Annotated in this window: 100 protein-coding genes, 1 tRNA gene and 1 pseudogene (2 of these 102 running past the window's edge); 72 read left to right on the top strand and 30 right to left on the bottom strand. The window is 61.2% G+C overall.

Features of this window, described 5'->3' with window-relative positions; genetic code table 11:
- From LJY25_RS08650 to LJY25_RS08640, 3 genes are all read left to right on the top strand, one after another.
- Positions 1 to 21: the 3' portion of a hypothetical protein gene (locus LJY25_RS08650; RefSeq protein ID WP_227607923.1), read on the top strand. The gene continues 165 nt to the left of window position 1, outside the view; only the last 21 of its 186 coding nucleotides appear in the window; its start codon lies off the left edge, out of view; the stop codon is at positions 19 to 21.
- A 209-nt stretch (positions 22 to 230) separates the two neighbouring features.
- On the top strand, positions 231 to 2,687 hold the full coding sequence (locus tag LJY25_RS08645; RefSeq protein WP_227607922.1) for a M1 family metallopeptidase: 2,457 nt from the start codon (positions 231 to 233) through the stop codon (positions 2,685 to 2,687).
- A 125-nt stretch (positions 2,688 to 2,812) separates the two neighbouring features.
- On the top strand, positions 2,813 to 3,613 hold the full coding sequence (locus LJY25_RS08640) for a S1/P1 nuclease (protein WP_227607921.1): 801 nt from the start codon (positions 2,813 to 2,815) through the stop codon (positions 3,611 to 3,613).
- Between the two features lie 140 nt (positions 3,614 to 3,753).
- Here LJY25_RS08640 and LJY25_RS08635 read toward each other — a convergent pair whose 3' ends face one another.
- Both LJY25_RS08635 and LJY25_RS08630 read right to left on the bottom strand, forming a co-directional pair.
- Positions 3,754 to 4,071 (bottom strand): hypothetical protein, encoded by a 318-nt coding sequence (locus tag LJY25_RS08635; protein ID WP_227607920.1) that lies wholly within the window; start codon positions 4,069 to 4,071, stop codon positions 3,754 to 3,756.
- Positions 4,072 to 4,430: 359 nt separating this feature from the next.
- Positions 4,431 to 5,000: a hypothetical protein gene (locus LJY25_RS08630; protein WP_227607919.1), complete on the bottom strand. Its 570-nt coding sequence runs from the start codon at positions 4,998 to 5,000 to the stop codon at positions 4,431 to 4,433.
- Between the two features lie 134 nt (positions 5,001 to 5,134).
- Here LJY25_RS08630 and LJY25_RS08625 point away from each other — a divergent pair, with 134 nt between their 5' ends.
- Positions 5,135 to 5,407 carry a hypothetical protein gene (locus LJY25_RS08625; RefSeq protein WP_394799956.1) on the top strand — a complete coding sequence of 91 codons (273 nt, stop codon included), beginning with the start codon at positions 5,135 to 5,137 and terminating at the stop codon, positions 5,405 to 5,407.
- Between the two features lie 12 nt (positions 5,408 to 5,419).
- Here LJY25_RS08625 and LJY25_RS08620 read toward each other — a convergent pair whose 3' ends face one another.
- The 4 genes from LJY25_RS08620 to LJY25_RS08605 form a co-directional block, all read right to left on the bottom strand.
- Positions 5,420 to 5,737, bottom strand: coding sequence for a DUF3817 domain-containing protein (locus LJY25_RS08620; RefSeq protein ID WP_227607918.1), 318 nt, complete (start codon positions 5,735 to 5,737; stop codon positions 5,420 to 5,422).
- 222 nt (positions 5,738 to 5,959) lie between these two features.
- The gene (locus tag LJY25_RS08615) at positions 5,960 to 7,024 is read right to left on the bottom strand and encodes a bile acid:sodium symporter family protein (RefSeq protein ID WP_227607917.1); all 1,065 of its coding nucleotides are present in this window, start codon (positions 7,022 to 7,024) and stop codon (positions 5,960 to 5,962) included.
- An 85-nt stretch (positions 7,025 to 7,109) separates the two neighbouring features.
- Positions 7,110 to 7,763 (bottom strand): CatB-related O-acetyltransferase, encoded by a 654-nt coding sequence (locus LJY25_RS08610; RefSeq protein ID WP_227607916.1) that lies wholly within the window; start codon positions 7,761 to 7,763, stop codon positions 7,110 to 7,112.
- Between the two features lie 145 nt (positions 7,764 to 7,908).
- Positions 7,909 to 8,409 carry a hypothetical protein gene (locus LJY25_RS08605; protein ID WP_227607915.1) on the bottom strand — a complete coding sequence of 167 codons (501 nt, stop codon included), beginning with the start codon at positions 8,407 to 8,409 and terminating at the stop codon, positions 7,909 to 7,911.
- Between the two features lie 235 nt (positions 8,410 to 8,644).
- On the opposite strand from LJY25_RS08605, the gene LJY25_RS08600 reads away from it, so the two are divergent.
- From LJY25_RS08600 to LJY25_RS08570, 7 genes are all read left to right on the top strand, one after another.
- The gene (locus LJY25_RS08600; protein ID WP_227607914.1) at positions 8,645 to 9,685 is read left to right on the top strand and encodes an SDR family NAD(P)-dependent oxidoreductase; all 1,041 of its coding nucleotides are present in this window, start codon (positions 8,645 to 8,647) and stop codon (positions 9,683 to 9,685) included.
- 120 nt (positions 9,686 to 9,805) lie between these two features.
- A complete protein-coding gene (locus tag LJY25_RS08595) occupies positions 9,806 to 10,630 on the top strand; it encodes a prolipoprotein diacylglyceryl transferase (protein ID WP_227607913.1) in 825 nt (274 codons plus the stop codon).
- On the top strand, positions 10,630 to 11,361 hold the full coding sequence (locus tag LJY25_RS08590; RefSeq protein WP_227607912.1) for a hypothetical protein: 732 nt from the start codon (positions 10,630 to 10,632) through the stop codon (positions 11,359 to 11,361). The genes LJY25_RS08595 and LJY25_RS08590 overlap by 1 nt, the downstream gene beginning before the upstream one ends.
- Positions 11,362 to 11,537: 176 nt before the next feature.
- Entirely contained in the window at positions 11,538 to 12,269 is a 732-nt protein-coding gene (locus LJY25_RS08585) for a hypothetical protein (protein WP_227607911.1), read from the top strand.
- Positions 12,270 to 12,302: 33 nt separating this feature from the next.
- Positions 12,303 to 13,709 carry a radical SAM protein gene (locus LJY25_RS08580; protein ID WP_227607910.1) on the top strand — a complete coding sequence of 469 codons (1,407 nt, stop codon included), beginning with the start codon at positions 12,303 to 12,305 and terminating at the stop codon, positions 13,707 to 13,709.
- Positions 13,710 to 14,246: 537 nt separating this feature from the next.
- Positions 14,247 to 14,675 (top strand): hypothetical protein, encoded by a 429-nt coding sequence (locus LJY25_RS08575; RefSeq protein ID WP_227607909.1) that lies wholly within the window; start codon positions 14,247 to 14,249, stop codon positions 14,673 to 14,675.
- A 300-nt stretch (positions 14,676 to 14,975) separates the two neighbouring features.
- Positions 14,976 to 16,385 carry a S8 family peptidase gene (locus LJY25_RS08570; RefSeq protein ID WP_394799955.1) on the top strand — a complete coding sequence of 470 codons (1,410 nt, stop codon included), beginning with the start codon at positions 14,976 to 14,978 and terminating at the stop codon, positions 16,383 to 16,385.
- Positions 16,386 to 16,487: 102 nt separating this feature from the next.
- Here LJY25_RS08570 and mutM read toward each other — a convergent pair whose 3' ends face one another.
- From mutM to LJY25_RS08555, 3 genes are all read right to left on the bottom strand, one after another.
- Complete coding sequence (gene mutM / locus LJY25_RS08565; RefSeq protein ID WP_227607907.1) at positions 16,488 to 17,318, bottom strand: DNA-formamidopyrimidine glycosylase; 831 nt, start codon at positions 17,316 to 17,318, stop codon at positions 16,488 to 16,490.
- A gap of 113 nt (positions 17,319 to 17,431) precedes the next feature.
- A complete protein-coding gene (locus LJY25_RS08560; RefSeq protein ID WP_227607906.1) occupies positions 17,432 to 18,328 on the bottom strand; it encodes a PhzF family phenazine biosynthesis protein in 897 nt (298 codons plus the stop codon).
- A 123-nt stretch (positions 18,329 to 18,451) separates the two neighbouring features.
- Positions 18,452 to 19,324, bottom strand: coding sequence for a M48 family metalloprotease (locus LJY25_RS08555; RefSeq protein ID WP_227607905.1), 873 nt, complete (start codon positions 19,322 to 19,324; stop codon positions 18,452 to 18,454).
- 221 nt (positions 19,325 to 19,545) lie between these two features.
- On the opposite strand from LJY25_RS08555, the gene LJY25_RS08550 reads away from it, so the two are divergent.
- Positions 19,546 to 21,678, top strand: a complete 2,133-nt coding sequence (locus LJY25_RS08550) for an IPT/TIG domain-containing protein (RefSeq protein ID WP_227607904.1) — start codon at positions 19,546 to 19,548, stop codon at positions 21,676 to 21,678.
- Between the two features lie 113 nt (positions 21,679 to 21,791).
- Here the strand turns inward: LJY25_RS08550 and LJY25_RS08545 are convergent, their stop codons facing one another.
- Together LJY25_RS08545 and LJY25_RS08540 are read right to left on the bottom strand one after the other, a co-directional pair.
- The gene (locus LJY25_RS08545; RefSeq protein ID WP_227607903.1) at positions 21,792 to 23,591 is read right to left on the bottom strand and encodes an ABC transporter ATP-binding protein; all 1,800 of its coding nucleotides are present in this window, start codon (positions 23,589 to 23,591) and stop codon (positions 21,792 to 21,794) included.
- A 389-nt stretch (positions 23,592 to 23,980) separates the two neighbouring features.
- Positions 23,981 to 24,124, bottom strand: coding sequence for a hypothetical protein (locus tag LJY25_RS08540; RefSeq protein WP_227607902.1), 144 nt, complete (start codon positions 24,122 to 24,124; stop codon positions 23,981 to 23,983).
- A 27-nt stretch (positions 24,125 to 24,151) separates the two neighbouring features.
- On the opposite strand from LJY25_RS08540, the gene LJY25_RS08535 reads away from it, so the two are divergent.
- Positions 24,152 to 24,763, top strand: a complete 612-nt coding sequence (locus tag LJY25_RS08535) for a 3'-5' exonuclease (RefSeq protein WP_227607901.1) — start codon at positions 24,152 to 24,154, stop codon at positions 24,761 to 24,763.
- A gap of 334 nt (positions 24,764 to 25,097) precedes the next feature.
- Here LJY25_RS08535 and LJY25_RS08530 read toward each other — a convergent pair whose 3' ends face one another.
- From LJY25_RS08530 to LJY25_RS08520, 3 genes are all read right to left on the bottom strand, one after another.
- On the bottom strand, positions 25,098 to 25,355 hold the full coding sequence (locus LJY25_RS08530; protein ID WP_227607900.1) for a hypothetical protein: 258 nt from the start codon (positions 25,353 to 25,355) through the stop codon (positions 25,098 to 25,100).
- A 200-nt stretch (positions 25,356 to 25,555) separates the two neighbouring features.
- Positions 25,556 to 25,954, bottom strand: a complete 399-nt coding sequence (locus tag LJY25_RS08525) for a hypothetical protein (protein ID WP_227607899.1) — start codon at positions 25,952 to 25,954, stop codon at positions 25,556 to 25,558.
- 35 nt (positions 25,955 to 25,989) lie between these two features.
- On the bottom strand, positions 25,990 to 27,003 hold the full coding sequence (locus LJY25_RS08520; protein WP_227607898.1) for a chemotaxis protein CheB: 1,014 nt from the start codon (positions 27,001 to 27,003) through the stop codon (positions 25,990 to 25,992).
- Positions 27,004 to 27,264: 261 nt separating this feature from the next.
- Here LJY25_RS08520 and LJY25_RS08515 point away from each other — a divergent pair, with 261 nt between their 5' ends.
- From LJY25_RS08515 to LJY25_RS08505, 3 genes are all read left to right on the top strand, one after another.
- Entirely contained in the window at positions 27,265 to 30,315 is a 3,051-nt protein-coding gene (locus tag LJY25_RS08515; RefSeq protein WP_227607897.1) for a CheR family methyltransferase, read from the top strand.
- 94 nt (positions 30,316 to 30,409) lie between these two features.
- Positions 30,410 to 33,181 carry a PAS domain S-box protein gene (locus LJY25_RS08510; protein ID WP_227607896.1) on the top strand — a complete coding sequence of 924 codons (2,772 nt, stop codon included), beginning with the start codon at positions 30,410 to 30,412 and terminating at the stop codon, positions 33,179 to 33,181.
- Positions 33,182 to 33,641: 460 nt separating this feature from the next.
- The gene (locus tag LJY25_RS08505) at positions 33,642 to 35,873 is read left to right on the top strand and encodes a PAS domain-containing sensor histidine kinase (protein WP_227607895.1); all 2,232 of its coding nucleotides are present in this window, start codon (positions 33,642 to 33,644) and stop codon (positions 35,871 to 35,873) included.
- 240 nt (positions 35,874 to 36,113) lie between these two features.
- Here the strand turns inward: LJY25_RS08505 and LJY25_RS08500 are convergent, their stop codons facing one another.
- Together LJY25_RS08500 and LJY25_RS08495 are read right to left on the bottom strand one after the other, a co-directional pair.
- Positions 36,114 to 36,785, bottom strand: coding sequence for a response regulator transcription factor (locus LJY25_RS08500; RefSeq protein ID WP_227607894.1), 672 nt, complete (start codon positions 36,783 to 36,785; stop codon positions 36,114 to 36,116).
- A gap of 159 nt (positions 36,786 to 36,944) precedes the next feature.
- Positions 36,945 to 38,360: a sensor histidine kinase gene (locus LJY25_RS08495; protein WP_227607893.1), complete on the bottom strand. Its 1,416-nt coding sequence runs from the start codon at positions 38,358 to 38,360 to the stop codon at positions 36,945 to 36,947.
- 142 nt (positions 38,361 to 38,502) lie between these two features.
- Here LJY25_RS08495 and LJY25_RS08490 point away from each other — a divergent pair, with 142 nt between their 5' ends.
- Positions 38,503 to 39,282, top strand: a complete 780-nt coding sequence (locus LJY25_RS08490) for a GLPGLI family protein (protein WP_227607892.1) — start codon at positions 38,503 to 38,505, stop codon at positions 39,280 to 39,282.
- A gap of 12 nt (positions 39,283 to 39,294) precedes the next feature.
- The gene (locus tag LJY25_RS08485; RefSeq protein WP_227607891.1) at positions 39,295 to 42,102 is read left to right on the top strand and encodes an outer membrane beta-barrel protein; all 2,808 of its coding nucleotides are present in this window, start codon (positions 39,295 to 39,297) and stop codon (positions 42,100 to 42,102) included.
- A gap of 292 nt (positions 42,103 to 42,394) precedes the next feature.
- On the opposite strand, the gene nagB is transcribed toward LJY25_RS08485, so the two are convergent.
- Complete coding sequence (gene nagB / locus LJY25_RS08480; protein ID WP_227607890.1) at positions 42,395 to 44,314, bottom strand: glucosamine-6-phosphate deaminase; 1,920 nt, start codon at positions 44,312 to 44,314, stop codon at positions 42,395 to 42,397.
- A 307-nt stretch (positions 44,315 to 44,621) separates the two neighbouring features.
- Positions 44,622 to 45,665, bottom strand: a complete 1,044-nt coding sequence (locus LJY25_RS08475; RefSeq protein WP_227607889.1) for an NAD(P)-dependent alcohol dehydrogenase — start codon at positions 45,663 to 45,665, stop codon at positions 44,622 to 44,624.
- Between the two features lie 364 nt (positions 45,666 to 46,029).
- Here LJY25_RS08475 and LJY25_RS08470 point away from each other — a divergent pair, with 364 nt between their 5' ends.
- On the top strand, positions 46,030 to 46,698 hold the full coding sequence (locus tag LJY25_RS08470; protein WP_227607888.1) for a helix-turn-helix domain-containing protein: 669 nt from the start codon (positions 46,030 to 46,032) through the stop codon (positions 46,696 to 46,698).
- A 307-nt stretch (positions 46,699 to 47,005) separates the two neighbouring features.
- Here the strand turns inward: LJY25_RS08470 and LJY25_RS08465 are convergent, their stop codons facing one another.
- The 3 genes from LJY25_RS08465 to LJY25_RS08450 all read right to left on the bottom strand — a co-directional run bounded on the left by LJY25_RS08465 (position 47,006) and on the right by LJY25_RS08450 (position 49,177).
- Positions 47,006 to 47,881, bottom strand: a complete 876-nt coding sequence (locus tag LJY25_RS08465) for a bile acid:sodium symporter family protein (RefSeq protein WP_227607887.1) — start codon at positions 47,879 to 47,881, stop codon at positions 47,006 to 47,008.
- Positions 47,882 to 47,948: 67 nt separating this feature from the next.
- Positions 47,949 to 48,452, bottom strand: coding sequence for a sensor histidine kinase (locus LJY25_RS08460; RefSeq protein ID WP_227607886.1), 504 nt, complete (start codon positions 48,450 to 48,452; stop codon positions 47,949 to 47,951).
- A gap of 479 nt (positions 48,453 to 48,931) precedes the next feature.
- Entirely contained in the window at positions 48,932 to 49,177 is a 246-nt protein-coding gene (locus tag LJY25_RS08450) for a YidH family protein (RefSeq protein ID WP_227607885.1), read from the bottom strand.
- A gap of 151 nt (positions 49,178 to 49,328) precedes the next feature.
- Here LJY25_RS08450 and LJY25_RS08445 point away from each other — a divergent pair, with 151 nt between their 5' ends.
- The 11 genes and pseudogenes from LJY25_RS08445 to LJY25_RS08395 all read left to right on the top strand — a co-directional run bounded on the left by LJY25_RS08445 (position 49,329) and on the right by LJY25_RS08395 (position 69,237).
- Complete coding sequence (locus LJY25_RS08445; protein ID WP_227607884.1) at positions 49,329 to 50,006, top strand: response regulator transcription factor; 678 nt, start codon at positions 49,329 to 49,331, stop codon at positions 50,004 to 50,006.
- A 20-nt stretch (positions 50,007 to 50,026) separates the two neighbouring features.
- Complete coding sequence (locus LJY25_RS08440) at positions 50,027 to 51,394, top strand: sensor histidine kinase (RefSeq protein WP_227607883.1); 1,368 nt, start codon at positions 50,027 to 50,029, stop codon at positions 51,392 to 51,394.
- A 98-nt stretch (positions 51,395 to 51,492) separates the two neighbouring features.
- Positions 51,493 to 51,726, top strand: coding sequence for a hypothetical protein (locus tag LJY25_RS08435; RefSeq protein ID WP_227607882.1), 234 nt, complete (start codon positions 51,493 to 51,495; stop codon positions 51,724 to 51,726).
- Positions 51,727 to 52,140: 414 nt separating this feature from the next.
- A complete protein-coding gene (locus LJY25_RS08430; protein ID WP_227607881.1) occupies positions 52,141 to 52,434 on the top strand; it encodes a hypothetical protein in 294 nt (97 codons plus the stop codon).
- Between the two features lie 79 nt (positions 52,435 to 52,513).
- Positions 52,514 to 53,686 carry an efflux RND transporter periplasmic adaptor subunit gene (locus tag LJY25_RS08425; protein ID WP_227607880.1) on the top strand — a complete coding sequence of 391 codons (1,173 nt, stop codon included), beginning with the start codon at positions 52,514 to 52,516 and terminating at the stop codon, positions 53,684 to 53,686.
- Positions 53,687 to 53,690: 4 nt separating this feature from the next.
- On the top strand, positions 53,691 to 56,900 hold the full coding sequence (locus LJY25_RS08420) for an efflux RND transporter permease subunit (protein ID WP_227607879.1): 3,210 nt from the start codon (positions 53,691 to 53,693) through the stop codon (positions 56,898 to 56,900).
- A 93-nt stretch (positions 56,901 to 56,993) separates the two neighbouring features.
- Positions 56,994 to 58,394, top strand: coding sequence for an efflux transporter outer membrane subunit (locus LJY25_RS08415; RefSeq protein ID WP_262908703.1), 1,401 nt, complete (start codon positions 56,994 to 56,996; stop codon positions 58,392 to 58,394).
- A 377-nt stretch (positions 58,395 to 58,771) separates the two neighbouring features.
- Positions 58,772 to 59,157 (top strand): annotated as a pseudogene (locus LJY25_RS21440) (trehalose-6-phosphate synthase).
- Between the two features lie 266 nt (positions 59,158 to 59,423).
- Positions 59,424 to 60,518: a sensor histidine kinase gene (locus LJY25_RS08405; protein WP_227607878.1), complete on the top strand. Its 1,095-nt coding sequence runs from the start codon at positions 59,424 to 59,426 to the stop codon at positions 60,516 to 60,518.
- A complete protein-coding gene (locus tag LJY25_RS08400) occupies positions 60,518 to 61,246 on the top strand; it encodes a LytR/AlgR family response regulator transcription factor (protein ID WP_227607877.1) in 729 nt (242 codons plus the stop codon). Before LJY25_RS08405 ends, LJY25_RS08400 begins: the two co-directional genes overlap by 1 nt.
- 356 nt (positions 61,247 to 61,602) lie before the next feature.
- Positions 61,603 to 69,237 (top strand): FG-GAP-like repeat-containing protein, encoded by a 7,635-nt coding sequence (locus LJY25_RS08395; protein ID WP_227607876.1) that lies wholly within the window; start codon positions 61,603 to 61,605, stop codon positions 69,235 to 69,237.
- A gap of 174 nt (positions 69,238 to 69,411) precedes the next feature.
- Here the strand turns inward: LJY25_RS08395 and LJY25_RS08390 are convergent, their stop codons facing one another.
- Both LJY25_RS08390 and LJY25_RS21435 read right to left on the bottom strand, forming a co-directional pair.
- Positions 69,412 to 69,849: a hypothetical protein gene (locus tag LJY25_RS08390; RefSeq protein WP_227607875.1), complete on the bottom strand. Its 438-nt coding sequence runs from the start codon at positions 69,847 to 69,849 to the stop codon at positions 69,412 to 69,414.
- Between the two features lie 280 nt (positions 69,850 to 70,129).
- Complete coding sequence (locus LJY25_RS21435) at positions 70,130 to 70,840, bottom strand: PKD domain-containing protein (RefSeq protein WP_227607874.1); 711 nt, start codon at positions 70,838 to 70,840, stop codon at positions 70,130 to 70,132.
- A 388-nt stretch (positions 70,841 to 71,228) separates the two neighbouring features.
- Between LJY25_RS21435 and LJY25_RS08380 the strand changes: the two genes are divergently transcribed.
- From LJY25_RS08380 to LJY25_RS08370, 3 genes are all read left to right on the top strand, one after another.
- Positions 71,229 to 72,044, top strand: coding sequence for an ion transporter (locus tag LJY25_RS08380; RefSeq protein WP_227607873.1), 816 nt, complete (start codon positions 71,229 to 71,231; stop codon positions 72,042 to 72,044).
- Between the two features lie 208 nt (positions 72,045 to 72,252).
- Positions 72,253 to 73,215: a mechanosensitive ion channel family protein gene (locus tag LJY25_RS08375; protein ID WP_227607872.1), complete on the top strand. Its 963-nt coding sequence runs from the start codon at positions 72,253 to 72,255 to the stop codon at positions 73,213 to 73,215.
- 63 nt (positions 73,216 to 73,278) lie between these two features.
- Entirely contained in the window at positions 73,279 to 73,689 is a 411-nt protein-coding gene (locus LJY25_RS08370; RefSeq protein WP_227607871.1) for a hypothetical protein, read from the top strand.
- 27 nt (positions 73,690 to 73,716) lie between these two features.
- Here the strand turns inward: LJY25_RS08370 and LJY25_RS08365 are convergent, their stop codons facing one another.
- The 3 genes from LJY25_RS08365 to LJY25_RS08355 all read right to left on the bottom strand — a co-directional run bounded on the left by LJY25_RS08365 (position 73,717) and on the right by LJY25_RS08355 (position 76,973).
- The gene (locus LJY25_RS08365) at positions 73,717 to 74,223 is read right to left on the bottom strand and encodes a DUF421 domain-containing protein (RefSeq protein WP_227607870.1); all 507 of its coding nucleotides are present in this window, start codon (positions 74,221 to 74,223) and stop codon (positions 73,717 to 73,719) included.
- 139 nt (positions 74,224 to 74,362) lie between these two features.
- Complete coding sequence (locus LJY25_RS08360; protein WP_227607869.1) at positions 74,363 to 75,688, bottom strand: DUF2254 domain-containing protein; 1,326 nt, start codon at positions 75,686 to 75,688, stop codon at positions 74,363 to 74,365.
- A gap of 10 nt (positions 75,689 to 75,698) precedes the next feature.
- Entirely contained in the window at positions 75,699 to 76,973 is a 1,275-nt protein-coding gene (locus LJY25_RS08355; protein ID WP_227607868.1) for a cation:proton antiporter, read from the bottom strand.
- Between the two features lie 222 nt (positions 76,974 to 77,195).
- On the opposite strand from LJY25_RS08355, the gene LJY25_RS08350 reads away from it, so the two are divergent.
- Both LJY25_RS08350 and LJY25_RS08345 read left to right on the top strand, forming a co-directional pair.
- Entirely contained in the window at positions 77,196 to 78,056 is an 861-nt protein-coding gene (locus LJY25_RS08350; RefSeq protein ID WP_227607867.1) for a cation:proton antiporter domain-containing protein, read from the top strand.
- A gap of 9 nt (positions 78,057 to 78,065) precedes the next feature.
- On the top strand, positions 78,066 to 79,322 hold the full coding sequence (locus LJY25_RS08345) for a cation:proton antiporter (RefSeq protein ID WP_227607866.1): 1,257 nt from the start codon (positions 78,066 to 78,068) through the stop codon (positions 79,320 to 79,322).
- 236 nt (positions 79,323 to 79,558) lie between these two features.
- On the opposite strand, the gene LJY25_RS08340 is transcribed toward LJY25_RS08345, so the two are convergent.
- From LJY25_RS08340 to LJY25_RS08325, 4 genes are all read right to left on the bottom strand, one after another.
- Positions 79,559 to 80,884 carry a tyrosine-type recombinase/integrase gene (locus tag LJY25_RS08340; RefSeq protein WP_227607865.1) on the bottom strand — a complete coding sequence of 442 codons (1,326 nt, stop codon included), beginning with the start codon at positions 80,882 to 80,884 and terminating at the stop codon, positions 79,559 to 79,561.
- A 43-nt stretch (positions 80,885 to 80,927) separates the two neighbouring features.
- The gene (locus tag LJY25_RS08335; protein ID WP_227607864.1) at positions 80,928 to 84,062 is read right to left on the bottom strand and encodes an STAND family AAA ATPase; all 3,135 of its coding nucleotides are present in this window, start codon (positions 84,060 to 84,062) and stop codon (positions 80,928 to 80,930) included.
- A 1,189-nt stretch (positions 84,063 to 85,251) separates the two neighbouring features.
- Positions 85,252 to 85,755, bottom strand: coding sequence for a YbjQ family protein (locus LJY25_RS08330; RefSeq protein WP_227607863.1), 504 nt, complete (start codon positions 85,753 to 85,755; stop codon positions 85,252 to 85,254).
- 804 nt (positions 85,756 to 86,559) lie between these two features.
- Positions 86,560 to 86,982, bottom strand: coding sequence for a hypothetical protein (locus LJY25_RS08325; RefSeq protein ID WP_227607862.1), 423 nt, complete (start codon positions 86,980 to 86,982; stop codon positions 86,560 to 86,562).
- 246 nt (positions 86,983 to 87,228) lie between these two features.
- Between LJY25_RS08325 and LJY25_RS08320 the strand changes: the two genes are divergently transcribed.
- The 37 genes from LJY25_RS08320 to LJY25_RS08145 form a co-directional block, all read left to right on the top strand.
- Positions 87,229 to 87,507 carry a hypothetical protein gene (locus LJY25_RS08320; RefSeq protein WP_227607861.1) on the top strand — a complete coding sequence of 93 codons (279 nt, stop codon included), beginning with the start codon at positions 87,229 to 87,231 and terminating at the stop codon, positions 87,505 to 87,507.
- 4 nt (positions 87,508 to 87,511) lie between these two features.
- Positions 87,512 to 87,922 carry a hypothetical protein gene (locus LJY25_RS08315; RefSeq protein WP_227607860.1) on the top strand — a complete coding sequence of 137 codons (411 nt, stop codon included), beginning with the start codon at positions 87,512 to 87,514 and terminating at the stop codon, positions 87,920 to 87,922.
- Complete coding sequence (locus LJY25_RS08310) at positions 87,898 to 88,245, top strand: helix-turn-helix domain-containing protein (RefSeq protein WP_227607859.1); 348 nt, start codon at positions 87,898 to 87,900, stop codon at positions 88,243 to 88,245. Before LJY25_RS08315 ends, LJY25_RS08310 begins: the two co-directional genes overlap by 25 nt.
- 32 nt (positions 88,246 to 88,277) lie before the next feature.
- Positions 88,278 to 88,631, top strand: coding sequence for a hypothetical protein (locus LJY25_RS08305; protein ID WP_227607858.1), 354 nt, complete (start codon positions 88,278 to 88,280; stop codon positions 88,629 to 88,631).
- Entirely contained in the window at positions 88,628 to 88,888 is a 261-nt protein-coding gene (locus LJY25_RS08300) for a hypothetical protein (RefSeq protein ID WP_227607857.1), read from the top strand. The genes LJY25_RS08305 and LJY25_RS08300 overlap by 4 nt, the downstream gene beginning before the upstream one ends.
- Before the next feature lie 45 nt (positions 88,889 to 88,933).
- Positions 88,934 to 89,014: transfer RNA gene (locus tag LJY25_RS08295), tRNA-OTHER, on the top strand.
- Positions 89,015 to 89,182: 168 nt separating this feature from the next.
- Complete coding sequence (locus tag LJY25_RS08290) at positions 89,183 to 90,424, top strand: hypothetical protein (protein ID WP_227607856.1); 1,242 nt, start codon at positions 89,183 to 89,185, stop codon at positions 90,422 to 90,424.
- A gap of 26 nt (positions 90,425 to 90,450) precedes the next feature.
- Positions 90,451 to 90,717: a hypothetical protein gene (locus LJY25_RS08285; RefSeq protein WP_227607855.1), complete on the top strand. Its 267-nt coding sequence runs from the start codon at positions 90,451 to 90,453 to the stop codon at positions 90,715 to 90,717.
- Positions 90,714 to 91,130, top strand: a complete 417-nt coding sequence (locus tag LJY25_RS08280; protein WP_227607854.1) for a hypothetical protein — start codon at positions 90,714 to 90,716, stop codon at positions 91,128 to 91,130. Before LJY25_RS08285 ends, LJY25_RS08280 begins: the two co-directional genes overlap by 4 nt.
- Positions 91,131 to 91,619: 489 nt before the next feature.
- Positions 91,620 to 92,255 carry a hypothetical protein gene (locus LJY25_RS08275; RefSeq protein ID WP_227607853.1) on the top strand — a complete coding sequence of 212 codons (636 nt, stop codon included), beginning with the start codon at positions 91,620 to 91,622 and terminating at the stop codon, positions 92,253 to 92,255.
- A gap of 73 nt (positions 92,256 to 92,328) precedes the next feature.
- Positions 92,329 to 92,763: a hypothetical protein gene (locus tag LJY25_RS08270; RefSeq protein ID WP_227607852.1), complete on the top strand. Its 435-nt coding sequence runs from the start codon at positions 92,329 to 92,331 to the stop codon at positions 92,761 to 92,763.
- Between the two features lie 706 nt (positions 92,764 to 93,469).
- Complete coding sequence (locus tag LJY25_RS08265) at positions 93,470 to 94,111, top strand: recombinase family protein (protein ID WP_227607851.1); 642 nt, start codon at positions 93,470 to 93,472, stop codon at positions 94,109 to 94,111.
- 146 nt (positions 94,112 to 94,257) lie between these two features.
- Complete coding sequence (locus LJY25_RS08260) at positions 94,258 to 94,746, top strand: hypothetical protein (protein ID WP_227607850.1); 489 nt, start codon at positions 94,258 to 94,260, stop codon at positions 94,744 to 94,746.
- 50 nt (positions 94,747 to 94,796) lie between these two features.
- Entirely contained in the window at positions 94,797 to 95,282 is a 486-nt protein-coding gene (locus LJY25_RS08255) for a hypothetical protein (RefSeq protein ID WP_227607849.1), read from the top strand.
- A 2-nt stretch (positions 95,283 to 95,284) separates the two neighbouring features.
- Entirely contained in the window at positions 95,285 to 96,991 is a 1,707-nt protein-coding gene (locus LJY25_RS08250; RefSeq protein WP_227607848.1) for a hypothetical protein, read from the top strand.
- 2 nt (positions 96,992 to 96,993) lie between these two features.
- A complete protein-coding gene (locus LJY25_RS08245; protein WP_227607847.1) occupies positions 96,994 to 98,796 on the top strand; it encodes a hypothetical protein in 1,803 nt (600 codons plus the stop codon).
- A 243-nt stretch (positions 98,797 to 99,039) separates the two neighbouring features.
- Entirely contained in the window at positions 99,040 to 99,447 is a 408-nt protein-coding gene (locus LJY25_RS08240) for a DUF5675 family protein (RefSeq protein ID WP_227607846.1), read from the top strand.
- A 2-nt stretch (positions 99,448 to 99,449) separates the two neighbouring features.
- The gene (locus LJY25_RS08235) at positions 99,450 to 99,989 is read left to right on the top strand and encodes a hypothetical protein (protein WP_227607845.1); all 540 of its coding nucleotides are present in this window, start codon (positions 99,450 to 99,452) and stop codon (positions 99,987 to 99,989) included.
- 3 nt (positions 99,990 to 99,992) lie between these two features.
- A complete protein-coding gene (locus LJY25_RS08230) occupies positions 99,993 to 101,225 on the top strand; it encodes a hypothetical protein (protein WP_227607844.1) in 1,233 nt (410 codons plus the stop codon).
- A 2-nt stretch (positions 101,226 to 101,227) separates the two neighbouring features.
- Positions 101,228 to 101,872 (top strand): LamG domain-containing protein, encoded by a 645-nt coding sequence (locus tag LJY25_RS08225; protein ID WP_227607843.1) that lies wholly within the window; start codon positions 101,228 to 101,230, stop codon positions 101,870 to 101,872.
- Positions 101,869 to 101,997, top strand: coding sequence for a hypothetical protein (locus LJY25_RS21230; RefSeq protein WP_262908702.1), 129 nt, complete (start codon positions 101,869 to 101,871; stop codon positions 101,995 to 101,997). The genes LJY25_RS08225 and LJY25_RS21230 overlap by 4 nt, the downstream gene beginning before the upstream one ends.
- Before the next feature lie 79 nt (positions 101,998 to 102,076).
- Positions 102,077 to 103,102 (top strand): S49 family peptidase, encoded by a 1,026-nt coding sequence (locus tag LJY25_RS08220; RefSeq protein ID WP_227607842.1) that lies wholly within the window; start codon positions 102,077 to 102,079, stop codon positions 103,100 to 103,102.
- Positions 103,078 to 103,494, top strand: coding sequence for a hypothetical protein (locus LJY25_RS08215; RefSeq protein WP_227607841.1), 417 nt, complete (start codon positions 103,078 to 103,080; stop codon positions 103,492 to 103,494). Before LJY25_RS08220 ends, LJY25_RS08215 begins: the two co-directional genes overlap by 25 nt.
- Before the next feature lie 65 nt (positions 103,495 to 103,559).
- Positions 103,560 to 104,561 (top strand): hypothetical protein, encoded by a 1,002-nt coding sequence (locus LJY25_RS08210; RefSeq protein ID WP_227607840.1) that lies wholly within the window; start codon positions 103,560 to 103,562, stop codon positions 104,559 to 104,561.
- Between the two features lie 93 nt (positions 104,562 to 104,654).
- Positions 104,655 to 105,338, top strand: a complete 684-nt coding sequence (locus LJY25_RS08205) for a hypothetical protein (protein WP_227607839.1) — start codon at positions 104,655 to 104,657, stop codon at positions 105,336 to 105,338.
- A gap of 84 nt (positions 105,339 to 105,422) precedes the next feature.
- Positions 105,423 to 105,647: a hypothetical protein gene (locus tag LJY25_RS08200; RefSeq protein ID WP_227607838.1), complete on the top strand. Its 225-nt coding sequence runs from the start codon at positions 105,423 to 105,425 to the stop codon at positions 105,645 to 105,647.
- 213 nt (positions 105,648 to 105,860) lie between these two features.
- Positions 105,861 to 106,145, top strand: a complete 285-nt coding sequence (locus LJY25_RS08195; RefSeq protein ID WP_227607837.1) for a hypothetical protein — start codon at positions 105,861 to 105,863, stop codon at positions 106,143 to 106,145.
- A 73-nt stretch (positions 106,146 to 106,218) separates the two neighbouring features.
- On the top strand, positions 106,219 to 106,983 hold the full coding sequence (locus LJY25_RS08190; protein ID WP_227607836.1) for a hypothetical protein: 765 nt from the start codon (positions 106,219 to 106,221) through the stop codon (positions 106,981 to 106,983).
- A gap of 211 nt (positions 106,984 to 107,194) precedes the next feature.
- Positions 107,195 to 107,833, top strand: coding sequence for a hypothetical protein (locus LJY25_RS08185; RefSeq protein ID WP_227607835.1), 639 nt, complete (start codon positions 107,195 to 107,197; stop codon positions 107,831 to 107,833).
- A complete protein-coding gene (locus tag LJY25_RS08180) occupies positions 107,818 to 108,555 on the top strand; it encodes a GREB1-related protein (protein ID WP_227607834.1) in 738 nt (245 codons plus the stop codon). The genes LJY25_RS08185 and LJY25_RS08180 overlap by 16 nt, the downstream gene beginning before the upstream one ends.
- Positions 108,556 to 108,957: 402 nt before the next feature.
- A complete protein-coding gene (locus tag LJY25_RS08175; protein WP_227607833.1) occupies positions 108,958 to 110,049 on the top strand; it encodes a DUF932 domain-containing protein in 1,092 nt (363 codons plus the stop codon).
- Between the two features lie 73 nt (positions 110,050 to 110,122).
- On the top strand, positions 110,123 to 110,713 hold the full coding sequence (locus LJY25_RS08170) for an AAA family ATPase (protein WP_227607832.1): 591 nt from the start codon (positions 110,123 to 110,125) through the stop codon (positions 110,711 to 110,713).
- A 16-nt stretch (positions 110,714 to 110,729) separates the two neighbouring features.
- On the top strand, positions 110,730 to 111,365 hold the full coding sequence (locus tag LJY25_RS08165) for a hypothetical protein (RefSeq protein ID WP_227607831.1): 636 nt from the start codon (positions 110,730 to 110,732) through the stop codon (positions 111,363 to 111,365).
- A 45-nt stretch (positions 111,366 to 111,410) separates the two neighbouring features.
- Complete coding sequence (locus LJY25_RS08160; RefSeq protein WP_227607830.1) at positions 111,411 to 112,181, top strand: N-6 DNA methylase; 771 nt, start codon at positions 111,411 to 111,413, stop codon at positions 112,179 to 112,181.
- Positions 112,182 to 112,390: 209 nt separating this feature from the next.
- Positions 112,391 to 112,915: a hypothetical protein gene (locus LJY25_RS08155; protein WP_227607829.1), complete on the top strand. Its 525-nt coding sequence runs from the start codon at positions 112,391 to 112,393 to the stop codon at positions 112,913 to 112,915.
- Positions 112,902 to 114,407 (top strand): hypothetical protein, encoded by a 1,506-nt coding sequence (locus LJY25_RS08150; RefSeq protein ID WP_227607828.1) that lies wholly within the window; start codon positions 112,902 to 112,904, stop codon positions 114,405 to 114,407. The genes LJY25_RS08155 and LJY25_RS08150 overlap by 14 nt, the downstream gene beginning before the upstream one ends.
- Positions 114,408 to 114,736: 329 nt before the next feature.
- Positions 114,737 to 115,023, top strand: the 5' portion of a protein-coding gene (locus LJY25_RS08145; protein WP_227607827.1) for a hypothetical protein. The gene runs 13 nt beyond the window's last position; only the first 287 of its 300 coding nucleotides appear in the window; the start codon lies at positions 114,737 to 114,739; its stop codon lies off the right edge, out of view.

Raw genomic sequence — 115,023 nt, 5'->3', positions numbered from 1 at the left:
CGCTTCACTGCGGACGCGTAGTGGAAAACCGGGCCGACGGCTGCCAGGTGTTTTGACCCAGCCGGAGCCGGATGCCGGACGTGGCGACCGGCAGCTCCTGCTCGTCAGCAACTGGCGTCGGGGTACAGGAGCCGAAGTCCGGGCAAACAGCCTGGGGCGGGCCCGCCAGCAGGCAACGCTTCGGGCGTCGGCGGGATCTGTAAGGCCTGACAGCCTACCTTGCGCCCTCCATGCGAACTTTCCTACTGACTCTGGTCGGCGCCCTGGCACTGACTTCCGGGGCGTTGGCCCAGCAGCCCACGCCGACCTCCTACCGGGCCACTGCCCGCAAAGTCAACGAGCTGGTGCATACAAAGCTCGACCTGCGCTTCGACTACCCCAAGCGCTACGCCTACGGCAAAGCCTGGCTCACGCTCAAGCCCTATGCCTACGCCACCGACTCGCTCCGGCTCGATGCCAAGGGCATGGACATCAACGCCGTGGCGCTGGTGACCGGAACGGCAATCCAGCCCCTGCAGTACGACTACAACCGCCGGCAGCTGCTGCTTCGCCTGGGTCGGATGGTGCCGGCCGGGGAAGCCTACACCATCTATATCGAGTACACGGCCAGGCCCGATGAGCTGGGTGCCAAGGGCAGCGCAGCCATCCGCGACGCCAAAGGGCTGTACTTTATCAACCCCGACAGCGCGGTGGCCGGCAAGCCCGTGCAGATCTGGACCCAGGGCGAGACAGATGCCAACTCGGCCTGGTTTCCCACCATCGACCAGCCCAATCAGAAGTCAACCTCGGAAATCAGCCTGACGGTGCCTGCCAAATACGTCACGCTTTCCAATGGGCTGCTGACCAGCCAGGTGGCCGCGGGTGCCGGGCTGCGCACCGATACCTGGAAGATGGACCAGCCCCACGCGCCCTACCTGTTCATGCTGGCCGTAGGCGACTTCCGCATCACGAAAGACACCTGGCGCAACCGGGAGCTGAGCTACTACCTGGAGCCGAAGTACGCCGACCAGGCGAAGGCTATCTTCGGCACGACGCCCCGGATGCTGGACTTCTTTTCCGACCGCCTGGGCGTGGAGTTTCCGTGGAGCAAGTACGCCCAGGTGGTGGCCCGCGACTACGTGAGCGGGGCCATGGAAAACACCACGGCTTCGTTGTTTGGGGAGCAGGCCCAGGGCTCGGCCCGGGAGCTGCTCGACTGGGAGTACAGCGGGGTGGAGCGGGAAATTGCCCACGAACTGTTTCACCACTGGTTTGGCGACTACGTAACGGCCGAAAGCTGGAGCAACCTGACGATCAACGAGTCGTTTGCCAACTTCTCGGAGGTGCTCTGGGCTGAGCACGCGTATGGCCCGGACGGGGGGGCGGCCCAGGCGTACCGCAGCCTGCGCACCTACCTCGGCAACCCCGGCAACTACCCCAAGCCCCTGGTGCGGTTTCAGTATGCCGACAAGGAAGACCTGTTCGATGCCGTGACCTACCAGAAGGGCGGCAGCATCCTGAATATGCTGCGCAGCTACCTGGGGTCCGACGCGTTCTTCCGCGGACTGAAGCTTTTCCTGACCCAGAACGCCTATGGCACCGGCGAGGCCCAGCAGCTGCGGCTGGCCCTGGAGCAGGCCTCGGGCCAGGATCTGAGCTGGTTTTTCAACCAGTGGTACTACGGCGCCGGCCACCCCGTCGTCACCATCGACTACGCCTGGGACGAAGCCCGCCGGGAGCAGCAGGTGACCATTCGCCAAACCCAGCCCGGCCCCGTGTTTCAGCTGCCCATCAGCGTGGACGTGTACGTGAATGGGCAACCGCGGCGCCACCAGGTGATGATGCAGCAGGCCACCCAAACGTTCCGCTTCCCCGCTGCTGCCCGCCCCGAGCTCGTCAACGTAGACGCCGAAAAGGTGCTGGTGTGGCAGAAGACCGACAACAAGCCCCTGACCGGGTACGCGGCGCAGTACCGGCAGGCAGCCGGCTACATGGACCGCCGCGAGGCCCTGACTGCGGCCCTGGGGAAGGCTGCCGAGCCCGGGGCGCAGAAGCTGCTGCTGGCCGGATTAACTGATCCGCACTATAGCCTGCGGGTGCTGACGGTGCAGGGCCTGGATCTGAAAAACGCCGCCTTGCGCAAGGCCGCCACCCCCGTGCTTGAGCGCCTGGCTGCCACCGATGCCAGCGTGAAAGTACAGGCCGAGGCGCTGCTGGCGCTGGCCCGCCTGGGCGACAAGCGCCAGGAAAAGCGGTTCCGGAAAGCCCTCGAAAGCCGCTCCTACGGGGTACAGGCGGCGGCCCTCCGTGGCCTGCTGGCGCTGAATCCGAAGGAGGCGCTAACCCAGGCCACCGCTTTTGAAGCCGACAACCGCGGGGCGCTGACGGCGGCGCTGGTCGAAGTGTACGGCGCTACCGGCGGTGCCGCGCAGTGGGCTTCCGTGCTAAGCAAATACGACGCCGCCAAACCCGTCGCCCGGCTTGAGCTGATGCCCGGCTTTCTGGCCCTGCTCCGCCGCCTTGACGACCCGGCGGCCCTGGCGCAGGGAGTAGACCGGATCAAGGAGCTGGCCATCGAAGCCAAGCCTTACGGCCTGCACGTGCGGCTGATTGAGGCCCTGCGCCAGCTGCAGCAAGCCAAAGCCGGGGACGCGCTGACCGGCAGCGCCATCACCGGGGCCATCCGGGAGATTGAGGCGGCGAAGTAGCGCGGACCGGAAAGCCCGGTTCCGGGGCAGCGGGCGGGAACGGCCTGCGCTGCGGCAGAATTCTGGCGTATGTGCTACTTTTGTGGTTTCCACCACCTGGCTGAGTGCCGTTTTCGTTTCGTTTTATGTTGAAGAAAGTAGTTGCCCTGGGCCTGCTGAGTCTGTTACCGTTCAGTCTGCTGGCCTGGGGCGCGCAGGGCCACCGGGTGGTGGGCAAGATTGCCGAAAACCACCTGAGCAAGAAAGCCAAAGAGCAGGTTGCCCTGCTGCTCGACAACTACCGCATGCCCCTGGTCACGACCTGGGCCGATGAGGTCCGCTACTCGGAGGAGTACAAGTCGACGGCGCCCTGGCACTTCATCAACACGCCCCTGGGTATGGCCTACGAGCAGCACGCGGCCTTCGTGAAGGGCATGACCGAGGCCAACGCCTACCAGGCGCTCAACCAGAACATCAAGGACCTGAAGGACCCCAAGAAAACCAAGGAGGAAAAGGCTGTGGCGCTGAAGTTTATCATCCACATCGTGGGCGACCTGCACCAGCCCATGCACGTGAGCAGCGCCGAGGACAAGGGCGGCAACTCGATCCAGGTGAAGTTTCAGGGCAAGGACACCAACCTGCACAGCGTGTGGGACGGCGGCCTCGTCGACTACGAGGGCTTTACTTACTCTGAGATGGCCCTGGCCCTGGACCGCGCCAAGCCCGAGCAGATCAAGCAGTGGCAGAAAGACGACATAACCAAGTGGGTGTTTGAGTCCTACCAGATCAGCCAGCGGCTGTACGCGGAAACCGCCCAGAGCGCGACCTTCGACTACAAGTACATGCCTGCCCACCTGCCCACCATGGAAGAGCGGATTCTGCAGGCCGGCATCCGCCTGGCCGGGGTCCTCAACGACGCCTTCGGCGGCAGCTCGGTAGGGAGCTAGTTGCTTGTTGGTAATTGCGGACTGACTTGAACTCCTGTTGTTCAGCCAGCCCTGGTAGCACTAAAAAAGCCCCCGCTAGAAATCTAGCGGGGGCTTTTTTAGTGCTTAGTTAACAATCAGCATTAATAACCAACAATCAATCAGTCCACCTGCTTGAATACCTGATCCAGCTGCAGCAGGCGCAGGCAGGTGTTCAGGGCCGGGTTCACGTTGCGCAGCCAGATGCCGGCCCCGCTCTGGCGGAGCGCCAGCAGCTGCGACACCACGTGGCTGACACCCCGGGTGCGCTGCATCCGCAGGCTGCCGCAGTCGATGAGCAGCTGGGGCCGGGGCTGGTGAATCTGCCGGCTCAGCACGCGCGCCAGCTGGGCGGCATCAATGGTATCGAGGTCGATGGTGGTAAGAGAAGAAGCCTGCGCGGCGCGCTCGTGTGCGGAGGAAGTGGAAGCGTGAAGCATAGAAGAGGCTTTATGGTTTGGTGGTGGATTCTCCGGGAGGAGAAAGGGGCAGGTAAGCGTACTACCGGTGCGGGGCAGCCGGCAGCTATAGTTTAAACGGCGGATCGGACAACATAAACTCCGGATTAATACGGGTTTGCGCAGGGGTAAACCCTGATTTTAGGTTTAATTGGGAAGTCAGGTCGGCTTCGGAAGAAACACCGGTAGCTGCGCCACCGGTGTTTCCCGAATCAGATCGAACTTGTACTTTACCGATGGCCGGTAAAATCAAGATGGCTTGGAGATGGCTACAAGGTCCCAACTAGGTGGCTGGGGGGCCAATGAGAGAAATTGTATCCCACCGGGAAAAAGCGGCGACCCTAACCGCCCAGGGTACTTTCCTCCAGGGTACGGTTGCCGGGCCGGTCGGCGGCGGTTACAAGGATTTTGTCGCCGGCCAGGGAAGGGTTGCTGGCTGTGGTGGTATAGCGGAAGGTAAAGCCGTCGGCATCGGCGCTGGCGGCTCCTTCTTCCACCAGTGTTCCGTCGGGGTTCTGGATGCGGACGTGCACTTCGGTGACGGCGAAGTCGTCGGTAGCCTGAATGACAATCCGGTCGCCGGGCTGGCCCCGATAGGCGCTGAAGTCAACATTGCGGATGCTCGGGGCGCTTAGGTAATCGGCTACTGCCACCACGTAGCTGCTGGCGGTATCCGCGTCGACGCCGGTCTGGTAGGCCTCTTTGGCGGCGGGGTCCTGCTGCACGGCGCGGCCGTAAAAGGCGGCCTGCTGAAAGCGCTGGCGCTGGGCCAGGGCCCCGGCGGTAGGCGTTTTGGAAGAGGGGCGGGGCGCGTTGCCCACGCTGACGGTGCCGTTGGCGTTGCGGCGAAAGACGAGGCCCGACACTTTGCCGGACAAACCCTGGGTGAGGGCATTGGTGGCGTTTGCCATACTGATAAGGGATAAAGGGTGAAAGAATTGAACCACCGGCACGGTTAGCGGTAATCGGCCGGATGCTTTAGCAATAGGGTACTGATAGAATAGGGCTGAGAAGCGTAATCGGTAGAATATTAGGCGAAAGGAATGTGATATGCAACTACTCCCGCGAGATGCCGGTGTTTGACCCCAATGAGTACAGGCGCGACATCGTCGTCTTCAACCTCCCCAAAAGGGACTGCGTGCTGCTGGTGTTCCCGACCGGCGCCCGGATAAACGACCCCAGCGGATTGCTGAGCGGAAGCTTCACCGATGGCCGCCGGGTTGCCCAGTTTACCAGCCTGGCCCAGGTACAAGAGCGGGCCGCGGATTTGCGGGCGGCACTGCACGCGTGGCTGCGCACGGTGGCTGCGTCGGCGTAGGTGCCGCGGCGCCTACTGCGGGCCAGGGGGCGGCTGCAGGGGAGCCAGAATCTTGCGGTCGGCGTAGAACGTGCCAAAGGGAATAACGCAGGCCAGCAACACTATCCCAATGGTAAGGAGGCGCCAGCGGTGCCGGATTCCAACGTACAGGGTATACAGTACGAACAGCACGAACAGCACACCGTGAACCGGCCCAATGGCGCGAACCAGGCCGGGACTGTCGTAGAAATATTTGAGGGGCATGGCAATGCCAATCAGCAGCAGCAGCGACAGGCCTTCGAGCAGGCCCAGCAGGCGCAGGCGGCCCAGGGAGGTTTTCAGGTAGTTCATCGGGTCAGAAAGGAAGGCGAAGGTAGGGCCGGCCGGCGAAAGGCGGGAAAAGCCCGGGAACGGCCGGCCCGATGAGCAGCACTGCTGGTACCTGACCGGCGTGGTCGGCCGCCGGGCCAGCGCTAGTGCAGCTCGCGGGGCTTCTGCCTGAGCGGTGCTGAAGAAAGGCGGGGAGGAATGGCCCTGTCCGAAGGCATCGGACTGCCGACCCGGGATTCCCGGCTACCGCGCCGGGGCGGGCTGCACGCTTTCCCGGCCCATGCGCTGGGCCATTACGCTGGCCAGGATAATCTGCAGGGCGTGGTAAAGCATCAGGGGCAGCAGCAGCAGGCCGGTAGCGGGCGAGGCCGGAAACAGCAGGCTGGCCATGACGCTGCCCTGCACCAGCGACTTCTTGGACCCGCAGAACAACGCCGTAATCCGGTCGTCGCGGTCGAAGTGCAACAGGCGGCTCAGGCCCCCGACGGCGAAAAACACCAGGTAGTAGAGCGCCACCATGCCGGCACCCAGCAGGGCCAGGTCGAGCGGGGCAAAGGAGCTGAACAGGCCCTCGGCAAACGAGTCGCAGAAAGCCGTGAACACGATAAGCAGGATGGTGAGCTGGTCGAAGGTGCGCAGGCGCAGGCGGTGTCGCTCGGCAAATGCCCCGAACCGCCGGTTCAGCAGCATACCAGCCGTGACGGGCACTACCACCTGCCAGATCAGGCCCGTAACCAGGCTGCCTACCGGAGCCCCGGCGGCAGCGGTAGGCAGCAGCAAACCCAGCCAGAGCGGCGTTACCACGATGCCCAGCAGGCTGGAGATGCTGGCGTTGAAGATGGCCGCCGGCACGTTGCCATTGGCGACCGATACCATCACCACGGAAGTAGAGACCGTAGAAGGCAGGGTGCAGAGGAAAAAGATGCTCTGCCAGAGCAGCTCGCCCTTGTCGGCCCCGAAAAACGGCCGGACCAGCAAGGCCAGAAGCGGAAACAGCCCGAACGTAACCAGCTGCACCACCACGTGCAGGCGCCAGTTGCGCATTCCTTCTCTGAGCTTCGCGAAGCTCAGGCGCAGGCCGTAGAAGAAGAACACTGCCGTGACGCCTACTGTGGTAATCACCTTCCAGGGTACGGGGCTGGCTTTGCTGCCCAGGCCGGGTGCCCACCAGGCCAGCGCCACCACGCCCAGCAGCCCCAGCAAAAACCAGTCGATGCCGGCCCGGGCGAGCAGGGCAGAAATACCGGTAGGGGAAGCAGCAGGAGCAGAGGTCGGCGCCGGGGGCGGCGGGGGCACAGAAGCGGGCATTGGCAGGTAGCAGAAGAAAGCGACGGAAACAGCCGCCTGCGTAGTACCGCGACCCGGCCGGGAATGTTGCCGGTGCGGAGCCGCGTCAGACGCAGCGTTCCAGGGCGTCGAGGTCGGGGGAGTTGATCAGGGAAAGGCAGCGGGTGATTTTTTCGGCGTCCCAGTGCCACCACGCCAGGCGGTTGAGCCGGGCCACCGTGGGCTCGTCGAAGCGAAAACGGATAACCCGGGCGGGGTTGCCGCCCACGATGGCGTAGTCGGGCACGTCGGCCGTAACCAGGGAGCCGGTGGCAACGATGGCGCCGTTACCGATCCGGACGCCGGGCATGATGGTGGCGCCGTGCCCGATCCAGACGTCGTGGCCCACCACCGTGTCGCCTTTGGAAGGGTACTTGTCGGTCAGTGCCATGCCGTCCATCAGCTTTTCCCAGCCCCCGCCGAAGATGGCGAAGGGAAACGTGGAAACCGGCCCGGTTTCGTGGTTGCCGCCGTTCATGATGAACTTCACCCCGGAGGCCAGGGCGCAGAAGTTGCCGATGATCAGCTTGTCCCCGATAAAGTCGAAGTGGTAGAGCACGTTGCGCTCAAAGGCGGCGGGGTCATCGAAGTCGTCGTAGTAGGTGTAGTCGCCGACGAGGATGTTGGGCCGGGTAATCAGGTTTTTCAGGAACACCAGCTTGCGGTGGTGGGGCAGGGGGTAGAGCGTGTTCGGGTCGGGGCCGGATTGCGGGTCAGCCATACGGAAGAGCGTTAGTAGAATAACAACGCGCAATTTGCCAAAAAGCCGCTGCCGGCCCATGCCCACTGCTTTCCTGGGCATGTCCCAAATGCAAAAGCAGCCGACCCCGCTCGGGAACCGGCTGCTTTTCACGAAGTCGGAAAGCCTATTCTTCGCCGCGCACGGGCAGACCGGGCGCAGGATTGCCGGTTGCGCCCTGGAGCTGGCTGGGCACGCCCATCTTCTCCTCGCGCTTGCGCTGGTACTTGGCAAACTGGGCCGGGTCGAGCACGTCCTTCAGCATCGACAGGCGGGACTGGCCGATATCGGAAATGGTGGCGTTGAGCTGGGGCAGGTTGGCGCGGTAGCGCTGCCGGGCTACCTCCACGTTGCGCACACTGAGCTGGTTGATGCGGTTGACCTTCTCCACCTGCGCCGGGGTCAGGTTCAGGGCCTGACGCATGTTGGCCGTAAGGGCCGCCGCCTTGGCTTCCACCTTATTCTCGTCCACGGTGAAGGTCGGCTCGGCGGGCTTGGCGGCCGGGACGGTGATTTTGGCTTTGGTGCTGCCGGCCGGGGTTTTGGTCTTGGTTTTCACGGTGGTAGCCTGGGCGCACACCAGGCCCGGGGCAGCAGCCAGCAGCGCAAGCAGCAGGAAAGTTTTCATGGGGCAGAAACGTAGTCAGCAATAAGAAATGGGCGCCGGGGTGGGGCAGCCAGGGGGCGGGAAGTAAAAACGGTGCCAAAGTAAGCACAAGCACTGCCGACTGCGCAGCCGCACCGGCACTTTCTTCGCCACGTACAGCAATTCCGGGTTGAACGGTTCCGCTGCCGGCGCCTTATTTACCGACTGCGGCATGGGCTGACGTAACCTTTCGGCGGAGCTTGCCTTACAAGGAGATATGAACCGAGAAATCCGCAAAAACTGGCTGGTGGCCGCCGGTCTCGGCGCGGCCCTGGCTGCCGCTACCGTCTGGAACAACCGGCGGGGCAACTACGACCTCACCGGCAAGGTGGTACTCATTACGGGCGGCTCCCGGGGGCTGGGGTTGCTGCTGGCCCGCTACGCTGCCGCCGAAGGCGCCCATCTGGCCATCTGCGCCCGCGACGCCGAGGAGCTGGAGCGGGCCCGGCAGGAGCTGTCGGACATGGGCGCCCGCGTGCTCACCTTCCCCCGCGACCTGACCGACGTGCAGGAAATCCGGACGCTGGTGGCGGAAGTGCAGCAGCAGCTCGGTCCCATCGACGTGCTGGTCAACAACGCCGGCATCATCACCGCCGGCCCCCTTGACCACATGGAGCTGCGCGAGTACCAGGAGTCAATGGACACGCACTTCTGGGCGCCGCTGCACGCCATGCAGGCCGTGCTGCCGGCCATGCGACGCCGGGGCGAAGGCCGGATTGTGAACATCGCCTCGGTGGGCGGCAAGGTGGCCGTACCGCACCTGGCTCCCTACAGCGCAAGCAAGTTTGCCCTGGTGGGCTTGTCGGAAGCTTTCCGCACCGAGCTCAAGCAGCATGGCATTCTGGTTACCACGGTGTGCCCGGGGCTGATGCGCACCGGCAGTGCCCGGCATGCCATCGTGAAGGGGCAGCACCGCAAGGAGTACGCCGCCTTTACGCTGGCCGATTCCCTGCCCGCCATTTCGATGGACGCGGAAACGGCGGCCCGGCAGATCTGGCACGCCTGCCGGCGCGGCGACGCCGAAGTGATTCTGAGCTTGCCGGCCAAGCTGCTGTCCGGCTTCCACGGCCTGTTCCCCGGCACTACCGCCGACGTGCTGAGCTGGGTGAACCGCGCCCTGCCCGAGCCGGGCTCGGAGTTGGGCAACGAGCGGCGCTACGGCTACGAAAGCGAGTCGGCCATTACCCGCTCCCCGCTGACGGCTGCCAACCAGAAAGCCGAAAAGGAAAACAACGAGCTGACCAAGAAGGTCGGTTAGCCGGCGCGAGGTTTCAGCGCGAGGTGAAGCAAGGTTTCGCGGTGCCGTTCATGAGGCGTGGACGAGCTTTGTATTTTATACCTTGCGAAACCTGTTTTCACCTCGCGAAACCTCGCGCTCTTGACGTTTCCTGTTCAACTTCCGCTTGGCCCGGTGCTGCTTCCGGTGCATCTCGTGTTTGAGGTGCTGGCGTATTCGCTGGGCTATCGGCTCTACACCCGCCTGCGCAACCCCGACCAGGATCAAATCAGTACCGAGCACCGGCTGTGGATCTTCGTGGGAGCGGCGGCCGGGGCGCTACTGGGCTCCCGGGTGCTGGGGCTGCTCGAGCACCCGGAACTGCTGGCCGATCCGCCCGGAGGCTACCTGTACTACTTCACCAACAAAACCATCGTCGGCGGTCTGCTGGGCGGTCTGGTCGGCGTGGAGCTGATCAAGAAATACCTGGGCGTTACGGCTTCTTCGGGCGACCTGATGGTGTATCCGCTGATATTGGCGATGGTGCTGGGCCGGTTGGGCTGCCACCTGAGCGGGCTCGAAGACGGTACCTACGGCGCGGCCACCACCCTGCCCTGGGGCACTGACTTCGGCGACGGTGTGCCCCGTCATCCAACCAACCTCTACGAAATCGGCTTTCTGCTTCTGCTGGGCGCATTGCTGTGGCGGCTGGAGCGCCGGGGCTCCTTGCCCGACGGTCGGCGGTTTGAGCTGTTTCTGGCCGCTTACCTGGTATTCCGGCTGGTGGTCGAGTTCATCAAGCCTACCCCGGCCCCGGCCGGCTGGGGACTTACTGCCATTCAGTGGGCCTGCGTGGCGGGGCTGGGGTATTACGGGTGGCTGTGGGTTCGAAGCATATTCAGAGGCACGAACAGCCAAATTGCGGAATCTGGTGCCCAGTCTTCCCAGAAGCAACGGCACGCGTACGATTCGGGAAAGACGGACTGATGAAAGAGCTACTGGTTGCCCTGAGTTTGCTAAGTAGTCATTCCATAGTGGCGCAAAGAGCCATACACGTTGAAGTCAGGCCGGGTCAAGCGGAAAACTTCTGGCGCACTCACGTCCTGAGTCGTGAAGACGAACTGGAGTTGAACGATGTTGCGGCAGGTTCTCAACCCTTTTACCTGCGCCTTTGGAAGGGTGAAGCAATAATAGACATCTGGCCCAAGCAGTCGGGGTATCAAGGCAGCCTTACCCAATGGGTAAAAGAAAGGGTACCATCGGGCGAAGAAGAAACCGGTCGGTATTTCATTATCAAAGAAGCAGTGGACTCAGCTGCGTGCCGGCAGCTCTACTTGGCTTATCTAAGCAGGCAACTGGATGCCCTTCCGAGTGAGGAAAAGATTTCAGGCTGGAAGGAAGGGTTTGATGGGGTCACCTATATCCTGGAAACCCTCAAAAACGATACGTATTATCTTAAATCATATTGGACGCCCAGTATCCAGGAAGGCGTGAAAGAGGCGGGTCTGGTGCAGGGCTTTGTTGCTGATGTAGACCAGCTGCTTGATTTAAAGCGCAGAAGCTACTATTTCAACAAAAGCATCCCGTTTGAGTCGTGGACTACATCCGGTGGAGCGTCCGTATCCAGGATTTTGACCTTGGCCGGACACTTCACCATGAAGAAAGAGCGTAACCGCTACCGGTGGCTTATCCGGAAGCAAGCGAATCATTCCAAATAGGAAGTGGCCCACGCATGTTATTATCAACTGCGGGGCGATATAGAAAATCTTGTTTGCATCTTCATACCTTGAATTTTCCAGGGGGCGGGATCAAACCAGCTTTCTTGGTTCCCCTTCAATGCGTAAGACAGTAACTCGATCTACAGCCCTTGCCTTTGCGGATTGTCGGAAACAACATGAGCCGTTATAAGGCACTGGTCGCGTTGCTGCTGGCCTGCTGCCTTGAAGGCCCGACTGCCCGGGCTCAGGGTGCTGTAAACTCGGTTTTATCAAAGCCCGGGCTAACCTACGGCTACTGCTCACTGGCTTACCTCGACCCACGGGTCGAAACCCCGATCCACGGGCTTTCGGAGTTGCCGGATAGCATACAGCGCCGGTTGCGCGACCATCTGGTAAAGCGCCTCGGCCCGGCGTTCTACGCCCGGCTTGTGCCGGCAGGAGGGCGGAGGATAGACCTCGAGAAGCTGGCCGAAATTGACGCCGCGGAGAAGACTGCCCGGCGGTGGGTGGTGTGCAGTTACTACCTGTGCTTCACGTTGCGCGACGAACCCGCCGGAATCGGGAGCTATGTGGCGCAGATTGGCCTGGATGCCGCGGGAAGGGTGGTAGAGGAAATCACGCTGCCGGACATCGTAGACAAGCCGGGAAAGGCGAAGCTGATTGCGCTGTCAAGGCTGCAAAAGCTGGCCCGCAACTCCGGCCTACAACTGGTAGCCGACTCCGCCCGGCGGTTGTATGCCACCCGCGCTCTGACTTACCGGCCGCAACTCAACTCCTTGGTCTGGACGGTTACGAACACGCGCTATTCAGCTGATGATACGCCCATGCAGCAGGTACTGACGGTGGACGCACATTCGGGTGCCATCCTTAAAAAGCGTCGGCACCGGGTGCTCTTACCGCCCTTTTAGCTTTACATTCCGGCCGTTAACTAGTTTCCCACTATGCCCGAGCGTCCTTATACCTACTACGACTTTACCCTCAGCCTCTGTCCGCATTGCCTGCGGCGCATCGAGGCCAAAATCGTCTTCCAGGACGGAGGCGTGTACATGCTCAAGCGCTGCCCCGAGCACGGGCGGCAGAAGGTGCTCATTGCCACCGACATCGAGTACTACAAAAGCATCCGCAACTACGTGAAGCCCAGCGAAACGCCTCGCCGCTTCAACACTGCCACCCACTACGGCTGCCCCTACGACTGCGGCCTGTGCGCCGACCACGAGCAGCACAGCTGCCTGACCGTCATTGAAATCACGGACCGCTGCAACCTGACCTGCCCGACCTGCTACGCCGAAAGCAGCCCCCACCACGGCCGGCACCGCACCCTCGAGGAAGTCGAGGCCATGATTGACGTGCTGGTGCTCAACGAAGGCGAGCCCGACGTGGTGCAGATTTCCGGCGGGGAACCCACGCTTCACCCGCAGTTCTGGGAGATTCTGGACATGTGCAAGCGCAAGCCCATCAAGCACCTGATGGTGAACACCAACGGCGTGCGTCTGGCCAAAGACGAGGAGTTCGTAGCCCGGCTGGCCACCTACGCCGGTGCCTTCGAGGTGTACCTGCAGTTTGATTCCTTCCGCGAAAACGTACTGCTGCAGATGCGGGGCCGCGACCTGCGCGACGTCCGCCTCAAGGCCCTGGAGCACCTCAACAAGTACAACCTGAGCACCACCCTGGTCGTGACCCTGCAGAAAGGGCTGAACGACGACGAGATGGGCCGCATCATCGACTTTGCCCTGCAGCAGCGCTGCGTGCGGGGCGTCACGTTTCAGCCCACCCAGGCCGCGGGCCGCCTGCAGAACTTCAACCCCGAAACCGACTCGTTTTCTCTGACCGAGGTGCGGCAGGGCATCATCGACCAGAGCCCGGTGTTCACGGCCCAGGACCTGCTGCCGGTGCCTTGCAACCCCGACGCCTTGGCCATGGCCTACGCTCTGAAGCTGGAAGGGGAGGTGTACCCGCTCACCCGCTACATCGACCCGGCCGACCTGCTCACCAGCGCCGGCAACACCATCGTCTACGAGCGGGACCCGCGCCTGCGCCAGCACCTGCTGCGCCTGTTCAGCACCGCCAACACCGTAGACACCGTGGTGCCCGACCTCAACCAGCTCTTGTGCTGCCTGCCCCAGGTGCAGGCGCCCAACCTGAGCTACGAGAACCTGTTCCGCGTCATCATCCTGCAGTTTATGGACGCCTGGAATTTCGACGTGCGGGCCATTAAGAAGTCCTGCGTCCATATCGTGAGCAAAGACCTCAAGATAATTCCGTTTGAGACGATGAACATCTTTTACCGCGACGCCGAGAAGCTGGCCCGCCTGGAAGAGCTGCGCACCGAGCGGGTCGACTTTATCTGATCTGCACTATGGAACCTGTCGACGCAAACGGCCCATCCGCCCAGCTCAACAAACCGGAGGAAATAAGTGGCTGCCGGGCCGGGTGCATTATGGTCGTGCTTCTGTTCCTGGTTGCCTTGTTAATTGGGTTTGGAATGTGCGCCCGCAACGGCCTTGGTATTCAAAACTGAGGTCCTACCAGGCCCAAAGCCCTGAACTATCAGAAGGCTTCCTGTACTTCCTCTGGCTGGCTTATAACCCTCAGATAGAAACGCCAACTCTACCCAAAAGCTGCACAGTGCTGATTCTGCCGGTGAACCGGGGCATCAGGTTGGTCTTGCGTATAGTCCGGCAGCTGCTCGGTAACAGGTCCGGAATCTTTACGTTTCTGTTTTTACTGGCGCTTCCCTGCCTTGTTCTTTTTCTGCTAGGCTTGTCCGATGGGAACCAAAAAACCAGCCGTTTTTTGCTGGCGGCCTTTCTGGTCTTTCTCATTGGCTTCGGCGACTGCGCCACTCACCTGAGCCGGGGCACCATGCGCCAATGTCTCCTCGTCTGATGGCTGATTCCAAGTCTCCAACCGGTCCTGTTCTGCTGCTAAATCTGCTGGTGCTGCTGGTGTACTCAGTGCTAACCCACTGGCTCAGTACCGACGGACTTGGCAGTGTGCTGCTGAATGCGTTGTTCATTGCCCTGCACTGCTTCCTGTGCCTGCTGGCCTGGATGGTGCTGGCGCTGACGGGGCGTAAGGAAACCGGCAAGGACTTTCTGCTAAGCTTCCTGCTGGTTTTGTTGATTGGTTTCGGATCCTGCCTGGGGCTGGCGGGTCTGTTCCGACGCCCCAGTCGGTTAGGGCTGGCACCGGGCACAGGTGTAGGTAGCCCGGCCGCCCACGTAGTAGTTTTCAATGTTACTAAGGCAGCGGGAGTTTCAGTGCCTGCAGGAAACAAAGTCAGTGACTGCTGGCTGGCAGCCGGGTGTGCTTAATAACAGCGCTACCCACCAGATGAATTGCTGCTGGGCCGAACAAAGCTGGCTCTGTGGTCAGCAGCAGGCTGCCAGTCCAGGGGAAGGGTAGTTTCATGTAGCTGATTTGAATTGTCCTATAATGTATTGTTGCTCCGCCTCGCGTGAGGTGCGACGTAGTCGTAACCAGAATCGCATTTATATATATAAAAAGTGCAATTAAACAAAAAAATATTTACTTTTTTGTTTGTTGAATAAAAAAAAATCCTACTTTTAGCAAAACCAAATCACACAACCTTCTCACTCTTCAATTCACTTCCCATGCAGAAAAAGTACATTTTCGGAGCTGGTAAGGCTTTGCTCGGCGTAAGCGCTCTGGCGGCCCTGGTCCTTACAGGTTGCGACAAAATCACGGAGGCTCCTGGTGGGGGACCTACCGCAGAAAGCCAGTCTGTCGAACTCGCCGGAGTACCGGGTAAGAATTACGTTGCCAATGAGATTCTGGTAAAATTCAAGGCCGGAGCTTCCGATCAGGCCCGTTCTAATGCTTTGGCCCGGATCAAAGGCGAGGTTGCCGAAAGAATTCTGACCAAAGCAATGGTACGTGCCGGAGACGAAGAAGGTTTACATCTTGTGCGCACCCCCCTGGCAGCCCTGGAGGCAGTATCGCTGATGAAAGGCGAAGAAATCGTTTACGCCGAGCCAAACTGGATCTACACCCACGCCGCTGCTTCCACCGACACTTACTTCGCCAACGGCTCGCTGTGGGGCATGTACGGGGATGCTTCCACGCCGGCCAACCAGTATGGCAGCCAGGCTGCCGAAGCATGGGCGGCCGGTCACACCGGCTCGGCCTCGGTGGTACTGGGCATCATTGACGAAGGTGTGCAGTTTAACCACCCGGACCTCGCCGGTCAAATCTGGACAAACCCCTACGACCCGGCCGATGGTGTTGACAATGATGGTAATGGCTACATTGATGACATCCACGGCTGGGATTTCGACGGCAACAATAACTCTGTCTACGACGGCGGCTCCCGCGGTGACCTCGATGACCACGGCACACACGTAGCCGGCACCATCGGAGCCAAGAGCAACGGCACCGGCGTGGTAGGCGTGACGTGGAATGCAACTATGATTTCCTGCAAGTTCCTGGGCCGCCGCGGTGGTACAACGGCCAACGCGGTGAAGGCAGTAGACTACCTGAACGACCTGAAGTCCCGTCATGGCATGAACCTGGTTGCCAGCAACAACTCCTGGGGCGGCGGCGGCTTCTCCCAGGCTCTCTCGGATGCGGTTAGCCGGGCCAACACCCAGAATATCCTGTTTGTAGCCGCGGCCGGTAACGGCGGCAGCGACGGCGTGGGCGACGACAATGATGTAACGGCCAGCTTTCCTTCAAACCTGAACCTGCCCAACGTAATTGCCGTGGCCGCCATTACCAATACCGGCGCCAAGTCATCATTCTCAAACTACGGTGCTACAACGGTGGACATCGGGGCTCCGGGCTCGGGCATTTACTCGACCACAGCCTACAACACCTACTCTTCCTATAACGGCACCTCGATGGCAACGCCCCATGTGACGGGTGGCGTTGCGCTCTATGCCTCCACCCACCCGGGTGCTACAGCTGAGCAGATCAAGAGTGCTGTTCTGGGTAGTGCCGTGCCGACGCCTTCCCTGGCCGGAAAGTGCGTGACGGGTGGCCGCCTGAACGTAAGCGGTTTCTAACCGCTGGCTTCACTGCCGGACCCAAGCCAAACGGCTACACGTCTCCTAAAAAAAAGCCCCGCTGGAAAGCGGGGCTTTTTTCTTGTCGGGTCAGCTTCCCAATCACGGGTGTGGGTGGGGCTGGCACCGGGAGCAGGTGTAGGTAGCCCGGCCGCCCACGTAGTACTTCTCGATCCTGACCTTGCTGTGGCGGGGGCAGAACGTGTGCGCGTCGCCACTGGTCGGTGTGGCTGAGGTGTCCCACTCCCGGGCATGAATCAGAAACGAAGACGGAAACTGCCGGTAGGTAGCTTCCTGGTTGATGGCCGTGCTGAGCACCAGCTGAATAGCGGCGTGAAGGGCCTTGAACTCCTTGTCCGAAAGGGACGCGCCCAGCCGCTCAGGGTGAATCCGGGCCTGGAACAGTACCTCGTCCACAATCCAGTTGCCGAGCCCGGCGGTAATGCCCTGATCGAGCAAAAGGGGCTTGAGCAGGGTTTTGCGCCGGGCCAGCTTCTGCTGCAGCTCGGCGGCCGTAATGTCCAGCGCATCGGTACCCAGCTTCTTGGCCTGCTGATGGGCGGCTACGCTGTCGGCCAGACGGATGCGACCAAACTTGCGCGGGTCGATAAACGCCAGGCGCAGGCCCGAATCCTCCAGGTGCAGGGCTACGCGGGTAAAGCGCGGAGTATCGGGCTCGTCGCGGTAGGCGCTCACGTCGCCGGTCATGCCGAAATGCAGTACCAGCACCCGGCCGTTGTCGAGCTCCAGAAAGCAGTTCTTGCCCAGGCGGCTGGTACCCGTGATGGTGCGGCCCAGCAGGCCGGCCCGAAGCTGGTCTTCGGGCGTGGCCAGCACGTGGGCATCGTTTACCTGAACGGCGGCAATGGTTTGGCCCACGGCCAGCTCATTGATAAAGCGGCGGTAGGTTTCAACTTCGGGTAATTCGGGCACGGAATCAGATCAGAGTGGCAAAATCGGCCCCGCAGGCCGGAGCAAACTGATAACAGCAAACGCAGCTGATCCGTTGCAGCAAATACCGATTTAGCTGGCTCTGGCGCGGGTTCTTACAGTTCCAGCTGCCCCTGCACCAGCACCACGGCCGGCCCCCCTATCTGCACCGACTCCATAGCTTCCCGCGGGCCGGCAATGCTGACCTGCACCGTGCCTGGCCGGCCCATCCAGTGTCCCTGCTCCGCCACGAAGTCAGGCGAGCCGAGGTGGCCGTAATGCCACAAGTAGGCCGCCATGCCGCCCGTCGCCGAACCCGTAACCGGGTCTTCAGCCGTGTCGGGCGGGGTGCCGAAGTGGCGCGCAAAGGTGTGGCCGGCCTCCGTAGCGCCCCCCAGGCAGAAGAGGTGAGGGCTGAAAAAGTCGCTCCCGGCCCGGTAGCGGGCAAAGGCGCCAGGCTCCGTTAGCTGGGCCCGGCGCAAGGCAGCGTGGTCGCGCAGCAGCACTATCAGCTGGGGTGTACCGGTGCTGACGGTCTGAATAGCCGAGCCGGGATACAGGTCGTCGGGCGTAAGGCCAAACAGCGGCATCACCACGGCCGGGTCGTGCAGGGAGCCGAACTGCGGCCGACGCTGGGTCATGACTACCTGTAAAGGCCGGCCCGCAGTGGCCGCCAGCACGTCGACCCGGATGGGGCCGTGCAGCAGCTCGAGCTGCAGAGTGGTGCGGGCACCGGCAAGGGGCAGCCGGCCGGTGTGTACCAGCGCGGCTACCGTGGCAATGGTGGGGTGGCCCGCCAGCGGAATCTCTTCCGCCGGGGTGAAGTAGCGCACCCCAAACTCCGCAACCGCCGAGCGGCGCACAAAGGCCGTTTCCGACTGGTTAAACTCCCGGGCCAGCCGCTGCATGGTGTCCGCGTCCAGGTCGTCGGCATCGAGCACCACGGCGCACGGATTACCACCCAGGGCAGATTCAGTAAAGGCGTCGACCAGCAGGAACGGATAGGAGGGCATAGCAGGAAGCAGGTTTGCAGCGCGAAGCACCCGCTTCGCGCTGCAAACTTGGAAAATAGTTGCAACAAAGAAGCCGGCCCCTCGGGAGCCGGCTTTCTGCAGATCGGGTAGTACTGAAGGGTGTTAGGAGGGGTCGGTGAGCATGCCTACCTGTTTGCCCCGGTTGTTGAACACGGCCCCGTTGGAGCTGATGTAGAGGTGGCGGTCCTGGCCGTCGACGAGCACGAACGGAAAGTCCTCGTTGCTGGAGCGCTTTACCCGGCCCACGATTTCAGCGTTGCGGGAGTTAGGCTGCAGGCGCACTACGTTCAGGCTCTTGGTCAGGTAGTACCGCTCGGCCGGATTCTCCCGGAAGATCAGCGTACCTACCACGCGGTCAGCTGCGGCATTGGCGGCAACAGGCCGGGCTTCGGGGCGGGAAGCCAGGGCGACCGGGGTGGCGGAAGGAGCCGAAGTGCGGTTGCTGGCCGCAATCTGGGAGTTGGCGCGCTGCCAGCCTTCCCCGATAGCCTGGAGGCGGACCGTCCGGCCGGGGTGCGTGGCCGAACCCCCATCATCGGAGACGACAGCCATGGCGGCCTGGGACTCAGCCAGGCTGGCGCCCATCTTGCGCAGCACGAAGCCCGAGAACTCGTCGGCTTCCAGCTCATCCGCGGGCTGGGAGCCACCGGGGCGGAGCGTATGGCCGTTGAGGTGGTGGCCCATTTCGTGGGCCAGAATGCTGATGCCACCCCAGTCGGTACGGCCGGCGCGGTTTACTGCCGCCAGAAACTGCGGGTTGTACAGCAGGTACCGCTTGCCCTGGTACACCACGGCGGCGGCATTTTCTACTTCGGTGGTAGCACGCAGCTCGAAGCTGGGCTTCAGGCCTACCACGTCGGTGATTTCGCGCACCATGTCGCGGGTGCCTGACTGAGCAGACGAGGTGCCGGAAAGAAAGAGCCAGGCCGCGAGCAGCAGACCTGAGGTACGGCGGAAGATGCGGTTCTGAGACATTTGAATATCCTTATTGAAACACAAGACGTAATTCAAGAACTCGGCCAAAAACTCAACCTTCAGGCTGTTTCAGACTTCGTGTACTCTTCATATCTGTCAACGCGGAAGCCGGGTTTTTCGTGCTCTTTCTGCCGGAAATTAACGGGCTTTATAAGGCATGGGTCCCGGGTGCTAAGCGCTATTTTGGTTTGTCAGCATGACCTGATTTATACCTTTTCGCAATGAGAATAACCCGACTTTTCGTTCCTGCCGCCGGTTGCCAGCGATGCCTGCCCGTGCTGCTGATTCTGCTGCTGATCGGGAAGCCGGCCCTGGCGCAGAAAAGCTGTATGCTCCGGCCCGTTCCCTTGCCCGAGCGGGTAGCGGCGGCCTCCCTGATCGTGGAAGCCAGCATTGGCCCGCAGCAGGTAGTGAGTGGCCGGGGCGGTAACCTGTTCACGGTAAGTGAGCTGACCGTGTTCAAAGTATTTCAGGGCGAGCTCCCCGCCGGCGGCGTACGACTGGCCGAGCCCGGCGGTACGCTGGGAATGATCCGGCAGGAAGTAAGCAGCGCGGCTGGCCTTCAGCAGGGTGAGCAGGGTGTATTCCTGCTCGCTGCCGATCCGGCAAGCGGGCTGCCGGGGCTGTTTCGGCTGGAAGCCGGCCCCCAGGGCGTGATTCGCTACGACCTGACGACACGCACGGCGGCCGAGCCCTTCACGCGCTACCCCTCTATCAGCGCTGGCCTGTATCCGGCGTTGGAGCGGCTGACCGGTCAGACTGCGCGACGCGTGCGCCCCAACGCCCGGCTGGAAGCCACCCCCGCAGCCCGGGCCCAGCCAACGGCTCAGCCAGTGGTTACGTCGTTCTCACCCCAGGCCATCACGGCCGGCACCGGCTCTGTACTGACCATCAACGGCAGCAACTTCGGGGCAACCCAAGGCAACGGACGGGTGAGCTTCCCCAATTCTGACAACGGCGGCGCCACTTACATCAACGCCAATCCCACCGACTACGTGCTGTGGTCTGATACCCAGATTCAGCTTCGGGTGCCTTCCCTGATTGTAAACGGGAGCGTCTCGACCGGCACGGGTAACACGGCCGGCACCGGCCTTTTCCGGGTAACCAACAATGAGCAGGAAACCGGCAACAGCCCCAGCAGCCTTACCGTAACGTATGCTCTGATAAACGTCCTGGCCTCGGGCGGCACCACCCCCAGCCGCCCTCGCCTCGTGAACGACGACGGGCAGGGCGGCTACACCCTGCAGTACAGCTCTGGTTTCGTGGCTGTGGCCGGGGCCACGGCTTCGTTTGAGCGGAGCCTGGCTACCTGGACCTGCGCCACCCGTCTGCGCCGGGTAGTATCGGGCGTCAACGATCCGACGTCGCCTGGTACCGGCAATACTATCAATGAAGTGCGGTTTGGCCCCGTGGCGGAAGTTCCGAGCGGGGTGCTTGGAATCACCCGTTCCTACTACTCGGGCTGCTCCATCGGGGGCGTCGTGGCCTTTTCGCTTACGGAGATGGACTACATCTTCAATGACAGAACGAACTGGCAATATGGTCCGGCCCTCGCTACGGGCACGCAGTACGACTTCGAAACCGTAGCCCTGCACGAGCTTGGGCACGGCACCCAGCTCACCCACCTCATCGACCCACCGGCGGTAATGCACTTCTCGGTAGCCCAAGCGGAGAACAAGCGCGTCCTTGATCCGGACAGCGACATTGCCGGCGGCACCGACGTGTTTACGTTCAGCACCACAAATCCGTGTGCGGCCGCCTTTCCGGCCACGTTCAGTCCGCCTCTTGCCGCCGCTATTCCGGTTACCTGCAACAACCCGCTGCCCGTGGAGCTGGTGGCATTTGCGGCTGCCTACGAGCCGGGCCGCGGGACGCGGGTAACCTGGGCTACGGCCAGTGAAGTCAACAGTGACTATTTCGCCGTGGAGACATCGGCCTCGCTGACGGTTGAGGCCTGGCAGGAAATAGGGCGGGTGAAGGCTGCGGGCAGCAGCCGCTCCCGGCGCAGCTACGAGTTTGTAGACCCGGCCTCCCTAAGTGGAAGCCGCTACTACCGGCTGCGGCAGGCAGACGCCGACGGGCGCACGGCCTACTCGGAAGTAGCCGTGGTCAGCGGGGATGCGCTGGCCAGCCTGGCGCTGTTTCCAAACCCGGCCACCGACAAGCTGCGGGTGCTGGCTCCGGCTGCCGACGGACAGCTGACTTTCCACGACCTGGCCGGTCGCATCGTTTTGCGGGCTTCGCTTAGCGCTGCCCGGCCGGAAGTGGAGGTGAGCAGCCTGCACCCCGGCCTCTACCTGGTAGAGTGGACCGATGGGGCGAAAGTGCTGCGCGGGCGGCTTGTAAAGAAATAGCGAAGCCGCTGCTGCGGGCACGGATAGGTGCCCGGGGTCGAACAGGCTCTCAAAGCAGAAACGTCCTGCCGGCACGTGCCGGCAGGACGTTTCTGCTTAAGGGCAACCGGTGCCTAGGCCTTGGCAAGCTTCCGGGGGCCGGGGGCCGCATCGGTACTGGTTCGTTCGCCGATCTGCTGGCGCCACATGGCGTAGTAGAGCCCTTTCTGGTCGAGCAGCTCCTGGTGGCGGCCCTGCTCGGCAATCTGCCCGCGCTCCAGCACGAAGATGCAGTCGGCGTGCAGGATGGTGCTCAGGCGGTGGGCAATCAGGATGGTCATGTGCTGGCGGGAACCGGAAAGCTCCCGCACGGTCTTGCCGATTTCCTCTTCCGTGAGCGAGTCGAGGGCCGAGGTGGCTTCGTCGAACACGAGCAGGGTGGGGCGGCGCAGCAGGGCGCGGGCAATGCTGAGGCGCTGCTTTTCGCCGCCCGATACCTTCACGCCGCCTTCGCCGATAACGGTGTCGAGGCCCTGGGGGGCGCGGGCCAGCAGCGTGTCGGCAGCGGCCTGGTGCAGGGCCTGCAGGCACTCCTCGTCGGTGGCTTTGGGCGCCACGAACAAAAGGTTTTCGCGGATGGTACCGGCAAACAGCTGGGTGTCCTGGGTGACGAAGCCAATCTGCTCCCGCAGCTGGTCGAGGTCGATGCTGGAGCTGGGTATGCCGTTGTAGAGTATCTGCCCGCTCAGGGGCGGGTAGAGGCCCACCAGCAGCTTAACGAGCGTGGTCTTGCCCGAGCCCGACGGCCCCACGAAGGCAATGGTCTGGCCCAGCTCCGTGCGAAACGAGATGTTGGTCAATGCCGGCTGGCTGGCCGACAGGTGCCGGAAGCCTACCTGCTCGAACGCCAGCTCCCGGATGTGCTCGACGGCCTGGGGCTGGGTGGGCTTCATGTCGCGCGGGGTGTCGAGAATCTGCTGGAAGTTGGCCAGGGACACTTCGGTTTCGCGGTACACGTTGATGATGTTGCCCAGCTCCTGCAAAGGCCCGAAGATGGCAAAGGAGTAGATGAAAAGAGAAAAGAACTCACCCACCGTAATCTTGTGCTGCACCACCAGGAACAGCATCATAAACAGAATCACGCTGCGCAGGAAGTTGACGAAGGTGCCCTGCACGAAGCTCAGGGAGCGGATGTAGCGCACCTTTTTCAGCTCCAGCTTCAGGATCTTGTCGGTGGTGGCGTTCAGCCGCTCGGTTTCCTGCTGGGCCAGCCCCAGGCTTTTCACCAGCTCGATGTTGCGCAGGCTTTCGGTGGTGGAGCCGGCCAGGGCGGTGGTTTCGGCCACGATGGTTTTCTGCACCACCTTGATGCGCTTGCTGAGCTGGGAGCTGATAAAGCCCAGAATCGGGATGGTGAGGAAGTAGGCCGGCGCGATGGGCCAGTATACCGTGGCCGCGTACCACATCACGAAGATGATGCCCACGACCGAGGTGAACAGCACGTTGACGAACATGGCCACAATCTTCTCCACGTCGGAGCGCACCTTCTGGAGCTTGCCTAGGGTCTCGCCCGAGCGCTGGTCCTCAAATACCTGGTAGGGCAGGTCCAGGGAGTGGCGCAGCCCGTCGGAGTACATCTGCGCGCCCAGGCGCTGGGTGATGACGTTGACGAAGTAGTCCTGGAAGTTTTTGGCAATGCGGCTGACCATGGCCACGCCCATGGCCTGCAGAATCAGGATGCCCGCCCCGCTAGCCAGGAAGGCCGAGAAGGAAGGGCGCAGCGGGCTGCTCAGCGACGGCGTGACGTGCTTGTCGATAATCTGCCGGAAGATGTAGGGGTCGAGCAGGGAAAATATCTGGTTGATGGCCGCCAGCAGCAAAGCCAGCGCCAGCAGGCCCCAGTAGTTGCGGAGGTAGCTGTACAGTAATTTCATCGAAACAGGGATGGGGAATAGTAGGAAAGCCGCCGCGGGGCCAATTGGTTTCGGGGCCGGGGCCGGAAAGGCGGGCCCGGCGGCAAGCTAGCCAAAAAAGCAAGTCATGGATCCTGACGTTCAGCTTCTCCGTGCTGGCACGGAGAAGAAAATACCCACTGGCACGGATAGTCGCGGGCCGGGGCGTGCCCTACCTTGGCTTCGGCAAAACAGGCTCCGTCCTGTCGGTGCCGGGCGGCTTCTGAACGGTGGACGGCCGCCCCTTTTCCGATTGGTCCGCGCGTATCACTGGCGAGTGGGGCGCGGGCCAGTCCCGGAAGGCGGCCGGGAAGACCGGCGGTAGTGGTCCGGGCCTGTTGCCGGTTCCTGCCTTTCAGCCAGTGAACGGCTCAGCGCAGCAGGGGCTTCGGCACGCGCATCACGCGCCTGATGTTCTGAGGCATGGTGCCGTTGCGGCTGTCTTTCCTGATCGGGCGGGTCGTGAGGCGGCGGGGGAGGCCGGTGGGCTTTTCCGGTGGCCGGGTGCAGGTCAAGCGGCTTCGGGCCTTACCTTTAAGGCAATGGAAGCAGCAATTACCCGGGCCCTGGCCACGCACAGCTTTACGGCCATCGACTTTGAAACCGCCAACGAGCTGCGGTCCAGCGCCTGCGCCATCGGCGTGGTGCAGGTCCGGGAGGGGCAGATAACCGATACCTACCAGACCCTGCTGCGGCCCCGGCAGGTGCGGGTGTCGGGCATCAACTACAGCGTGCACGGCATTGCCGAGGCCGACCTGCACGGGGCGCCAACACTGGCCGAGGTGTGGGAGGTGCTGCGGCCCCACCTGCACGAGCAGCTCGTGGTAGCCCACAACTCGGCGTTCGACGTGAGCGTGCTCGAGCACAGCTGCCGCGACTTCGGCCTGCCGGTGCCGCTATTCCACTGCATGTGCTCGGTGAAGCTCGCCAAAGCCGCCTGGCCCCATTTGGAGCGGCACCGCCTCAACCACCTGGCCGACTACTTCGGCCTGCCCCTCAACCACCACGATGCCCTGAGCGACGCCGTGGCCTGTGCCGAAGTCACGCTGCGGGCCCTGCGCTCGGGGCTGGCGTTTCCCTTTTCGTTTAAGCAGCGGGAGCTGACGGCCGGCCTGGCGGCGCGGCTGAGCAAGCAGGACCGGGTGCGGGCGTAAGCGGGGGCTGGGAATCCCGCCGTCAGAACGTCATGCTTGATCTATCGTCCGCCTGGGCTCAGCATGACCGCCTGGTGCCTGATTACATCAGCACCCGAGCTGATTCGTTCCTGGCTTGATGCGCCACCTGCGCTGCATGTCCATGCCCTAATCATGTGCTAAGCTAGCCCGGGCTTGCTCGGTAGATTGAACTTTTCTAATAGAGTGGTCGGCCCGGGGATGGCGGGGAGATAGGGAGTAGATGGCTTGAAGGTCGCAACTCCCTTCCAGCAAAGGGGCTTCTGACTTAAAAATGGAATTTTGGCTTTTGCCGGGAACAGCAGCCGGCCCAGGCCTACTCCTGGGTGAGCAGGCCCAGCAGGTAGCCGGCCGCGGCGGCGGGGCTGCTGTAGTACACCTCGGGCTGCCGCCAGTCGCCCACGAAGGCCTCGACGCGGGCCGTGGGGTGGTCGGGGCAGAGCACGTAGGCCATGCCCCGGCGCAGGCGCCGGGCGTACACGTGCAGCGACTTCGCCCAGCAGGAAGGCGGCTGCGGGCAGCTGCGGAAACCGGCTTCGTAGAGGTGATGGGGCGTGAGTAGCGTTGCGGGCATAAGCAGGGCGTAACGGAGCACAAAAGCCGGAGCAGTTCCGGGGGAAGCGTGTCGCCGGCGGCGGGCAGCGGCGGAACTTCCTTTCGTCTTGCAAGTTACGCCCGGTTCGGGCCGGCTTTGACCGGGTAACTACCGATTTGCCCGGGGCGGGCTACTGAATCGGGATGGGGTAGAAATACGGAGCCGCAGCCCGGCCAGCGTCAGCGCAGGAGTACCCGCCAGTTGGCCTGTTGCAGCTCCGCCCCGTCAATCGTCAGCCGCTTGTAGGCCCGGTGCCGGATTACGCTGTCCATGTGGCCGTAGCGGAGAATGGAGTCGACCGGGTAGATAAACAGGTGCAGCTGGTGGTTGCGGCTGCCGGCCAGGTACTGCGGCCACCCGTACTTACCCGGCTGCATCAAAGCCAGGCTGTCGCCGCTGGCAATGGCCGTGCGCAGGAAAAACTCTTTTTGCCCGGGGCTCGGGTAGGTAGGCACGGTGTCCGGCTCCGCCGCTACGGCCACCCGGCTGGCGAGCTTATTGACCGTGAGCACCCGGTAGTCGAAGTACTCGCAGGAGCTGAGCAGCAGCAGGAGCAGCGGAAAGGCGGACCGTTTCATGCCGGTAAGGTAGCGGGCGGTGCGGGGTACGCGGGCTACCCCTCGTCCGGCGTCGTTTCGGCCGGGGTGCTGCTGGGCATGCCGTTGAGCAGGAACTCGCGCAGGCGGTTGATGTGCTTCTTGATTTCCTCGGTGCGCTCCTCCTGCTGAATCGACCAGGCGCCTTCGCCGCGCACGGCCATGCTGGTGAGCAGGTTCTTGCGCTCCTCCATCATGCGCAACGCCACCCACAGCGTTTCCTCCAGGGTTTCCTGGTGGTTTTTGAGCAGGGCGTCGGCCGAGAAGGCGTGGCCGGTGTGACAGCGGTAGCGCAGCAGCTTGCCGTGCTTCACCTGCCAGAGGTTGCCCCCGCAGTCGGGGCAGGTCATAGCGACCAGGGTGCCTAGTTTATCTACTTCCGTGATGGTTCCCACAACGCGCTCCGCAATGGCGGCCTCCATTTTTATGTCCTCCGGCACGGGTTTCGGGTCCCGGATGGGCTGGTTAACAAGTCGGGTGAGCAGGGGCCCCAGCTCGTGCAGGGGCACTACGTAGTCGATGTCCACGTTGCGCAGCGCGCTTTCGGGCATGCTGGAAAACTCGGCCTCGTGCGGGTCCTGCACCACGGCCAGGCCGCCGCAGCGCTTGACGAACTCCAGGCCGGAGGTGCCGTCGTGGAGCATACCGGTCAGCACCACGCCAATGACGCGGGAGCCGTAGGCCGCAGCGGCCGAGCGGAACAGCGCGTCGGCGGCGGGGCGGTAGTGATTTTCGCGCGGACCCTTGGTGACCAGCATCCGCCCGTCGCGCACGAGCAGGTGGCGGTCGGCGGGGGCCAGGTACAGATGGCCGTTCTCGATGGGCAGCTCCGGCGAGGCCAGGTGACAGTACAGGTCGGTGTGGTTGGCGAGGCGGTTGACGAGGTGAATGCCGGACGAATCGGGGGCCAGGTGCTGGACCACCATGACGGCGGCGGGCAGGGTATGGGAAAGCTGCGATACCAGCTCGGTGAGGGCCGGCATGCCGCCGGCTGAGGTACCAATGACGATCAGGTAGGTGGGCTCGTTCACAAGAAGAAAACCAGGGTGGAGGGGGCCGCACAGGCGGAATGCACGTATCTACGTTCCGGGCCAGGGTAGGGGTATTCAAAATAGCGAAATTGCGCGCAGAGGACCAATGGCCGAGCTTCCGCGGGCCGGGGTTTATGGCTACTTTTGAGGGCTGAAGCGCCCGGGCTGCGTCCTGGCCCTGACGGAACGAAACGGAACACCCGCTGTTTCAACCGAAACCGGAACCCCGCCGGCTGCTGTTGCCACTACCTGCCCATGCCCATGCCCAACCCCGCTGAATTCGACGACTACCAGGACGCTGACGACGAGCAGCAAGTCGTTGAGATTATCAACCCCGAAAACGTGCCTTCTTCGGACCTGCCGCTGTCCGACACGCAGCTGGACCTGGTGCGGCAAAGCGGCAACCCGGGGCAGGTAAAGTTTCCCATCGTGGGCATCGGAGGCTCGGCCGGCTCGCTCGAGGCCCTGGAGCACTTCTTTCACCACCTGCCCCTGGATACGGGCATGGCCTTCGTGGTGGTCACGCACCAGGCGGCCAGCCAGGCCGGGCAGCTGACGCAGCTGCTCCAGCAGTTTACCCGCCTGCCGGTACAGACCGCCCAGGACGGGATGCCCGTGCGGCCCAACCACGTGTACGTAAACCCGCCCGACCAGGAAATCTCGATCCTGCACGGCACGCTGCTGCTGTTTGAGCCTACCCAGGCGCGCAGCAAGCGGATGCCCCTCGACTACTTTTTTCAGAGCCTGGCCAAGGACGCCCGCGACCGGGCCATCTGCATCATTCTATCCGGCATGGGCTCCGACGGGGTAATCGGGCTGAAGATGGTGATGGAGAATTTCGGGCTGGTGATGGTGCAGAGCCCGGATACGGCCGAGTGCAGCGCCATGCCCCGGGCCGCCATTGCCACCGAGTTCGTGGACTATGTGCTGCCCGCCGACCAGATGCCGGGCCGCCTGCTGGAAATCATGGCCCGCCCGCCCCAGAGCCGCCGGCCCCGGGGTGGGGCGCTGTCGGCCTCCGAGCCGGCGCACGCCCTGCAGAAAATCTTTATCCTGATCCGGGAGCGGACCGGCCACGACTTCTCCTTTTACAAGCGCAACACCGTGTTTCGCCGCATCGAGCGGCGCATGGGCTCCCACCAGATCAAGGAGTTCCCGCTGTACGTGCGCTACCTGCAGGAAAACCCGGACGAGGTAGACCAGCTGTTCCGGGAGCTGCTGATCGGGGTTACCAAGTTTTTCCGCGACCAGGAAGCCTTCGAGCTGCTTAAGCGCTGCCTGCTGCCGCTGCTGCGGCAGAAGCCTGTCGACAGCACCATCCGGGTGTGGGCCCCGGGCTGCTCCACCGGCGAGGAAGCTTACTCCCTGGCTATTCTGCTGCTGGAGTGCCTCGACGCAGTGGAGCCCGGCCGCTACCTCAAGGTTCAGATCTTCGCCACCGACATCAACCCCGAGGGCATCGAGTTTGCCCGGGCCGGCATCTACCCCGAAAACATCGTGGGCGACGTGAGCCCCGAGCGGCTCAAGCGGTTTTTCACCAAAGTCGACTCGTCCTACCAGATCCGTAAGGAAGTGCGCGACGTGGTGGTGTTTGCCCTGCACAACCTCAACAAGGACGCGCCCTTCACCAAGCTCGACCTGCTGGTGTGCCGCAATCTGCTGATCTACCTGAGCGCCGAGCTGCAGAAAAACCTGATTCCGGTGTTTCACTACGCCCTCAACCCGAGCGGCATCCTGTTCCTGGGCCCATCGGAAAACCTGACCGGCTTCCAGGACCTGTTTTCGCCCCTGGATCTGAAGTGGAAGATTTCGCGCCGCCTGGAAGGCACCTCCTCTCTGACCCGCCTGGCGAACTTTCCGTTTTCGATGTCGCGGCACCCGGCCGCGCCCGCGCCCGCCAGCTCCGCTACCATCCTGACGCCCGCCGCCCGCAAAGACGGGCCGTTTGCCTCGCTCGTGCAGCGCCTGCTGCTGCGCCACTTCACGCCCCCGGCCGTGGTGGTCAACATCCGGGGCGAAATCCTGTTCGTGAACGGGCGCACCGGCAAGTACCTGGAGCCGGCCCCCGGCCTGGGCGCCATGAACCTGTTTGAGATGGCCCGCGAAGAGCTTAGCTACGAGCTGAGCGGGGCCGTGCACCAGGCCAGCACGACGCGCCAGGAAGTAGTGGCCGACAACGTGCGCGTGCGCACCGAGAGCGGCTACCAGCTGCTGCGCCTGACCGTGCGCTACCTCCAGGAGCCCGAGCTGCTGGCCGGGCTGCTGCTGGTGGCCTTCGAGGACATGCCTACGTCCCGGAAAGTGCGCGCGGGCAAGGCCATTGCCGGCTCCGACCTCACCCGCGACGCGGTGGTGGCGGCCCTGGAAAAAGAGCTGCAGTACACCAAGCACCGCCTCCAGACCACCATCGAGGAAATGGAAAGCTCGCTGGAAGAGCTCAAGAGCACCAACGAGGAGCTGCAAAGCGCCAACGAGGAGCTGCAAAGCACCAACGAGGAGGCCATGACCAACAAGGAGGAGATGCAGAGCCTGAACGAGGAGCTGATGACGCTGAACATGCAGTACCTGAGCAAGACCGAGGAGCTGAGCCAGGCCGCCAACGACATGAAGAACCTGCTCGACGCGACCGACATTGCCACCATCTTCCTCGACAACGACATGGTGATCAAGCGGTTCACGGCCCGGGTGGGACGCATTCTGCCCCTGCTGCCCTCCGACGTGGGCCGGCCGATCAGCCACTTCACCAGCAAGCTGCGTCACGACACGCTGGTGGAGGACATTCAGCAGGTGCTGGACCGGCTGGTGGCCGTGGACGCCAACATCCAGACGACCAGCGGGGAGTGGTACGCCATGCGCATTCTGCCCTACCGCACGCTCGACAACTACATCGGCGGGGCCGTCATCACCTTCACCGAAATCACCGGGCTCAAGCAGCTTGAGGAGCGCCTGCGCGCCAGCCGGTCCTTTGCCGAAAGCATCGTGGAAACGGTGCAGGAGTCCTTGCTGATTCTCGACCACAACCTGTGCGTGCTGGCGGTAAGCCGCCACTTCGGCGCTGCGTTCCACACCAACCCCGACGAGGTGAAGGGCCGGCCTCTGGCCGAGTTTGCCGGCGGGGCCTGGGACCAGCCGGCTCTGCGCCGGGAGCTACAGCGCCTGCTGCAGGGCGCGGAGCTGGAGTTCGAGGATCTGGCGCTGACCGTGACGCTGCCGGACCGGGCGCCTCAGGCGGTGCGCATCTACGGCCGCCACCTGCGCAGCGACGGTCAGCATACCGAGTGCGTGCTGCTCGGCATCAAGGAAATAAGCTAGCCCCGGCCTCAACGGCTAGGGGCGGCTGCGCCCGGCCCGCCAAATCTGCAAAGGCCACCCCCGCCGGAATGGGGTTTATTCCGTAATCTACGCTATGAGCGAGACCGAATCTTTGGGAGCAGCCGACCGGCCGGGAAGCCTGCACAAGGCCCTGCACGAGCTACGCACCCGCGCCGACCAGCGCCGCCACCTCGTTACGATGTCGGTGACAAACCACTCGCCGGAGGAGGTGCAGCGCATGGTGCAGGAGCTGCAGGTGCACCAGATCGAGCTGGAGATGCAGTACGAGGAGCTGCTGCGGGCCCAGATGGAAGCCGAAACCGTGCGGGCCCAGTTTATCGACCTCTACGAGTTTGCCCCCATGGGCTATTGTACCGTGGACGAGCAGGGCGTGATTGAGCAGCTCAACCTGGCCGCCACCCAGCTGCTGGGCACGGTGCGCCAGCAGCTGGTGGGCCGCCAGTTTCCGCTGTTCGTGGAAATGCAAAGCCGCCAGGGTTTGCGGGCGTTTCTGCTGAAGGTGCTGGCCGCCGACACCCGCCAGAGCTGCGAGCTGACGATGCAGCGCCAGGATGGTACGCCCTTCGTGGCCCGGCTCGAGGGACTGGCCATACGCCCGCCCGGCCAGATAAAAGCCACCCGCTGCCGTCTGGCGCTGATCGACGTTACGGCGAGCCGCCGCACCACCGAAGCGCTGCAGGCCAGTGAGGCCCGGTTCCGCAAGCTCTTCGAAAGCAGCAACGACGCGGTAGTGCTGCTCCAGGGCCGCAGCTACCTCGACTGCAACGAAGCGGCGCTGCGCCTGCTGGGGGCCTACCGCAAAGACCAGCTCGTGGGCCAGCTGGCCTGGAGCCACGCCCCTGAGCATCAGCCCGACGGCACGCGCACCGCCGATATGTTCCTAGCGGCCGTGCGCGAGGCGCTGCGGCGCGGTTCGATGCGCTGCGAGGCCCTGATGTACAAGCTCACCGGCGAGGAAATCTGGGTGGAGGCCGTGCTCACGCCCATCGAGCTGGGCGGGGGCGAAGGCGTCGTGCACGTGGTGTGGCGCGACGTGACGGCCACCCACCAGGCGGCAGCGGAGCTGCGGAAAAGCGAGGAACACCTGCAGCTGGCCCTCGATGCCTCCCGGACCGGCATCTTCACCTGGAACATGGTCGCCGGCACGATCCGGCTGGACCGGCGGGCCCGCATTGCCTTTGGCCTGGGCGAGGATGCTGACGTGCTGCCCATCGGGGAGGTGCTGGGCCGCTTCCATCCCGACGACGCCGACCGGGTGAATGCCGCCACTCAGGCAGCGGTCGACAACCGGACCCTGCTGGCCCTGGAGTACCGCCTGCTGTTGCCCGATGGCACGGTGCGCTATATCTCCTCGGCCGGGCAGACCATCGTGGAGCGGGGCCAGACGATAGGCTTCACCGGCGTGGTGCGCGACGTCACGGCCCGGCGCGCCGAGCAGGAGGAGCTGCACTTCAAAAACCTGGTCGTGCAGGGCGTACTCGAAAATCTGCCCCTGATCCTGAAGCGCCTCCGGCCCGACGGCACCATCGTCGAGCTTTCGGGCGAGGGGCTCCGGGTTCTGGGAGCAAACCCGGCCGAGCTGGTCGGCCGAAACATCGTAGACCTTTTTCCCGAACACCACGACTGCCTGCAAACGCTGCTGAGCGGGGGGCGCACCGAGTACGTGAGTGAGCTGAAGGCGACTGGCCGCCCAGTGTACTTCCGCAACTATGGCTTCTTCGACGAGCAGCGCCAGGAGGCTATTATCGTGGCTATCGACGTGACGCAGGTGGAAGAGCAGAAGCGCCAGCTGCACCTGGAAAAGGAATTTTCCGAAAGCCTGCTTGATAACAGCATCGACGGCATCGTGGCCATTGACCGGCAGGGACGGGTGGTGGCCTGCAACAAGGTGGCCGAAATCTTCTTTCTCGACCCGGAAAAGGCGCTGCGGGGTCGTCTGCTCAGCGAGCTGGTGCAGCACGTAGAGCCCAACCTGCTGGAGCGGGTAGTGGACGGTGCCTTGCAGGGCGAGCGGCTGATGCTGCCCGGGCTCACCATTGCCCGCAGCGCCGGGCACTTCGACGCGTACTTCACGCCCCTGCTGAAGGTGGATAATCCCGATGCCGGCCTGCCTGCCGTGCTGCAGGCAGACGCCGAGGGCATCAACGGTCTGGCCCTGGTGGTGCTACGCGACGTGAGCGAGCGGGACCGGCTGATGCAAGAAACGACTGCCCTCAAGCTACGGCAGCAGCAGGAAGTGCTGGCTGCTATCCTCACCACCCAGGAGCAGGAGCGGCGCCGCATTGCCGAAAGCCTGCACAACGGGGTGGGGCAGTTGCTGTACGCCACCAAGCTCAACCTGGAAAGCAACATCAAGCCCGTAGTGGCCGGCCCAGTCGTGAAGCTGCTCGACGAGGCCATCAAGGCCACCCGCACCATCTCCTTCGAGCTGACCCCCGGCATCCTGGAAGACTTTGGCCTGAAAACCGCCCTGGAAGAGCTGGTCAAGCGGATTCCCAGCCAGAAGCTCAACGTGCAGCTCAACCTGGAAGGGCTGCGCGAGCCGCTGCCGAAAAACTCGGAAGTGGCTATTTCGGTGTACCGCATCGTGCAGGAGCTGCTCAACAACATCATCAAGCACGCCCGGGCGGCGGATGTGTTTGTGCATATCCTGCGCGAAGGCCCGGCCCTGCAGATTCTGGTGGAGGACGACGGGGTGGGCTTCGACGCTTCCGCCATGGCATCGGTGAAAGGTATCGGGCTGGCCGGCATCCGCAACCGCGTGGACCTGCTCGGCGGCCAGCTCAGCATCAACTCCCGCCCCGGCCGCGGCACCATCGTCACCATCGACCTGCCGGTGAAGTAGAAAGCTGAGCCCCTGATGATGGGAGTAAGGCAAGACGGGTCAGACTGAGCAGCCCGGGGGATAGGAAGTCAGCCAAGCAACTTCCGCTTGCTGATGCTTGAGAAAAAGAGTGGTTCGGAACAGAACGTCATTCCGAGCTTGTCGAAGAATCCCGCGTGCTGCCGTATGGGGTAATAAGAACGTCATGCTGAGCAGAGCGAAGCATCTCTCCCGCTTCGCTGGGGTTACTAAGTCAACGAAGCTCGCGAGATTCCTCGGCTTCGCTCGGAATGACGTTCTAATTAGGTGATGATCGGGCTGGCTGGCGGCTTGCTTCTACGAAGTGGTAGGGCTACTTCATTTCCGCGGGCAGCTGCTCCGATTCCATCTGCCTTCGCCAAGTCCCGGAAAAAATTATATTTGTTAGCGGCCGGTGGGGCGGGGCCGTACGCCGGACAAGCCCCCTTTATTTTTAGCCGCCATGTCTGCCGCGTCCGTCGATTTTGAGTTGCTGTTCGCGTCCTATCCTGGGTGCTGTGCGGCCCTGTCGCCCGAGCTGACCGTGCTGGCCGCCACCGATGCGTTTCTGGACCTGGTGCAGCAGCCCCGCGCGGCCGTGGTAGGCCAGCCCCTGACGGCCGTGTACCCGGCCGAAAACCCGGCCACCGCCGGGCAGCTGCAGCTTGCCCTCGACCAGGTGCGCCTGCACCGGAGCCGCCACGCCGTGGAGCTACCACCCGATGCGGCCCGGCCGGGTCAGATCTGGCGCGTCACGCACTGGCCCGTGAGCGACGCCAACGGCCGGCTGCGCTACCTGATGCACCACGCCCAGGACGTGACATCGGAGCACGCCGCCGAGCAGCAGACCCGCTCGGACTTCGGCCTGCTGGCCACCGCCACCCACGACTCGATCTGGGACACCGACCTGCGCACCGGCCTGACCTGGCGCAACGAGCATTTTCATAAGGTATTTGGCTACAACCCCGGACCCGAAACCCAGACCGCCGGCTTCTGGGAAGCGCACGTGCACCCCGACGACCTGCCCGGCGTACAGGCCCAGTACGAAGCGGCTCTGGCCGGCACCGACGCCGTGATTACCACCGAGTTTCGGTTTCGGCGCGCCTGCGGGGCCTGGGCCGAGGTGGTCGACCGCGCCTGCATCGTGCGCGACGAGCAGGGCCGGGCCATCCGCGTGCTGGGGGCCATGCAGGACGTGACAGCCGAGCGCGAGGCCCGGCGGGCCCGGCAGGAAAACGCCCGCCGGTTCCGGGCCCTGGCCGAGCTGCAAAGCCAGTTTGTGTGGACCAGCCTGCCCGACGGCCGCCAGGACTACGCCAATCCCTACTGGCTGAGCTACACCGGCCTCACGGAAGAGCAAAGCTATGGCTACGGCTGGATGCAGGCCCTGCATCCATACGACGCCACCCGGCTGCGGGCCCGCTACGCCCGCCCGGAAGAGCTGGAGGAAGTATTCGATCTGGAGCTGCTGGTGCGGGAAGCCGCCACCGGGCAGTACCGCTGCTTTCTGACCCGCTCGGCTCCGCTGCGCGACGGCAACGGCCGCATTGTGCAGCGCATCGGCATGGCCACCGACATTCAGCAGTACATCGACGTGCAGGAGCAGCTGCGGGCCACCACCGAGCGGTTCCGGGTGCTGTCGGAAGTTATCCCCCAGCTGGTCTGGACTTCCGACGCGGCCGGGCAGGTGCAGTACTTCAACCAGCGCTGGCTCGACTACACCGGCTACACGCTGGAAGACAGCCTGGGGCCGGCCATGTGGAACGCGCTGGTGCACCCCGACGACCGGCAGGCCGCCCGGGCCCGCTGGACCCACTGCCTTTTCAGCGGCGACTATTACGAGGCGGAGTGCCGCCTCCGGTCCCGGGACGGCAGCTACCGGTGGTTTCTCAACCAGGCGCTGCCTTTGCGCGACGACCACGGCCGCATCCTGCAGTGGTGCGGCTCCTGCACCGACATCGACGAGAAAAAGCAGGCCCAGGTCCGGCTGCAAAGCCAGAACGACGAGCTCACGCGCACCAACCAGGACCTGGACAACTTCGTGTACACGGCCTCGCACGACCTGAAGCAGCCGATCAACAACATGGCCGGCATCTTCGAGGAGCTGATGCGCACGGCGTCCTTTACCGACCCCGAGGCCCCGGCCATGGTGAATATGTTCGGGCAGGCTTTGCAGCAGATCTACACCACCATCCACACGCTGTCGGAGCTGGTGCAGGTGCAGCGCGAACCCACCGAGGAGCTGCCCGAAACGGTGGACCTGGCGTTGCTCACGGCCGAAATCGTAGCCAGCCTGCGCGAGCAGGTTCGGCACGGCGAAGCCCGGATCGAGTATGATTTCTCCGCGGCTCCCGTCGTGCCCTTCCGGCGCACCAACCTGCAGAGCGTGCTCTACAACCTGCTCAGCAACGCCCTCAAGTACGCCAGCCCCGACCGGCCCGCCCTCATCCGGCTGACGTCGGCCCCCGAGAGCGGCGGCGTAGTGCTCACCCTCACCGATAACGGCCTGGGCATCGACCTGGACCGCTACGGCAGCCAGCTGTTTCAGCTGTTTCGGCGGTTTCACTCCCACACTGAGGGCACCGGCATGGGCCTGTACCTCGTCAACCGGCTGGTGCAAAGCCACGGCGGGCACGTGGAAGTCAGCAGCCGGCCGGGGGAGGGTACCACGTTCCGGATTTACTTTAAGGGGTGAGCTGCTCAGCGTGGTTAAAGGGGACGCTTATTCCGGGCTTGCCGATGTCCCGCAGGGTAGCGAAGCTGTTCTTGCGTGCTGATGTTGTTGGGAAAAGCACGTCATGCGAAGCATCTCGGCCGCTTCGTTGAAATTACCGTCACAACATCAGCACGCGAGATTCCTCGGCTTCGCTCGGAATGACCGCCCTTTAACCTTCCCTTCGCCGGTCAGCAGCTAAGCTCGAAGCACCTCTGCGAGCTAGAGCATCAGCTTGTAGCCCACGCCGCGGATGTTTACGATCTGCACCCGGGCGTCGGGCCGCAGGTGCTGGCGGAGCTTGGTGATGAATACGTCGAGGCTGCGGCCGTTGAAGAAGCTGTCGTCGCCCCATAGCTCCCGCAGCACCGCGCCGCGCTCCAGCACCTGGTTGCGCTGGTCGTAGAGGCGCTTGAGCAGCTCGGCCTCGCGGTGGGACAAGGTTTTCTCCTGCCCGTCGAGCAGCAGCTTCTGCCGGGGGTAGTCGAACTGAAAGCGGCCCAGGGACAGCATGCCGGACGCCGGAGCGGACTGGCGGCGGGCCAGCAGGGCCTGAATCCGCACAATCAGCTCGTCCATGCTGAAAGGCTTGCGCAGGTAGTCATTGCCGCCCAGCTCAAAGCCCCGGACCACGTCGGCGGGCTGGGAGCGGGCCGTCAGGAAGATGATGGGTACCTGCTGGTTTTCGCGGCGGATCTGCTCGGCCAGGGAAAAGCCGTCCAGCACGGGCATCATCACGTCGGCCACCACGATGTCGGGCGGCTGCTGCCGGAACAAGGCCAGGGCCTGGGCGCCGTCGGCGGCGCACTGCACGGCAAAGCCCCGCATGGTGAGGCTGTCCTGCACAATCAGGGCCAGCGCGGCTTCGTCTTCAACCAGCAGTACGGAGGGCATTTTTTTAAGTTGTTAGCTGTTTTTTATTAGTTGTCAGTTGTCAGTTGCTCGTTGTCAGTTGTTCGTTATCAGTTCTGCGTTGTCAGTTCCGGGAAATGATTCGTGAGGACGCAGCTCCGTCGTTTCTGACAACGGACAACTATCAACTGACAACTGATGTCACCCCACCGGAATCCACAGGCTGAACTCACTGCCCTGGCCCGGCTCGGAGCGTACGTCGATGTGGCCGCCGTGGCGCTCCACCACCTGCCGCACGTAGTACAGGCCCAGGCCAAAGCCCTTGACGGGGTGAAGGTTGCCGGTCGGGACGCGAAAAAACCGGTCGAAGATGGCGGGCTGGTAGCTCCGCGGAATGCCGATGCCGTCGTCCTGCACCGTCAGCCGCCAGCCGCCACCCTCGCGCCGCCCCCGGATGCCGATGCTGACCTGCTCCCGGGAATACTTGATGGCGTTATCGATCAGGTTGTTGATGACGTTGCCGACGTGAACGCGGTCCAGCAGCAAAGAGTCGGTAGCGGACAGGTCCACGGCGAAGTGCACGGGCTTGGGAGACTTAAGCTGGTAGTGCGCCACCAGCTCCCGGACCAGCTCGGCGGGGCGCACCGGCTCGGGGTTGAGCGTGAGCGGCTCCCGCTCTTCGGCGGCCATGTGCAGCACCTTGTCCACCAGCTCCGACAGGCGGTGCAGCTCCTGCCGGGAAATCGACAGGTAGGTCTGGGTTTTCTGCGGGTCCTGCAGCGCGCCGAAGTGCTGGAGCGCCTCCACCGCTGCCGACACCGTGGCCAGGGGCGTCTTGAGCTCGTGGGTCATGTTGTTGATGAAGTCGTTTTTCACTTCGGAGAGCTTTTTCTGGCGCAGGATCGTGTTCAGCATCAGCAGAAAGCAGCCCGTGGTAAGCGCCAGCAGCCCCACCGAGCCGGCCAGCAGCCCGCCCATCCGGCGCAGCACGTAGGAAGTGGGCGGCCGGAAGCTGGCCTGCACGTGCAGGGGGTTGTCGTCGAGCAGGTCGCTCAGCGGTACGGCCTTGGTTACGAGGGAGTAGCCGGGCCGGGCGGGTACGGGGCGGCGGACAACCGGTGCCCCGAATCCCCGGGTCAGCCGCACGGTGTCGAGCCGGAACTCGGCGTCGGCGTCGCGACGGCGCAGCTCGGCGTGGTAGCTGGCCGCCATTTTCGCCAGCTCCGCCTTGACGTCGGTGGGTTTTGCCGGCTGGGAGGCAGGCCGCTCGCCGTGATGACGGACCAGGTTTTCAACCCGGAGCCGGGCCCGCCGGCCCGCCGCGTGCCCTGGCGCACCCGACGACAGCACAATCACCCGGCTGGCGCTGTCGTCGGTGGCGTTGAACTGGCGGAAGATGATGCGGTCGGCCCGGCCCCCGGCCTGGGAGCGGACGATCAGCCGGGCCGCCGACACCTGCTGGCGCAGCATCACGGCCAGCAGCGCCTCGTTGGCGGTGCGCCCGAACTGGTCGACGGTGAGCTGGTAGGTGGTGTAGAGCCAGTAGGCCTGAAAGCCGTTGATGCCCAGGATGCACAGCGTCATTAGCCAGAAGATGGAGCGGATACGCCGTTTCATGGGCCGGGGCAGAAGGTCGAGGACGAAAATACGGGGTTCAACCCGGTAAGCGGGCGGCGTTAACACTGTTTAACACTTGATAACGGTGCTTAACAGAAGAAAGCCGGTGCTTTGTGACGTTCCATTCAACGCTCCTGCTCCCATGAAAAAAGCACTTCTCCTCCTGGCTGCCACCGCCACCGCAGCCACCGCTACCGCCCAGACGTCGGGCCACATTCAGTACGAAGTAACCCAGAAGGTTGACCCCAATGCCCGCCGCGTTATCATCAACGGCCAGGAAGTAAAGCCCGGCAGCCCCGACTTTCCCGCCGACATTCCCGACACCCGCAGCTTTGCCATGACGCTGACTTTCGCCGGGCCCTACGCCAAGGAGGAGCGCCAGGGCAATGCCATGCGCATGGTGATGAGCAACGGCCCCGGCACCGCCCCCCAGGTGACCAACCTGGGCCGGCCCTTCGAGGAAGCGGTGTACGTCAACCAGGCCGAGCGCGCCTTTAGCACCGTGCTGACGGTGAAGAAAGACGGAGCCACGTCCACCTACCAGGCGGCCGTGCCCTTTGCCCCGGCCGCCGGCTGGCAGGACACCGACCAGACCAAGAAAATAGCGGGCTACACCTGCCGGAAAGCCACGGTGCCGTTTAAAAAGGAAACCTACACCGTGTGGTACACCACCGAACTCCCCTTCACCTACTCGCCCGTCAAGGAGCTGCTGCCCGCCAAGGGTGTGGTACTGGCTTTGGAAGGCAGCGGCGAGCAGTTCCGCGCCGGCAAGGTGGACGCAAAGCCCGTCAAGGAAAGTGAGGTGCGCCCGGCCCAGTCGGCCCAGACGGTGACGGCGGATCAGCTCCAGGACGTGCGCCAGAAGGCCCTGGCTGATTTCCGCCAGAAGATGCTGGAAGGGCCTGAAGGCGGCCTGCGCTAACCCTGCTGAGTGATGCGCTACCTGCTGCTGCTGGGCCTGTGGCTCGGCTGTTTCCTGGCTTCGGCCCAGAAAGCCCCGGCTACTTCGGGCAAAAGCCTGATTACGGGCATGGTGCTGGACTCCACCTCCGGCCAGCCCCTGCGCGAAGCCTCCGTCTCGCTGCTGGCCGCCAAGGACTCCACCTACCTGAGCTTCACCATCACCGACGGCGACGGGCGCTTTACCCTGCGCAACGTGGCCCCGGGCCGCTACCAGCTGCTGCTCACCTTCCTGGGCTACCCCAGCCGCCGTTTGCCCGTGCAGATCAGTCAGCCGGGGCAGCCGCTGGACCTGGGCACCCTGCGCCTGCTGGCCCGCACCAACATGCTGGGCGAAGTGAAGGTGGTAGAGGAAAAGGCCCCGGTTTCGATGCGGGGCGACACGCTGGCCTTCAACGCCAACGCGTTTAAAACCCAGCCCAACGCCGCCGTGGAAACCATGCTTAAAAAGCTGCCCGGGGTGGAAGTTGACCGCGACGGCACCATCCGGGCCCAGGGCCGGGAAGTAAACCGCGTGCTGGTCGACGGCAAGCCCTTTTTCGGCGACGACCCCCGAATGGCAACCCGCAACCTGCCCGCCAACATCATCGACCAGGTGCAGCTCTACGACCAGCAAAGCGACCAGGCGGCCTTTTCCGGCATCGACGACGGCAACCGCCAGCGTACCATCAACCTCGTTACCAAGCGCGACAAGCGCAAGGGCTACTTCGGGGCTAACGGCGGGGGCATCGGCACCGACGGCCGCTACTCGGCCCGGCTGGGCGTAAACCGCTTCAACAACGGCCGGCAGATTTCCGCGCTGGGCATGGCCAACAACGTCAACCAGCTGGGCTTTTCGGACGGCAGCGGCGGCACCGATACCGGCTTTGGCGCCGGGCCGGGCGGTCCGGTGGGCCGGGGCGGGGCCATCCTGATGGCCGGGGGCGGGCGGATCAGCACGGGGCAGGGCGGCAGCAGTCAGCCGGCCAGCATCACGGAGTCGGCCGCGGGCGGGCTCAACTACCGCGACGCCTGGGGTAAGCGCACCGAAGTAGCCACCAGCTACCTGGCTTCCCGCGCCACCGAAGCCACCGAGCAGCAGCTGCACCGCGTGGGCGGGGCTGCCCCGGGCAACCCGGCCGGCCAGGAAGCCCAGGCATTGGTTACCGACCAGGATGCCACCGGCCGGGTGCGCACCGACGCCCACCGCTTCAACCTCCGCCTCGACTACCGCCTCGACACCCTGACGACGCTGCGCTTTACGCCGTTTGCCTCCTGGCAGAACGCCGGCACGAGCCGCGAGAACCGGCAGCAGTCGATGCTGGGCGCCCGGCTGCTGAACATGGGCCAGAACCGCTACGCGGCCGACGGCACCACCGGGGCCGGCAGCGGCAACCTGCTCTTGCTGCGCAAGTTCGGGCGCCAGGGCCGTACGTTTTCCGCCAACCTCACCGCTGGCTTCAACGACCAGTCGACCAACGCCATTAGCCTGGCCGAGAATACCCGCTACGGCGTTGGGGGAGTGGGCCGCACCGAGCAACTCAACCAGCGGCTCGACCAGCAGAACGGAGCGGACAACCGCAGCCTGAACCTGTCCTATGCCGAGCCTTTGTCGCTGACGACCAAGGTCGAGGCCCACTACGGGTTTGCCAGCAACCTGGGCCGCAGCAACCGCGCCGTCACCGACTTCTCCGTCGGCAGCGGGCAGTACGACCAGCCGAATGCCCAGCTCAGCAACCAGTTCAGCAGCGACTTTCAAACCCACCGCGGCGGCCTGACCGTGCAGAACCGTCGCCTGCGCTACACCTATTCCCTGGGCCTCGACGCCCAGCAGTCGGAGCTGGGCGTCGCCAACCAGACGGCCGATACGACGATGACCCGGCGCTACGTGTACCTGCTGCCCAACGCCCTGCTCACGTTTACCGCACCCGGGGGCCGCAACTTCCGCCTCGACTACCGGCCCCGCGTGCAGGCTCCCGCGGCCAGCCAGCTGCAGCCCGTGGCCGACTACACGAATCCGCTCAACATCCAGGCCGGCAACCCCAACCTGCGGCCCGAGTACGTGCACACGCTCACGGCCACCTACAACCAGTTCAACGCCGTAAACAACCGCAGCGTGTTTCTGCTGCTCAACGGCACCCGCATCGAGGACCGGATTGTGGGCGCCACCACCTTCGACCCCAGCGGAGCCCAGACGACGCGGCCGGTGAATGCCGACGGCTACGCGGCGCTGAACGGGTTTCTGAGTCTGGGGCAGCGCTGGGCGGCCCGCAAGCTCAACCTGAATCTGACAACCAACGGCAACTACAGCCGCAGTCCGGGCTTCGTGAACGGGCTGGCCAACGAGGCGCGCACCTGGAGCGTGGGGCAGGGGGTGAGCCTGAACTCCAGCTTCAATGAAAAGCTGGAGCTGGGCTTGAGCGCCAACCTCACCTACCGGCGGGCCCGCTACGCCCTGCTGCCCGGCCAGAACACCGACTTCTTCACCCAGACCCTCACCGCCGATCTGTACTACCACCTCACCGACCGGCTGGTGCTGACCACCGACTTCTGGTACCGCGCCAACCCCGGTGGGGCGGCCGGCTATGGCGAGGGCGTGGCACTGTGGAACGCGGGCATCACCCAGCAGCTGTTTCGCAACAAGCAGGGCGAGCTGAAGCTTCAGCTCAATGACGTACTCAACCAGAACCAGAGCCTCGTGCGCAACGTCACCGACACCTACGTCGAGGATGTCCGTAGCCGCGTTTTGACCCGCTACCTGCTGCTGAGCTTTACCTACAACCTGCGGCACTTTGGGGTGTAAGGGAGCTTCAAGCAACAGGCTCCAAGCCGCAAGCTTTGTGCAACGTCATGTGAGGCAGCGCTGAAGGGCGGAAAAGCAGGCTTCGTTGCGGTGTTGTTGCAAGAAAAAGGCGGTCATTCCGAGCGAAGCCGAGGAATCTCGCGTGCTGACGTTGGAATTAGTAATCCAACGAAGCGAGCGAGATGCTTCGGTTCCGCCTCAGCATGACCGCCTTTTATAGCAGCTGTATCAGGATGGCTTTTGACCCCAGAATCATGAGGTTAAAAAGCTTGCGGCTTGCAGCTTAAAGCTCTTAAAAGTGCCAGCGGACGAAGGCTTCGATGGCCTCGTACTCGGGCAGGCCGAGCTGGTCGTAGAGGCGGGCGGTGGTGCGGTTGCGCTCCTCGGCCCGCTGCCAGAACTCGCGCTGGTCGGCGCCGGGGAACAGGGGCCGGTCCTTCTGGCTCTGGTGCTTGAAGATGGCCCGGCGCTTGCGCGTCAGCTCCTCCGGGCTCAGGGGCACGGCCATTTCAATCTGGTCGACGTCCCACTCCTGCCAGGCCCCGCGGTAAAGCCATACCCAGCAGTCCTGCAGCCAGGGCGTGCCCTGGGCCTTGAGCCGCTGCACGGCCTGGAAGATAGCCGACAAACACACGCGGTGGGTGCCGTGCGGGTCGCTCAGGTCGCCGGCGGCGTAGATCTGCTGGGGCTGAAGCCGGTTGAGCAGGTCCATTGTGATCTGGATGTCTTCCTCCCCCAACGGCTTTTTGCGCACCCGGCCGGTTTCGTAGAAAGGCAGGTCCTGGAAGTGGGCCCGCTCGTCGGGGTCGAGGCCGGCGTAGCGCAGGGCGCTTTTGGCTTCTCCGCGCCGGATCAGGCCCTTCACCTGCTGCACCTCGGGCGAGTCGACCTGACCGGGGGCTTTGTGGCGCAGGGAATCCGCCACGCGGTGGTAGAGGTTTTCGGAGGGCTGCTGATCGAGGCGGAAGGCCTCATCGTAGTCGGCTACGAACTCGGCAAAGCGGATGGCCTCGTCGTCGAACACGGCAATGTTGCCGGAGGTCTGGTAGGCCACGTGCACCTCATGCCCCTGGTCTACGAGCCGCAACAGCGTCCCGCCCATCGAGATGACGTCGTCGTCGGGGTGGGGCGAAAAGATCAGGGCGCGCTTCGGGAAGGGCGTGGCCCGCTCGGGGCGGTAGGTATCGTCGTCGTTGGGCTTGCCCCCGGGCCAGCCCGTGATGGTGTGCTGCAGCTCGTTGAACACCTTGATGTTGATGGTGTAGGCCGAGCCAGATTCGGCCAGCAGACCCGACAGGCCATGCTCGTTGTACTCGGCGTCGGTGAGCTTGAGAATCGGCTTCTGCAGAGTGCGGGCCAGCCAGGTCACGGCCTTGCGCACGGTAGCGGGCTGCTGCCAGTTGCAGTCCAGCCCCGCCAGCCAGGGCGTCTTGCGCTGGGTCAGCTCGGCCCCGGCGGCCTCGTCGAGCACCACGTCCACGTTGGAATGCTGCTGCAAATAGGTGGCCGGCACCGAGTCGGTGGGCTCGCCTTCGACCATGCGCTTGACCACGGCGGCCTTGCCCTCGCCCCAGGCCAGCAGCACGATGCGGTGCGCTTCGAGGATAGTGCCCACGCCCATCGTCAGGGCGCGGCGGGGCACGTTTTCCTCGCCGTAGAAGTCGGAGGCGGCGTCTGTGCGGGTGATGTGGTCGAGGGTGATGAGGCGGGTGCGCGACTGGGCGCCCGAGCCGGGCTCGTTGAAGCCGATGTGGCCGGTGCGCCCGATGCCCAGCAGCTGAAGGTCGATGCCGCCAGCCTGGCGGATCTGCTCCTCATATTGCCGGCAAAACTCCGCCACCTGCTCCTGCGGCAGGGTGCCGTCGGGGATGTGAATGTTTTCGGGCAGGATGTCGACGTGGTCGAACAGGTACTCGTGCATGAAGCGCACGTAGCTCTGCAGCGAATCCGGCGCCATCGGGAAGTACTCGTCGAGGTTAAAGGACACGACGTTGCGGAAGGAAAGGCCTTCCTGCTGGTGCAGGCGCACGAGCTCCTCGTAGAGGCGGGTAGGAGTGGAGCCCGTCGCCAGGCCCAGCACGCAGGTGCGGTTTTCGGCGGCCCGCTGCCGGATCAGCTCGGCAATCTGCCGGGCCACGGCCACCGAGGCCTGCTCGGAATCGGGGTAGATGGTGGTGGGAATCCGCTCGGTGCGGGCGTCAGAAACTGTCATGGTCAGGTGGGGTGACGGGTTACAGTGAGCCGCCAAGGTAGCCGGAACCCCCGCTCGGTGCAAATAGCCCGTTGCGCTTTGCTGACCTATTGCCTAGACACCGGAACGTCCTTCCGAGCGAAGCCGAGGAATCTCGCGTGCTGACGTTGGATTACTACCACAACGACAGCACGCGAGATGCTTCGCTCCGCTGTCCTTCGGTTCGCTTCGTTCTGCATGACAGCCTTTTTTTACAAACGAAGCGGTAGGGATGCTTATCAATGCGAAGCATCCCTACCGCCTTTCTGGTTTTTCTTTGCGTTTCCCGCTACAGCGTGGCCATGTCAATGACGAAGCGGTACTTGACGTCGCCGTTTACCAGCCGGTCGTAGGCTTCGTTGATCTGGCTGATCGGAATTACCTCCACGTCGGAGGTGAGGCCGTGCTCGGCGCAGAAGTCCAGCATTTCCTGGGTTTCCCGGATGCCGCCGATGTGGGAGCCGGCCAGGCGGCGGCGCTGCCCGACCAGCGGGAAAATGCCGATCTGCGGGGCTTCTGGCGGCAGCCCTACCATCACCATCGTGCCGTCGAGGCGGAGCAGGTTCATATACGGGTTCAGGTCCATGTTGGCAGCCACCGTATTGATAATCAGGTCGAAGTAGGTACGTACCTCTTTCAGCGCTGCAGCGTCCTTCGTCACCACAAACCTGTGGGCACCCAGCGCCCGGGCGTCGGCTTCCTTGCCGGGGGAAGTGCTGAGCACGGTTACCTCGGCGCCCATAGCGGCGGCCAGCTTTACGGCCATGTGGCCCAGGCCGCCCAGACCCACAACCCCCACCCGGGAGCCGGGCCCGGCCTGCCACTGCCGCAGGGGCGAGTACGTGGTGATGCCCGCGCACAGCAGCGGCGCCACGCCGGCCAGGTCGAGCTTGTCGGACACCCGCAGCACGTAGTGCTGATCCACCACAATCTGGTTGGAGTAGCCTCCGTAGGTGCGGGTGACGCGGTCCTGCTCGGTACTGTTGTAGGTAAAGGAAATATGCGTTTCGCAGTACTGCTCGAGGCCCTGCTTGCAGTTGGGGCAGCTGCGGCAGGTGTCGACCATGCAGCCCACCCCGGCCAGCTCGCCCACGCTAAACGTGTTTACCTGGGCGCCGACCGCCGTGATGCGCCCCACGATTTCGTGGCCGGGGACCATCGGGAAAGTAGAGCCGCCCCACTCGTTGCGCACCTGGTGAACGTCGGAGTGGCAGACCCCGCAGAACAGGATTTCGATCTGCACATCGTGGGCGCCCAGGTCGCGGCGCGCAAAGGTGAAAGGAGCCAGGGGAGCCTGGGAATCGGTGGCAGCATAGCCTTTCGCTGGTTGCATCGCGCGGGTAGGGTTAAGTGAGGCCGGTGGATATGCCGGGGAAGGTGCTTACCGCAGGGAGCGGGGCCAGGGTTGCCGATTTTTGATCTGGCCGGGTTTACACGCTGCTTTTTAAGGGACCGGGGTAGCCGAGGGCCTTTGGGCAGCGGCGGTAGCTGGGCATCTTCCAGGAGAAGGCGTAGCAGGCGAAGCCGCAGTCCCGCCAGCGGATTGGCGCGGGGAAAAAGCCGCTTTTCGCCCCCGGGAAAGAATTGAAAAATAGCGGGAAGTGGCTACTTTGGGGCTTTGCGTTGAATTCCGTTCTACTCCCACCTGACCCGCCTATGCCGCTTGCTTACCCACTCGCCTTTACCGCCCTTCCCGTATGACCGACGAAGAGCGCATCACCGCCAAAATAGCTGAAATAGCCGCCACCGCCGACCAGTACCCCGCCGTTATCATCATTCACCACGTGCCCACCCAAACGGTGCGCTACCTTTCGAAGTGGGGGCTGGAACTGCTGGGCGCAACTATCGAGGAGCTGACGGCCCTGGGCCCGGCCTTTTCGCCCACCTACTTCAACCCGGTAGAGTCGGATGAGTACATGGCCCGGGTGTTTCAGCTTATGTATGAGAACGAGGTTCCGGAAGTACACACGTTTTACCAGCAGGTGCGCACCACCGAGCGCGAAGGCTGGAGCTGGTACCTGACCTCCATGCGCCGCCTGCTGACCGACGAGCAGGGTGGGCCCCTGCTGGTAATGGGCCTGGCTATTCCCCTGCATCCCGACAACCACTTCGCCGCCAAGGTGCGCCGCCTGATCGACGAAAACGACTTTCTGCGCCGTCACCGCATGGCTTTTTCCAGCCTCACCGCCCGGGAGCGGGATGTGCTGCGCCTGCTGGCCCTGGGGCACAGCGCCCCGGAAATTGCCCGGGAGCTGAATATCTCGGAGCTTACGGCGGGCACGCACCGCCGGAACGTCCGGCAGAAGCTCGGCGCCACTACCGCCTTCGACCTGACCGAGTACGCCCGGGCCTTCGACCTGATCTAGTGAACCTACCGGAGTTCTTGGAACCTGAATTGCCGCTGCCGTCCTTCCGCCCACCGGACGTAGGCAACCACGGCGTCAGGCCACATGATAAACCTTCTGGCCGGCCTGGGATATTTGAAAAGGTAGCCGACCTGCTTTGTCCCATAAACTCGTAACCCCGACGCTAGGCTTCCAGCTCCGGATGCAGGACCAGGCCACCCCACTGCATTACGACGCTTGGGGTCGACGTTTACGCGTGGGCTGATCCGGCTCTGGCTAGTCAAATGGCCAGGACACGTACCCGCTGCCGGGCAATCCGGGCTGCTGCTTACGCCACGCTGGCCGGGGCTGCGTCCCTGGGTTTGACGAGGTAGCCAAACACGGCGGCCGTGAAAAACATCAGCAGGCTGTAGATAGCCGGGGGCACGGACATGGCGGAGTTGCTCAGCACGCTTAGCGCGACGTAGATAGCCAGCGTGCCGTTGTGAATGCCGATGTCCATGCCAATGGCAATGGCCTGCTTTTTTTCGATGCTAAGCCAGCGGGGAACAAAGTACCCGACGGCCAGACTAAGCACGTTAAACAAAAGAACCGGCACCCCCAGCGTGGCGAAGTAGTCCGTCAGAAGCTTGTTTTCGCGAATTACCACCGACACAATCAGGATAATCAGAATCAGGGCGGACCCGAGCTTGACCGGCTTTTCCATCCGGGCCGCAAAACGAGGAAACCGGGCCCGGATAAACATGCCGATCAGAACCGGAATCAGCACGATGCCAAATACCTCGAGCACTTTGCTGAACTGCATCGGAATATATTGCTCCGAGCCCATAAAGTGCTGCAGCGAAAAGTTGACAATCAGCGGCAGCGTGAACAGGGACAGTACGCTGTTCACCGCCGTCAGGGAAATGTTCAGGGCCACGTCGCCGTTCGAGAGGTGACTGTACAGGTTGGCCGTGGCGCCTCCCGGGGAAGCAGCCAGCAGCATCATGCCCACGGCCAGGGCCGGGGCCAGGCCGAACAGCTTCACCAGAAAAAAGCACACTACCGGCAGCAGCAGCATCTGGCACACCAGGGCGACGGTCATGGCTTTGGGGTACTGGGCCACACGACGAAAGTCATCCAGGGTCAGGGAAAGACCTAGGCCAAGCATAATGATGCCCAGGGCAAGGGGCAGAAACAAATCGGTAGCCAGGGATTGCTGCATGCGCAGAAGGAATTTGGTTGTTGGCGGTTGAAAGAGCACGTTGCCCGGCCCGAATGTATGTTTTAATTCAGGAAGCCCCGACCGGCATTGCCCCGCCAGCCCAACCGGGAACGGGGGCGGGGTTCATAGGCTGCCAACCGGCTGAAAAGCAGCCGGATTGTTGTTTGGCAGAAGGGGCTGCGGGAGCGAATCCCGGCTGAAGGTACGCCGGAACACCAGCGGGAAAGTAGACCTGAAAGACGGAGCCGTGGTTAAGCTCGCGTTCCACCTCGATACGGCCACCGGCGTTTTCAACCAGCTTTTTAACCATGTCCAGGCCCACCCCCGATCCTTCCACATGGGGATGCAGGCGCTTGAATATGCCAAACGCCTTGTCTTTGTCCTGGGCGACGTCCGGCCCAAGGCCGTTGTCGCGTACGGCCAGCACGTAATCGTCTTCGCGCAATGAGCAGCTGATGGCTACTTCCGGCGCGCGTGCCGGGTGGTGGTACTTAAGCGCAGTGCTGAGCAGGCTATACGCAACGGAGCGCATATTCTTTTCCGAAAAGTTGAGCGTGATGTCGTCCGGCACCTGCACGTCCAGGCGGCCCCGCCAGATGCTATCTGGATAAGCCCCATCAGGACCACGGCGGCGAACCGATACTCCACGCCGTAAGTCACTACCAAGCTCATTATTACCACAGCCACCGCCCCGGCAGCGCCCGGAACCATGCCTGGTCGCCCGCCAGACATGCTGGTGACAAGACCGGTAATAAACGCCGACCCGATACCCACCAGAGGACTGATATGGGCCAGCAGCGCAAAGGATAGCACCTCCGGCACCAGCGCAGGGCCGTGGTCAGGCCTGCCAGCTGGTAGTGTAGTGTCTGTAATACTGAGCTACGGAGAACATAAACCTGCGGAAATAGGGGCACAAGAAAAGCCGCACACATCCGGCGCGACATGGCGGCTGGGGGAGTATAAGCCGGGCTTCGGGGCGGGGTAAGCTTAAAGATGGAAGCAGTGAAAGAGGCCAGCTAAGCAGATGGGTGCGGGCTGGCACCCATCTGCTTAGCTGGCCTCTATTTCCTTACGCCGTTGGTGGAACCGGAGCCAGCCGGTGAGCATAACCAGGGCAGCGGCCGTCACAGCACCATAGCCCAGCAGGCCGGTACGCACCGGATGTAGCTGAATCAGTACCAGGCCAAACCCGAGCATGGCTAGGCTGGTGCGCACGTAGGTGAGAAACGTGCGCTCATTGGCTAGCCGGGTACGCTGCAGGGCCAGGCGGTCAGATAAGGATAACGGGTCGGGCATGTAGGTAGATAAGAGGAATTACGGGGTTCAAGTTACCCGGTGCCCGGGATACGCTTAGGTCAGCACAAGGGATGCGGGACAGATCGGCAACCTGACTGCTGCGGCCCGGGTATTACCGGTATACTTGCGTTCCGATTCCGGGGCTGTTCGAATGAAAATACTACTGGTGGAAGATGAGCCAAAGCTGGCGTCGTTTATTAAGAAAGGCTTTGAAAACGAGGGCTACGACTTCAGCGTGGCTTTCGACGGGCGCATGGGCCTTTCGCTGGTGCAGCAGGGCTACTATGATTTGGTAATTCTCGACGTCAATCTGCCCTACATCAATGGCTTTGAGTTGTGCCGCCTGATTCGGGCCGACTACCCGCAGCTGCCGGTACTGCTGCTAACGGCTCTCGACAGCCTCGACGATAAGGTAACCGGCTTTGAGGCCGGGGCCGATGACTATCTGGTCAAGCCCTTTGAGTTCAAGGAACTATTGCTGCGGGCCCGGGTACTCACGCGCCGCCGTTCGGAGGCTACGTCCGTTAAGCGCGTACTGCAGTTGGCCGATTTAGAGCTCAACCTCGACACCAAGACCGTAACGCGCGCCGGGCAGCGCATCGAGCTCACCACCAAGGAATACGCCTTGCTCGAGTTCTTGCTGCTGAACCGCAACCGGGTAATATCCCGGGTCGACATAGCCGAGAAGGTCTGGGACCTGAACTTCGACACCAACACTAACATCATCGACGTGTACGTGAGCCACCTGCGCAAAAAGCTGGACAAAGGCTACGACACCAAACTCATTCATACCGTGGTTGGTATGGGCTACGTCATCCGCGAAAGCTAAAGCTGCCCCTCCCACGCCCGATGCTGATTCGCAACAAGCTGATTCTACGCTTTACGCTGCTGGTGCTGGCCATCCAACTCAGCCTGTCGGCTTTTGTGTACTACTTTCACGCCGCGGCCCGGGAGCAGCGCTTTATCCGACGGCTGGCCGGCAAAGCCGTGATGACGGCCCGCCTGCACCTGAGCAGCCCGGCCGACTCCACTCGGAACGCCCGGGCCTTCCGGCGGTCCGACCTGCTGACCATCGAGCGGGAGCAAATCAGCATATACAGTCCCGAAAACCGTCTATTGTACGTCAGCGCCGACACGGTGCCCCAGGTCGAAAACCGCCGGCAACTGGCCCGCGTAGCGGCTAACCCTGAGCCCGTCACGTTTCAGGTTGGTTCTCTGGAGGGGGTGGGCTTCACCTACGGGCCGGCCGGGCAGGTGTATCGGTTGTTTGCGGCCGGCTACGATGAGCTGGGTTGGTCCCAGCTGGCCAGCCTTCGTCTGATCCTTCTGGTTGGCAACGTCGGAGCGTTACTGCTCATCATTATGGCCGGCTGGTACTTCGCTGACGAGTCACTCAAGCCCATTGCCCGGGTAATCAAGCAGGTGCGCAAGATTACGGCCCGTGAGCTGAACCGGCGGGTAGACGAAGGCAACGGCACCGATGAAATTGCTCAGCTAGCCATTACCTTCAACCAGATGCTGGGTGGGGTGGAGCAGGCGTTTGAGGCGCAGAAGAGCTTTGTCAGCCATGCATCCCACGAGCTGCGCACCCCCCTGACCGTAGCCCTGGGTACCCTGCAAACCGGTCATGCTTACGACCAGACCCTGGCGGAGGCCAAGGCCAGTATGGCCTCTGCCGTCGATGACTTGCGCCAGCTGGTAGCCTTAACCAACGCGCTGCTCACCCTGGCTCAGGCCGACGAGGCCCGCTTCCGGGGCGAATCGGTACGCCTGGATGAATGCCTGACCCAGGCGCTGAGCCAGTGCCAGAGCCGTTATCCCGACCGGATTGTCCGAGTGAATTTTGGGCAGATGCCCACGCGGCTGGAAACGCCCTTTGCCGTAACGGGAAACGCTCACCTGCTAACCACGGCCCTGCTCAATCTGCTCGACAATGCCTGCAAGTATTCGCGCGCTGAGGTGCTGGCTACCTTGAGCTACCCCGACTTTGCCACGGTGGCAGTAGCAGTGTCCGATACTGGCATCGGCATCGATGCTGGCGATCTGGGGCGGGTGACTGAGCCGCTCTACCGGGCCGAGAATGGCCGCCGCAAGCCCGGCTATGGCATCGGGCTGGCCGTGACGCAGAAGATTGCGCAGCGCCATGGCGGTGCCCTGAAACTGGTGTCGGTTGCCGGCGAAGGCACCACTGCCACGCTGCGCTTGCCGGCAGCGTAGCGCTCCGCCGGGTTTCTTAATGTTTTTTAATGTCCTGTTCAGCCCGCGTTAATGTCGCGGGGGGTGCTTTGTGGTGTTCACTGCCGCCGCGCCCAGCTATGAAAGGAGAAAAACGCCCCCAAATGCTGCTGTATCTGCTTATCGGGGCACTGCTGCTTTCCACGGGGCTTAATGCCTACTTCCTGCTGCGCCTCGATGCCCGCCTGACGGACCAGCAGGTAGAAGCGCAACTGCACGGCCTCGCTTCTGAAAAGCAGCAGTCGGTGTCGCTGCAACTGCCCGCCGCTCCATCCCGGTCTGATACGGTTACGGTGCGGGAAGCGCAACACTGACCTCCCTTTCTTAATATATCTCCTGCCAGCCTTACCTGCTTTCTCTGTCATGCTTCCCCGTCAACAACACCTTTTAAATGCCTTGAATGCCTGCTCATCCGCTTGTAATGAATGTTACAGCGCCAATCTGACCAGTGCCCTAGCGGCTGGCCGGGTGCGCGGCATCTTATTAACGCGGGACTGTGCCGACCTCAGTCAGCTGGTCGCGGCCTTTGTGGCCCGGGGCTCGGAGCACGTACACTACCTGTTGCGGGAATGTGCCGAGCTGTGCCGCGCCTGTGCCGACGAAGCCGCTCAGTATACTGACAGTTGCAGCCGACGCTGCACCGAGGCCTGCCGCCAGGCCGAGGATGCCTGTCGCACAGCCTATTAGTAGAATGTCAGCGGTTTACTTCGAACTTAAACTCTCTGCCCATGTCGACTGCCGTTCATTTTTCTACGCTTTCACTCAAGGCCCAGTGGCGGGCCGTACATCAGCTGCGCAGCCTGCTGGTGCCGCGCCTGGGCCCGTCAACGGCCTCGCTGAGGTGGTGGCGGCGTGCCGTACTGGCTGCTGACCCGCTTCTGGAATGGCCTGCCGGAAACGGGCCGGCCCTGGTACGGCGGGGGCAGGCTCTGCTGGAACGGGTGGTCTGCTGGTACCTGGTAGCACCCGTGGCCGCGCCGCACGATGCGCTTGACGAAGAGCTCCTGGAGCTGCTGCCCTAAGCCGCCCGCCTACTGCCTTTCCTTTTCCCAGTTCCTGCTACCAACGTCTGGTGCAGTGGTCTTTTCATTTCGCTTTTCTATGCCTAGCCGCTTCCTGCACTACCTGCGCCCGTATTGCTTTCTTCTGCTGTTGGGCGGAAGTGCCCTGCTTACCGGCTGTGGCCAAAGCCAGGCCGACACCGGCGCGGACACTGCTGCCGAGCTGCCCCAGTCCCTGCCCGTCATGCGCCTCGTGGCGCGCGACACCGTCCTGACGCGGGAGTACGTGGCTGACATCCAGGCGGTGCGCAATGTGGAAGTACGGGCCCGGGTTAAAGGCTATCTGGAGAAAATCTACGTCGACGAAGGGCAGCTAGTAAAGCAGGGTCAGCCCTTATTCCGTATCAGCGACGCCGAGTACCGCACCCGGCTGGCCCGCCTGCATGCGGCCACCACCAACGCCAAGGCTCAGGCCCGGGTGGTGAGCCTGGAGCTGGACCGGGTGCGCATGCTCACGGGAAAAAACATCATCTCCAGCACGGAGCTGGACGTGACGCTGGCCAAGCTGCGTGCTGCCGAGGCCAGCGTAGCCGAAGCCCGCTCGGCTGAGGCAAATGCTGCGCTGATGCTTAGCTACACCCTGGTGCGCGCCCCTTTCGATGGCGTGGTCAACCGGGAGCCGATGAAAGTGGGTAGCCTCGTTGACGACGGTACGCTGCTTACCACGGTGTCGGATGCCCGGTCGGTGTTTGCCTATTTCAATGTATCGGAGGCAGAGTATCTGGAGTTTATGAAAACCCGCGAGCAGGACTCGGCCCGCAGCACCAACCGGGTGCGGCTGGTACTGGCCGACGGCTCCCGGTACGCGCCGCCCGGCAAGATCGAGACAGTGGAAAGTCAGTTCCAGGCCAGCACCGGCGCCATTGCGTTCCGCGCCCGTTTTGCCAATCCCAAAGGCATGCTCAAGCACGGTGCCACCGGGAAGGTAAGCTTGGCCAACACCGTGGCCGAAGCCCTGCTGGTGCCGCAGAAAGCCGTGTTCGAGCAGCAGGACAAAAATTACGTGTTCGTGGTGGACGAGCAGGGCACCGTGCATCAGAAAAACTTCGTGCCCCGAAGCCGCCTGGCAGCCTTCTACGTGGTGAAAAGCGGCCTGCAGCCTGGTGAACGTATCGTGTGTGAGGGTATCCAGGACCTACGCGACGGCGCCAGCATTACGGCCCGGCCCGTCACGATGCGCAGCCTGCTCGCCGGCAAGACCCTTATTCCCTAGCCTTATGGTTGAAGTATTCATCCGTCGGCCAGTGCTCTCGCTGGTCATCTCACTATTCATTACCCTGCTTGGCATTGGGGCGCTATACACGCTGCCGGTCACGCAGTTTCCCGATATCGTGCCGCCTTCCGTGACAGTACGGGCCAAGTACAATGGGGCTAATGCCGAGGTGTGCGCCAAAGCAGTGGCAACACCCCTGGAGCGGGCCATCAACGGCGTACCGGGAATGACGTACATGAACACGGTGACCACCAACAACGGCACCACCCTCATCGAGGTGTTCTTCGAAGTGGGAACCGACCCCGACCTGGCCGCCGTGGCCGTACAGAACCGCGTGACAACGGTGATTGACGAACTGCCCGAGGAAGTCATCAAGGCGGGCGTAGCCACCGAGAAAGAGGTGAACAGCATGCTGCTCTACCTCAACGTGGTGAGCGACGATGCCGCAGTAGGGGAGAAGTTCATTTATAACTTCGCCGACATCAACATCCTGCAGGAGCTTAAGCGCATTAAAGGCGTGGGGCTGGCCGAAATCATGGGCAACCGTGAGTATGCCATGCGGGTGTGGCTCAAGCCCGACCGTCTGCTGGCCTACCGCGCCGGGGCCGACGAGGTGGTGGCCGCCATTCAGGCCCAGAGCGTGGAGGCCGCCCCGGGCCGCACCGGCGAAAGCTCGGGCCGCGACGCGCAGGTACTACAGTACGTGCTGCGCTACACCGGCAAACTATTCGAGCCCGAGCAGTACCGCAACATCGTGGTACGCGCCAACCCCGACGGCTCGGTGCTGCGTCTGCGCGACGTGGCCGACGTGGAATTCGGGGTGCAGACCTACCGGATGCTATCCAAGTCCAACGGCAAGCCCTCGGCGGCCATCATGCTCAAGCAGCTGCCCGGCTCCAACGCCTCCGACGTTATTGCCCAGGTGAAGGAGCGCATGGCGGAGCTGCAGAAAACCAGCTTCCCGCCCGGAATGCGCTACACCATCAGCTACGACGTGTCGCGCTTTCTCGATGCTTCCATTCACGAAGTGGTGCGCACGTTGTTCGAGGCCTTTCTGCTGGTGTTTGTCATTGTGTACCTGTTCCTGCAGGACTGGCGCTCGACGCTGATTCCGGCCCTGGCCGTGCCGGTGGCGCTGGTTGGCACGCTGTTCTTCATGCAGGTACTCGGCTTCAGCATCAACCTGCTCACCTTGTTTGCCCTGGTACTGGCCATCGGCATCGTGGTCGATAACGCCATTGTGGTGGTAGAGGCCGTGCACGCCAAGATGCATGAGGAGCACCTCTCGGCCATGGACGCAACGCTGGCGGCCATGCGTGAAATCAGCGGCGCCATCGTGGCCATCACGCTGGTGATGTCGGCCGTGTTTATCCCGGTTTCCTTTATGAGCGGGCCGGTGGGGGTGTTCTACCGCCAGTTCTCGCTCACGCTGGCTATTGCCATCGTCATCTCGGGTGTGAATGCGCTGACGCTCACGCCGGCTCTGTGCGCACTGCTGCTCAAGTCGACGCCGGCGATTGAGGGCGACTTGCTGGAGGCTCACGAAAAGCCCAAGGGTTTGCTGGGGCGCTTTTTTGCGGGATTCAACCGCCGCTACGAAACCTTTGCAGGGCGCTATCAGCATTTGGTGCGGACCCTGGCCAGCCGCCGGCTCGTGACGGTGGGACTGCTGCTGTTTTTCTTCGCTGCCACCTGGGGCGTCAACTCCATCCTGCCCACGGGCTTTATTCCCAGTGAAGACCAGGGTATGGTGTACGTGAACGTGACCTCGCCGCCCGGTGCCACCGTGGAGCGCACCCAGGCCGTGCTCGACGAGGTGCAGCGCGTGGCCCAGACGCTCCGGCCCGTGGAGTCCATCTCGACCCTGGCCGGCTACAGTTTGATGAACGATGTGTCGGGCGCCTCCTACGGCATGGGCATGATCAACCTCAAGGCCTGGGATAAGCGAAAAGAGTCCGTCACGCAGCTCATGGACCAGCTCCGGGCCAGGACCCGACACATCACGAGTGCCCAGGTGCAGTTTTTTACTCCGCCCACGGTGCCGGGTTTTGGCAATGCCGGTGGGTTTGATTTGCGCGTGCTCGACCGCACCGGCCGCGGCGACCTGCACCAGACCAAAGCCGTAACCACTCGCTTTATCCAGGCCCTGAACAAGACGCCGGCCATCGAAAATACTTTTTCGGGCTTCGACCCCAGCTTTCCGCAGTACCTGATTCACGTCGACCCCGACCTGGCCGCCAAGAAGGGCGTGACCGTGGCCCGCGCCATGCGCACGCTACAGACGCTGATGGGCTCGAATTATGCGGCCAGCTTTATTCGTTTCGGACAGATGTACAAGGTGATGGTGCAGGCCCTGCCCGGCTACCGTACCAAGCCCGAGGACATCCTGAGCCTCTACGTCAAAAACGACCGGGGCGAAATGGTGCCTTACTCCACTTTCGTGCGTCTGGAGCGCGTGTACGGCCCCGAGCAGTTCACCCGCTATAATATGTACACCTCGGCCACGCTCAACGGCGACACCTCGCCGGGCTTCTCGTCAGGCGACGCCATCCGCACCATTCAGCAGGTGGCGGCCAAAGAACTGCCCCGCGGCTACACCTTCGAGTGGAGCGGCATGACGCGGGAGCAGATCATTTCCGGTAATCAGGCGCTGTACGTGTTTGGCATCGTGCTCGTGTTCGTGTACTTGCTGCTGGCGGCTCAGTACGAAAGCTTCACGTTGCCGCTGCCGGTGCTGCTGAGTTTGCCTACCGGCATCTTCGGTGCCTTTCTGGCCCTCAAACTGTTGGGGTTGGAAAACAACATCTACGCCCAGGTTTCGCTGGTGATGCTCATCGGGCTATTGGGCAAGAACGCCATCCTCATCATCGAGTTCGCGGTGCTGCGCCGCAAGGAGGGCCTTTCCGCCCTGGACGCAGCCGTAGAGGGTGCCCGCTCCCGTCTCCGGCCGATTCTCATGACCTCATTTGCCTTCGTGGCTGGCCTTATTCCGCTTTGTATTGCTACCGGGGCGGGTGCAATGGGTAACCGCTCCATCGGCACGGCCGCGGCAGGCGGCATGCTTCTCGGGACTCTGTTCGGAGTAGTGCTTATTCCGGGGCTGTACGTGCTGTTTTCGCGGGATAAACAGCAGGCTGAGCCAAGCGCGGAAGTGCTGCCCGAGCCGGAAGGGGAGCTCCTTAACGTGGCCACGCCGGCTCACGCAACTGCTTAGCCTGATTGTATGATGAGTGACTTTCCTGCTTCTGTGCCCTGCTTCCGGGGCCTGCTAATTCGGCAGGCTTCCCGTAACCTTGCAACGCTCCTGATGCTTCTGCTGCTGGGTGGCTGCACGCTGGTGGCCCCGCCCGTGGTGTCGCCCCGCGCAACGGCTGTGCCAGCGGTCTACCCGGCCTCCAGGGCTGTTGATACTGTTAGTGCGGGCTCGCTTTCCTGGCGGCAGTTCTTTGCCGACTCCACCCTGGTAGCGCTTATCGATACCGCCCTGCGGGCCAACCCGGATCAGCTCATCGCCGTGCAGCGCGTAGCGGTGGCCCGCGCCGGCCTGGTAGCTGCCCAGGGAACCCTGCGGCCCCGCGCGAGTGCCGTTGCAACCGGCGGCTTTGACCGGTTTGCCGACTATGCCGCTCAGGGGCAGACCAGCACCAACGACGGCCGGGAGCTGCCCAATGGCGTGCCTAATTTTTTCCTGGGCTTGCGCAGCAGCTGGGAAATTGACCTGTGGGGCAAGCTACGCAACCGTCGACAGGCTGCTTTCGTCCGCGTGCTGTCCAGCGAGCAGGGCCGCCGGCTGGTGCAAACGGATCTGGTAGCTCAGGTGGCTAGTCTGTACTATGAGCTGCTTATGTACGATAACCAGTTGACAGTGCTGGGCAAAAACCGCGTTTTACAGGAGCGGGCAGTGGAAATCGTCAAGCTCCAGAAGCTCGGCGGCCGGGCCACCGAGCTGGCGGTGCAGCAGTTTACGGCCCAGCTGCTGCGTACCCGTAGCCTCGAAGCCGAGGCCGAGCAGCGCATTGCAGCCACCGAAAATGCGTTGAACCGTCTGCTTGGCCGCTATCCGCAGCCTGTCCGGCGCGGCCGGGCCCTGGCCACCCAAACGTTACCCGCTGCGGTGTCGGTGGGCTTGCCGGCTGCCACGCTGCTGCGCCGCCCCGATGTGCAGCAGGCGGAACTGGAACTGGTAGCAACCCGCGCCGACGTAGCCGCCGCCCGGGCCGCATTCCTGCCTTCGTTGACCCTTTCGCCCTACGTGGGCCTGAATGCTTATTCCCCCACTCTGTTGCTGCAAACCCCCGGCTCACTGGCCTTTGGCTTACTCGGGGGACTGGCAGCTCCGCTGATCAATCGCAGCGCTCTGAAGGCGGAGTACAGCCGTTCCGCTGCCCGGCAGCAGACTGCGTACTGGAACTACCAGAAAGCGGTGCAAACGGGCTTTGAAGAAGTGAGCACTAACCTGCGCGGCCTGGATAACTACCGCCGCGTGGTCGACCTGCGCCAGCAGGAAGTAACTGCTCTCACCCGGGCAGTGGACATATCCAACGACCTGTACCGGGCCAGCTACGCCAATTACCTTGAAGTCGTAACGGCTCAGCGCAGCGTACTCGATGCTGAGTTGAGCCTGACTGATGCCCGTTGCCAGCAGTTTCTGCTGCTGATTGACTTGTATCGCTCCCTAGGCGGCGGCTGGTCCGGCCCCGGCCGCTAGGCTTTACCTCCTGCTCAATCCGATCCGGATAGTCGGGGTTGTTTTACCGGATTTCCTGCCTATGTCCCGTACTATCATTATTTCCCACCAACTACCTGCCAAGGTGACGCGATTGGAGGACGCTCTCATCTTCCAGCCCACCGAAGGCGGTCTGGCCCCTGGCTTGAGCTCCATTTACCACTCCGGCGATACCCTGTGGGTAGGCTGGCCAGGCCGGTTCGCTGAAGGTGAAGCCCGGGTAGACTTTTATAACCCAGCAGCTACTGGCTGACAGCATGGTGCCGGTTTTTCTGACCGAAGTGGAAATTAGCGACTACTACGAGGGCTTCAGCAATTCTACGCTCTGACCCGCTTTTCACTACTTCCCACCGTACGCCGTGCACGAGGACGAGCTGTGGGATGCCTTCGGGGCGGCCAATGAGAAATTCTGCCAGGCGGTGCTGGCCGTGGCCGGCCCCGACGACACCATCTGGGTGCACAGCTTTCAGTTGCTACTGCTGCCCGAGATGCTCCGTCGGGCACGGCCACCGGCCACTATCGGCTTTTCCTCCATATTCCCTTTCTTTCCCAGGAACTGATTTGGGTGCTGCCCTGGCGTCGGCAGCTGCGGCAGGGCTTGCTCGGCGCCGACCTCATTGGCTTCCCCACCTTCGGCTACCTGCGCCACTTCCTGAGTTCGGTGCACCAGCTGCTTGGGCTGCCTACGCAGAACGGGCAGGTGGAAACCCCACCCGCACCGTGTTTGTGGATACCTTTCCTATAGGCATCGATTACGAGAAATATGCTCAGGCAGCCAGCTCCGCAGCCGCCGCTGCCCACGCCGGAACCGACCGGGATGCAGAAGGCCCGGTTAACGCGGGTAGGCCAAACCTTGGCGGCCAAAGGCGCGGGCTGCTGGCACGAACTGAATCATAGGTTTTCAGGCCCCACTGGTCGATAATTCGGGGGCAGTCATATAAGGGACGTACTCCCTTCCTTTTATGCGCTTACTATTGCAGCAGCACCCGTAGCGAGCGGGGTTGGAGGCATATGCTAGTTCACTTCTTTCAGCGTCTGGGTTCACAAGTGGTACCGTTAGTCGTGGCGTTGCTGCTGGCCAGCCTGCCGGTACTTCCCCCGGTGCTCGACGGTCTGCATTCCTTGTCGAGCGTGCTACCGCGCCAGCTGGTGCTGATGGCTTGCCTGGTAGTGGCGTATTACCTGAACATGAAAATCGGGGTGCCCAGACTGCTGCTGAGGGGCCGCCGGCCAGCTTACGTTCTGTTTGTGGGTGCCTTGCTGCTTACCACTACCTGGACGGCGGCTCTGCTGGCACCACCGCCCCGACCGGAGCACACGGGAACCCGACCACCCTGGAGCCTGGTGCCCACCCCGCCACGGGTACGGCCTGCCGACGGGTTCTTGCCCCATCCGCCCGGGTTTATGCTGGTTATCTTTATGTCTACCTTCATTATCGTGGGGGTCGGCACCCAGCTGGCCGTGGCCCGGCACGGACGGGAGCAGCTGCTGCTGAGCCAGCGCCTGGAGCAGGAAAAGCAGCAGGTCGAGCTTTCCTACCTGAAGCAGCAGCTCAACCCGCACTTCTTCTTTAATACGCTCAACAACATTTACGCCCTGACGGAAGTCGATGTGCCCAGGGCACAGCAGGCACTCTACAAGCTCTCCCGCATTATGCGCTACGTGCTCTATCAAACCCAGGAGCCTGCGGTCCTGCTCAGCCAGGAAGTTACGTTTCTGCAAGACTACGTGAGCCTGATGCAGCTGCGCATGATGCCCACTATGCAGGTGGACTTTACCGTCCCCGAGCCGCTTGACGACCGCACCATTGCCCCGCTGCTGCTGCTGCCCTTCCTCGAAAATGCCTTTAAGTACGGAGTCAGCACGGCCCAGCCCGCCACCATCGGCGTGCTGCTGTCCCAGACCGGCTCCGCGCTAACCCTGGAAGTACGCAACCGGATTTTCACCCAGCCGCGCACCGCCCTGGCCGAGGGTAGCGGCATCGGGCTGGCCAATACGCGCCGGCGCCTGGCGCTGCTGTACCCCGGCCGACACACGCTGCGCATCACGGAGCGCACGCCTGCCGGTGAATTTGCCGTGCATCTCACCCTGCAATTGTCCCCCTGATGGAGCTGACCTGTATTGCCGTCGACGACGAGCCCCTGGCCCTGAATATGGTGTGCGCCCACATCGAGAAAACGCCCTTTTTGCGTTTAGCCGGCCGCTATGCCAGTGCCCTCGATGCCCTGCGCGCCGTGCAGCAGCAGCGCGTGGACCTGCTTTTTCTGGACATTGAGATGCCCGAGCTGAACGGTATGGAGCTGGCCCGCCTGCTGCACAGTCCGGGAATAAAGGGCCCGCGGGTGGTGTTCACGACCGCCTACACGCAGTTTGCCCTGGAAAGCTACCAGGTCGATGCGCTGGATTATCTGTTAAAGCCGTTTCTCTACGAAGACTTTCTGCGGGTCGCGCGCAAGGCCTGGGCCTATTATGAACGCAGCCGGGCAGTGCCGGTTCCCAGCGCTGAGCCGGATACCATCGTGCTCAAGGTGGATTACCAGCATGTGCGGGTGCGCCTGGCCGACATTCTGTATATCGAAGGACTCAAAGACTACGTGAAGGTGCTGCGGGCGGGTGACCTGAAGCCCCTGCTGGTGCTCACCAGCCTGCGGGCGCTGGAGGACCGGCTGCCGGCCCATCAGTTTCTGCGCCTGCACCGTTCCTACATCGTTAACCTGGCCCGGGTCGATGCCGTCACGCGCAACTCCGTGCAGGTAGGGGAGCAGCAGGTGCCGGTGAGCCCGCAGTACAAGGAGGCGTTTGCCCGGTTTCTGCAGGACTGGCTCGGCTCCTGAGCCGGGGAGGCCAACGGGTTGCAGGCAGGTCAGGCAGGGAGCGGGGAACCGGAGGAAAGGAGCCGGGTACTAAAGGAGTCCAGCGGACAAACCATCGAGAAGAGGCAGCCACGCGAAAAGGAGGACGGAACGGTCGGTTCCGGGCTGCATTTCATCGATTATGTACCCACCCAACCCGCTAGGATTCTATATTGCGGGAGCGTGGATATCGACTCTGCTACGGATGGGCAGTGCGGCCGCTGCTTCGCCTGAACCTCCTTCTTTCGCCTATGAAAGCAGCGTTACCGCTTCTTCCAGTCTCTCCTTGCTTTGCCGGTTTGCGGCCCGGCCGCCCAAAAGGAATATTCTCTTCTTCCTTGCTTGGGAGCCTATACCTCGCCCTGGCTCTCGGGCTGCTGGCGCTGCCGGCCCTGGCGCAAACGCCTTCCATCAGCTCATTCAGCCCGGCCAGCGGGGCGCAGGGGAGCACCGTAACGGTAACCGGCACCAATCTTACCGGCACTACCAGTGTGCGCTTTGGCGAGCTGCCGGCAACTTTCAGCATCACCTCGGCCACGCAGCTGCGCGTAACCGTGCCGCGCGGGGCCAGCACCCACAAGCTGCGTGTGACCAGATCCACCGGTACAGCGCTGAGTTCGGCTGCCTTTGGGGTAACCAAAGCCGGCGGCAATGGCTTTCTTCTCGCCAATGACCCCTTCAACAGCATCGACGTGGGCTTCTACGCCACGCCGGCTGTCACGGACCTGGACGGTGACGGCCGGCTCGACCTGCTCGTGGGCACCGACGGGGGCCAGCTGAGCCATTACGAGCAGGCGGCAGCTAACTCCATCAGCTTCACGCAGGTTACGACCAGCTTCAGCGGCATTGCCGTAGGTTCCCGCTCGGCCCCGGCTTTCACGGACCTCGACGGGGATGGCCTGCTCGACCTGCTCGTGGGCAAAGGCGACGGCACCCTGAACCACTACGAGCAGGCGGCGGCGGGCTCCACCTCATTTACCGTGCGTACGACGGGCTTCAACGGCGTTGCCGTAGGTGCCTACGCCAAGCCGGTCTTCACGGATTTCGACAGCGACGGTCGGCTGGATCTGCTGGTGGGGTCAAACAGCGGCTATTTGTACCACTACGAGCAGGCCGCCGCCAACTCCACGACGTTCACTTTGGTCACCGACCAGTTCAACGGCATCGTGGCGGGCCTGGTGGCAGCCCCTACCATTGTTGACCTGGATGGAGACGGGCTGCTCGATATGCTCGTGGGTGATTTCAGCAGCAACATCAGGCACTACGAGCAGGCCGCCGCCAATTCCACCAGCTTCGGCCTGGTTACAAGCACCTTCAGCAACCTGAGCTTTGACACCGGTGCGGCGCCGGCTTTCACCGATCTGGATGGAGACGGCCTGCTCGACCTGCTCGTGGGAGACTTCTTCGGCACCATCGACCACTACGAGCAGGAACTGCAACCCTCCATCAGCTCGGTGAGCCCGGCCAGCGGGGCACAGGGCAGTACCCTGACGGTAACCGGCTCCCAGCTCGCGGGCACCACCAGTGTGCGCTTCGGCGAGCGGCCGGCGGCCTTCACTGTCACCTCGGCCACGCAGCTCAGCGTGACCGTGCCGCGCGGGGCCAGCACCCACAAGGTGCGGGTAAACGCGCCCGGCGGGGCGGCCCTGAGTGCCAGCGCCTTCGGGGTGGATAAGGCCAACAGCTACTCCTTTTCCCAGGTTGCGGCCAACTTCCGCAACGTTTGGGTCGACGACTGGTCGGCCCCGGCTTTCACGGACCTGGACGGCGACGGCCTGCTCGACCTGCTCGTGGGCAGGGGAGGCGGCAACCTGTATCATTACGAGCAGGCGGAAGTTAATTCGACCATCTTTACCCTGGTCACGCAGAACTTCAGCGGCATTAGCGTGGGCGGCTTCTCAACCCCGACTTTCACGGACATGGACGGGGATGGGCTGCTCGACCTGTTTATAGGAGAGCGGGACGGCAATGTGCAGCGCTTCGAGCAGACGGCAGCCGGCTCTGTCACGTTCTCCCAGGTGGCGGCCAGCTTCAACGGCCTGGACGTGGGCGAATTCGCGTCCCCAACCTTCACCGACCTGGACGGGGACGGGCTGCTGGATCTGCTCGTGGGCGAGAATGACGGCAACCTGAACCACTACGAGCAGGCCGCCGTCAACTCAGCCAATTTCAATTTTGTCACGACCAGCTTCAATGGCATCGACGTGGGCAGCGCGTCGGGTCCGGCCTTCGCCGACCTCGACGGGGATGGCCTGCTGGATTTGCTCGTTGGCGAGGCCCAGGCCAAGCTCTACCACTACGAGCAGGCGGCTGCCAACTCCACCAGCTTTACCCTGGTCACGCAGGACTTCAGCGGGATTTTCGTGGGCAGTCGCTCATCGGCCCCGGCCATTGCGGACCTGGATGGGGACGGGCTGCTCGACATGCTCGTAGGCAAGGCTGTCGCCACGGTGAGCCACTTCGAGCAGCTGCCGCCCGCCCCGCCTACCATCACGGGCTTCAGCCCGGCCAGCGGGGCGCAGGGCAGCACCCTAACGGTGAACGGCACCCAGCTCACGTATGCTGCCAGTGTGCGCTTTGGTGAATTGTCGGCGGCCTTCACTGTCACCTCGGCCACGCAGCTGCGCGTGACGGTGCCGCGCGGGGCCAGCACCCACAAGCTGCGCGTGACTACGCCCGCCGGCTCGGTCCTGAGCGCCAGTGCCTTCGGGGTAACCAAGGCTGGGGGCTACGGCTTTCCCCTCATCACCACCACGTTTAACAGTATCAATGTGGGCCGCTACTCGGCTCCGGCCATTGCCGACCTGGACGGCGACGGACTGCTCGACCTGCTCGTGGGCGAGGAAGCCGGAACCCTGCACCACTACGAGCAGGCGTCGGTTAATTCCACCGCCCTTGCACTGGTCACGACCAGCTTCAGCGGCATTGACGTCGGGGCTCAGTCGAAGCCGGCCATTGCCGACCTGGACGGCGACGGGCTGCTTGATCTGCTGGTGGGCGAGGAAAGCGGCACTCTGCGCCACTACGAGCAGACCGCACCGGGCTCCCTTACCTTTTCTCAGGTCACGGCCAGCTTCAACGGCATTGACGTGAACTTGTATGCAGCCCCGGCCTTCACTGATCTGGATGGAGACGGGCTGCTCGACCTGATCGTGGGCGAATACTTCGGCCGCCTGTGGCACTATGAGCAGGCAGGGGCCAACTCGGCCACCTTTACCCTTAGCACGGACCGCTTCAACAGCCTTGACGTGGGGGGCTTCTCCACCCCGGCCATTGCCGACCTGGACGGGGACGGCCTGCTGGATATGCTGGTAGGGAAGGAAGCCGGCCAGCTAAGTCATTACGAGCAGGCATCCGCTAACTCTACTACTTTCACCCTGGTCACGGATACCTTCAACGGCATCGACGTAGGGTTCTTGTCGGCCCCGGCTTTCACGGACCTGGACGGGGACGGCCTGCTCGATCTGCTCGTGGGTGAGGACTTTGGCGCCTTGCATCACTACGAGCAGGCCCCACCACCGACCATCACGAGCCTCAGCCCGGCCAGTGGGGCGCAGGGCAGCACCCTGACGGTGAACGGCACTCATCTGAGCCGCGTCATCAGCGTGCGTTTCGGCGAGCTGCCGGCCGCTTTCAGCAGTATCTCGGCCACGCAGCTCAGCGTGACCGTGCCGCGCGGAGCCAGCACCCACAAGGTGCGCGTGACCACGCTTAGCGGCACGGCGCTGAGTTCGACGGCCTTCGACGTCGACAAGGGTGGCGCCTACAGCTTTCCGCTGGTTTCGGCCGGCTTCAATACCATCGACGTGGACGAGCACTCCACCCCGGCCATTGCCGACCTGGACGGCGACGGCCTGCTGGATCTGCTCGTGGGTGAGCGGGACGGCAACCTGAACCACTACGAGCAGGCGGCTGTCAACTCCACCAGCTTTACCCTGGTCACGAACAGCTTCAGCGGCATTGACGTGGGCGACTTCTCGACGCCGGCTTTCACCGACCTGGATGGTGACGGCCTGCTGGATCTGCTCGTAGGCGAGAACGACGGCAATTTCAACCACTACGAGCAGACCGCCGCCAACTCCACCAGCTTTGCCCTGGTCACGGCCAGCTTCGGCGGCCTCGACGTCGGCACCCGCTCGACACCGACCTTCACCGACCTGGACGGCGACGGGCGCCTGGATTTGCTTTCAGGTGAGAGCTCCGGCAACCTGCACCATTACCGGCAGTCTGCTGCCAACTCCACGGCTTTTACCCTCGTCACCACCAGCTTTAACGGTCTGGACGTCGGCAGCTTTTCCAGCCCCGCCTTTATAGACCTGGACGGGGACGGGCTGCTGGATATGCTGGTGGGCGAATTCGCCAGCAACCTGAATCACTACGAGCAGGCGGCAGCTAATTCAACCACCTTCACCCTGGTCACGAACAGCTTCAGCGCCATCAACGCCGGCAGCTACTCCACCCCGGCCTTTACCGATCTGGATGGGGACGGGCTATTGGATCTGCTCGTAGGAAAGAGTGATGGCACCCTCGGTCACTACGAGCAGGCGGCGTTGCCGACCATTACAAGCTTCAGCCCGGCCAGTGGAGCGCAGGGCAGCACCGTGACGGTGACGGGCACGGGCTTCACGGGCACCAGCAGCGTACGCTTCGGCGAGCTGCCGGCCGCTTTCAGCGTCAGCTCCGCCACCCAGCTCAGCGTGACGGTGCCGCGCGGGGCCAGCACCCACAAGCTGAGCCTGACGGCGACCAGCGGTCCGGTCCTGAGCACGGCTGCCTTCGGCGTCGAAAAACCCGGCGGCTACGTCTTTCCCCTGGTTACGACTAGCTTCAGTACCATCGATGTGGGCGCCGCAGCAGCCCCGGCCTTTGCCGACCTGGACGGCGACGGCCTGCTCGATATGCTGGTGGGGGAGACGGACGGCACCCTGAACCACTACGAGCAGACGATGGCTAACGCTACCACGTTTGGCCTCGTTATGGTCAACTTCAACACCATCGACGCGGGCACTTATTCCACCCCGGCCTTCACCGACCTGGACGGGGACGGGCTGCTGGATTTGCTCGTGGGGAAGGGTGACGGCACGCTGAGTCACTACGAGCAGACGGCCGCCAACACCGCCAGTTTCTCCCTGGTTACGGCCAGCTTCAATGGTATTGCGGTGGGCGCGGGCGCAACTCCCGCTTTCACGGACCTGGATGGGAACGGGCGGCTCGATATGCTGGTGGGGGAGAGTAATGGCAACCTGAACCACTACGAGCAGACCCTACTCAACTCCACTACGTTTGCCCTGGCCACGAGCAGCTTCAATGGCATTGATGTCGGCGCCGCCTCGGCCCCGGCTATCCTAGACCTGGACGGAGACGGGCGGCTGGACCTGCTGGTGGGAGAGGCTGATGGCATGCTAAACCACTACGAGCAGACCGCCGCCAACTTCAGCACCTTCACCCTCGTCACGGCCAGCTTCAACACCATTGACGTGGGCTCCGATTCGCGCTTGGCCTTTACGGACCTGGACGGGGACGGGCTGCTGGACCTGCTGATAGGTGAATTCGACGGTAGCCTCAACCACTACGAGCAGGCGGCGTTGCCCACCATTACAAGCTTCAGCCCGGCCAGTGGAGCGCAGGGCAGCACCCTGGCGGTGACGGGCACGGGCTTTACGAATGCCACAAGCGTACGCTTCGGTGAGCTGCCGGCCGCTTTCAGCGTCAGCTCCGCCACCCAGCTAAGCGTGACGGTGCCGCGTGGGGCCAGCACCCACAAGCTGGCCGTAACCGTGCCCAGCGGTATGGCCCTGAGCACGGCCGCCTTCGGCGTCGAAAAATCCAGCTCAACCAGCTTTCCCCTCGTCACGGCCAGCTTCAACAGCATCGACGCAGGCTTCCTGTCGGCCCCGGCCATTGCCGACCTGGATGGGGACGGGCTGCTGGATATGCTGGTAGGTGAATTCGACGGCAACCTCAACCATTACGAGCAGACCATCGCCAACGCCACCACCTTTGCCCTGGTCACGAACAGCTTCAACGCTATTGACGTGGGCTTGTACTCAAACCCAACCTTCACGGATTTGGATGCGGATGGGCGGCTCGACCTGCTGGTGGGCGAGCTTGACGGCAACCTGAACCACTACGAGCAGGCCACGGCTAACTCGGCTACTTTCAACTTGGTCACCGACAACTTCAACAGCATTGACGCGGGCAGCTACTCGGCCCCGGTCTTCACGGACCTGGATGGGAACGGCCTGCTCGATATGCTCGTCGGGGAGCAGGACGGTAACCTGAACCACTACGAGCAGACGGCAGCCAACTCTGCCACCTTTGCCCTGGTCACGGCCAGCTTCAATAGCATTGGCACGGGCGAGTATTCGGCTCCAGCCTTTGTGGACCTGGACGGGGACGGCCTGCTCGACCTGCTCGTAGGCGAACGGGATGGCAACCTGAACCATTACGAGCAGGCCGCCGCCAACGCCACTGCCTTCATGCTGGTTACGGAAAGCTTTAACGCCATTGACACGGGCGACAACTCAGCTCCGGTCTTCACCGACCTGGATGGGGACGGGCTGCTCGATATGCTCGTGGGCGACCTGGACGGCCGCCTGGAACACTACGAGCAGGCGTGGCCCGCACCCACGCTGACGGCGCTCAGCACCAGCGCCGAGCTGCCGGGCATGCCGGTCGTACTTACCGGCACGGGCTTTACAGCCGGCAGCTCGGTCAGCTTTGGCGGCGTGGCCGCCGGCAGCGTGAGCTACGCCTCGCCTACCAGCCTGACGGCCGTCGTGCCGGTGGGGGCTCCGGCCGGCGCTGCTGCCGTGGCCGTCACGACCACCAGCGGGACCACAACGCTGCCCGCCGGCGCCTTTGAGGTACTACAGGTGTACCGCAGCACGGCCGCCAGCGGCTGCCTGAGCACCAGCGCGGTTACCATCAGCGGCACCGGCGGCACCGGCTCTTGGCGCTACCTGCGCCTGCCGGCTGCCCAGGGCGGGGCGGTGGTGGCCGCCATCGAGGACACGCGCAACCTGGGCACCGTGACGGCCGGCCTGCAGGCCCTGGGCACGGCCACCAGCACAGCCGTGCGCCACGACGGGGGCTACTACCTGGACCGCAACTTCCACCTGACCGCTACCAACGCGACCTTCACCGGTCAGACCGTCCGGGTGCGCTTCTTTGGGCTGAGTAGCGAACTGGCTCGTCTGCAAGCCGTGGATGCGGGCGCCACGCTGAGCGGGCTACGGGTGTCGCAGTACAGCGGGGCCAACGAGAATTGCACCTTGGCCGACAACAGTCCGAGCGGGGAGAGTCGCCTGCTGGCTGCCCCGGCCACGGTGCTGGCCGGCACGGACTGGTTCACGGCCGAGGTGAGCGTGGCTGACCATTTCTCCGAGTTCTACCTGACCGGGGCCGCCCGCCCGCTGCCGGTGGAGCTGACGCAGTTCACAGCCACGGCCCAGAGCCCAACGACGGTGCGCCTGGCCTGGACCACGGCTTCGGAAACCAATAGCGCTTACTTCGCCGTGGAGCGCAGCTCCGACGGTATCATCTGGCAAGCGATAAGCCAGGTACCGGCGGCCGGCCAGAGCACCACCAGCCGCAGTTACGCTTATCTGGATGCCGCCCGTCTCGCCGGACTTTGCTACTACCGCCTCCGCCAGGTGGATAGTGACGGCGCCACCGCTTATTCTCCCATCCGGACAGTTTCGTCTGCTCCCAAGCCTGCTACCCTGACGGCCGAGGTATTTCCCAATCCGTTCGCCGGGCACCTGGCGGTCCGGCTTAATACCCCGGAATCGGGACAGGTTGTTTTCACCATCCGCGACGCTACGGGTCGGGTGATGCTACGCCATACCTCGAAAACCTCCGCCGGGGAGCAGCAAATCAGCTTACCCGTAAACCTGATTCCTGCCGGAATGTATGTGCTGCACATCGAGCAGGGAACGCAGCGTGCCTCCCTTAAGCTTAGACGGGAGTAGTCGCTGTCCGCAGCATCCCTGCCGAATAGCATATGTTGGCGCCCTGGCACCGGTAATGGGCTGGCATGCCATGCACCGCCGGTTGACGCGAGGGGAAGGGGATTTCAGAAGTATTGGAGAAGTAGGGAAAGAAGGCGGATCTGCATCCATACCTTTTTCCTGGCCCGACAAGACCTAAGAAAGCCGGGGGAGCTCCGCTATCTGCCGGAGCCAGGCCACGGCGCTTTCCTCACTGTCGAAGACGCGGTAGGTGAGGGCTGAGGCCTTAGCCGCGTGCGTAACCTGGTCCATGGAAAGGCGGGCGAACACGTCGTTGGCCAGGATGACGGCGCTATAGATTCCCCCGGCGGGCTGACGGGAGCTGTCGAGCCAGTAGTCGACTATCCACGCCCTTTCCTCATCAGTGTAAGGAGCCATCAGGCGCTGGTCACCGAGCAGGCGGTGCCACGCATTGCGGTCGAGCAGGTTGCGGACGTGCGCCAGCAGGGCCTGCAGATCCGTGAGCTTGCGCGGGCCGGGCTTGTACTCCAGCACGACAAAGCCCTCGGGGTGTTCGAGCAGGCGGCCGGCGCTGTTCTCAAAGTAAAGCTTGGCAGGAAGAGGAGGTTGCATCGGTTTAGAGTAGGGAAGGCCCGACCCGAATGAGCCGGTGGAATGCTTTGCCTATGATTCATTCCAAAAAAAAACAAAACGCCATGTAAAAACCTGGTTTACAGGACGTTGCTCTAAACGGGAGTAGTTCGTAGGGGATTCAACGGAATTCCTCAGGTTCCACTAGCTTCCTGTAAAAGTGGGTTTCAAGGCTGTAAAGCTACTTTATTAGTTCTCGCTAGGAAGCTAAAAGAAGCGGTATCCACCAAAAGTGGGCCCATTTCCGGGTGCCTTTCTCACTTTATTTGGTCTCGAATTCAATTACTAAATTCCATAAACCCGGATTGGTGGCTGGGCCGGTTAGTGTATACGATCCATTCCCTATGGCATCTCGGTTGCTAGGGGGCGGACCAATCGGCATTGACCAGCTGTACATCGCGACATACTCGGCTGGGGCAGAGAAGTCGAAATCTCTCAACTGAAAGGTCCACGTTCCCTGAGTAAGCTCTTCATCCTGTGGCGAGAAACCCCAGGTGAATGGTAAGTTCTGCGGCCGAAGGTCATCTACCGGAACGAAGTTAGTGGTACGTAACGCGGGTGTTCTATAGCCAAGGGAAATGTCTGGTCCGGTACCATCCCGGTCCCAAAGTGTGCCGCCGGCATCAAGAGGATCAATCGCCGTAAGCGTTATTCTTCTTATGTACCGTTTCCCAACTTTGACTTTCTGGGTCGTCGTTACCGACTTATCATCCCCGTTATACGCTGTGAGCGTCACGGTATAAGTTCCTACGGTGCTATATGTGGCCGAAGGAGTGGGCGACGTGGAAGTCTGCCCGTTGCCAAAGTTCCACTCGTAGCGGGCTGCGTTCTGAGAAGTGTTAGCGAAGGAAACCGCCTCGTTAGTCTCAATTACACTGCGGCTAGGGGTGAACACGGCTACAGCAGCAGGGCTTGGGTCTTTTGTGGTACAGCCCACGGTTAGCAAAATCAGGCCGAGTAATAGTTTTCTCATCAAGAGGGTGAATAGGTCGTGCGTGCATACAACAGTGAAAAATAGGTACTAAAAGTACGTACCCGTTTTCACTTCGGGCTTGACATCCCGTTACACGTGAGTAAGGCAGACCTCTGGTTGTGAGTTAGGCTGCTTGTTGATTCATGCCAGGGGACTTGCGCATGTATTCTTGCAGCAGTTAGAGCGTGTCCACGCCCATATAGCGGTTAAAGGACTCCTCCATCTTATGGCCGGTAGCCTGCATCACCAGGCGTGCCGGTATGCCTTGGTAAAGCTTAAGGGTGACGAAGGTCAAACAGCCAACAAATACACCAGTCGGCCTAAGTTGAACCCACGCAGCAGGGGGGCGTAAGCACTAGCATGCCTCTACATACAATCTTCTTTTGCCATGCGCAACCCTGACGCAGAAGGCACGCAACTCCAGCAAGAGCGCTATCAACTCCTGCAGCAACTCACCGACTGGCTGGAAACACCCCTACTTGTGCTGGGTTTCGGCTGGCTGGTGCTGCTGGGAGTAGAGCTGCTCTGGGGCCTTACCCCGGCGCTGGAACTGCTGGGAACGGTGATTTGGGTGATTTTCATCCTGGACTTTCTGGTTAAGTTTCTCCTGGCTCCGCGCAAGCTCACGTTCCTGAGAAGCAACCTCATCACCATGATTTCCTTGCTGGTACCGGCCCTGCGCCTGTTTCGGCTGGCACGGGTGTTTCGGGCCGCGCGGGCTGTGCGGGGGCTACGGCTGGTAAAGGTGGTAGGCTCGTTGAACCGAGGCATGAAAGCGCTGGCCGCGAGCTTCGGGAGGCGCGGCGTGGGCTACGTGCTGGGGTTGTCGACCCTGGTGCTGCTGGTGGGAGCAGCGGGGATGTACGCCTTTGAGAAAGACGTGCCTGACGGCCTGCGCACCTACCCCGAGGCCTTGTGGTGGACGGCTATGCTGCTTACCAGCATGGGCAGCGAGTACTGGCCGCAGACGGCCGAGGGCCGGGCCCTGTGCCTGCTGCTGGCGCTCTATGGCTTCGCCGTGTTCGGCTACTTCACGGCTACCTTGGCTACGTTCTTCATGGGCCGTGATGCGGAAGATCCGGCAGCCGAAGTGGCAGGCGCAGCAGCCGTGGCCGCCCTGCACGAGGAAGTGCGCCGATTGCGCATTGAGCTTCGGAAAAAGCCGCTGCCTCCTGATGCAACGGACCCGGCGGAGCTTAATTAGGAAATTCTCAGGAAAGGTGCATTTTAACCTTTGCCGCCACGCAGGGGTATAGAAAATTACGCCTTTGCTGCTTAGGCTCTCTGAACTGGTACGAAGCCGCCTGGGGTGCACCGGCAAAGCACTACTGCGTAAAGTAGGTTTTATCAGCGCAGCCCCTGCATGGAGAGCCCAGTGAATACCTGTGGTTGCTCACCCTTTACTCCCCGCTATGGATTTTTCACTTGCCTGGCAGAAACTTCACCAGATTGGCCGCGACCTGATGCTTGCCCTTCCCAACCTCGTTTTTGGGCTGGTAGTGTTTGCCGGGTTTGTGCTGCTGGCCCGCGGTGTCCGGGCCCTGGTGCAGCGCGTGATGCGCAGCAAAAAGAGCAGCCATAACCTTCCCGTATTGTTGAGCCGGCTGGCCTACGTGGCCATGCTCATTCTGGGGGTTTTAGTCACGGTTACTATTGTGCTGCCGGGTTTCACGCCGGCAAGTTTAGTCAGTGCGTTGGGGGTAGGCGGCATTGCCATCGGCTTCGCTTTCAAGGATATCTTCCAGAACTTTCTGGCCGGTATTCTACTGCTGTTCACCGAACCCTTCCGGATCGGCGACCAGATCAAATACAAGGACTTCGAGGGTACGGTGGAGGATATTCAAACCCGGGCTACCACCATCAAGACTTACGACGGCCGCCGCGTTATCATCCCCAACGCGGAGCTGTTCACCAACGCCGTGACGGTGAATACGGCTTATGACAAGCGCCGCCTGCAGTACGACGTGGGCATCGGCTACGGCGACAACATTGCCCGGGCCCGGGAGCTGATGCTCGAAGCCATGCGCGAAGTGCCGGGCGTGATGCAGGACCCCGCTCCGGAAGCCCTGGTGATGGATCTGGCCGAAAGCTCGGTCAACATCCGGGCGCGCTGGTGGGTGGACCCGCCCCGGCAGGCCGACGTGCTGGATGCTCAGGACAAGGTACTCGAAGCCATCAAGAATAAGCTCTCGGCCAATGGCATCGACTTGCCGTACCCCACCCGGCAGATCCTGCTACACGACCAGACGGAAACCACCGATGGCAACCGGCGCCAGCAGCGGGAAGGTTGGCCCGCCGGTCAGGGAGACATACCCCTGGCGCGGGCCGAAGTACCCCGGCCTTCCGCTGCGGACCAGCAAGAAACTTCCGGATAGCAGCGTTTTCGGCCGTACCTCGCTTCTACACGTAAGGCAGCTGTTTCGTCTTTGTTTGATCGCGTGGCTCCAACTCGTTTTTACTTTTCCAATGCTGTAGGCTCGGTCGATTTCGTACCCCACGCCTACGTGTATCTGCACTGGTCCGGGGCGCGGCTGACCAGTGAGGAGTTCCGGGCCCTCTACATACACGTTCGTAACCTTTTGCAGCGCCATAAGCTGAAAGCCATTTTAGCGGACCACCAAGCTATGCCTATGGCTCCTGACGAAGCGGACCAGCAGTGGCTCTTGGAACAGTGGCTGCCCGAAACGATAACCGCTACGTCCCTGACTCGCTACGCAGCGCTGCCCACCCCGGACCCAAGCCGTCGTCTGCACACGGAGACGGTGCTGGAAGGCCTGCGCCGCCACCTGCAGGTAGCCGTCTTCGACGACCTGGATCAGGCCAGTGCCTGGCTTAGTGCCGTGAATTAATTCCTGGCTCTGCTCACTCAAGATTCGCTACACCCGGAGCGTGAACTCAGGCCCTTGTTTAGCGTCGCGTAGGACACTCAGCTCTCCGCTCGTTTCCAGTACCACTGCTCCGGCTTCGGCTACGCTGCACAAGCCCTGCGCCCGCAAGCTAGCCAGCACCTCTTCCTCGGTCATGCGCTCAGCTTTCAACGCGGCCGGCAGAAACTTCCCTTGGTAGACCAGTAGCGCTGGCTCCGACTTTACCAGGCGGCTGACCACCCGGGAGCAAACGGACAACCAGGTTAGCAAGAACTGCAGAGAAATGAGCAGCACAAAAGCGGTCAGTCCGTCGACTAGGGCTACGCTTTTAGTGAGCAGTACCGTAGCCAGCGTCGAGCCAAGAGCGACGGTAACGACCAGGTCGAATGCGTTCATCTTGGTCAGCGTACGCTTACCTGATATGCGCAGCATCACCACCAGTCCCGCGTAGGCCGCGATTTCGACCAATAGGATTCGGGCAATGCTGGTCCAGGAAGAGAAGAAGGCTTGCTCCATAAAGGTCGATAAAGCAGCAGCGGCCTGAATCACGTAAAAGCACAGGTTACCCGCTACAAGTAGCTAACGCGTACCTCAAGGATATGGCCCGCTCCGGATACCTTATTCTTCCCCGCTTGCGACCGGGTACCCAGCGCCCCTACGTTGTGAGACCGGGCAACACCTCCTCCAGTCGCTGGCGTACCTGCTCACGCTCGTAGTCCGTGGGCAGAGTGCGTTGGGCAGCTTCGGCAATCAGGTCGGCTTGCTGGCGCAGACTCTGGCGACGCTCCGGCACATGAGCACGCTGCCCGATGGTGGACAGAGCCGATAGTAGGCGCAAGTACACGGCCGCGTTACCGTCGGCGCTCAGGCGTATTTGGTCGAAGGCCGTGGCTACGTATTTAGCAAACGTCGGACGGATGGCGATGATGCGGACCCGGTCGTGGTCGGTGCGCCACGGGTGTTCGAAGCGCCGGTCGGCCAGCTGCGCGAGCAGGGCGCCCAGGTGGTCGATGCCAATGATGGCCGTAGTGGTGTCGTTGATACCGGGGGAGAGGGCCTTCAGGGCAATATCCACAATCTGCCGCAGGCCAAAGCCGGCATCCTGCTCGATAGTACGCTGGCTACCCAGGCTAAAGCAGGCATTCAGCTGTCGGGTTAGCTCATCTGTCAGCGCGACGGGTGCCTGCTCATAACGAGCCAGACTAACCAAGCCCGCGCCGCGGGCCACGAAGCCGCCAATGCCGTGCTCCAGGCGCACTACGGCTTTCAAGCGACGGGCCAGCGTGAGCAACTCTTCCTCGTCCAGACTTTGCACGTAGCCGGTGGCCAGGGCCGGCACCGGCTGCCAGCGTAGCTCTCCGGCCTGGCGCAGCAGCTCCTGGGCTTGTTCGGGGCCGGCTTCCGCGCCCACTTCTTTGGGAAACAGGCGGCCGATGGCCTTGTGGGTTTCCTCTGTGGCGTGGCGAATGATGGTGGACGCCTGAATGGCCGTGGCCATGTGGTGGATAAAGAAGATCAGCACCCCGATGCTGACCAGGGCCAGCACCAGGCCCATGAACACGGCCAGGGAAGGTATAAACTGGCCTTCGTCGCCGCCGCGGATGGTGCGCAGCACAATCAGGCAGTACACGAAAATGCCGACGAAGAAACCCAGCACGAGCTGGTTGGCCCGGTCGGCCATGAAGTTGCGCAGCACCCGCGAGGTGTACTGACTCGATACCTGCGCCAGCGTACTCAGGGTCAGGGAGAAGATCAGGGCGGCTACCGTCACCATAGAGCCGGCAATGGCCGTGAGCATACCCCGGGCCCCGTCGGACCCGGCCCCGAACAGCAGCGGATAGTCCGGCATCCAGTCGTGGCTCATGCCGGCGTCCAGGAACACCAGGGCAAAGGCCAGCCCGATGGCGGCGGCTACCATCAGGGTAGGCACAAACCACAGGCTGGCGTTGACGTTCTGCCCCAGGGCGCGTAGTCGATTCATGGCGGAGCGGTTAGTGGGCAGCGTCGGGGGGAGCGAAGGGCTCACCGGTGCTCAACCCCAGCTTTTTGACCAGCGGCCCGATGCTCAGGCCCTGCACGATGATGCTGAAAATCACCACCACGTAAGTCACGCCCACCAGCAGGTCGCGGGGCATGGACTCCGGCAGGGATAAAGCCAGGGCCACGGAAATGCCGCCCCGCAGCCCGCCCCAGGTCAGCACCCGCAGCGTTTGCCGGTCGAAGGGGTAATAGCGCCGGAGTAACCCCAACGGCACCCCCACCGACATCCAGCGGGCCACGAGCACCAGCACGATGGCCACTAGGCCTACCAGCAGGGTAGTGCGGTTGATATCGAGGACAAGCATTTCCAGCCCGATGAGCACGAACAGGATGGCATTGAGAATCTCGTCAAGCAGTTCCCAGAACTTGTCTAGGTACTCCCGGGTCAGGTCCGACATGCCCAGCTGCCGGCCTTTGTGACCCACAATCAGCCCGGCTACCACCATGGCCAGCGGGCCCGAAGTATGCAGCTGCGTAGCCAGGGCCGTGCCACCCATAACCAAAGCCAGGGTTATCATTACCTCTACCTGGTAGTGGTCGATGCTGCGCAGGGCCAAGTAGGTGGCATACCCCAACGCCGCGCCCAGGGCAATGCCGCCCACGGCTTCTACCAGAAACAACCGCCCAATCACGGCGGCAGTGGCCTGCTCGGCCCCGAACTGGACAATCTGAAACAGGCTCACGAACACCACTACGGCAATGCCGTCGTTGAAGAGCGACTCCCCCACGATGCGGATTTCCAGGCGCTTGTCGATGCGCGCCGCCTTGAGAATGCCCAACACGGCAATGGGGTCGGTGGGGGAAATAAGCGCCCCGAACAGCAGGCAGTAGATAAAGTCGGTGGGCAGCCCGAACAAGGGCAGCAGGTAGTACAATGCCGTGCCCACCAAGGCCGTGGACAGCAGCGTGTCGGCCGTGGCCATGACCCCCACGGCGACGCCCTCCTTGCCCAGGGCCCGCACGTCGACGTGCAGGGAGCCGGCAAACAGCAGAAAGCTCAGCATCACCTGCATAAGCACGACGTGAAAGTCGAGGCCGCGCACTATCTGGCCCGCCGCTAGTACCCACGATACCCCGAGCTTGCCCAGGCCAATGGCCAGCAGGGACGAAACCAGGGCCAGAATCATCAGCCCGATGGCGCCGGGTAGTTTCAGAAAGCGGTGGTTGACATAGCCGAAAACGGCTGCTATGACGATGAGCAGGGCCAGGGTGTTGTATAATTCCATCAATAGGCGTGTACGGGTCAGGAAGGATAGACGCTGATTAAGCGGGCTTGGTTGACGCTCTCCGGCGTCTAGACAACGCACTGCCTTAGCGTCGAAGGCCCCCGGAAAGCCCTGTTCTGCGCGGCAGCTGAGTTTGCTGCCTATGGTTTCCGGTCCAACGGCTGCACGCTGCGAAGCCGACCACTGGCGACCTGCCTGCGTATGGGTATGCTATGGGTCCATATGCTATTCTTTTTTCTGAGCATCGCCGTTGTCGTGTCGTACCTGTTCGACATCGTAGCCCAAGCCACCAAGGTTCCGTCGGGGCTTATGCTGCTGATTACCGGCATTGCCCTGAAGCAGGCCGCGGGATACGCCGGGTTCGACCTGCAACTTCCCTTGGTAACGCTGCAGCTGCTCGGCATCGTGGGTCTGATCATGATTGTGCTGGAGGAGTCGCTGAACCTGAAAATCCAGCCCGGCAAAGGGCCACTGATCCGACGCGCGTTTGCGGCGGCTTCCGTGATGCTGCTGGGCCAGGCCTTTGCCATTGCTGGGCTGCTACAGTGGTACCTGAATCCCGGCGTGTCCTTTCAGACCTGCCTGCTCAACGCCGTACCCCTGGCCGTGGTCAGCTCGGCAGTGGTCGTTCCGAGCGTAGCTACCCTGGGCGGGGAGAAGCAGGAGTTCATCATCTACGAAAGCACGTTCTCCGACATCCTGGGTATCATGCTGTTCAACTTCGTGGTCCAGGACAACTTCGCTCAGGGCATATCCGCCCTCACCTTTACCCGCGACCTGGTGGCCGTGCTGGTGGTGTCGGTGCTGGCCACGGCCATTCTTGCCTTTTTGCTGGACCGTAGCCGCCACCACGTTAAGTTCATCCTGATTCTGGCGTTTATGGTGCTGATTTACTCCCTCGCCAAGAAGCTGCATTTGTCCTCGCTGCTGGTGGTGCTCGTGTTTGGCGTCATCGTGCTGACGGGCAAAGAAGAACAGTCCCGATTGGCGAATACTAAGTCGGGTGGTGCGCCCGGGCAGCCCAATTGCAGCAGGACTGACGTGCTCCGGTGCTGGCCCCTCCATTCCTGTCCCTCGCTCTAACCCGCTTTTATGTTCGTTTATAACATCGTCCTAGTGCTGATGGGTTTGGCCATCCTGGGAGTAGCTTGGCTGCCGTCGTTGCTGGAAAAATACCCGCTCTCGTACCCCATCCTCTTCATTGCCCTGGGAATGGTAGCCTACGCGCTGCCGCTGGGCCTGCCGGCTGCCGACCCGTTTGCCCACCCCGGGCTGGCTACTCACCTCGCGGAGCTGTGCGTAATTGTGGCGCTTACAGGTACCGGCCTTAAGATTGACCGGCCTTTCTCGATCCGCACTTGGCGCACGCCACTGCTGCTGGTGCTGGTATTGATGAGTTTGACCATCGCGGGGCTGGCCTTGGCGGGTTGGGCTCTGGCCGGGCTGGCCTTGCCCTCAGCCCTGCTGCTGGCCGCTTCCTTGGCTCCCACCGACCCCGTGCTGGCTGGCGACGTACAGGTGGGCGACCCCGGCGAGGGGCGAGAGGACAACGTTCGTTTTTCCCTCACCGGCGAAGCGGGCCTCAACGATGGACTGGCTTTCCCCTTCGTGTATCTGGCCCTGGCCCTGCTGCCGGCCGGGGCAGGGGCGGGCCGGCTTTGGGAATGGGCCGGAATGGACCTGGCTTACCGCGTGGCGGCGGGGCTGGCACTGGGCTGGCTGTCGGGCCGGCTGCTGGCCTACCTGATTTTCAACCTGCCTAAGGCGCTGAGCATCAAACCGGGAGCTTATGGCTTCGTAGCCCTGGCCGTGACGCTGACTAGCTACGGCGTAACTGAACTGCTGCACGGCTACGGCTTTCTGGCCGTATTCGTGGCCGCCGTAACCCTGCGCAGCCGAGAGCGCAAACACGAGTACCACAAGCAGATGCACGCCTTCACCGACCAACTCGAGCGCCTGCTGATCGTCATTATTCTAATCCTCTTTGGTGGCGCACTGGTGGATGGACTGCTGAGCCCGCTCACCTGGGCTGGGGCCGGAATGGGCTTACTGCTCCTGCTGGTGCTACGGCCCCTGGGCGGCATGCTCACGCTGATGCGCTCCGGGCGGGTGACGGTAGCAGAGCGCGCTGTGATTTCATTTTTCGGCATCCGTGGTATTGGCTCCATTTTTTACTTGGCTTTCGCGCTGGGAAAGGCCTCCTTTCCCCAGTCCCGCCAGCTGTGGGCCATCCTGGGCTTCACCATGCTCGTGTCCATCGTCTTGCACGGCGTGCTTGCTACACCGGTCATGAACTGGTTGGATCGCCGTCACGGACGTAAAATTACCGCAGATCTGGAAGAGGGGTAAATTGGTCGACTTAGGCCATTGTTTTACCCCAAAAAGAAAACGCCCTGTAAACACGTGGTTTACAGGGCGTTGCTCTAAACGGGAGTAGTCCGTAGGGGATTAAACGCTTGTTCCTGGTTTCCAGGAGATGCCTGTAAAAGTGGCAATATACGCCCTCAGAGGCGGTTTGCTAGTTGTAAGCAGGAACCTGTGGGAACCGGAATCCGCGTTTTTTGCCACCCACTTTTGCCACCCAATCAGGCCGCATGGGAGCCGGGGGACTTGCGCATGTACTCCTGCACGAGCTTGATGGTATCCACACCCACGTAGCGGTTAAACGACTCCTCGGTCTTGTGGCCGGTGGCCTGCATCACCAGGCGCGTGGGCACGCCCTGGTAGAGCTTGAGCGTGACAAAGGTCTTGCGGCCCAGCTTGCTGGTTAGGTGCAGGCGGGTGATGCCGGCCAGCTGCTGGAGCACGGCCAGCCGCTCGTTCAGGTGGGGGCAGTGGGGCAGCAGCAGGTCGTTGCCCAGGCCGGTGCGGTGCTCGTACTTGGCGGCCATTGAGGGCAAATGAAACAGGCTGTCCTCGTAGTAGGGGATGTAGCACATCTCGGCATTTTTGCCCGACTGGATCTTGATAACCTCGCCGTGTATGTGGTGCCAGCTGAGCTGCTCGGCGTCGCTGATGCGCAGGCCGGTGTAGACGCAGACGAGCAGCTTGTCGCGGGCTAGCTCGATTTGCTGGACCCATTCCTCAAACGCCAGCTGTTGGCGGCCTTGCTTGGCGGGGCCGCCGCGCAGCAGCTGCAGGCGGGCCCGCACGTCGGGGGCGGTGAAGTCCAGGTGCTGGAGCCGGCGTACTTCCTGTTCGGTCAGCGCATCCACGCCGACGTAGAGCGAGGGGGCGGTGAACTTGCGGTAGCGGCGGTTGACGGGCAGGTCCTGCTCCTCGCACCAGAGCAGAAACGCCTTGAGCCGGCGGATGTGCTTGCCGAAGGTGTTGAGCTCCTGGCCCAGCTCCTCGACCACGTAGACCCGGAAGGCGTGGTAGAAATCCTGGTCCATACCGGCCAGGGTGGGCACCGCCCCCTGGCGCTCAGCGAACTGCTCGAGGCGGGCGCGGGTGGCCTCCAGGCCCGCGAGGGTCTTGGGGGAGATGGGGCGGAAGGTGCTGGGGTGGACCTTCTTGCCGTACTCGGTAATCCACTGCCGGAGCAGGCGCCAGAACTCCGGTTGTGCGTCCGGCTGCGGGGCCGGTTCCGGGGCGGGTAGGGTGGGGTTGCGGGCCTGCTGGATGATTTGGCGGACTTGCTCCTCGGTGAGCCGCACGCCCTCATTCTCGGCCGCCTGCTGGGCTTTTTCCACGGCCGACTTGAGCGTGTTGAGCCGGGCGTTGATGTCGGCGTAGTAGCTGCCCTTGACGCTGGCCACGCACTGCAACTCCGCATCCCACCATTCGGGCTTGGTCCGCTCCCCGGTAGCTTCGCGTACCCGCTTGTGGGCCCAGCAGACGGTCAGCTGGATGGGAGCGTAACCTTGCTTATTGACCTTGTCCTTGCGGAGTTGGCGCGTGATTTCCATGAAACCAGATAAGGGCAGCGTAGAAAAAAATATAACGTTGTATTTATGAGCCTCCTTTCTTCTTGATAAGCTTGTCTTTAGGGTTTGACCCCATTGAAGGATCATACTGAGCCCTGAACACTCCAAATGCTATCTGTTTTGTTTTCTCCGGCACATGAAAAGTGTAAAAATGTTGATACGTGAGAGCTTTGAGGACATTCAATCCTAAAGGTATATCCTTTACAACCTCATATGTGCTTGCAAGGGTGTTCACTGGGAAAGTAGCAGCATTGTCAAAATGTAGTGCTGCATGAGTGAGCTTCAACATTGGAGATTGACTCTCTTGAAATAGACGATCATATAGCCGAGTTAGCTTTGGCGACCCAATTGCAATCGATATTCTCTTTATCACACTATAAGTATTGTTGTGCATTATCTGAAACAACGATTCTATTGCTTGATTAGTAGCATTATGTAATGTGAGATCCGGATTTTCTTCCTTGAATAAAATAGCCATTGCTCGAACAAAATCCTCGCTATGAGGTTCGAGAGACTGAATCATTGAATTTAAACTACGTAAACCAATTCCAACACATTCGTTGACGAGCATGGCTTTTACATCGCCTTCTAAAGTGCCGATGTGGTTTCTGAGTAGCTGACCAAGGATTTGCATGGTTTTCATTGCAATTCCAATGCGCTCCATATATGCAGCTTGGCTCTCAGTTAGAGCTATATTTTCTTCATGCTGCTCATGAGGTTTGAGTGTATTGTCTTCAGAATCTTCATTGTCTTGATTGTCATATTTTTCTTGATCTGCAATTTCATCTAAGTACTCATTTCTCTTTTTTCTGCTTGATTTGATGTCTCTATCCTGATAAACATTGTCCCTTATTTGTTCTATTTCTTTGGGTTTTAAGATTGATATATCTTTAAAATGGTATATTGGTTCTGTCTTTGAGAATACCTTAGATGCAGCCTCAATCATCTGACCAACGATGAATTGGTCATTTGTAATATGCGTTAAAAACAGTAGTGTGTTTGCGCTATTATCCTTATGGATTGTCTTAATTAAATCTGTTATGGTTTCTTGGACTTTAACATCGTAAAGACGGGCGCTTAAGCTTTTCGCTACATAATAATAGTATATATATTCATATCTAAACTTAATTCCTTCTGTTGATTCCTCTAAAAGATTAGTTTCAGATAGAAGTGGGATTATTTCTCGATAATTTACTGGGATGTCAAATTTGTCTTCATATTCTTGGTGAAATGTCAAGCACTCGGAGTGACTAAGCTTATTTACCCCTCTCTCGAACATGAATTTTGCTAAATGCGTTAAGTACCCCGCTTTGATACTTATGACAATTTGAGTTGATTTTTCAGTTAAAGACCGGTTAATAAGTAGTTCGTAAAAATAGCCATACGTACTCGCAGCTGGATTTACTTGATCATGATACTGCGATGCCTGTAGAAGAGGGAGTAATATAACAGGATAGGGTGGTATGAAATTATTGCCGATTACATTATCAAGTAAATTTTTGGTGTCATGTATTTTGCGATATATTATCTCTTCATCGATCTCTGAATCAAATGACATCCACTGCTCAATAAGCTGTTCACGCAATACATGCCCGAATGGTTGAATCCGCACTTGTTTGAAGGCAGACTCACCTTCAGTGACAAAAGAAAATCCTTCATGCAGTACTTCTGAAGCCTGCATTGATACGTCGTTTGCGACAAGAATTAGTGTGGAAGCAAATTCTGTTAAAAGCTCGAGCAAGTCTTTAACAGAACGCTTTCCACTTTTAAAGACGATTTTGTCGAAATCATCGATAATAATGACTCGTTTGGCTTTGTCGAGTTGACGATAATTTTCTTTATCCAAGCCAGTATATGTTTTCTCACATTCTCTCCCTAAAAGTGTGATTATTCTTTCATCAGGATACAATGTTTTGCTATGGCCGCCATTTATGTAGATAGGTATTTTGTCCTGTTTATAATAATGCTTAAATAGCTCCTTGCATAAAGTCGTTTTCCCAGAATCGCTTGTTCCTGAAATTATTATTCTGCCATTTTCTTCTAGAAAATTGTATAATTTTTCAGAATCAAAAGTTCTTGAATTACGTGACTGACGAATGCCAATGTCTGCTAGGTCAGGGAAAATAAAAATATCCTCACGTGATAATACCCCTTTGTTTGGATGTTGCAACTGTATTCCTAAATCATCAACCCATGCATTGACCTCATCAGTCAGTCCAAATTCGTTAGCCTTGCGAGCAGGATTCTCGTGATATGTTTCCCATTGGGAATCAATTTCAAATACTGAATAATAGTTGCTTCCATTCCATTTGAATGGTAAAATGGAGCGCCGGTGATTAGTCGTGTCAATTATAATATAGTTAAACTCGCTAATAGCGTTATTCCCACTTTCTTGCAAAGCTCCTGCTTCAATGTGTGTACTTTCTTGCAACAAGGTTGAATAAGTTGTTCTCGCAGTGGCATCGTGTTCATGGCCAGTAAGCAATAGGTCAGATATCGTTTCAACTTGCTTCCGGAAAGCACGCCCATTCATTGGATTTAACCAATTGTAAGGATGGTGAAACATGGAAACAACTAGACTATATCCATGATTCTCCTGGATATAATCAATGGGAAAAAACATCGTTCCTGGCTTCTCATTTTTCTCTGATACCCAAGCTGTATTAAAACAGTTAAATCTTATTTTAAGATCGTGTATATTGAAATCGTAATGCCAAAATAGCCTGTTATCTAAGGTTAAGTTCTCCCCGAAATACAATCTCAAGAGCGAAAAAAAAGGTTCTTGTATTAATGTTGCTGAGCTTATTACCGAGTTGTCAACGTCGTTGTCCGATTTTGCTGTATTAATTACACTCCTTCTGGCCTTTGAATCAAGGTTAAAATCGCAATCGTGATTTCCTGGGATTGCAACAAATTTTACATTTTCTGTATGTAATGCCTCTGGTAGTTTTGTCTTTAATGTTTCAAATAGAAGCAGTGAATCACTGTATTCTTCTGTTTTACCTGAAAATGCGATGTCACCGGTAACTGCAACTACGCACATATCAGTTCTAATACCCAGGTTGCTAATGGCGCCTATTATCTTATCAGCTCTGTTGAATACTTTGTTTTTACTTCCTGTAATATGGATATCGCTGATTTGAAGTAGTGAAATGTTCATTATGATAGGAGTGTGGATGAAACCAAAAAGTATGTAGTAAAAAACTTGAAATACAGTTGACAAAAACCAAGCTTATAGTCGGAGATCGGAACTAAAAGTCGCTGGGGTCCTTCGTCTTAACCGCCATCGCCTTCTGCAGGCTTCTCACGATCATCCGAGCATCCCGAGCCGCTTCCTTCTTGATTTCGGGCCACAGCTTCTTACCTGAGCCAAGCGCGAATAGGGAACTACTTCCGGCTCCAGTGGCATCCGGATAGCATCGTTGTTGCAAATAGGGCCTTACACTACAACAATGCGTCCGGCGTCGTTTTGCCGCCAAGTGCGCCCGGGAGGGATGGCAACCACTCTTCCATCAGCACCACGCTGCCAGGTATGGTGGGGTGGAATGACCACAACGCGGCCATCGGTTCCTTGCTGCCAGGTATGGTGTGGTGGGATAATGACTATGCGGCCGTCTCTGCCACGTTGCCAGGTATGATGGGGCGGAATGGCGACAACCCTGCCGTCTGTACCGCTTTGCCAGGTGTGATGAGGTGGAATAGGTACGACGCGCCCATCGGTGCCACGCTGCCATGTATGATGAGGCGGAATAGGCACTACGCGCCCATCTGTACCGTGTTGCCAAGTATGGTGCGGCGGAATAGGTACCACGCGCCCGTCAGTACCTTGTTGCCATGTATGGTGAGGCGGAACATTAACCGCAATGCCATCTGCTCCTCTGATTACGGGCATATAATTAGTCTTAAAGGGTGTCTTGCGTTCCAGTCTATTAGTTGCCGTCCTGCCGTGGTGAAATCATGAGTGCGAAAACAGCCCGATTGGCAACAAAAACTCTGTTGCTACCGAATCGGATGCCTCAATTAGAAAGCGTGTGTAGTTAGCCCACTAGCACTTACACTCGCTTCGATCAACATAGGTCTTGTTGTTACTGGCGTTAATGTAGTAACAGCCGCCTTGGGGGCCCCGCCAGAGCTGATGACCATTATAAAAGCCGCACTTTACATCAGTAGTAGTACTGCTACTCGTTGAAGGAGCAGGATCATTAGCGCCGGAAGAAGAGCAGGATGGGCCTATGAAGACAGTAACAACGAGGAGGGTAGAGAGTAGGAGTTTCTTCATGTAGTTAGTGTTGATTTGGAGATAAATCGATTAAAATTGATTGTCTGAAGCTGATGATCAGGCTGATTCGCTATGCGAATAGAGACTTGGTGTAGTGTAGTTGAGGCTGAGATTTGTTCATGATCTCATTGAATCGCTTCACAAGGCGGTAGGTACGGGCCGTTTCAGTAAGCACTGATAAGGATTCGCGCGCGTCCTCACCCATCACCTCAGTATTATCGAGCATCACGGCCGTGCCAGTCATGCAGACCATGAGCATACCCTTCTGGCCCCCTACTTCGGCATAATCGATATCGGCAGCAAGTATGGCGTTCCCGCCCATCTCCACGCATGCAAGGCGCAACTGGGTCTTGCAGATTTCTTCGCCGCCCTGAATCTTGCGGTTGTAGCTCTTCGACTGTGCACCGAAGAAGTCGGTCCAGCTGCTTGCAAACTCACTGAATACCCCAGTGCCAGTGACGGATTGGCCCGTAACGAGCCCCAGTGGAGTAAAGCGCCAGGACGCCGGTGCCTGGAGGGAGAGGATTGGAATGTGATGGATGTGCTCATTCAGCGTTGCGGATACAGTCGTCAACTGGCCTTTAGCTGTAGTCTGTGATTGCCTGAGCAAAGGCTCCCCGCACTTCTGACAGTAAGCAACAGCGTTACCATTCGTGAATGAGTTAATGAAGGAGGTCGCGTAATCATTGAGAGGCATGTTATTGCTGAAAACAGCACTCTTCAGCTCTGCACCGCAATTGGGACAAGTAGGCATCGGGATAGTATAAGTTTTGTCGATTTTGAGTTCTTACAAATAGGTCTGCTAGCCCTTCTTACGCTGCCACACTAAGCCAAGCATATAAGCTGTGTGCATGCTCAGTCGACGGTTCTCTTCCTGGAGCAGCCACAGATGCGCGAGCAGGGCGCTGAGGTTTGACTCGGGCACAGCGGGATGTTGGTGCTTCATCTTAGTTAGGGTTCGTCCGGCTGTTCTTCAACTACAGTATTATTTCAGCCTTTACTTACTCGGTGGCCTCTTGAGCATGAAAGTCCTCGTAAGGCCTGACCAGAGTATATTTTCGCTTGCTGTAATCAGTATTGTGGGCTCTTTATTGGCGCGTTTGATGTAAGTCTTCTCATCCTCCATGACAGCTTTCACCGCAGCATCAGCTAATTCCCACACCTCTTGTATAGTATGTGTTGAACTTACCAAACAGTACTCAGCTGGGGGAAGACGATAGGTAACATTATCATCGTCCTTGATTGTGCGAAGGAAGCCGCGAGCCCGCATTTCAGTATGCAAGTCAGTATAGTCATCACTGCTATCAGTGCGATGTAATACAACACGGGTAATAAAGTGCATATTTTTAAATAGTTATGTTGAATTTTGGTTCTTGACTTAGTTCGGATTCGTCCGGCTGCCCTTAAGCAGCAGGATCATTTCATCCTTGGCCTTCACTAGCTCGCGGGTCACTTCCAGCTCGCGGGCCAGGGAGGTTTTGTCTTTCTCGCAATCAGCCAACTTCGTAGCGAGTTCTTCGGTATCTGTTGCCGAAGTAGTGTGCCCGGTGCTTTTAGCGCCGGGCATTATTTTTTGCTTGTTGCGTGAGCCGGTCTGCTGGATGTTGCCAGTGCCAGATTGAGAGATAGAGGCTGACTCCTCCTTGAAGAAATCAACTAACGGAATCTCCAAAGCAGCACTCAGTTTCTGAAGAAGCTCAGTATTGAGGTGCTCACTCTTGTATAGTTTATATACATAGTTGACGCTGACGTCAATAGAAGAGGCTATATCGCTAGGCTTTAAGCCTTTAGACGCAGCCATTTGCTCGATTTTGCGGCCTAGAAACAAAGTCTGTATTATTTTATTTGAAAAATAATGTAAGAGACTATTTGACTTTTTGACAAAAAGTATAAATTTGTCTCATTCTTCTCCCTCAAATCTGTAGAAACCGTTCGCCAAAATCAAAAAATAGGATAAGATTTTTCTCACAACGTGTGAAAAATCCCAGACAGAGTTGACGATTTCCGCAGAAAACAGGCACAAACGCACACCATTTTCTCACAAGCTATGGAACCCAATAACCGACTGGCGGAAATTTTCGCTGACCTGGGCGTGTCCGAAATGCGCCTTTCCAAGGAGCAGCTCGACAAATGGGGCATGACGCCGAACCGCTTCAACCAACTCGTAGCCAATAAGGCCCGGGTGGGCATGACGGTAGGAGAGGCCGACTGCATCCGGGAGTGGCTCCAGAAGAACTTCAAGGGCCGCAATGCCTGCCTGTTTGAGCGGGAGCTGGGCGAAGGCCCGGTTTCCACCAGCGGCCAGCGGGCACTCTTCCCCGGCTAAGACCATGGAGGCGCTTCGCACGCAGGGCCCAACCGGCCCGCGCAACCTCTACGGCCCGGTGGCCACGCTGCTGCACTCGCTGGGCTTCGAGGTCTGGGAGCAGCCCCGGCCTACCGCCTCCATGTCCCTGGTCACCGGCTGGTGGGAGGGAGGCGGCTGCCGGTTCATCTTCCAGTACGCCCACCACCATCCGGCCCAGGAGCCCGGCTGGGGCGGGTGCAGCCTGGCCGTGCAGGAGCCTAGTTCCACCGGCCCGCCTCAGGACTGCTTTACCATGACGCAGGTCCGCCGCCTGCGCGAGGTGCGCCTACTGCTGCTCCAGAACGAGCGGTTTGCCCAGGCCCGCGCCACGAAACAAGCCTTTTCCACCACCGCTAAGCCATCTGCGCCATGTCCGTCGATGCCAACCAAATAGCTACCAAGGGCGACCTGGAGTCGCTGCTGCAAAAGCTGGAGCAGCGCCTGAGCGGCGCCCAGCCCACCGCTCCCGCCACCGGCGACGACTACCTGAGCATTGACCAGGTGGCCGAGCTGACGGGCTTCAACCGCAAGACGGTGAAGAAGTGGATTGATGAGGGCAAGTACAGCCAGCAGGGCAAGCTCATCAAGCTCTTCACGCTGGAGTTCGCGCCGGGCTTCCCGCGCATTCCCCGCTCGGCCCTGGTGGCCTTCGGCAAGGGTGTGGGCTTCGACGTGGGTCAGCTCAACGCCCCGCCCGGCCTGCGCCTGGCTTCCTGATCGTGCTCTTCCACTAGTTAACACTACGACTGATGCAGTTCGAAACGATTACGCTCTATACGTCCCAGCCCCGGTCGCCGCACGCGGCTTCGTTCGCTGATTATATGCGGGTGCTCTCGGGCAAGCCCGTGCAGGTACTGCCGGTTGAGCAGCTGCACCGCATTCCACCCGATCAGCGCCGGCGCGGGCAGCTACAGGACGAGCTCCGCCAGCTGAAGGGCCAGCTGGAAGCGGTGGGGTACTTTATTGCGAAGGGCGAGCAGGACCCGTTTCGCTACCAGGACAGCCTGGCCGAACTGCGGCACGCCCGCACCCGTTACCTGACCCAGATAGCCCAAACGGAGCGGGCGCTGGGCATTGAGCCGAAAGGAGGGGTGGAGCTGTGATCCTCTCGGCCCACGCCGCCATTGCCCGCAAGGTCGATGGCAAGATCATTCAGTTACGCCGCGACCTGCGCGACGTGGCCCAGCAAATCGATGAGGTGACCGACCAGCTCGATGCGCTCACGGCCGAGGCCCTGGCGCAGGACGGCCCGCGCTTACAGCTACGCCTCTCCCAGCTCGAGCAGCAGATGCTCACCCTGCGCACGACCATCGAGGAACTGACCACGCTGGCTACCCCGCTCTTCTCCGAGCGCCCCTAACCCAGCACACGCTATTGCAACACTACCCCAGCCGCCGGCTGGGTCGCCCCCGTCGACTAAGCAAGTCGCCTCTCTTTGGGTGGGAAGTCTGGAGAGGAAATGCCGGTTCGAGACCGGCCGGGGGCGCACAGGGCCTGCACACGCACGCTCGGGGACGGAAGGATTTGAGGCTGCTTCTACTGACCGTCCCCACCTTTTTTGCTTGCTCCACTTTTCAACTTCACGCGCTGGATGTTGCCGCTACCGTATTCTCAAAACAAAGCGTTTGGCCTGTTTTCCGGCCACCTGGATTCATTGAAGCAGCAGCTGCAACCCCAGCTGCGACGACGCATTGTTAAGGGAGTCGAGGAAACGTACCTGGTTACGCCAAAGCCCATCAGCGACGGCGCCCAGAGCACCGCCCGGGTGCTGCACCGCATGGCGCTGCAGGCCGTCGAGGAGGCCCGGGCGGTGCCCTTCCTGCTCACCACTACGGCCACCGATGCCGAGCCCACGCCGCCGCCCGTAGCCGTCAACAACGAGACGCTGGCGAAGATCCGCAAGGTGAGTGGCCGCACCATCCGCCAGCACCTGCGGGAGCTTATGAGCATAGGCTTCATCGTGAAGCGGCGCTTCCGTGGCACGAAGGCCAATTTTGAACTGTGGATTAGTACAAAATTCCTGTGGAAAACAGACTCTCAGGCACTTAATAGCCAATCGTCCGAAAATCGCACAAAAGCCGGCGAAGCGGCTTTTGTAGAACCCACGAGTACAAAACTTCCGCTTATTCAATCTCTGGTAAAACAGGATACTTCAGAAATTGAAATCGCCCATGTGGATAAGTTGGTAACCAACCCCGAGCAGGCGACATTGACTGGCAACACAGGGCCGCGGCACACCCAGGAGGCCCGCCCTACGGCCCCTAAGCAGCCCCGTCAGGCGAAGCAGACGGAAAAAGAAAGTAAGGGGGCGGGGGGCGCGGCGGCGCGCCCAGCGGCAGCAAATCCGGCCCTAGAGGCCCTGCGCCGCGAAATGGTAACGCAGACTTTCCACTACGCCTGGAAGCTGATTTACCCCGAGCGCAGCTTCTCGGAGCACGAACAGCGCAAGTCGCTGGAGGCTATCCGCGCCGGCGTCTACCGGAATTTCGAGGCGGCGCTGACCGAGGCGCAGTGGAACCAGTACCACGACGAGGTTTTCCAGCGCATCGACCTGGCTGCGGCGTACTTCCGCCGCCACACCAACAAGTTTGCCCCTTCACCCTTCGCCGAGTTCGTCGCCGGCACCGGCTATTTCGACGCAGAAAATGCCCAGGGCTTCGAGGGTACGCATCGGTGGCTAGCAAACCACCTGGCTAACCAGTACCAGCGTGACTTGAGCAAGGCCCTGCTGCGGGCCCGCCGCGAAATGCGGGCTTACCGGCTCAAAACGGCCCCTAAGCGGGTGCTGGCTATGACGGCCACGCAGCTCTACCGCTACCACGAAACGAAGCTCCGCAAGTTCGGCAAGGCTGGCCTGGAGCGTTTCTACGCCCAGGTTGGTGCTCCTAAATCCTGATTCAGTTCAACCTCTCACTTACCGTAATGACTTACCAACGTTCCGCCTCGGCCCAAAAGATGGTCGACGCAGCTTGCACCAAATTGATTGTCTACTACACCGATGGCAACGCCCGCACGATGTGGGGCCGCAACGGTCTGAACGGGGGCCGGGTGGCCGCCGATCCGGAGTCCATCGAAGTGCTCCGCCACAAGAAGTACGTGGCTGCCAATGCGGCCAGCATCAAGACGGCCATCATCTACGCGAAGTCCGGGGCCGAGCTGCACCGCTTCAGCAAGGGCAGCTGGGTATGAGGTACGGCGAGGTCGATGAGTACCAGCTGCTGCCGGTGCTCAGCAAGAAGTACGACGCCGCGCTTCAGCTGGACCACTACCAGGCCGAGGCCTTGTTCCACTCGCTGAAGTTCTACTTGCGGCTGCTGCTGCTCGAACCACCCCTATACCCAGCGCAGGCCCAGAGCATCCGGCCCATGCACCGGCTCATGCTGCGGCTGGAGAAGCTGCTGCAGGGGGATTGGTCGCCAGTCCGGAAGAAAGCCCGGCAGCGCAAGTGCAAGGTGGAGTTTGATGCCCTGCTCCAGCTCAACGCCCTGCTGCGCGAAGGGGAGCTATTCCCCGCCCAGTTTCACTACACCGGCTCCCTGAACGCCGTGCACCTGCAGGTAAATCAGCAAGCCCAGAACCTCACCGGATTCTTCCAGCTATAGAACCCGGTAGGGGTGCCGTTTTTCACGCCGAAGTGAGGCAGAAAAAAGGTAGTCGAAAAACAGGCCGAAAAACGCCCTGCCGGCTCCGGTCGGCGAGGGCGGAAGTGAGGCAGGGAAACCACTTGATTTTATTGACTCAGAAACTCGCATGCCTTGGGGCCATCTGTGTACCTTAACCACCGTTTTCGTGAACCATCGTTACTGGCAATAAATGCTAACCCAGCAGCTCTCTGCTTGCCCTTCTTGAGCAAGCGTACCTGCCGTTAAATTCTTGTGCTGATGTTTTTCGTAAGTCGAAGCTCCACCTTCTTATTCCTGATTGGTTTAGCGGGTTGCTCGCCCGCTACGGAACCTCCTCCGGGCTATTCTCATAACGCTGCAGTATCGGATGCCCACGGCCAACCCCGGGACACGACCTCCTTTTACTTCCCAGCTGCTGATTCGCTACATGCGACTTACATCCCCCCCGAAAAGCGGCCACGCGAATACGTGCTTGACGAACGCGTGACGAACTGCGCCGCTAACCTGGTCAGCGCCTCGTACTGCCTGACGTATTTCAACGCGCCGGTGCTTTCCAACTACTACTTGCAGACACCGATGTACCGGTTCTTGTGGCTGCGCTCGTTTCACCGGCCGGTGTTGCTCACGTTGCGCGGCAGTGCCTCCGGCGCGACGCTGCACACGCAGGTGCTAGATAAGTTTCCTGTGTTCCAAACGCAGATCATTTTTTACCCCGATAGTTTGTCGGCCGATGCAGCGCTGGGTGCTCGGGCATACGCCCGGCGCAACTACGAAAGAACGATGGTCGACCCGGCCTTTCACGCCCAAATGGCGGCTAGCAAGCGCCGAGCGGTGCTCGTTAAGGAAGCGGATACGACGATTGTTCTGACGCCGCTACAGTACCAGGCTTTTGAAGGGTTACTTCACCAAGCCCGATTCTGGCAACTGCCCAGTTGCCAACCTAGCCCCGGCTTGCTCGATGGCGCTTCGTGGCTGCTCGAAGCGCATTTGGCGGTTGGATACCACATGGTGGAGCGCGCCTCCCCGCCCGCAGACGATCCATTCCGACGGGCTTGTGAATACCTCATCGAGTTGAGTTCTGTTCGCGCGGAAGAACGTTATTAACCTCGTTTTCTTAAACCACCCTTTTTCTGAACACACTCTACATTCGACTACTTCCACAACTGACGCTAGGGCCATGAGATCTGATTTTGACCTCAAACGAGATGATGAAGCGTTAGATAAGCTCATCTTGGCTACCGGACTGCAGCCACTCATGAACAATGCAAAGTGGGTGAAGTTGCTGACCCTGCTGGTGCAGCAGTGGCACCTACTACGGGAATGCAAAGTCAAGCTGATATGGGAAGGCCCCGACGTGGAGCGGTGGTTGTTGCTCGACGAGGACACGAGCTACGGCTTAGACTACTACGATACCGCTGTTGAAGCCTTGATTAGCGGTCAGCCCAGGGGCTGGTACGCATACAAGGAAATAGAGTGGTTGGAATTGCTACCCGCTCCTGATGGGAAAACTCAACACCTCGACTTATTGCAACAGGAAATAGATCAGCTCGGGCAGTTTCGAGTGGAAAGGTTTATGGACAAGTTGCGCCTTTATGCCTATCACCGGCCTTAGAAAATCGGCCTTGGTTTAGTTTTTGGACCGTTTCGCTTTACTCTTTCGCTACTCACGAGGGGATACCTGCACCGCCGATCTATTGGCTATGTTCTCCCGGCGTTCGAGTGCTTCATCAGTTTTGAGTCGGACCACATTTCGGTAACGACCCGCTATGCTGTCGCGCCAGGGAATGAAATGCTCATTTGGTGGACGTTTAACAGTCAATGCATGTGTCGAGTCGGTGGTGAGAAAGAGTCCTAGCACTCCGATAATGCTAACGGACTTATCAGGATTGAATACCATATACCCATCCAACGAGGAGCCGTATTCGTGGTAGTCAACCGACACGCTAGGAGTGCCGGTCGGATCGGCAGTATTGCCCCAATAGAAGTAGCTATGGCCTGGTTCGTCCACTCGGGTGACGCATAAGTCTCCATACTGGTACGTAGACAGCTCCCGGCTCGAGCAGCTACCAAGGGCCAAAAAGGCTAATAGGAACAGCCCGTTTATTTTCATGAGTGAGAAGGGCTATTATAATCGAGTTGAACAATAAATATAGACCCTCGTTTTCCTGAACTGGCGGCCTGTGGCCCTTGCCTAGCTGCTAAAGGCCCTCTACTGTTCAGCTTGAGTTCAAAAAACTCGTTTACGAAATCAAAGTTCAATAAACGCAAAAGGGGATGAGTTTCGTGAACTGTTTTCGAACCAGCCAAGGACATCAGAAATGAGTCGAGTAGCCATCTTTACCCGCGTGTCGAAAAAGAGCCAGGCCACCGACCGTCAGGTATCGGAACTGACCGAGTACGCCGGCCAGCACCGCTACCAGGTGGTGGCCACGTTCACCGAGCAGATAAGCGGATCCACTAAGAACGATAAGCGCCCGGTGCTGCAGGAGCTGCTCACCCTGGCCATGGGTGGGCAATTGGATAAGGTGCTCGTGTCGGAAGTGTCGCGCCTGGGCCGCAGCACGGTGGAGGTGCTGAAAGTGCTCGAGCAGCTGGAGCAGTTGCGCGTGTCGGTCTTCGTGCTCAACTACCACATCGAGACGCTGCCGGCGACCGGTAAGCCAAACCCCTTGGCGCTATTCATGCTCACGCTGCTGGCCGACCTGGCGCGGATGGAAAAGGAGACACTCCGGGAGCGGATTCACAGCGGGCTCGACGAGGCCCGGCGTCAGGGCAAAACGCTGGGCCGCAGGAAGGGCACCGGCAAATCAGACGAGCAGCTACTGAAGGACCACGCCGATATTGTGCGCCAGCTCCGCTCCGGCCAAAGCATCCGGAACACGGCCGCCATCACCGCGAAAGGGGAGGCGACGGTAAAGAAGGTAAAGAAGCTGCTGGAGGCGGATTTACCGAAAAGTTAGCCAGCCGGGCAGGCCGCTTGCAGATTGGTTAGTAATTGAAATATATTTAGGAACCGTAGGAGCGTGCCCTGCGGTTTCGTCCTATAAAGCCACTATTCGCACTAATACTTTTGGAGAAGTTATTTGTACCGCCCTCGTTAACTTCTATGTCCGTCTTCTCCATTCCGACCCGCAAGCACGTCAAACAATATCTGCTGCAGGAGTTCGGGCCTGCGGAGCCGCTGGCGATTCACCAGAACACGTTTCTGGGCCGCCTGATTGGCTCGAAAGTGGAAAAGAAGCAGCCGTACCGGCAGTTGAACAAAGAGGCCAAGCCGGCGCTGGATGGGCTGCTCATCTCGCTCCCGACGGCGCTGAAGCACCACACCCTGCCGCTGCCGGCAGCGGTGCAGCTGGCCGAGGTGCTGAACAAGTTTTTTCAGCAGCAGATGATTCAGTTCGTCAAGGGGCAGGTGGCCGTCACGCAAAACGAGCGGGGCGCCCTGAGGAGCTTCTACGCCCTCTACGATATCAACCCCTCCGACTACGACCTGGAGGAGGCCCGCAAGGTTTACAGGGACTACAAAGACCGCGTGATGAAGAGCAACGGGCACTTCGATTTCATCTACGGCGACGACGTGGTTGCGTCCTCTTAGTCGGCCCCGGGCCGCTGTTTCTTTGGGTATCGCTCATTTGCCGATACCGCATGGACCAGAACAAGCTCTCCGATTTCATTGCCTATTTCCGCCAGCTGGCCGCCGAGCACGTCGTGCTCAAGGGCAGCTTCGTGCACGGCTCCAGTGGCCGCATCCTGAGCGGCACCCGCACCGGCATCACCTATCCCGCGCTGTGGCTCGAAACGCCCAGCCTCAACCTGAACGATAAGGACGGCACCGTCCCCTACGGGAAGCGCAGTGCCGCTTTCGTCATTCTGCAAAGCGTCCCGGTCGGGGACTATGCCGCCCAGGACGTGCAGTGGGAAATGACCGAGCAGCTGGCCCTGGAGGTGCTGAGCCGTATGCGCCAAGACAAGAAGGCCCGCAAATTCGACTTCGAGCTGAGCGGCGACCTGGAGCCGATCAGCACCATTACGGTCGACAACGAAATCGGCTGGCGCTTTGAATTCGACCTGGGCAAGTACGTGCCCATCTGTTACGACGCCACCCGCTGGCAGGAAGGAGGACAGGTATGAGCGTGATAGTTCTCCTTACTGCCTACACCTTCGCTGATTTCGATGGGACCACCGATGTGTACGACGTGCTGCAGGTCACTTTCGACACGGCCCGGGCCAACCAGGGACTGGAACCTCGGGAGGAAAGTGTAGCGCCTTTCAATCAGCCGTCGGGTCAGCCGCAGCCCGGTGACTACGCAATGCCGGCCGGCCAGCAGCTGCACCAACTGTGCGGAGGCGCCAGTGGCTACGACCTGATTACCTACTTTACAGACGGTGCCGGCAGCTACACCACCACCGTCGACGCGAACAACGTCCCCCTGTGCAGCTACGTCGCCCCGGCTGTGGTCTGCACGCTGCTGCTCAGCGCGGCCGCGGCCGGCAGCACCATCACCGCCACGGTTACCGGCGCGAAGGGCAACGTGCTGTTTTCCCTCGATGGCGGCACCCCGCAGGCATCGGGCGTATTTGAGGACGTGCTGCCCGGCAGCCACCAGGTGCGCGCCGATGATGACGGTGCGCCGAATTGCTTCCGGACCAAGGCCGTCACCGTGCTGCCCCCTGGGGCGGAGGAGCCCCCGGTCATCCCGGCAGGCCTGCCGGCGGCTTTCCATTTCTCCCTGCACCCGATCTGGCACACGGCCGCAGCGCCCATGGGCGCGGAGGTGGTGCTGGAGCTGTGGGTGGAGGACCAGCCCGACAGCGAAACCTTCAGCCGGGTGCTAACCGAGCGGAAGCTGGCCGGCGTGTCGAGCACCGTCACCTTCCGCCTTGACCTGGTACTGCGGCGCCTACTGCGGGCGCACGTGCCGGAGCCGGCCGGGCCAATGCTTTGCTCGGCCAACCGCCGTAACTTCTTCGTGCGCACGGCCCGCCTCAACGACGTGACCAAGCAGCCGGGGGCCTGGTCGACGTCGAGCCTGCGTACGGTGGTACGCGGCGGGCTCCCGGTGCCGTACCAGGGCGAGAGCTACTTCGGTATCTGGGCGCAGCGCCAGCAGCTGCCCCCGTTCCTGACGTGGCAGCCGCGCCGCAAGCGCATTACGTCCGGGCAGCCGGAGTGGCTGGCCTGGCTCTGCCCGCCCGGCACCAGCAACACAGTCAGGGTGAAAACCCGCTACACCTTGGCGGCCGTCGGCGGGAGCCCGGGCCCCGCCATCACCCAAGAGGTCGTGATGGACCTGAGCGGCGGCCGTGGCAGCCGCTACAAGCTGCTGAGCATCCCGGTCGACTCGTCGGTGGCCGGGCTTGCTTCGGTGCAGGTCTGGCTAACCGATGACGCCGGCGAGACCATCAGCGAGGTGTTCGACTACGTTGTCGTGCCGGCGACGGAGCGCACCCGGTACTTCCTGTTCACCAACTCGCTGGGCGGTACCGACACGCTCCGGACGGAGGGACGGCGGGAAGGTGCCCTCGATACCCGCGAGGAGCTGGCCGAGCGCATCGTGACGCCCGACCGCCCGGCCGTCCTCGGCAGCACCTACGTGCTCAGCCAGGAGGCCACGCGCAAAATCAAGCAGCCCACCGGCTGGCTCACGACCGAGCAGCTGGACTGGCTGCAGGAGCTGGTCCTGGCCCGGGAGCGGTGGGAGGTGGCGGCCGGCCGGTTGCTGCCGGTACTGCTCACCAAAAAGACCCTGACCTACGCGCAGGACGACAGCGCCCTGCGCGGGTACACGTTCGAGTTTGAGTACGCTTTCGAGCCCACGGCTTACGCCAACCTGCCCTAACGATGCTGGAATTCACTTCTGCCGGTACGCCCATCGTGCTAGCCCCCGGTACCAGCGTGCAGCTGGAGTATAATTCGCCGCTCTTCGACGAGGAAGCGCTGAAGGGCAACTTCAGCTACGCCCTGGGCGTGCCCGCTGAGGACAACGGGCCGGTGTACGGCTTCCCGGAACTGCCAGCCAACGCGCAGGCCGCTCCCAGCCAGCTGCCCGCTGAGCTGAGCCAGGACGGCTACACGCTGCTGCGCGGCGTGCAGAACGTTACGGGCGTGAACACCCGGCGCTATACCGTGGGCGTTATTGGGGGACTCAACGCACTGGCCGCCGCAATGGACGGCCGCAAGCTTCACGAGTTCCAGTATGGCGGCAAGCGGGAAGTGCCGCTCTACGAAGAGACCTCCCCCGGTTTCTTCCGGCCTGGCATTATTGGTCACGCCAACGCGACAGTGCAGAATCCGGAGGCGTTCGACTACGTGTTTGCCCCGCTGCATAACCCAGGCTTCTTCGATACGACTCTGCCCGACCCGAACTGCTTTGTCAACCCCTGGGTGTACTCGGACATTGATTTCCTGGGGCAGCCGGCTGGCGGGACGTTCATCTACCGGATTCCCTTCTCGGTACCGGGCGGCTCGCAGGCCCTGCCCGATCAGCCGCCCATGTGCGCCTTTCCTTACGTGCACTACGTGCTCACCAGCATCTTCCGGGAACTGGGCTTCGTAGTCGACACCGCCGACATGCTGGCTGGGGAAATGCGGACGCTGGTCGTGGCCGGCAACGCCTGCTTGCCGAGCCTCAATTCCATCAGCTTCGTGCAGTCGTTCTACCTGGCCGACGTGCTGCCCGACGTGACGGTGGCCGAATTTCTAAAGGTGTTGCGGGATGATTTCGGGCTGGTGGTGGTGCTCACGCCCCGGGGCACCGTGCGCACGGTGTACTGCCGCGACGTGCTCGGGAGCCCCGACTACGTGGACCTCACCCATGTGGCCACGCCGGCACCGGAGAAAACGATCAGTACGCCGAAGGGCGTCACGCTGGCCTACCGCGCCGATAGTGAAGACGTGTCCGCTAAGGACCTGGGCAAGGGCTTCGAGGGGCAGGTGGTCGGTGACCCAGTGACCCTGCTCAGCGAGCTGCCCACCACGGCGCCGGTCACGCTCGATGCCTTCGGCCGGCCCAAGCTGCCCGAGCCGCAGATCCGCCTTGTGGTGGAGAAAGATGCGTACTACAAGTCGAAGGCCCGCTATTTTCTGGGTGAGCCGTCAACGGCGCTGGATTGGGAATTCTTTGGCCTGAACTACCGGCCGCTTGACGTGAACGGCGGTGGCACCCGCCAGGAGCAGGGGCACGCCACCACGCGGATGAAGCGTGTTGACTTCGACCTGGTCGGCAGGCAGACCGGGCTATTCCCGCACATGAGCCAGCGCGGCTTCCAGGTAGGGGGAGAGGGGACGCGCAGCACGGCCGTGCGACTGCTCTTCTATCGGGGCCTCCAGCCCCTGGCCACGCCCGGGCAGGTGTACCCGATGCTCGACGCGCACAACCGGAATCTGGCCGGCCAGCAGACCGGAACGCTCTCGCTTCGCCTCGATGGCGAGGCGGGTACCTACAAGCAGTTTCTGCGGGAATGGCTGCAGGTGAAACTCAATCCGGTGGTGGTAAAAGACCTGTGGGCCCTGCCGCCCGACGTGCTGGCCCAGTTTGATTTTACCCGCAAGGTGATGGTCGACGGCGTGCAGTACCTGGTACGCAAAATCTCCGCGACGGCCCCGGTGACGAAGGCAAGCAAGGTGGACTTGTCGAGGGTCTGACGCTACGGTTCCACGCGAAAAAAGTAAGGCAAAACCGAAAAAAAAGATTTGCCACTTCTTCCCCAGCTTTTGCCACTTCTTCCCCAGGCTGCCCGATGGAGTGGTCAGGGCAACCCGGCAGGGGTCCGGCTAGTTGCCGTCCGATGCTCTGGCAATTGCCACCTGCAGGCCCAGGCCAGCTACCTCGGGAGCTGACCGGCTCCGGCCTACGCGCCGGGCCCTGCCCGCGCCTTCTTGGGGTATATGAAGACTGCAACCCTAGTTGTCACGCGCAAGTGGCTTTCGAAAAAATGCACCGTTGGGCAGCTCACGCTTAACGGTATTCTCTTTTGCTACACCCTGGAAGACGTGGTGCGCAAGTCTGGAGAGGCAAAGGTGCACAGTGCCACGGCTATTCCGGCCGGCACCTACCCGGTAATTCTCAACATCAGCAACCGCTTCAAGAAGCTCATGCCGCTGGTGCAGAACGTGCCGGGCTTCGCCGGCGTCCGGATTCACCCGGGCAACACGGCGGCCGATACCCAAGGTTGCCTGCTCGTGGGCCTCTCGAAGATGCAGACCAACGACAAAATCTACAACTCGCAGGCGGCCTACGAGCAGCTGATGGCGAAGCTGGTGGAGTTCGACCGCATCACCCTCACTATCCAGTAGTCGTGCTGCTGCCGCTCTTACCCTTTTGTGGCGTCAATGTGGGCGGCGTTATTGCCGTTCGCGTGTGGCCAGCCAGCAACGTGCTGGGCTACCCGGGTATGGAGGGGGCCAGCCTGCTTGATGAGATGGAGCTGGTCGACCCGCTCAACTATGCCGACGTGTTCGCCCTCGATGGAACGGCGGGCTTCGACGAGCAGCAGGCCGAGAGTGAGCAGGGCACCTTCTACAAGCTCAAGCTCCAGCTCTTTATTCCGAAAGACGCGCCCGACGTGGCGGAGGCAATTGCCCGCCTGACCGGGGGCAAGTTCGTGGTAGCCTACCAGGATGGCAACGGTCTGACCAAGCTTATCGGCACGCCCACGGAGCCGCTGCGCTTCTCGGCCGACCTGGAAACGGGCAAGCGCGCCACCGACCGCAACGGGCGGCCCCTGACCTTTTTCGGGGAAGCCAGCGTGCCGGCCCCCTTTTACCTGCATCAAGAAATCGTGCCGGGCGGCAGGCGCAAAGCCTTTTCCCCTGGCTTCAACTTCGGCTTCAGCTAACCTATGGCTCACCCCCTCGAAATGGAACGCGACGTGCTGCTGGACTTCATTGTGCAGCAGTTCCGCGATAATGAAAATGAGGAAATAACGCCTGCCGTTGCCCGGCAGGCGTTATTTGCCATTGTCTACTCGACGCTCGTCCGAAAGTCCGATACGCTCTCGGTTAACCAGCTGCGCGGCGGCACCCACCTGAAAGCCAACCTGGCGGGCCGGGATGCCATTCCCTTCGAGCTGCGCGTGCTGAACATGGAGTGCCACGTGCTCAACCCGGTCGATGCCGGCGAGGCCGCGGCGGGCATCGTGCGGGACTGGGCCTCGTACCAGCTGGTACCGGACAGCAGCAGCACGCTGACGGCCTTCACCGATGCCGACGTATTCACCACACGCAAGGCGCGCTGGGTGCTCACGTCGGGCAGCGAGAGCGACCGGATTGCCACCTATCCAGAGTTTGTCGACGAGGACCATCAGTATCTGAAGGATGATCCGATTCAGTTTACGTTCCCCAGCGGAGCCGTGCGCCTGTTCAAGGCCCGCAAGAATCTAACGGCCTTCGTGAACCCGGCCCCGACCGGCCTCGACAACGACCCGAACTGGGTAGCCTTTGCGCCCCTCAGCGGTGGCGGTACCGCTGGGCCAACCTCGACGGATGGCTTGCCGGAGGGTATGAACAACAAATACTTCACGACGGCCCGCGCCATTGGGGCGCTGCTCACCGGCTACGTGAAAGGGCAGGCCAGCCGGGCAATTGCCGCCACTGATTCAATACTGGTTGCCATTGGGCTGCTGGAGCGCAAGGCGGATGACAACGCGACCCGCATTGGAGTACTGGATGGGTTGACCACAACCACCAAGGTTTCATTGGTCGCGGCGCTGAATGAGGTAAATGCAAAGCCTGCAGGTTCGCAGCTCGTCGTTGAGCAGAGCCTGGCCAGTAACAGCGTTGCCAACGTGCCCAGCGTGAAGACGGTTAAGGATGCCATTGCGGCGGCATTGGACACCCCCGGCCAGCGGTACCACTTCCGGCCGGATGGCGTGGTCTGGGAAGGCCCGGTCGATGCCAGCGAAACCGGGACGTTTGCCTATGTCGACACCCAGAACCTGAGCTCCTACACGATTGAGATACAGGGCGTGGTGGTGCCACAGGCGCCCTGGGCGTTCAATACCGGCGACTACCGCAAGATAACGGCCGTGCTGGCCCCCGGCGCAACCTATGGCTCTCTTATCCTGAAGCCGTAGCCATGCGCCCGTATTTTCATTACTACGTCTGCCCGGTGCTTATCAACCGGGCGCTGCAATTCAACGGCATCAACCAATTTGCCACGCTGCCTATTGGTAATTTCTCGGTGATGCTGGGCGCGGAATGGAAAATCACTATTCGGTTTCGCCCCGACGCGGTGGATGATGGCTATATCATCCAAAAGGTCGGTTCATCCGGCGGGGCCACCGGCGATATTTTCAGCGTCCTGTATGGGTTTGTCGGCTCGAATCTGGTGAGTTTTTGGAATTTCCAGCGCAACAATACCGGCAACAGTATCCTAGTGACGCTGAACACGCCCTGCCCGCCTGGCGCCTTCTACACCGTGCTGTTTCACCGCATCGGGGATAAGTTGTACGGCTACCTCAACGGGGTGCTCGATGTGACCTACACCAGCACGTTTGAGCTGCTGGATGACCCGAATTTCGGGCTTGATTTTGCGTGGTCGGCTCGAAATGCGGGCCAGGGCTATGAGTGGCAAGGCACTCTGGACTCGGTGAAAATTGAATCCGATGGGGCTACGCTGCTCAACCTACCACTCAATGAGCAGTCCGGCCCTTTCTACAACTCCGGCACGGCCGGCGGTCAACTCCTCCTGACTGGCAATCCTACACGCCTCGACCTATGAAGATTGAAGTCATTTACGTCACGCCCGCTATGGCCTTCCTCGGCATCACGCTCGGCTCCATCATCGAGATGAACATTGAAGCAGCGGAAGAGTGGATTGCGAAAGACTGGGGCAGACCTGCCTAGCCAATTCCATCCCTGCTTTTCGTCCTACGCGCCCGGGCCTCAGGAGGCGAACATTGTATATCGCTAAGCACGATTGACAATGCTCGACCTCATCACCTCCTCCGCCTGGGCGCTGGAAAGCAAGTACTACAATGTCGCCAAGGCCAGCATCATGCAGCGCCTGGCTGCCGGTTTGCCAGCTCTTTCGGCCGAGGAAGTAGTACCGCGCCGCTACCCCCACGTAGATGCCCAGGGCTTCCCCTCGATGTGGGTGAGCGAGTCGGGTGAGCTGGCCGGCGTCGACGTAAAGCCCCAGGGCCACGGCCTGAACATGGCGGAGGCAATGGCCGGTCTGCTGGCTGCCAACGGCCGCGGCGGTACCGCCACCACGTCGGGCTCGAAAGTCGCAGTGATTCCGGTGCAGGGCACCATTCAAAAGCGTGGGGGTATGTGCTCCCTCGGTACCAAAGACCTGATTGCCTCCCTTGCGGCTGCGAACCGTGACCCGGAAATCAGTGCCATTGTGTTGGATATCGACAGCCCGGGCGGCCAGGTCGATGGTACCGAAGAATTCGCGGCAGCCATTAAAAACAGCGCCAAACCGGTCGTTGCCTACGGCGACGGCCTTGTAGCATCCGCTGCTTACTGGATTGCCTCCCAGTGCGCCTTCATCTACATCAACTCTGCTACTACCGGCTACGTCGGCTCCCTGGGCGTGCTCTGCATGCACGTGGACCAGTCGCAGTTCCTGGAGAAGCAGGGTATGAAGGTGACGATCCTGCGCTCCAGCCGCGCAGTTGATAAAGCCCGCCTGAACAGCGTCGAGGCCTTGACGGAGGAAGTAATTGCCTCAGTGCAGGCCGACCTCGACGGCATTGCCGCCACCTTCATTTCCACGGTCGAGAGCGGCCGGGCCGGCAAGCTCAGCGCCAAAGAGGACCTGTTCACAGGCAAAGTCTACAACGGTGCCGATGCCAAGAAGCACGGCCTCGTGGATGCCATCGGCTCGCTGCAGGACGCGGTGAACAAAGCCGCGCAACTCGCCAAAACGCCCGGCATGGGCAATAACGCTTCTTCTTTCACTTCTTCCCTTTCCACCGCATGGACTTCAAGTTCAAAAGCCTAGCCACCGCGCTGGGGCTCACCACGGCCGACGCCACCATTACGGAGGCCAATCTGAAACAGGCCAACAACAAAATCGAGGAGCTGGAGCGCGAAAAGACCGGCGCTGAGCAGAAGGCTGCTACGGCCCTGGCGGACCTGGCCACGATGACCACCCGCGCCACCACGGCCGAAGGTTCGCTCAAAACGACCCAGGCCGAACTCAAAACCGCCACCGACAAAGTTGCCACGCTGGAGTCCTGGAAAAAGGACAACCAGGCTGAGGACGAGCGGGAGGACGACGAGCTCAACGACGACGACGAGCCGAAGCCCGCCCAGAAAGGTGCCTCCTTCGAAACCATCGCCAGCAAGCACATCTCCCGCATCAAGGGCGTGCACGGCAGCGACAAGAAGTAGCCCAACGGCCCCAGACAACACCCAGACTGTAAATTTTTTCCCTCACGCTTTCCAGGATAGATACCATGACAGCAGTTGATTTCTCGGGACTTCCGGCCCGCTTGAAGGATTACTCCTACAAAAACTCGGAAACCCTGCTCACGCAGACCCTCATCGATGGCATGAGCTTCCTCAACTACATGAACCTGTTGGTCGACGTGACCGACCGGGTCGACCTGACCCAGATGTTCATTAGCGAGGTGCTCCAGCCCGGTGGCAAGGACAGCTTCACCCCCAAAGGCACGGTCGGCTTCAAAAACCGGGAAGGCCGGGTACGCGACTGCAAAGTCGACTTCCTGCTGACCCCGAAGCTCATCAACGCGATGTGGAAGAGCTACCTGGGCCGCATCAACAAGAGCCGCCGCGGCGACGTGTATGACGCCCCGTTCTTCCAGTTCATCCTGGAGCGCATTGCCGCTAAGGTGCGCGAGGAGCTTCAGCTGAAGGCCGCCTTCCAGGGCGTGTACCGCGAGGACAGCCAGTTGGCCGCCCGCGTATTCGACGGCATCCTGCCGCTGCTCTCCGACGCTGGCGCTGTGCCGGCCGGCAACATCTTCGCCGGTGCCCCCATCACCCAGAACAACGCCATCGACCAGCTCGAAGGTCTGGTTTCGCTGGTGCCCTCGGATAAAATCAACGAGGACCTGATCTGCCTGGTGGAGCCGACGGTGATGCGTCACTACAACCTGGACTACCGCGCCACCTTCGGTACCATCGGCACCTACACCGAGTTCAAGAAGACCGTGCTCGACGGCACGAACATCACGCTGATTGCTGAGCCCGGCCTGTCCGGCACCAACGGCGTGATTATCACGGAGCGCGAAAACCTGACCTGGCTGACCGGTGAGCTGAACCAGCTCGACGCTTTCGTCATCGAGAAGAGCAAGCGTAACGTGAACGTGATGCTCGACTTCCAGGCCAGCGCCGACTTCGCCCTGGGCGAGATGGTATGGTGCAACGACCTGGCCCTGACCAAAGGCCAGGCCCTGCGCACAGCTGCCGCTGCTGAACCTGCTAACAACGCTTAGTAGGCCCACCAGCTGCTGAAATGATGAAGTAACCCGGTGGCGATGCGGCCACCGGGATTTTTTCCAACGACTCTCGCAATTCTTCCCTCGATCATGAAAAAGCTCTTTTCGGTCGGCCTGCTCATGCTGAGCGTGCTCATGCTGGCCACCATCTTCCTGCCCACCCAGCTGCAGGCCCTGGCCCACGCCGTGCCCCACGGCATGGACGTGTACAACGTACTAGTCGTTTCCTCGACCGGCGCCATGACGGCCGGCGTCTGCCTGCCCATCACCCACATCGTCGCCGAGGACTGCGGCGCGAACCCGGGCGGTCTGACCGACCTGCACGTTATCCGTCGGCGCGACATCATGACCTTCCCCGAGCCCAGTGCGGACGGGGTAACCATCGCGACGGCCATCGTGCCGAAAGCAGGCGAGGGCTTTGTGAAGTGGGAGTTCGCATCCGATACCGGCGACTTGAACCATAAGTCGGGCGGTGACCAGGGTAACCAGTCGATTACGCACGAAATCAACACCTACGTGCCCCGCGGCATTGCTACCATCGACGCGGTAATCAACGCGGCCATCAACGGCGACTTCGTGGTTATCGGCACCGACAGCAATGGCAACCTCCGCATCCTGGGCGACAAGCGCCGGGGCGTGAAGTTTGACTATGACTACAAGTCGGGCAAGAAGGGCACGGACAAGAATGGCACGGATTTCAAGTTCACGGGCGAGGGCTTCACCCACGTGCCGTTCTACTACACCGCTGCTATTCCCCTGAAGGCCGCCGCGTAAGCTCAGCTGGCCGCTGGCCTCAGTTCACCCATTGGGATTCTCACCACCAAGCACTCCTAGTTTCTGCCTCAAATCCCTTTGCTTATGCTGCAAAAATATCGAATCGTGAACGCTGAGGGCCTTCGCGCCGTCGACTACGAGGGTACCGAGTACCCCATCGACCAAATCGACGACACGATTGCCGAGAAGCTCTACGGCCGCACCCACATCATCGAGAAGGTGCCCGCCACGGCGGTAGCCACCAGCTCGTCGGATGAGGAGGCCCAGCCCGCGTCGACTAGCAAAAGCCGCACGGCCCGCGCCAGCTAGTCGCCGGCACCGTCAACAAAAAAGCCCCGCCTAAATCAGGCGGGGCTTTTTTGTTTCTATCTTGCCCCCGCTAAGTCCTGATTACCTCTTACCACCACGTGCGCCTTGGCCGTCGAAAAACGGCCAGGGAGTAGAGCGGGAGCATGACCCGTATTCTTGGCTCACGTGTGGGCTCAGGACTTAGCAGCGATTTCCCTGGCTTGCCGACGCGCTGTGTCCCTCTCCCTACCGCCCCTGTCCGATACCTTCGGCCGTCACGACGTGAACGGTAAGTATCTGATGCGCGCCCTGGGCGAGTACCTGGAGTTGGCCTATGAGCTGCGCGCCGGCATCGACCCGCTGAGGGACCCGCATTTCTTCCTGCAGGAGAACGATAAGATTGAGACGGTCGAGGCGTTTGTGTCCTTCGTGCGGCGTGATGCCAGCATGCTCGATGCGTTTGAGCCGGATTTTGACGACGACGAGGAAGGGGAGGGAAACGGCGACGAGGACGAGTAGTTACGTCCTATTTTGAGGGTATGCGGCCCGGTAGTTTTGATTCACTATTCACAGAATCAAACCGTTTCCGCGCATGGAAGACATTGTTAACTGGCTGCAGGCCGGCCCCGAAGCCGACTACCACGAGGGCGTTTCGCTTCTTCGTCAGCACTCCAAAAACCGCACACTGGTAGCCCACCTGGGCCGTAAAGAATCCGATACCAACCGTGAAAAGCTGACGTACGAGCTGATTAAGGCTGGTTGTGAGGGCAACCTGAGCGACGTGGCCGCTATCCAGCAGGTGCTCGGCGCGGTCGGCACCGTCGAGCAGCCAGCCGTGTACGACCTGCCGACCGGTACGCTCATCACGCCGGTGGCCCCGCCTGAGCCCGACCCGGTCGACGTGCCTGAGCAGGTGCAGCAGCAGACGGAGGATATCACCATCCTGATGCAGCGCCTCTATAACCAGCGGGTGCAGCTGAGCAACACGCTGGCCGACCTGACCGACCCCGAGGAACAGAAGCGCCGGGTAGCGGAGATTCTGGACCTTCAGAATCAGTACAACGCCCTGGCCGAGAAACGCCGCCTCGTGGTGGAGCAGCCGGCGGCCGCCCCGGCTCCGGAAGCCGGCGCGGAAGGTACCCCCGCTTCGGAGGAGGCCGAGCCCCAGCTGCCCGCCGTCGACGTGGCCCAGCTGATTCGGGACCTGGGCAACGTGCGCTCCAGCCTGAGCAAGGCCAAGAAAAAGCTTAAGGATGACCCTGAGAACGTGCGACTGAAGCAGCGCGTGGCGAAGCTGGAGGTGGAGAAAACCCACCTGGAAATGAGCATTAAGGTTCAGCCTCTGCCTCAGTCATAATGCAGGAGCTTCGCCAACGCAGGCAGGTGGGGCGGACCCTACTTGCCCTGCTGCTGGTCCTGGCCGTGGTGCTTGGCACCACGGCCGTCACCGGCCCCGCCGACTCGCAGCGCCCAGGCCAGCGCCGCGAATACCGCCAGCACAAGCGGCGTGCTGACCGCGCCCGGCGTCACCGGGTCACCCAAACGCAACTTCCTCAGCCGAATCCGAAATGGAGACAACACCAGAACTAATGCCGCTGATGTGGCACGCGGAACGCCGGCGCCTGGCCGACCTGGTTCCGCTTGAAAACAACCCGTTCGGCAGGATTACGACCGAGAACCGCCGCCGCCTGGAGATAAAGCTCCAGGAGCTGGGTGTGTTCGAAGCGGCCACGGTCGACACCGATAACATCCTGCTCACCTTCAACAAGCGCCACAACCTGCTGATGGGCCTGGGCCGGGCCGAGGAGGAGTTTGAGGTGATGGTGCCCAACCGCCCGCTGACCGAGGACGAGCGGAAGAAAATCATTCTGGCCTCCAACATCAACGAGGGCCAGTGGATTGAGGACCTGCTTCGCTCGGACTACGCCGACGTGCTGGCCGACGTGGGCCTGGAGCTGCCCGCGCTCGAGCAGTTGATGAAGGACGCCGGCATCGATGCGCAGGAGCAGAAGCCGGAGTATCCCATCGTGGCCGAGTTCAGCGAGAAGTATAGCTCGTTCATCATCGTGTGTCGCAATGACATTGATGCCAACAACGTGGCGCAGATCCTGGGTATCGAGCAGATGCAAAGCTACAAGTCAGGGGAGGTCGGTAAGACCCACGTAATCGAGGCCCGGGCCTTCGCCGAGAAATGCAAGTCAAAGTAGTTATCCCGAGCCACAAGCGGGCCGGGCGCATCCTGACGCTCGACGTTATTCCCGACGCCATTGTCTGCATCCCGGAGAGCCAGCTGGCCGAGTACCGCCGCGCGCACCCGGGCACGGAGCTGGTCACGCATCCGGATTCGGTGGTCGGCCTGGCGGCAAAGCGCAACTGGATGTATCATCACTTCGGGGATATGCTCCAGCTGGATGACGACATTACCGACTTCCGGCGCATGTACCTGCCCCCTGGGGAGAAGATGAGCATTGAGCCGGCCCGGGCCATGGCGATTATCCAGGAAACAGCCTACGCCGCCAAGCAGGCCGGGGCGTACCTGTGGGGCTTCAGCTCGAACCCGAACCCGACGATGTTCAAGGCCCTGAACCCGATCAGCCTGACTGGCTACGTGACCGGCTGCGCGACCGGGCTGCTCAAGGGCTCGAAGCTCTGGTACAACTCGCAAATCATCTGCAACGAGGACTACTGGATTAGCTGCCTGAATGCCTACCACCACCGCCTTATCTGGAAGGATATGCGGTTCACCTTCATTCAGAAGGACACCTTCGTCGGGCAGGGTGGCTTAGCCGAGTTCCGGAACCTCGATGCCGAGCAGGCCGACTACGAGCTGCTGCGCCGCTGCTTCGGCGACGTGATTCAGAAGAAGAAAGACAACGTGCTGGCCAAGCGGAAACACCAGTTTCAAAAGACCCTAAAAATTCCTTTTTAAGTGACTATCATTGCTCCTGTTAAACTTAAATGTATTTAACAATGAAAAAATTTAAAGCAGGAGATTTTGTAGTTCATGTGACCGGAGGCCCTGTATGGGTAGTTAAACATGAAACCGTGAGCGGGGAACTTTATTGTGAACGGTGGACAGGGGCTGTGATGCTTCGGGAAAGCTTTAGCGAAGAAACACTTCGTTCAGCCAGTTCAACGGAGATTGCTTCTTTGCGGAAATAGTATCCTAGCAATAGGTGTAAGAAGCCCCTCAGCATTGCGCTGAGGGGCTTTTTTGTGCCCATTTAGCCAGTATTTTATTAGAAAATAAAGGTTTGCCGCCTTCCGTATCTCGCTGTATATGAAGACCTTTATATAATCAGTTCAACCTCTCATAACCATTCTCAACCCCATGAAACAGTACAGCGCCACCGCCTTCAAATCCGACCTGGTCGAGGAACTCCGCCAAGCCGACGAAACCACCAACCGCAACGACTATGCCCGCCTGCTGGCCGGCAAGTCGGCTAAGACCCCGCTCCAGTTCCTGAGCAAGACCGTCAAGGAAAAGGCCGCCACCGAAGACTACGAGCACGTGCTGGCCTGCCTGGCTGAAGCCACGCTCGGGACCATGGGCGACGACGACACGCTGGAGCCCACGCCCGAGCCCTCGGCCCCGGTAGTGCTGCCCCTCGTCATCGAGGAGGAAGAGTCGTCCGCCATTGCCGCCCAGGTAGTCGTAGTGCAGGAGCCTGCTCCCGCACCCCAGCCCGCCGGCGACGTGACGGCCTCCGGCATCGTGCTCACCTCGACGCCGGCGCCGACCGGGCCGAGCAACCTCGATATCATCCTGAGCGCGGCCGTGCCCGCCACCACCAAAACGTACTCGCCCCTGAGCCACCTCGACCTGATCACGTCGGTGAAGGAGCAGCTCGATAAGCGAGGCCTGGCCGTGAAGGATGAGCGGTACACGCAGAATCGGAACGGCCAGCAGATGTTCGGCCACCTGACGGTACAGGGCCTCAACGGGGAGCAGGATATGTGCCTGGGCTTCCGCAACAGCTACGACAAGACCATGCAGGTCGGCGTAGTGGGCGGCTCCCGCGTGATTGTCTGCTCGAACCTGATGTTCGCCGGCGACTTCAAGAGCCTGGCGATGCACAACGGCAACATTGTGCAGGAACTCAACACGATGCTCGGAAAGGCGGCCGACCGCCTCGAGGAGCACTACCGCAAGCTCCAGCTGGATTCGGAGAAAATGAAGCAGGTCGAGGTGAACCCCCGCTTGATTCACGAAATCCTGGGCGAGCTGTTCTACTCCGAGCAGGTCGTGAGCGAGGCCCAGCTGCGCATCATCCGCGCCGAGCTGAAGGAGCAGACCAACTTCGGTGACGGCAGCCTGTGGGACATTTATAACCACACGACCGAGGCCCTGAAGACCACGCCGAGCGGCTTGGTTATCGGCCGGCACATCGAGGCCCACCAGTTCTACCTCGCTAAAGCCTAACCCCTAACCCCAACCAGCAGCCAGCACCCCCGGCCCAAATCGGCCGGGGGATGCTACTGCATTACCCAGACTCATGAGCAAGTACAAGATTAAAACAGCGAAGGGCTATGATTTCTTCGAAGTGGCCAGCGCGCTCCAGAAGAGCATACGTCGAGGGCTGGAGGATGAGGCAATGTATTGGGCAGTGGAACTGTTCAACAGCAACTTTGCCGAGTACGTCTGGAAGCGCCTGCGCATCATTGCCAGCGAAGACGTGGGCCTGGCTGTGCCGGGCATTGCCTCGGAAATTGCCGCCCTCTACCAGCACCACAAGTTGCAGGCCAGCAAGAAGGATGATAAGAACCAGCCTGAGCGTCTATTCCTGACCCACGCCGTGCTGCTGCTCTGCCGCAGCGAGAAGTCGCGCGTAGTCGACCACGCGCTGATTTACCACTGGATGCGGCACGAGCACCGGCACCTCGACATTCCCGACGTCGCGCTGGACAAGCACAACGAGCGGGGCCGGCAGCTGGGGAGGGGCTGGAAGCATTTTTTCGAGGAAGGCACGCTCTTGGTGAATTTGGGAGACGTGCCCGGCGAAGAAAGCTACCGGCAGCGGGCCCGCGACGTGATAGGGGGCGCAGCGCCGTCATTATTCCAATCAGCCGAGGATGCCGAGGGGTGACCAAAAGCAACGCGTGATGCAAAAGCGCGCCCTCGACGAGCCGGGCTACTACGCCTTCGCCTCCGTCGTGGGCGCGCAACGTCACTTCAACGTGCAGACCGCCCGGCTCCTTGCCAGCTACGGCCTTGACCCGCTGAGCGTGCTCGACGGCATGGGCCGACCGGCCCCGCCCGACCTGCCCAGCGATGAAATCATGGAGTGGATAATTGAGGAGTCGGGCTGCGCGATGACGATGCTACGGGCCTTCGTGGAGGTGGGCGGGGATGAGCTGCCCGACGTGACGCCCTGGGGCGTGATCAGCCGGGGCCTCTGCTCGACCACCGAGGCCAGCCTTCGGCGGTGGGGCGACGTGAACCACTTCACCCCCGGGCTGCTGCGGCGCTACTGCAGGAGCGATGGTACGCCCCTTGACGTGCAGGCGATGAACCTGACCGAGGGCGCCGGCGTCCACGTGACCGAGCAGGATATCTGGTCGTTCATCCTGGCCCACCAGAAGGGCCAGCACACCTACCGGCCCCAAACCTACGGCCACCGCCTGGCTGCTGCCTTCCACCACGTGACCGGCTTCCGGCTCACCTTCGAGTATGCCGCGCAGCTGCTCCAGCTGATAAATGCCAAGAACACGGCCCCGCTTGACGAGGCCCCCTTCTAACTCAGAATCCCGGCCCCTGGTCGGGATTCTTCATTTCCTGCCAACGTGACTAACTACTATTCCAAATTCGTCAAGCTGCTGGAGCAGCTGGGCCGCCGCCACTCGATTGAGCGGGTGTTTGGCGACTTCCTGATACTGGCCACAGGCTCGTACCACCCGACCAACCTTGCCTCCCGCGGCCGCGTCACGGACGAGGCCAACGAAGCCGAGTACCTGGCAATTTCCAAGGCGTACACCCGCGAGGAGCTGAACGGCATGGCCGAGCTGATGGCCCTGGTGATGCTCGACGCCAACGAGCGGCCGTACAGCGACATGCTGGGCGAGTACTTCACCGAGCACATCACCCGGGGCCACAACGGGCAATTTTTCACCCCAGACAGCATTTGCAAGCTGATGACCGGGCTCACGTCCGGAAGTGAGCCGGTGGTGAACAAAACCGTCGCGGACCCGGCCTGCGGCTCCGGAAGGATGCTGCTGGCCTTCGCTGAACAGTCCCCGGGCAACACGTTCTTCGCGGCCGACGTCGACCAACGCTGTGCCCGCATGACGGTGCTGAATTTCTTCGCCAATGGCATTACGGGGGAGGTGGCATGGATGAATACCCTCTCGATGGAGTGCTGGCGGGCCTGGCACGTGCACAGCGGGTTCTTCGGCGTGCTGCCGGTGCCGGTAGAACAGTGCATCCAGGCTGCCCGCCCGACCGCGGCGCCGGCAGCCCGGCCCGCAGCGCCCATGGCACCGCCGCCGTTGCCCTCGACGCTTCGCGCCGGCAAGGAGCCCGCCCTGGTAATTGCCGAGCAACTGAGCCTGTTCTAAAATGCGAAAGCCAGCGGCTTTGGGGCAGCTGGCTTTCTTCAGTTCAACGTCTCACGTCCGGAACGGCGCGAAATGAAGCCATTGGGATTCTCAGGTCCAATGAGGCTCAAAGATAGCGGTTTGTAGGTGAACCCTGCAAACACGAATTGTTGCGTCCTACGCGCCACGTGGGCTGTGCTGCTTCTTAGGTAGCACAGCCCACGTTTTGTATGAAGAAACTCGAAAAAGGCGACAAACTCGATAAGTACCGGGCCCACTTTCTGGATGGGGTCGACCTCAAGCCGGAAGAAACCGAAATGCTCGGCCGGTACCGGCGTGCCCAGGGCCTGCTCAGCACCGGCTTCAGCAAGGGGCAGGTAAAGCAGATTCTGGAGAAGGAGTACGGCCTGAGCCAACCGCAGCTCTACGCCATCGTGCGCGACAGCATCAAACTCTTCGGTGACCTGGAGGAGGTCGACAAGAAGGGGGAGCGGATGGTGAGCATCGAGTACTACAAGACGCTCGCCCAGCTGGCCCGCAAGGACGGCAACATTATGGCCGCCATCCGGGCCCAGGAAAACGCCGATAAGCTCATGGGCCTCTTCGACAGCGACGATACGGGCATGGACCCGAAAATCTTCCTGATTCCGGTGCCGATGGAGTTCAGTACTGACCCGAACGTGCTCATCGAGCAGCAGCAGCGCGGCCAGGATACCGAGGATACTGAATACGAGGAAGTCGATGAGCCAGCATAGTTCTTTCCTGCAGGAGCGCCGGCGCGTGTACGTAAACGCCAAGCAGGCTGCCTTCCTGAGCGCCCGCCAGAAGCGCCGCAGCTTCGTCGGCGGCCGTGGCTCGGGCAAGTCGTCGGTGCTGGGCCATAAGACACGGCAGGAGTTCAACTACCTGCCCCGGGCCAAGTTCTTTCTGGCCGGCCTCACCTATAACCAGATACTGACCAAAACGCTGCCGTCGGCGATGGACAGCTGGGCGGCCCACGGTCTGGTCGAGTACGACCTGAAAAACAAGGTGGGGCACTACGTAGTAGGCAAGCGGCCCCCCAGGGGCTGGATATTGCCCTACCAGGCCCCGCGCAACTACGAGAACTGTATCAGCTTCATCAATGGCTACACCATTGAAATGCTCTCGTTCGACCGGCCCGACACGGCCCGGGGCGGTAACTACGACGGCGGCCACCTCGATGAGTCGGCCCTGTTCAAGCGGGAGCACGTGGCCAAGATTCTGCTCCCGATGATTCGGGGCAATATCTACCGCTTCAATCACTGGCTGCACCAGTCGTTTTGCGACTACACATCCGCCGCCTGGCTCCCTGAGGGGCAGTGGGTGTACGAGACCGAGGAGCTGGCCAAGACCGATCCGGATGAGTACTTTTTCCTCGAATCAACCGCCTACGACAACGTGGCCGTGCTGGGGGAGAAGTACCTGGCTAAGCTGCGGAAGGAAATGTCGCAGCTGGAGTGGGACGTGGAGGTAATGAACGTGCGGCTCAAGAAGCTGCCCAACAGCTTCTATCCCAACTTCAGCGCCGACCGGCACAGCAGCTGGAAAACCTTCTCGTATGAGTACGACGAGGCGACCGGGCTGCACCTGCCCTCTACCACGGACTGCGACACCAAGCGCCCCCTGGAGCTAAGCTGGGACTTCAATGCGGCCTTCACCTCGATGCTCGTCTGTCAGGAGCACGGCCGCGAGTTCCGCATCCTGGATGAGGTGTTCGTGAAGGAGAGCGATACCAACATGCTCGACGCGGTAGTGACCGAATTCGGCAAGCGGTATGCCGACCACCAGAACAAGACGGTGTATATCTACGGCGACCGGAACGGCAATAACAAGCAGACCAACAGCCCGCTCACCTTCTACCAGCAGATACAGCAGGCCCTCAGCGCCCTGGGCTGGGCCTCGGTGATGATGGTGCAGGGCCTCGACCCTGACCACCGCCTCAAGCACTTTGCCCTGAACGATATCCTATCCGAAACCAAGGAGCGACTGCCCCTGATTCGGATTAACCGCAACAAGTGCAAGTACACCATCATCAGCATCCAGAACACGCCCATCAATCCGGACTGGACCAAGAACAAGAAGTCCGAGCGGAAGCTGCTCGACCAGGCCCAGGCCACGCACCTCAGCGACTGCTTCGATAACATCGTGTATCGTAAGTTCTGCTCCCTGTTTGGGCAGCAGGTTATCGAGAGCCCGGTGTATTTCCTCAGCGGCCGCAGGGGTTAGGTCCTACCTCAGCAGATCTGCCGCCTCGCTCACGTGGGCAATTGCCATTTGAAACCCCGTTTCCACTTTGGAAACGGGGTTTTTGCTTTTAGTTGCCCCTGGTAGGCCCTGGCATATAATCCTCCAGTTGCCAAAAATGGCAATTGCCAAACCGCTAAAGGGCGCGCTCTGCATCGCGTGTAAGACAATAATTTTTAGGGCAATCTCCGGCGTAAGCTGCTGGTTTTCGGTCGAATCACTCGAAAAGACGCAATAAAGAGGGAAAACGGGTTTGCGTCCTACCCAGCCGGGGCCGGTCGGGGCATCTTGATAAAAAACGAAACGGCTTTATGTCCCTTATCAAGATGCCGGCAGTGCTGGCCGAAATTGACCTGAGCGCGGCCGATGGGCAGGCCCGCACGTTCTCCCTTACCTACCACAAAACCGATGGCACGAAGGGCCACAAGGCCCAGGTGAAGAAAGGTGGGGCGGCCAGTGGTGCAGCACCGTCGCCCACGAGCGGCGGGTTCCGCTACAAGGCCAAGCAGCACGGTACCCTGCATCTGGTCGACGTGGAGACCGGCAAAGCCTTCGCCCTGAAAATCATTCTGCTCACGCATTTCAACGGGGTGCGCAT

This window comes from Hymenobacter translucens (assembly GCF_020685205.1).
In the GTDB taxonomy this organism is placed as follows: domain Bacteria; phylum Bacteroidota; class Bacteroidia; order Cytophagales; family Hymenobacteraceae; genus Hymenobacter; species Hymenobacter translucens.
Note: the sequence above shows the minus strand (reverse complement) of the source record. Positions and strands in the feature narration are given on the sequence as shown.

What these genes read in the sequence shown, in the direction of transcription:
- LJY25_RS08645 (WP_227607922.1), top strand. Translation starts at nt 231, where the DNA reads ATGCGAACTTTCCTACTGACTCTGGTCGGCGCCCTGGCACTGACTTCC.
- LJY25_RS08640 (WP_227607921.1), top strand. Translation starts at nt 2,813, where the DNA reads ATGTTGAAGAAAGTAGTTGCCCTGGGCCTGCTGAGTCTGTTACCGTTC.
- LJY25_RS08635 (WP_227607920.1), bottom strand. Translation starts at nt 4,071, where the DNA reads ATGCTTCACGCTTCCACTTCCTCCGCACACGAGCGCGCCGCGCAGGCT.
- LJY25_RS08630 (WP_227607919.1), bottom strand. Translation starts at nt 5,000, where the DNA reads ATGGCAAACGCCACCAATGCCCTCACCCAGGGTTTGTCCGGCAAAGTG.
- LJY25_RS08620 (WP_227607918.1), bottom strand. Translation starts at nt 5,737, where the DNA reads ATGAACTACCTGAAAACCTCCCTGGGCCGCCTGCGCCTGCTGGGCCTG.
- LJY25_RS08615 (WP_227607917.1), bottom strand. Translation starts at nt 7,024, where the DNA reads ATGCCCGCTTCTGTGCCCCCGCCGCCCCCGGCGCCGACCTCTGCTCCT.
- LJY25_RS08610 (WP_227607916.1), bottom strand. Translation starts at nt 7,763, where the DNA reads ATGGCTGACCCGCAATCCGGCCCCGACCCGAACACGCTCTACCCCCTG.
- LJY25_RS08605 (WP_227607915.1), bottom strand. Translation starts at nt 8,409, where the DNA reads ATGAAAACTTTCCTGCTGCTTGCGCTGCTGGCTGCTGCCCCGGGCCTG.
- LJY25_RS08600 (WP_227607914.1), top strand. Translation starts at nt 8,645, where the DNA reads ATGAACCGAGAAATCCGCAAAAACTGGCTGGTGGCCGCCGGTCTCGGC.
- LJY25_RS08590 (WP_227607912.1), top strand. Translation starts at nt 10,630, where the DNA reads ATGAAAGAGCTACTGGTTGCCCTGAGTTTGCTAAGTAGTCATTCCATA.
- LJY25_RS08585 (WP_227607911.1), top strand. Translation starts at nt 11,538, where the DNA reads ATGAGCCGTTATAAGGCACTGGTCGCGTTGCTGCTGGCCTGCTGCCTT.
- LJY25_RS08580 (WP_227607910.1), top strand. Translation starts at nt 12,303, where the DNA reads ATGCCCGAGCGTCCTTATACCTACTACGACTTTACCCTCAGCCTCTGT.
- LJY25_RS08575 (WP_227607909.1), top strand. Translation starts at nt 14,247, where the DNA reads ATGGCTGATTCCAAGTCTCCAACCGGTCCTGTTCTGCTGCTAAATCTG.
- LJY25_RS08570 (WP_394799955.1), top strand. Translation starts at nt 14,976, where the DNA reads ATGCAGAAAAAGTACATTTTCGGAGCTGGTAAGGCTTTGCTCGGCGTA.
- LJY25_RS08560 (WP_227607906.1), bottom strand. Translation starts at nt 18,328, where the DNA reads ATGCCCTCCTATCCGTTCCTGCTGGTCGACGCCTTTACTGAATCTGCC.
- LJY25_RS08555 (WP_227607905.1), bottom strand. Translation starts at nt 19,324, where the DNA reads ATGTCTCAGAACCGCATCTTCCGCCGTACCTCAGGTCTGCTGCTCGCG.
- LJY25_RS08550 (WP_227607904.1), top strand. Translation starts at nt 19,546, where the DNA reads ATGAGAATAACCCGACTTTTCGTTCCTGCCGCCGGTTGCCAGCGATGC.
- LJY25_RS08545 (WP_227607903.1), bottom strand. Translation starts at nt 23,591, where the DNA reads ATGAAATTACTGTACAGCTACCTCCGCAACTACTGGGGCCTGCTGGCG.
- LJY25_RS08535 (WP_227607901.1), top strand. Translation starts at nt 24,152, where the DNA reads ATGGAAGCAGCAATTACCCGGGCCCTGGCCACGCACAGCTTTACGGCC.
- LJY25_RS08530 (WP_227607900.1), bottom strand. Translation starts at nt 25,355, where the DNA reads ATGCCCGCAACGCTACTCACGCCCCATCACCTCTACGAAGCCGGTTTC.
- LJY25_RS08525 (WP_227607899.1), bottom strand. Translation starts at nt 25,954, where the DNA reads ATGAAACGGTCCGCCTTTCCGCTGCTCCTGCTGCTGCTCAGCTCCTGC.
- LJY25_RS08515 (WP_227607897.1), top strand. Translation starts at nt 27,265, where the DNA reads ATGCCCAACCCCGCTGAATTCGACGACTACCAGGACGCTGACGACGAG.
- LJY25_RS08510 (WP_227607896.1), top strand. Translation starts at nt 30,410, where the DNA reads ATGAGCGAGACCGAATCTTTGGGAGCAGCCGACCGGCCGGGAAGCCTG.
- LJY25_RS08505 (WP_227607895.1), top strand. Translation starts at nt 33,642, where the DNA reads ATGTCTGCCGCGTCCGTCGATTTTGAGTTGCTGTTCGCGTCCTATCCT.
- LJY25_RS08500 (WP_227607894.1), bottom strand. Translation starts at nt 36,785, where the DNA reads ATGCCCTCCGTACTGCTGGTTGAAGACGAAGCCGCGCTGGCCCTGATT.
- LJY25_RS08495 (WP_227607893.1), bottom strand. Translation starts at nt 38,360, where the DNA reads ATGAAACGGCGTATCCGCTCCATCTTCTGGCTAATGACGCTGTGCATC.
- LJY25_RS08490 (WP_227607892.1), top strand. Translation starts at nt 38,503, where the DNA reads ATGAAAAAAGCACTTCTCCTCCTGGCTGCCACCGCCACCGCAGCCACC.
- LJY25_RS08485 (WP_227607891.1), top strand. Translation starts at nt 39,295, where the DNA reads ATGCGCTACCTGCTGCTGCTGGGCCTGTGGCTCGGCTGTTTCCTGGCT.
- nagB (WP_227607890.1), bottom strand. Translation starts at nt 44,314, where the DNA reads ATGACAGTTTCTGACGCCCGCACCGAGCGGATTCCCACCACCATCTAC.
- LJY25_RS08475 (WP_227607889.1), bottom strand. Translation starts at nt 45,665, where the DNA reads ATGCAACCAGCGAAAGGCTATGCTGCCACCGATTCCCAGGCTCCCCTG.
- LJY25_RS08470 (WP_227607888.1), top strand. Translation starts at nt 46,030, where the DNA reads ATGACCGACGAAGAGCGCATCACCGCCAAAATAGCTGAAATAGCCGCC.
- LJY25_RS08465 (WP_227607887.1), bottom strand. Translation starts at nt 47,881, where the DNA reads ATGCAGCAATCCCTGGCTACCGATTTGTTTCTGCCCCTTGCCCTGGGC.
- LJY25_RS08450 (WP_227607885.1), bottom strand. Translation starts at nt 49,177, where the DNA reads ATGCCCGACCCGTTATCCTTATCTGACCGCCTGGCCCTGCAGCGTACC.
- LJY25_RS08445 (WP_227607884.1), top strand. Translation starts at nt 49,329, where the DNA reads ATGAAAATACTACTGGTGGAAGATGAGCCAAAGCTGGCGTCGTTTATT.
- LJY25_RS08440 (WP_227607883.1), top strand. Translation starts at nt 50,027, where the DNA reads ATGCTGATTCGCAACAAGCTGATTCTACGCTTTACGCTGCTGGTGCTG.
- LJY25_RS08435 (WP_227607882.1), top strand. Translation starts at nt 51,493, where the DNA reads ATGAAAGGAGAAAAACGCCCCCAAATGCTGCTGTATCTGCTTATCGGG.
- LJY25_RS08430 (WP_227607881.1), top strand. Translation starts at nt 52,141, where the DNA reads ATGTCGACTGCCGTTCATTTTTCTACGCTTTCACTCAAGGCCCAGTGG.
- LJY25_RS08425 (WP_227607880.1), top strand. Translation starts at nt 52,514, where the DNA reads ATGCCTAGCCGCTTCCTGCACTACCTGCGCCCGTATTGCTTTCTTCTG.
- LJY25_RS08420 (WP_227607879.1), top strand. Translation starts at nt 53,691, where the DNA reads ATGGTTGAAGTATTCATCCGTCGGCCAGTGCTCTCGCTGGTCATCTCA.
- LJY25_RS08415 (WP_262908703.1), top strand. Translation starts at nt 56,994, where the DNA reads ATGCTTCTGCTGCTGGGTGGCTGCACGCTGGTGGCCCCGCCCGTGGTG.
- LJY25_RS08405 (WP_227607878.1), top strand. Translation starts at nt 59,424, where the DNA reads ATGCTAGTTCACTTCTTTCAGCGTCTGGGTTCACAAGTGGTACCGTTA.
- LJY25_RS08400 (WP_227607877.1), top strand. Translation starts at nt 60,518, where the DNA reads ATGGAGCTGACCTGTATTGCCGTCGACGACGAGCCCCTGGCCCTGAAT.
- LJY25_RS08390 (WP_227607875.1), bottom strand. Translation starts at nt 69,849, where the DNA reads ATGCAACCTCCTCTTCCTGCCAAGCTTTACTTTGAGAACAGCGCCGGC.
- LJY25_RS21435 (WP_227607874.1), bottom strand. Translation starts at nt 70,840, where the DNA reads ATGAGAAAACTATTACTCGGCCTGATTTTGCTAACCGTGGGCTGTACC.
- LJY25_RS08380 (WP_227607873.1), top strand. Translation starts at nt 71,229, where the DNA reads ATGCGCAACCCTGACGCAGAAGGCACGCAACTCCAGCAAGAGCGCTAT.
- LJY25_RS08375 (WP_227607872.1), top strand. Translation starts at nt 72,253, where the DNA reads ATGGATTTTTCACTTGCCTGGCAGAAACTTCACCAGATTGGCCGCGAC.
- LJY25_RS08365 (WP_227607870.1), bottom strand. Translation starts at nt 74,223, where the DNA reads ATGGAGCAAGCCTTCTTCTCTTCCTGGACCAGCATTGCCCGAATCCTA.
- LJY25_RS08360 (WP_227607869.1), bottom strand. Translation starts at nt 75,688, where the DNA reads ATGAATCGACTACGCGCCCTGGGGCAGAACGTCAACGCCAGCCTGTGG.
- LJY25_RS08355 (WP_227607868.1), bottom strand. Translation starts at nt 76,973, where the DNA reads ATGGAATTATACAACACCCTGGCCCTGCTCATCGTCATAGCAGCCGTT.
- LJY25_RS08350 (WP_227607867.1), top strand. Translation starts at nt 77,196, where the DNA reads ATGCTATTCTTTTTTCTGAGCATCGCCGTTGTCGTGTCGTACCTGTTC.
- LJY25_RS08345 (WP_227607866.1), top strand. Translation starts at nt 78,066, where the DNA reads ATGTTCGTTTATAACATCGTCCTAGTGCTGATGGGTTTGGCCATCCTG.
- LJY25_RS08340 (WP_227607865.1), bottom strand. Translation starts at nt 80,884, where the DNA reads ATGGAAATCACGCGCCAACTCCGCAAGGACAAGGTCAATAAGCAAGGT.
- LJY25_RS08335 (WP_227607864.1), bottom strand. Translation starts at nt 84,062, where the DNA reads ATGAACATTTCACTACTTCAAATCAGCGATATCCATATTACAGGAAGT.
- LJY25_RS08325 (WP_227607862.1), bottom strand. Translation starts at nt 86,982, where the DNA reads ATGGCTGCGTCTAAAGGCTTAAAGCCTAGCGATATAGCCTCTTCTATT.
- LJY25_RS08320 (WP_227607861.1), top strand. Translation starts at nt 87,229, where the DNA reads ATGGAACCCAATAACCGACTGGCGGAAATTTTCGCTGACCTGGGCGTG.
- LJY25_RS08315 (WP_227607860.1), top strand. Translation starts at nt 87,512, where the DNA reads ATGGAGGCGCTTCGCACGCAGGGCCCAACCGGCCCGCGCAACCTCTAC.
- LJY25_RS08310 (WP_227607859.1), top strand. Translation starts at nt 87,898, where the DNA reads ATGTCCGTCGATGCCAACCAAATAGCTACCAAGGGCGACCTGGAGTCG.
- LJY25_RS08305 (WP_227607858.1), top strand. Translation starts at nt 88,278, where the DNA reads ATGCAGTTCGAAACGATTACGCTCTATACGTCCCAGCCCCGGTCGCCG.
- LJY25_RS08285 (WP_227607855.1), top strand. Translation starts at nt 90,451, where the DNA reads ATGACTTACCAACGTTCCGCCTCGGCCCAAAAGATGGTCGACGCAGCT.
- LJY25_RS08280 (WP_227607854.1), top strand. Translation starts at nt 90,714, where the DNA reads ATGAGGTACGGCGAGGTCGATGAGTACCAGCTGCTGCCGGTGCTCAGC.
- LJY25_RS08270 (WP_227607852.1), top strand. Translation starts at nt 92,329, where the DNA reads ATGAGATCTGATTTTGACCTCAAACGAGATGATGAAGCGTTAGATAAG.
- LJY25_RS08265 (WP_227607851.1), top strand. Translation starts at nt 93,470, where the DNA reads ATGAGTCGAGTAGCCATCTTTACCCGCGTGTCGAAAAAGAGCCAGGCC.
- LJY25_RS08260 (WP_227607850.1), top strand. Translation starts at nt 94,258, where the DNA reads ATGTCCGTCTTCTCCATTCCGACCCGCAAGCACGTCAAACAATATCTG.
- LJY25_RS08255 (WP_227607849.1), top strand. Translation starts at nt 94,797, where the DNA reads ATGGACCAGAACAAGCTCTCCGATTTCATTGCCTATTTCCGCCAGCTG.
- LJY25_RS08245 (WP_227607847.1), top strand. Translation starts at nt 96,994, where the DNA reads ATGCTGGAATTCACTTCTGCCGGTACGCCCATCGTGCTAGCCCCCGGT.
- LJY25_RS08240 (WP_227607846.1), top strand. Translation starts at nt 99,040, where the DNA reads ATGAAGACTGCAACCCTAGTTGTCACGCGCAAGTGGCTTTCGAAAAAA.
- LJY25_RS08230 (WP_227607844.1), top strand. Translation starts at nt 99,993, where the DNA reads ATGGCTCACCCCCTCGAAATGGAACGCGACGTGCTGCTGGACTTCATT.
- LJY25_RS08225 (WP_227607843.1), top strand. Translation starts at nt 101,228, where the DNA reads ATGCGCCCGTATTTTCATTACTACGTCTGCCCGGTGCTTATCAACCGG.
- LJY25_RS21230 (WP_262908702.1), top strand. Translation starts at nt 101,869, where the DNA reads ATGAAGATTGAAGTCATTTACGTCACGCCCGCTATGGCCTTCCTCGGC.
- LJY25_RS08220 (WP_227607842.1), top strand. Translation starts at nt 102,077, where the DNA reads ATGCTCGACCTCATCACCTCCTCCGCCTGGGCGCTGGAAAGCAAGTAC.
- LJY25_RS08215 (WP_227607841.1), top strand. Translation starts at nt 103,078, where the DNA reads ATGGACTTCAAGTTCAAAAGCCTAGCCACCGCGCTGGGGCTCACCACG.
- LJY25_RS08210 (WP_227607840.1), top strand. Translation starts at nt 103,560, where the DNA reads ATGACAGCAGTTGATTTCTCGGGACTTCCGGCCCGCTTGAAGGATTAC.
- LJY25_RS08205 (WP_227607839.1), top strand. Translation starts at nt 104,655, where the DNA reads ATGAAAAAGCTCTTTTCGGTCGGCCTGCTCATGCTGAGCGTGCTCATG.
- LJY25_RS08200 (WP_227607838.1), top strand. Translation starts at nt 105,423, where the DNA reads ATGCTGCAAAAATATCGAATCGTGAACGCTGAGGGCCTTCGCGCCGTC.
- LJY25_RS08190 (WP_227607836.1), top strand. Translation starts at nt 106,219, where the DNA reads ATGGAAGACATTGTTAACTGGCTGCAGGCCGGCCCCGAAGCCGACTAC.
- LJY25_RS08185 (WP_227607835.1), top strand. Translation starts at nt 107,195, where the DNA reads ATGGAGACAACACCAGAACTAATGCCGCTGATGTGGCACGCGGAACGC.
- LJY25_RS08180 (WP_227607834.1), top strand. Translation starts at nt 107,818, where the DNA reads ATGCAAGTCAAAGTAGTTATCCCGAGCCACAAGCGGGCCGGGCGCATC.
- LJY25_RS08175 (WP_227607833.1), top strand. Translation starts at nt 108,958, where the DNA reads ATGAAACAGTACAGCGCCACCGCCTTCAAATCCGACCTGGTCGAGGAA.
- LJY25_RS08170 (WP_227607832.1), top strand. Translation starts at nt 110,123, where the DNA reads ATGAGCAAGTACAAGATTAAAACAGCGAAGGGCTATGATTTCTTCGAA.
- LJY25_RS08165 (WP_227607831.1), top strand. Translation starts at nt 110,730, where the DNA reads ATGCAAAAGCGCGCCCTCGACGAGCCGGGCTACTACGCCTTCGCCTCC.
- LJY25_RS08155 (WP_227607829.1), top strand. Translation starts at nt 112,391, where the DNA reads ATGAAGAAACTCGAAAAAGGCGACAAACTCGATAAGTACCGGGCCCAC.
- LJY25_RS08150 (WP_227607828.1), top strand. Translation starts at nt 112,902, where the DNA reads ATGAGCCAGCATAGTTCTTTCCTGCAGGAGCGCCGGCGCGTGTACGTA.